General features: G+C 72.2%; 103 protein-coding genes, 4 tRNA genes and 1 pseudogene (1 of these 108 cut by a window edge). 80 read left to right on the top strand and 28 right to left on the bottom strand.

From position 1 onward, the window contains the following. Positions 1–21 precede the first annotated feature (21 nt). From ACZ4M3_RS30555 to ACZ4M3_RS30570, 4 genes are all read left to right on the top strand, one after another. Positions 22–94: transfer RNA gene (locus ACZ4M3_RS30555), tRNA-Glu, on the top strand. A gap of 64 nt (positions 95–158) precedes the next feature. Next, a tRNA-Glu gene (locus ACZ4M3_RS30560) sits at positions 159–231 on the top strand. Positions 232–258: 27 nt separating this feature from the next. Next, positions 259–330: transfer RNA gene (locus ACZ4M3_RS30565), tRNA-Gln, on the top strand. 27 nt (positions 331–357) lie between these two features. Continuing rightward, positions 358–430, top strand: a tRNA-Glu gene (locus tag ACZ4M3_RS30570). Positions 431–602: 172 nt separating this feature from the next. Here ACZ4M3_RS30570 and ndgR read toward each other — a convergent pair. Continuing rightward, positions 603–1,319, bottom strand: coding sequence for an IclR family transcriptional regulator NdgR (gene ndgR, locus ACZ4M3_RS30575; RefSeq protein WP_467738101.1), 717 nt, complete (start codon positions 1,317–1,319; stop codon positions 603–605). A gap of 185 nt (positions 1,320–1,504) precedes the next feature. On the opposite strand from ndgR, the gene leuC reads away from it, so the two are divergent. The 4 genes from leuC to ACZ4M3_RS30595 all read left to right on the top strand — a co-directional run bounded on the left by leuC (position 1,505) and on the right by ACZ4M3_RS30595 (position 4,710). Continuing rightward, entirely contained in the window at positions 1,505–2,929 is a 1,425-nt protein-coding gene (gene leuC, locus ACZ4M3_RS30580; protein ID WP_467738103.1) for a 3-isopropylmalate dehydratase large subunit, read from the top strand. A gap of 3 nt (positions 2,930–2,932) precedes the next feature. Continuing rightward, positions 2,933–3,526 (top strand): 3-isopropylmalate dehydratase small subunit, encoded by a 594-nt coding sequence (leuD, locus tag ACZ4M3_RS30585; RefSeq protein ID WP_467738105.1) that lies wholly within the window; start codon positions 2,933–2,935, stop codon positions 3,524–3,526. Positions 3,527–3,663: 137 nt separating this feature from the next. Next, on the top strand, positions 3,664–3,891 hold the full coding sequence (locus ACZ4M3_RS30590) for an SCO5555 family protein (RefSeq protein ID WP_136213320.1): 228 nt from the start codon (positions 3,664–3,666) through the stop codon (positions 3,889–3,891). Positions 3,892–4,035: 144 nt separating this feature from the next. Further along, positions 4,036–4,710, top strand: coding sequence for an HU family DNA-binding protein (locus ACZ4M3_RS30595; protein WP_467738107.1), 675 nt, complete (start codon positions 4,036–4,038; stop codon positions 4,708–4,710). Positions 4,711–5,029: 319 nt separating this feature from the next. Here the strand turns inward: ACZ4M3_RS30595 and cofC are convergent. Next, positions 5,030–5,656 (bottom strand): annotated as a pseudogene (gene cofC, locus ACZ4M3_RS30600) (2-phospho-L-lactate guanylyltransferase); the annotation flags it as partial. 219 nt (positions 5,657–5,875) lie between these two features. On the opposite strand from cofC, the gene ACZ4M3_RS30605 reads away from it, so the two are divergent. The 3 genes from ACZ4M3_RS30605 to ACZ4M3_RS30615 are packed head-to-tail and all read left to right on the top strand — an operon-like array spanning position 5,876 to position 8,829. After that, a complete protein-coding gene (locus tag ACZ4M3_RS30605; protein WP_467738109.1) occupies positions 5,876–6,628 on the top strand; it encodes a lysophospholipid acyltransferase family protein in 753 nt (250 codons plus the stop codon). Next, positions 6,625–7,635: an NAD(P)H-dependent glycerol-3-phosphate dehydrogenase gene (locus tag ACZ4M3_RS30610; protein ID WP_467738111.1), complete on the top strand. Its 1,011-nt coding sequence runs from the start codon at positions 6,625–6,627 to the stop codon at positions 7,633–7,635. The genes ACZ4M3_RS30605 and ACZ4M3_RS30610 overlap by 4 nt, the downstream gene beginning before the upstream one ends. 39 nt (positions 7,636–7,674) lie before the next feature. Continuing rightward, the gene (locus ACZ4M3_RS30615) at positions 7,675–8,829 is read left to right on the top strand and encodes a D-alanine--D-alanine ligase family protein (protein WP_453356493.1); all 1,155 of its coding nucleotides are present in this window, start codon (positions 7,675–7,677) and stop codon (positions 8,827–8,829) included. A gap of 83 nt (positions 8,830–8,912) precedes the next feature. Here the strand turns inward: ACZ4M3_RS30615 and ACZ4M3_RS30620 are convergent, their stop codons facing one another. Further along, positions 8,913–9,413: a DUF3515 domain-containing protein gene (locus tag ACZ4M3_RS30620; protein WP_467738322.1), complete on the bottom strand. Its 501-nt coding sequence runs from the start codon at positions 9,411–9,413 to the stop codon at positions 8,913–8,915. Between the two features lie 22 nt (positions 9,414–9,435). Further along, the gene (locus ACZ4M3_RS30625) at positions 9,436–9,669 is read right to left on the bottom strand and encodes an Lrp/AsnC ligand binding domain-containing protein (protein WP_453357185.1); all 234 of its coding nucleotides are present in this window, start codon (positions 9,667–9,669) and stop codon (positions 9,436–9,438) included. A 245-nt stretch (positions 9,670–9,914) separates the two neighbouring features. Between ACZ4M3_RS30625 and ACZ4M3_RS30630 the strand changes: the two genes are divergently transcribed. Both ACZ4M3_RS30630 and thiD read left to right on the top strand, forming a co-directional pair. Beyond that, positions 9,915–10,898: a thiamine-phosphate kinase gene (locus ACZ4M3_RS30630; RefSeq protein WP_467738113.1), complete on the top strand. Its 984-nt coding sequence runs from the start codon at positions 9,915–9,917 to the stop codon at positions 10,896–10,898. Further along, positions 10,895–11,707 carry a bifunctional hydroxymethylpyrimidine kinase/phosphomethylpyrimidine kinase gene (thiD, locus tag ACZ4M3_RS30635; RefSeq protein ID WP_467738115.1) on the top strand — a complete coding sequence of 271 codons (813 nt, stop codon included), beginning with the start codon at positions 10,895–10,897 and terminating at the stop codon, positions 11,705–11,707. The genes ACZ4M3_RS30630 and thiD overlap by 4 nt, the downstream gene beginning before the upstream one ends. A gap of 148 nt (positions 11,708–11,855) precedes the next feature. Here thiD and rpmB read toward each other — a convergent pair whose 3' ends face one another. Further along, on the bottom strand, positions 11,856–12,041 hold the full coding sequence (rpmB, locus tag ACZ4M3_RS30640; protein ID WP_007266795.1) for a 50S ribosomal protein L28: 186 nt from the start codon (positions 12,039–12,041) through the stop codon (positions 11,856–11,858). A 230-nt stretch (positions 12,042–12,271) separates the two neighbouring features. Between rpmB and ACZ4M3_RS30645 the strand changes: the two genes are divergently transcribed. The 9 genes from ACZ4M3_RS30645 to mutM all read left to right on the top strand — a co-directional run bounded on the left by ACZ4M3_RS30645 (position 12,272) and on the right by mutM (position 21,315). Further along, a complete protein-coding gene (locus ACZ4M3_RS30645) occupies positions 12,272–13,918 on the top strand; it encodes a DAK2 domain-containing protein (protein ID WP_467738117.1) in 1,647 nt (548 codons plus the stop codon). A 26-nt stretch (positions 13,919–13,944) separates the two neighbouring features. Further along, positions 13,945–16,146, top strand: coding sequence for an ATP-dependent DNA helicase RecG (recG, locus tag ACZ4M3_RS30650; protein ID WP_467738119.1), 2,202 nt, complete (start codon positions 13,945–13,947; stop codon positions 16,144–16,146). A 72-nt stretch (positions 16,147–16,218) separates the two neighbouring features. Next, a complete protein-coding gene (gene rsmD / locus ACZ4M3_RS30655) occupies positions 16,219–16,797 on the top strand; it encodes a 16S rRNA (guanine(966)-N(2))-methyltransferase RsmD (RefSeq protein WP_467738121.1) in 579 nt (192 codons plus the stop codon). Between the two features lie 29 nt (positions 16,798–16,826). Beyond that, a complete protein-coding gene (gene coaD / locus ACZ4M3_RS30660; RefSeq protein ID WP_467738324.1) occupies positions 16,827–17,306 on the top strand; it encodes a pantetheine-phosphate adenylyltransferase in 480 nt (159 codons plus the stop codon). A 103-nt stretch (positions 17,307–17,409) separates the two neighbouring features. Then, positions 17,410–18,456 carry an ATP synthase F0 subunit B gene (locus ACZ4M3_RS30665; RefSeq protein ID WP_467738123.1) on the top strand — a complete coding sequence of 349 codons (1,047 nt, stop codon included), beginning with the start codon at positions 17,410–17,412 and terminating at the stop codon, positions 18,454–18,456. A gap of 145 nt (positions 18,457–18,601) precedes the next feature. Then, positions 18,602–19,252, top strand: a complete 651-nt coding sequence (locus ACZ4M3_RS30670; RefSeq protein WP_361310236.1) for a YceD family protein — start codon at positions 18,602–18,604, stop codon at positions 19,250–19,252. 2 nt (positions 19,253–19,254) lie between these two features. Then, a complete protein-coding gene (rpmF, locus tag ACZ4M3_RS30675) occupies positions 19,255–19,428 on the top strand; it encodes a 50S ribosomal protein L32 (protein WP_003965982.1) in 174 nt (57 codons plus the stop codon). Between the two features lie 19 nt (positions 19,429–19,447). Further along, entirely contained in the window at positions 19,448–20,305 is an 858-nt protein-coding gene (gene rnc, locus ACZ4M3_RS30680) for a ribonuclease III (protein ID WP_453408492.1), read from the top strand. A 140-nt stretch (positions 20,306–20,445) separates the two neighbouring features. Further along, positions 20,446–21,315 carry a bifunctional DNA-formamidopyrimidine glycosylase/DNA-(apurinic or apyrimidinic site) lyase gene (gene mutM / locus ACZ4M3_RS30685; RefSeq protein ID WP_467738125.1) on the top strand — a complete coding sequence of 290 codons (870 nt, stop codon included), beginning with the start codon at positions 20,446–20,448 and terminating at the stop codon, positions 21,313–21,315. On the opposite strand, the gene ACZ4M3_RS30690 is transcribed toward mutM, so the two are convergent. Continuing rightward, positions 21,288–21,692, bottom strand: coding sequence for a winged helix-turn-helix transcriptional regulator (locus tag ACZ4M3_RS30690; RefSeq protein ID WP_467738127.1), 405 nt, complete (start codon positions 21,690–21,692; stop codon positions 21,288–21,290). The two genes, mutM and ACZ4M3_RS30690, sit on opposite strands and share 28 nt — an antisense overlap. A gap of 128 nt (positions 21,693–21,820) precedes the next feature. Between ACZ4M3_RS30690 and ACZ4M3_RS30695 the strand changes: the two genes are divergently transcribed. After that, positions 21,821–22,423 (top strand): flavodoxin family protein, encoded by a 603-nt coding sequence (locus tag ACZ4M3_RS30695; RefSeq protein ID WP_467738129.1) that lies wholly within the window; start codon positions 21,821–21,823, stop codon positions 22,421–22,423. 24 nt (positions 22,424–22,447) lie between these two features. Here ACZ4M3_RS30695 and ACZ4M3_RS30700 read toward each other — a convergent pair whose 3' ends face one another. Then, complete coding sequence (locus ACZ4M3_RS30700; RefSeq protein WP_467738131.1) at positions 22,448–23,323, bottom strand: CAP domain-containing protein; 876 nt, start codon at positions 23,321–23,323, stop codon at positions 22,448–22,450. A gap of 129 nt (positions 23,324–23,452) precedes the next feature. On the opposite strand from ACZ4M3_RS30700, the gene ACZ4M3_RS30705 reads away from it, so the two are divergent. From ACZ4M3_RS30705 to ACZ4M3_RS30720, 4 genes are all read left to right on the top strand, one after another. Further along, positions 23,453–23,734, top strand: a complete 282-nt coding sequence (locus ACZ4M3_RS30705; protein ID WP_467738133.1) for an acylphosphatase — start codon at positions 23,453–23,455, stop codon at positions 23,732–23,734. A 348-nt stretch (positions 23,735–24,082) separates the two neighbouring features. Next, the gene (locus tag ACZ4M3_RS30710; RefSeq protein WP_136213338.1) at positions 24,083–24,292 is read left to right on the top strand and encodes a hypothetical protein; all 210 of its coding nucleotides are present in this window, start codon (positions 24,083–24,085) and stop codon (positions 24,290–24,292) included. Between the two features lie 252 nt (positions 24,293–24,544). Beyond that, complete coding sequence (locus tag ACZ4M3_RS30715; RefSeq protein WP_467738135.1) at positions 24,545–28,228, top strand: AAA family ATPase; 3,684 nt, start codon at positions 24,545–24,547, stop codon at positions 28,226–28,228. Positions 28,229–28,438: 210 nt separating this feature from the next. Next, on the top strand, positions 28,439–29,872 hold the full coding sequence (locus tag ACZ4M3_RS30720) for a sugar porter family MFS transporter (RefSeq protein WP_467738137.1): 1,434 nt from the start codon (positions 28,439–28,441) through the stop codon (positions 29,870–29,872). Between the two features lie 49 nt (positions 29,873–29,921). On the opposite strand, the gene ACZ4M3_RS30725 is transcribed toward ACZ4M3_RS30720, so the two are convergent. Both ACZ4M3_RS30725 and ACZ4M3_RS30730 read right to left on the bottom strand, forming a co-directional pair. Further along, positions 29,922–30,908, bottom strand: coding sequence for an LLM class flavin-dependent oxidoreductase (locus ACZ4M3_RS30725; RefSeq protein ID WP_467738139.1), 987 nt, complete (start codon positions 30,906–30,908; stop codon positions 29,922–29,924). A gap of 62 nt (positions 30,909–30,970) precedes the next feature. Further along, on the bottom strand, positions 30,971–32,416 hold the full coding sequence (locus ACZ4M3_RS30730; protein WP_467738141.1) for a cytosine permease: 1,446 nt from the start codon (positions 32,414–32,416) through the stop codon (positions 30,971–30,973). Between the two features lie 136 nt (positions 32,417–32,552). Between ACZ4M3_RS30730 and ftsY the strand changes: the two genes are divergently transcribed. Then, positions 32,553–33,776 carry a signal recognition particle-docking protein FtsY gene (gene ftsY, locus ACZ4M3_RS30735; protein WP_467738143.1) on the top strand — a complete coding sequence of 408 codons (1,224 nt, stop codon included), beginning with the start codon at positions 32,553–32,555 and terminating at the stop codon, positions 33,774–33,776. An 81-nt stretch (positions 33,777–33,857) separates the two neighbouring features. Here ftsY and ACZ4M3_RS30740 read toward each other — a convergent pair whose 3' ends face one another. Next, positions 33,858–34,526 (bottom strand): bifunctional DNA primase/polymerase, encoded by a 669-nt coding sequence (locus ACZ4M3_RS30740; RefSeq protein WP_467738145.1) that lies wholly within the window; start codon positions 34,524–34,526, stop codon positions 33,858–33,860. A 406-nt stretch (positions 34,527–34,932) separates the two neighbouring features. Here ACZ4M3_RS30740 and nsdA point away from each other — a divergent pair, with 406 nt between their 5' ends. From nsdA to ftsH, 6 genes are all read left to right on the top strand, one after another. Then, a complete protein-coding gene (gene nsdA / locus ACZ4M3_RS30745; protein WP_467738147.1) occupies positions 34,933–36,453 on the top strand; it encodes a transcriptional repressor NsdA in 1,521 nt (506 codons plus the stop codon). Between the two features lie 380 nt (positions 36,454–36,833). Continuing rightward, positions 36,834–38,180, top strand: coding sequence for an ammonium transporter (locus ACZ4M3_RS30750; protein ID WP_467738149.1), 1,347 nt, complete (start codon positions 36,834–36,836; stop codon positions 38,178–38,180). Then, complete coding sequence (locus ACZ4M3_RS30755; RefSeq protein ID WP_453356169.1) at positions 38,177–38,515, top strand: P-II family nitrogen regulator; 339 nt, start codon at positions 38,177–38,179, stop codon at positions 38,513–38,515. The genes ACZ4M3_RS30750 and ACZ4M3_RS30755 overlap by 4 nt, the downstream gene beginning before the upstream one ends. Positions 38,516–38,531: 16 nt before the next feature. Further along, entirely contained in the window at positions 38,532–40,967 is a 2,436-nt protein-coding gene (locus ACZ4M3_RS30760; protein WP_467738151.1) for a [protein-PII] uridylyltransferase, read from the top strand. 126 nt (positions 40,968–41,093) lie between these two features. After that, positions 41,094–42,668, top strand: a complete 1,575-nt coding sequence (gene ffh / locus ACZ4M3_RS30765; RefSeq protein WP_467738153.1) for a signal recognition particle protein — start codon at positions 41,094–41,096, stop codon at positions 42,666–42,668. Between the two features lie 160 nt (positions 42,669–42,828). After that, positions 42,829–44,754: an ATP-dependent zinc metalloprotease FtsH gene (ftsH, locus tag ACZ4M3_RS30770; RefSeq protein ID WP_467738155.1), complete on the top strand. Its 1,926-nt coding sequence runs from the start codon at positions 42,829–42,831 to the stop codon at positions 44,752–44,754. 33 nt (positions 44,755–44,787) lie between these two features. Here ftsH and ACZ4M3_RS30775 read toward each other — a convergent pair whose 3' ends face one another. Next, entirely contained in the window at positions 44,788–45,456 is a 669-nt protein-coding gene (locus ACZ4M3_RS30775; protein ID WP_467738157.1) for a methyltransferase type 11, read from the bottom strand. Between the two features lie 153 nt (positions 45,457–45,609). On the opposite strand from ACZ4M3_RS30775, the gene proS reads away from it, so the two are divergent. The 18 genes from proS (at position 45,610) to ACZ4M3_RS30865 (ending at position 60,372) form a co-directional block, all read left to right on the top strand. Further along, complete coding sequence (proS, locus tag ACZ4M3_RS30780; protein WP_467738159.1) at positions 45,610–47,022, top strand: proline--tRNA ligase; 1,413 nt, start codon at positions 45,610–45,612, stop codon at positions 47,020–47,022. A 202-nt stretch (positions 47,023–47,224) separates the two neighbouring features. Further along, positions 47,225–47,824 (top strand): hypothetical protein, encoded by a 600-nt coding sequence (locus tag ACZ4M3_RS30785; RefSeq protein ID WP_467738161.1) that lies wholly within the window; start codon positions 47,225–47,227, stop codon positions 47,822–47,824. Positions 47,825–48,127: 303 nt separating this feature from the next. Further along, positions 48,128–48,568: a 30S ribosomal protein S16 gene (gene rpsP, locus ACZ4M3_RS30790; RefSeq protein ID WP_136213353.1), complete on the top strand. Its 441-nt coding sequence runs from the start codon at positions 48,128–48,130 to the stop codon at positions 48,566–48,568. Positions 48,569–48,570: 2 nt separating this feature from the next. Beyond that, positions 48,571–48,810 carry an RNA-binding protein gene (locus tag ACZ4M3_RS30795; protein WP_030011889.1) on the top strand — a complete coding sequence of 80 codons (240 nt, stop codon included), beginning with the start codon at positions 48,571–48,573 and terminating at the stop codon, positions 48,808–48,810. Between the two features lie 167 nt (positions 48,811–48,977). Beyond that, positions 48,978–49,568 carry a ribosome maturation factor RimM gene (gene rimM, locus ACZ4M3_RS30800; RefSeq protein WP_467738163.1) on the top strand — a complete coding sequence of 197 codons (591 nt, stop codon included), beginning with the start codon at positions 48,978–48,980 and terminating at the stop codon, positions 49,566–49,568. Next, complete coding sequence (trmD, locus tag ACZ4M3_RS30805; protein ID WP_467738165.1) at positions 49,568–50,389, top strand: tRNA (guanosine(37)-N1)-methyltransferase TrmD; 822 nt, start codon at positions 49,568–49,570, stop codon at positions 50,387–50,389. The genes rimM and trmD overlap by 1 nt, the downstream gene beginning before the upstream one ends. 133 nt (positions 50,390–50,522) lie before the next feature. After that, entirely contained in the window at positions 50,523–50,873 is a 351-nt protein-coding gene (gene rplS, locus ACZ4M3_RS30810; RefSeq protein ID WP_136213356.1) for a 50S ribosomal protein L19, read from the top strand. A gap of 43 nt (positions 50,874–50,916) precedes the next feature. Further along, positions 50,917–51,639 (top strand): signal peptidase I, encoded by a 723-nt coding sequence (gene lepB, locus ACZ4M3_RS30815; protein ID WP_467738167.1) that lies wholly within the window; start codon positions 50,917–50,919, stop codon positions 51,637–51,639. After that, positions 51,632–52,513, top strand: a complete 882-nt coding sequence (lepB, locus tag ACZ4M3_RS30820; RefSeq protein WP_467738169.1) for a signal peptidase I — start codon at positions 51,632–51,634, stop codon at positions 52,511–52,513. Before lepB (ACZ4M3_RS30815) ends, lepB (ACZ4M3_RS30820) begins: the two co-directional genes overlap by 8 nt. A 113-nt stretch (positions 52,514–52,626) precedes the next feature. Further along, positions 52,627–53,523 (top strand): signal peptidase I, encoded by an 897-nt coding sequence (lepB, locus tag ACZ4M3_RS30825; protein WP_467738171.1) that lies wholly within the window; start codon positions 52,627–52,629, stop codon positions 53,521–53,523. Positions 53,524–53,566: 43 nt separating this feature from the next. Next, positions 53,567–54,364 (top strand): signal peptidase I, encoded by a 798-nt coding sequence (lepB, locus tag ACZ4M3_RS30830; protein WP_467738173.1) that lies wholly within the window; start codon positions 53,567–53,569, stop codon positions 54,362–54,364. Next, positions 54,354–54,845 (top strand): NUDIX hydrolase, encoded by a 492-nt coding sequence (locus ACZ4M3_RS30835; protein WP_467738175.1) that lies wholly within the window; start codon positions 54,354–54,356, stop codon positions 54,843–54,845. The genes lepB (ACZ4M3_RS30830) and ACZ4M3_RS30835 overlap by 11 nt, the downstream gene beginning before the upstream one ends. A 55-nt stretch (positions 54,846–54,900) precedes the next feature. Next, positions 54,901–55,209, top strand: coding sequence for a DUF2469 domain-containing protein (locus tag ACZ4M3_RS30840; RefSeq protein ID WP_006139554.1), 309 nt, complete (start codon positions 54,901–54,903; stop codon positions 55,207–55,209). A 143-nt stretch (positions 55,210–55,352) separates the two neighbouring features. Further along, a complete protein-coding gene (locus tag ACZ4M3_RS30845; protein WP_467738177.1) occupies positions 55,353–55,739 on the top strand; it encodes a YraN family protein in 387 nt (128 codons plus the stop codon). Then, entirely contained in the window at positions 55,739–57,370 is a 1,632-nt protein-coding gene (locus ACZ4M3_RS30850; protein WP_467738179.1) for a YifB family Mg chelatase-like AAA ATPase, read from the top strand. The genes ACZ4M3_RS30845 and ACZ4M3_RS30850 overlap by 1 nt, the downstream gene beginning before the upstream one ends. Further along, positions 57,367–58,647, top strand: coding sequence for a DNA-processing protein DprA (gene dprA / locus ACZ4M3_RS30855; RefSeq protein ID WP_467738181.1), 1,281 nt, complete (start codon positions 57,367–57,369; stop codon positions 58,645–58,647). The genes ACZ4M3_RS30850 and dprA overlap by 4 nt, the downstream gene beginning before the upstream one ends. A 209-nt stretch (positions 58,648–58,856) precedes the next feature. Then, positions 58,857–59,696 carry an RNA polymerase sigma factor WhiG gene (gene whiG, locus ACZ4M3_RS30860; RefSeq protein ID WP_136213430.1) on the top strand — a complete coding sequence of 280 codons (840 nt, stop codon included), beginning with the start codon at positions 58,857–58,859 and terminating at the stop codon, positions 59,694–59,696. 118 nt (positions 59,697–59,814) lie between these two features. Beyond that, a complete protein-coding gene (locus ACZ4M3_RS30865; RefSeq protein ID WP_467738326.1) occupies positions 59,815–60,372 on the top strand; it encodes a TetR/AcrR family transcriptional regulator in 558 nt (185 codons plus the stop codon). Positions 60,373–60,447: 75 nt separating this feature from the next. Here the strand turns inward: ACZ4M3_RS30865 and ACZ4M3_RS30870 are convergent, their stop codons facing one another. Continuing rightward, on the bottom strand, positions 60,448–60,957 hold the full coding sequence (locus ACZ4M3_RS30870) for a M23 family metallopeptidase (RefSeq protein ID WP_467738184.1): 510 nt from the start codon (positions 60,955–60,957) through the stop codon (positions 60,448–60,450). Between the two features lie 251 nt (positions 60,958–61,208). On the opposite strand from ACZ4M3_RS30870, the gene rpsB reads away from it, so the two are divergent. The 9 genes from rpsB to ACZ4M3_RS30915 all read left to right on the top strand — a co-directional run bounded on the left by rpsB (position 61,209) and on the right by ACZ4M3_RS30915 (position 71,136). Further along, the gene (gene rpsB, locus ACZ4M3_RS30875) at positions 61,209–62,099 is read left to right on the top strand and encodes a 30S ribosomal protein S2 (RefSeq protein ID WP_467738186.1); all 891 of its coding nucleotides are present in this window, start codon (positions 61,209–61,211) and stop codon (positions 62,097–62,099) included. A gap of 134 nt (positions 62,100–62,233) precedes the next feature. Beyond that, entirely contained in the window at positions 62,234–63,070 is an 837-nt protein-coding gene (tsf, locus tag ACZ4M3_RS30880; protein ID WP_453351629.1) for a translation elongation factor Ts, read from the top strand. A 161-nt stretch (positions 63,071–63,231) separates the two neighbouring features. After that, positions 63,232–64,026: a UMP kinase gene (gene pyrH / locus ACZ4M3_RS30885; protein WP_467738188.1), complete on the top strand. Its 795-nt coding sequence runs from the start codon at positions 63,232–63,234 to the stop codon at positions 64,024–64,026. Positions 64,027–64,117: 91 nt separating this feature from the next. Then, a complete protein-coding gene (gene frr, locus ACZ4M3_RS30890) occupies positions 64,118–64,675 on the top strand; it encodes a ribosome recycling factor (RefSeq protein ID WP_190186850.1) in 558 nt (185 codons plus the stop codon). Continuing rightward, a complete protein-coding gene (locus ACZ4M3_RS30895) occupies positions 64,675–65,748 on the top strand; it encodes a phosphatidate cytidylyltransferase (RefSeq protein WP_467738190.1) in 1,074 nt (357 codons plus the stop codon). Before frr ends, ACZ4M3_RS30895 begins: the two co-directional genes overlap by 1 nt. A 160-nt stretch (positions 65,749–65,908) precedes the next feature. Beyond that, complete coding sequence (gene rlmN, locus ACZ4M3_RS30900) at positions 65,909–67,021, top strand: dual-specificity RNA methyltransferase RlmN (protein ID WP_453351632.1); 1,113 nt, start codon at positions 65,909–65,911, stop codon at positions 67,019–67,021. Between the two features lie 250 nt (positions 67,022–67,271). Further along, positions 67,272–68,372 (top strand): thiamine ABC transporter substrate-binding protein, encoded by a 1,101-nt coding sequence (locus ACZ4M3_RS30905; protein ID WP_467738193.1) that lies wholly within the window; start codon positions 67,272–67,274, stop codon positions 68,370–68,372. A gap of 122 nt (positions 68,373–68,494) precedes the next feature. Continuing rightward, positions 68,495–70,105 carry an ABC transporter permease gene (locus ACZ4M3_RS30910; protein WP_467738195.1) on the top strand — a complete coding sequence of 537 codons (1,611 nt, stop codon included), beginning with the start codon at positions 68,495–68,497 and terminating at the stop codon, positions 70,103–70,105. Next, complete coding sequence (locus tag ACZ4M3_RS30915; protein ID WP_467738197.1) at positions 70,105–71,136, top strand: ABC transporter ATP-binding protein; 1,032 nt, start codon at positions 70,105–70,107, stop codon at positions 71,134–71,136. The genes ACZ4M3_RS30910 and ACZ4M3_RS30915 overlap by 1 nt, the downstream gene beginning before the upstream one ends. A 6-nt stretch (positions 71,137–71,142) precedes the next feature. On the opposite strand, the gene ACZ4M3_RS30920 is transcribed toward ACZ4M3_RS30915, so the two are convergent. The 6 genes from ACZ4M3_RS30920 to ACZ4M3_RS30945 all read right to left on the bottom strand — a co-directional run bounded on the left by ACZ4M3_RS30920 (position 71,143) and on the right by ACZ4M3_RS30945 (position 77,142). Next, positions 71,143–72,054, bottom strand: coding sequence for a DMT family protein (locus ACZ4M3_RS30920; protein WP_467738198.1), 912 nt, complete (start codon positions 72,052–72,054; stop codon positions 71,143–71,145). Between the two features lie 86 nt (positions 72,055–72,140). Next, entirely contained in the window at positions 72,141–73,232 is a 1,092-nt protein-coding gene (locus ACZ4M3_RS30925) for an LOG family protein (RefSeq protein WP_467738200.1), read from the bottom strand. Positions 73,233–73,258: 26 nt separating this feature from the next. Further along, positions 73,259–74,341: a hypothetical protein gene (locus tag ACZ4M3_RS30930; RefSeq protein ID WP_467738202.1), complete on the bottom strand. Its 1,083-nt coding sequence runs from the start codon at positions 74,339–74,341 to the stop codon at positions 73,259–73,261. After that, complete coding sequence (locus ACZ4M3_RS30935) at positions 74,323–75,081, bottom strand: ABC transporter ATP-binding protein (protein WP_467738204.1); 759 nt, start codon at positions 75,079–75,081, stop codon at positions 74,323–74,325. The genes ACZ4M3_RS30930 and ACZ4M3_RS30935 overlap by 19 nt, the downstream gene beginning before the upstream one ends. Positions 75,082–75,273: 192 nt before the next feature. Further along, positions 75,274–76,635, bottom strand: coding sequence for an aspartate aminotransferase family protein (locus tag ACZ4M3_RS30940; protein WP_467738206.1), 1,362 nt, complete (start codon positions 76,633–76,635; stop codon positions 75,274–75,276). A 3-nt stretch (positions 76,636–76,638) separates the two neighbouring features. Next, positions 76,639–77,142 (bottom strand): Lrp/AsnC family transcriptional regulator, encoded by a 504-nt coding sequence (locus ACZ4M3_RS30945; protein ID WP_073910973.1) that lies wholly within the window; start codon positions 77,140–77,142, stop codon positions 76,639–76,641. 168 nt (positions 77,143–77,310) lie between these two features. On the opposite strand from ACZ4M3_RS30945, the gene ACZ4M3_RS30950 reads away from it, so the two are divergent. Further along, positions 77,311–78,750, top strand: coding sequence for a gamma-aminobutyraldehyde dehydrogenase (locus ACZ4M3_RS30950; protein ID WP_467738208.1), 1,440 nt, complete (start codon positions 77,311–77,313; stop codon positions 78,748–78,750). A gap of 115 nt (positions 78,751–78,865) precedes the next feature. Then, positions 78,866–80,044 carry a polyamine ABC transporter substrate-binding protein gene (locus tag ACZ4M3_RS30955; RefSeq protein ID WP_467738210.1) on the top strand — a complete coding sequence of 393 codons (1,179 nt, stop codon included), beginning with the start codon at positions 78,866–78,868 and terminating at the stop codon, positions 80,042–80,044. A 112-nt stretch (positions 80,045–80,156) separates the two neighbouring features. Here ACZ4M3_RS30955 and ACZ4M3_RS30960 read toward each other — a convergent pair whose 3' ends face one another. From ACZ4M3_RS30960 to ACZ4M3_RS30980, 5 genes are all read right to left on the bottom strand, one after another. Next, positions 80,157–81,362, bottom strand: coding sequence for a serine hydrolase domain-containing protein (locus tag ACZ4M3_RS30960; protein WP_467738328.1), 1,206 nt, complete (start codon positions 81,360–81,362; stop codon positions 80,157–80,159). A 147-nt stretch (positions 81,363–81,509) separates the two neighbouring features. After that, entirely contained in the window at positions 81,510–82,211 is a 702-nt protein-coding gene (locus ACZ4M3_RS30965; protein ID WP_467738212.1) for a response regulator transcription factor, read from the bottom strand. Next, positions 82,208–83,386 carry a sensor histidine kinase gene (locus ACZ4M3_RS30970; RefSeq protein WP_467738214.1) on the bottom strand — a complete coding sequence of 393 codons (1,179 nt, stop codon included), beginning with the start codon at positions 83,384–83,386 and terminating at the stop codon, positions 82,208–82,210. Before ACZ4M3_RS30970 ends, ACZ4M3_RS30965 begins: the two co-directional genes overlap by 4 nt. Further along, positions 83,383–84,072: a glycerophosphodiester phosphodiesterase gene (locus tag ACZ4M3_RS30975; protein WP_467738216.1), complete on the bottom strand. Its 690-nt coding sequence runs from the start codon at positions 84,070–84,072 to the stop codon at positions 83,383–83,385. The genes ACZ4M3_RS30970 and ACZ4M3_RS30975 overlap by 4 nt, the downstream gene beginning before the upstream one ends. A gap of 21 nt (positions 84,073–84,093) precedes the next feature. Continuing rightward, positions 84,094–85,119, bottom strand: a complete 1,026-nt coding sequence (locus ACZ4M3_RS30980) for an adenosine deaminase (RefSeq protein ID WP_467738218.1) — start codon at positions 85,117–85,119, stop codon at positions 84,094–84,096. Between the two features lie 107 nt (positions 85,120–85,226). On the opposite strand from ACZ4M3_RS30980, the gene ACZ4M3_RS30985 reads away from it, so the two are divergent. After that, positions 85,227–85,868: a DUF4190 domain-containing protein gene (locus tag ACZ4M3_RS30985; protein ID WP_467738220.1), complete on the top strand. Its 642-nt coding sequence runs from the start codon at positions 85,227–85,229 to the stop codon at positions 85,866–85,868. A 21-nt stretch (positions 85,869–85,889) separates the two neighbouring features. Here ACZ4M3_RS30985 and ACZ4M3_RS30990 read toward each other — a convergent pair whose 3' ends face one another. Next, entirely contained in the window at positions 85,890–86,651 is a 762-nt protein-coding gene (locus ACZ4M3_RS30990) for an SDR family oxidoreductase (RefSeq protein ID WP_467738222.1), read from the bottom strand. A 167-nt stretch (positions 86,652–86,818) separates the two neighbouring features. On the opposite strand from ACZ4M3_RS30990, the gene ACZ4M3_RS30995 reads away from it, so the two are divergent. Further along, positions 86,819–87,682, top strand: a complete 864-nt coding sequence (locus ACZ4M3_RS30995) for a helix-turn-helix domain-containing protein (protein ID WP_467738224.1) — start codon at positions 86,819–86,821, stop codon at positions 87,680–87,682. 13 nt (positions 87,683–87,695) lie between these two features. Here ACZ4M3_RS30995 and ACZ4M3_RS31000 read toward each other — a convergent pair whose 3' ends face one another. Next, entirely contained in the window at positions 87,696–88,121 is a 426-nt protein-coding gene (locus tag ACZ4M3_RS31000) for an NUDIX hydrolase (protein WP_467738226.1), read from the bottom strand. Then, positions 88,118–88,675 carry an NADAR family protein gene (locus ACZ4M3_RS31005; RefSeq protein ID WP_467738228.1) on the bottom strand — a complete coding sequence of 186 codons (558 nt, stop codon included), beginning with the start codon at positions 88,673–88,675 and terminating at the stop codon, positions 88,118–88,120. Before ACZ4M3_RS31005 ends, ACZ4M3_RS31000 begins: the two co-directional genes overlap by 4 nt. Before the next feature lie 193 nt (positions 88,676–88,868). On the opposite strand from ACZ4M3_RS31005, the gene ACZ4M3_RS31010 reads away from it, so the two are divergent. The 7 genes from ACZ4M3_RS31010 (at position 88,869) to ACZ4M3_RS31040 (ending at position 96,751) form a co-directional block, all read left to right on the top strand. Next, positions 88,869–90,383 carry a gamma-aminobutyraldehyde dehydrogenase gene (locus ACZ4M3_RS31010; RefSeq protein ID WP_467738330.1) on the top strand — a complete coding sequence of 505 codons (1,515 nt, stop codon included), beginning with the start codon at positions 88,869–88,871 and terminating at the stop codon, positions 90,381–90,383. 48 nt (positions 90,384–90,431) lie between these two features. After that, on the top strand, positions 90,432–91,682 hold the full coding sequence (locus tag ACZ4M3_RS31015) for an ABC transporter substrate-binding protein (protein WP_467738230.1): 1,251 nt from the start codon (positions 90,432–90,434) through the stop codon (positions 91,680–91,682). Positions 91,683–91,747: 65 nt separating this feature from the next. Beyond that, positions 91,748–92,899, top strand: a complete 1,152-nt coding sequence (locus ACZ4M3_RS31020) for an ABC transporter ATP-binding protein (RefSeq protein WP_467738232.1) — start codon at positions 91,748–91,750, stop codon at positions 92,897–92,899. Further along, complete coding sequence (locus tag ACZ4M3_RS31025; protein WP_467738234.1) at positions 92,896–93,825, top strand: ABC transporter permease; 930 nt, start codon at positions 92,896–92,898, stop codon at positions 93,823–93,825. Before ACZ4M3_RS31020 ends, ACZ4M3_RS31025 begins: the two co-directional genes overlap by 4 nt. Further along, the gene (locus ACZ4M3_RS31030) at positions 93,825–94,631 is read left to right on the top strand and encodes an ABC transporter permease (RefSeq protein WP_453351657.1); all 807 of its coding nucleotides are present in this window, start codon (positions 93,825–93,827) and stop codon (positions 94,629–94,631) included. Before ACZ4M3_RS31025 ends, ACZ4M3_RS31030 begins: the two co-directional genes overlap by 1 nt. Positions 94,632–94,652: 21 nt before the next feature. Then, the gene (locus tag ACZ4M3_RS31035) at positions 94,653–96,071 is read left to right on the top strand and encodes an NAD(P)/FAD-dependent oxidoreductase (RefSeq protein ID WP_467738236.1); all 1,419 of its coding nucleotides are present in this window, start codon (positions 94,653–94,655) and stop codon (positions 96,069–96,071) included. A 191-nt stretch (positions 96,072–96,262) separates the two neighbouring features. Further along, positions 96,263–96,751 carry a bifunctional DNA primase/polymerase gene (locus ACZ4M3_RS31040; RefSeq protein WP_467738238.1) on the top strand — a complete coding sequence of 163 codons (489 nt, stop codon included), beginning with the start codon at positions 96,263–96,265 and terminating at the stop codon, positions 96,749–96,751. A 7-nt stretch (positions 96,752–96,758) separates the two neighbouring features. Here the strand turns inward: ACZ4M3_RS31040 and ACZ4M3_RS31045 are convergent, their stop codons facing one another. Together ACZ4M3_RS31045 and gabT are read right to left on the bottom strand one after the other, a co-directional pair. Beyond that, positions 96,759–97,574, bottom strand: coding sequence for a phosphatase PAP2 family protein (locus ACZ4M3_RS31045; protein ID WP_467738240.1), 816 nt, complete (start codon positions 97,572–97,574; stop codon positions 96,759–96,761). A gap of 133 nt (positions 97,575–97,707) precedes the next feature. Further along, a complete protein-coding gene (gabT, locus tag ACZ4M3_RS31050; RefSeq protein WP_467738242.1) occupies positions 97,708–99,042 on the bottom strand; it encodes a 4-aminobutyrate--2-oxoglutarate transaminase in 1,335 nt (444 codons plus the stop codon). 239 nt (positions 99,043–99,281) lie between these two features. Here gabT and ACZ4M3_RS31055 point away from each other — a divergent pair, with 239 nt between their 5' ends. The 8 genes from ACZ4M3_RS31055 to ispG all read left to right on the top strand — a co-directional run. Next, the gene (locus ACZ4M3_RS31055) at positions 99,282–101,627 is read left to right on the top strand and encodes an ATP/GTP-binding protein (protein ID WP_467738244.1); all 2,346 of its coding nucleotides are present in this window, start codon (positions 99,282–99,284) and stop codon (positions 101,625–101,627) included. Positions 101,628–101,770: 143 nt separating this feature from the next. Beyond that, entirely contained in the window at positions 101,771–103,351 is a 1,581-nt protein-coding gene (locus ACZ4M3_RS31060; protein WP_467738246.1) for a PucR family transcriptional regulator, read from the top strand. Positions 103,352–104,414: 1,063 nt separating this feature from the next. Further along, positions 104,415–105,860 carry an aldehyde dehydrogenase family protein gene (locus ACZ4M3_RS31065; RefSeq protein WP_453408501.1) on the top strand — a complete coding sequence of 482 codons (1,446 nt, stop codon included), beginning with the start codon at positions 104,415–104,417 and terminating at the stop codon, positions 105,858–105,860. A 194-nt stretch (positions 105,861–106,054) separates the two neighbouring features. Next, complete coding sequence (locus tag ACZ4M3_RS31070) at positions 106,055–107,998, top strand: acyl-CoA dehydrogenase family protein (RefSeq protein ID WP_467738248.1); 1,944 nt, start codon at positions 106,055–106,057, stop codon at positions 107,996–107,998. Between the two features lie 67 nt (positions 107,999–108,065). Next, positions 108,066–109,418, top strand: a complete 1,353-nt coding sequence (locus ACZ4M3_RS31075; protein WP_467738250.1) for a hypothetical protein — start codon at positions 108,066–108,068, stop codon at positions 109,416–109,418. A 12-nt stretch (positions 109,419–109,430) separates the two neighbouring features. Beyond that, the gene (gene dxr, locus ACZ4M3_RS31080; RefSeq protein WP_467738252.1) at positions 109,431–110,693 is read left to right on the top strand and encodes a 1-deoxy-D-xylulose-5-phosphate reductoisomerase; all 1,263 of its coding nucleotides are present in this window, start codon (positions 109,431–109,433) and stop codon (positions 110,691–110,693) included. Then, a complete protein-coding gene (locus tag ACZ4M3_RS31085) occupies positions 110,690–111,991 on the top strand; it encodes a M50 family metallopeptidase (RefSeq protein ID WP_467738254.1) in 1,302 nt (433 codons plus the stop codon). The genes dxr and ACZ4M3_RS31085 overlap by 4 nt, the downstream gene beginning before the upstream one ends. 174 nt (positions 111,992–112,165) lie before the next feature. Next, a protein-coding gene (gene ispG, locus ACZ4M3_RS31090; protein ID WP_467738256.1) for a flavodoxin-dependent (E)-4-hydroxy-3-methylbut-2-enyl-diphosphate synthase crosses the window boundary here: on the top strand, positions 112,166–113,109 show its 5' portion. Its footprint extends 214 nt past the window's final position; only the first 944 of its 1,158 coding nucleotides appear in the window; the start codon lies at positions 112,166–112,168; the stop codon falls past the right edge of the window.

A 113,109-nucleotide genomic window follows, 5' to 3' on the forward strand; every position in this document is an offset into this window, starting at 1 on the left:
GCAGCAGTAACGCAGTGCTTTGCCCCCGTTGTGTAGCGGCCTAGCACGCCGCCCTCTCAAGGCGGTAGCGCCGGTTCGAATCCGGTCGGGGGTACAGATCCTTCCCGCAAGACCTCCACTTGGGTAGCTCCCGGACGTCTTGATGCAGGATCGCTAGGGCCCCCGTTGTGTAGCGGCCTAGCACGCCGCCCTCTCAAGGCGGTAGCGCCGGTTCGAATCCGGTCGGGGGTACTATGTCTAGCATGGTCTAGACCACTATGGGCTATAGTGTAATTGGCAACACGAGGGTTTCTGGTTCCCTTATTCTAGGTTCGAGTCCTGGTAGCCCAGCGCAGTGCAGCAGTAACGCAGTGCTTTGCCCCCGTTGTGTAGCGGCCTAGCACGCCGCCCTCTCAAGGCGGTAGCGCCGGTTCGAATCCGGTCGGGGGTACAGGTGGGAGAGGCCCTCCGCGATCATCGCGGAGGGCCTCTTCGTCATGTCCGGACCGCGAGCCGGAGCCGGGCGCGGACAGAAGTACGGGCCCGGAGGCGCGTGTTCGGACGTGTGCGGCGTCGTACGCGCTCCCGGGCCCGGAGGGGGCGGGGGGAAGGGTGGGGCGGGGTCAGCCGGTGCGGCGCAGGGCCTCGGTCAGCCGGCCGGCGGCGTCGATGACCGCCTGGGCGTGCATCCGTCCGGGATGCCGGGTCAGGCGCTCGATCGGGCCGGAGACCGACACCGCGGCCACCACCCGGTTCGACGGCCCGCGCACCGGCGCCGAGACGGAGGCCACGCCGGGCTCCCGCTCGCCGATCGACTGGGCCCAGCCGCGGCGCCGTACGCCCGACAGGGCGGTCGCCGTGAAGCGCGCGCCCTGTAGCCCGCGGTGGAGCCGCTCGGGCTCCTCCCAGGCCATCAGGATCTGCGCGGCCGAGCCGGCCTTCATCGGGAGCGTGGAGCCCACCGGGACGGTGTCCCGCAGGCCCGACAGCCGCTCGGCCGCGGCCACGCAGATGCGCATGTCGCCCTGACGCCGGTAGAGCTGCGCGCTCTCGCCCGTCACGTCGCGGAGGTGGGTGAGCACCGGTCCGGCCGTGGCCAGCAGGCGGTCCTCGCCGGCCGCGGCGGCAAGCTCTGCCAGCCGCGGACCGAGGATGAACCGGCCCTGCATGTCCCTCGCCACCATCCGGTGGTGTTCCAGTGCCACGGCAAGGCGATGTGCCGTGGGTCGTGCGAGCCCTGTCGCCGCGACCAGCCCGGCGAGGGTGGCCGGACCGGACTCCAGTGCGCTCAGTACCAGAGCTGCCTTGTCGAGAACGCCGACGCCGCTAGAGTTGTCCATGAAACGATATTCACGTCTCACACTGTGAAACGCAAGTTCAATTTTTCCAAGAACCAGCGAGTCTGTATGTGCGGGTCCACGAACCACTGGGTCCGAGCCGTCGTCCGGGACGTGGGGTACGGGCGGTACAGGCGCACGAAATCTCTATGAAGCGCCGGCACAACCGGCCGGCCGGAGGGAAAGCGATGGGTAGGACACTCGCGGAGAAGGTCTGGGACGACCATGTCGTCCGGCGCGCCGAGGGCGAGCCCGATCTCCTCTTCATCGATCTGCACCTGCTGCACGAGGTGACCAGCCCCCAGGCCTTCGAGGGCCTGCGTCAGGCCGGCCGCAAGGTCCGTCGCCTGGACCTCACCATCGCGACCGAGGACCACAACACCCCCACCATCGACATCGACAAGCCGATCGCGGACCCGGTCTCCCGGGCCCAGCTGGAGACGCTGCGCCGCAACTGCGCCGAGTTCGAGGTCCGCCTGCACTCGCTGGGCGACGTCGAGCAGGGTGTCGTCCACGTGGTGGGACCGCAGCTGGGACTGACCCAGCCCGGCACCACCGTGGTCTGCGGCGACTCGCACACCTCCACGCACGGCGCCTTCGGCGCGCTGGCCTTCGGCATCGGCACCAGCCAGGTCGAGCACGTGCTGGCGACCCAGACGCTGCCGCTGGCCCGCCCCAAGACGATGGCGATCACCGTCACCGGCGCGCTGGCCGAGGGCGTCACCGCCAAGGACCTCATCCTGGCGATCATCGCCAAGATCGGCACCGGCGGCGGCCAGGGCTACATCCTGGAATACCGCGGCGAGGCCATCGAGAAGCTGTCGATGGAAGCCCGCATGACCATCTGCAACATGTCGATCGAGGCCGGCGCCCGCGCGGGCATGATCGCCCCCGACCAGACCACCTTCGACTACCTCCAGGGCCGCGACCACGCCCCCGAGGGCGAGGACTGGGACGCGGCGGTCGCCTACTGGAAGACGCTGCGCACCGACGACGACGCCGTCTTCGACGCCGAGGTCGTCATCGACGGCGCCGCGCTGTCCCCGTTCGTCACCTGGGGCACCAACCCGGGCCAGGGCGCTCCCCTGTCGGCCAGCGTCCCCGACCCGGCTTCGTACGAGGACGCTTCGGAGCGCCTCGCCGCCGAAAAGGCCCTGGAGTACATGGGGTTGACGGCCGGGCAGCCGCTGCGCGACATCAAGGTCGACACCGTCTTCGTAGGTTCCTGCACCAACGGCCGGATCGAGGACCTGCGCGCCGTGGCGGGCATCGTAGAGGGCCGCAAAGTCGCCGACGGCGTACGGATGCTGGTCGTCCCGGGTTCCGTCCGGGTCGCGCTCCAGGCCGTGGCGGAGGGGCTGGACAAGGTCTTCAAGGAGGCCGGGGCCGAATGGCGGCACGCGGGCTGCTCGATGTGCCTGGGCATGAACCCCGACCAACTGGCTCCCGGTGAGCGCTCCGCGTCCACCTCCAACCGCAACTTCGAGGGCCGTCAGGGCAAGGGCGGGCGCACCCACCTGGTCTCCCCGCAGGTGGCCGCCGCGACCGCGGTACTGGGCCACCTGGCCTCGCCCGCCGACCTGTCCGACGTCACCGCCCCCGCCGGAGTCTGAATCATGGAAGCTTTCACCACCCACACCGGCCGGGCCGTCCCGCTGCGCCGCAGCAACGTCGACACCGACCAGATCATCCCGGCCCACTGGCTGAAGAAGATCACCCGCGACGGGTTCGAGGACGGGCTCTTCGAGGCCTGGCGCAAGGACCCGGAGTTCGTCACCAACCGTCCGGAGCGGGCCGGCGCGACCGTGCTGGTCGCCGGCCCCGACTTCGGCACCGGCTCCTCGCGCGAGCACGCCGTCTGGGCCCTGCAGAACTTCGGCTTCAAGACCGTCATCTCCTCGCGCTTCGCCGACATCTTCCGCGGCAACTCGCTGAAGAACGGTCTGCTGACCGTGGTGCTGCCGCAGGAGACCGTCGAGCGGCTGTGGCAGCTGACCGAGGCGGACCCCACCGCGGAGATCACGGTCGACCTGGTGGACCGCAAGGTCCGAGCCGAAGGCGTCGAGGCGGAGTTCGAACTGGACGACAACGCCCGCTGGCGTCTGCTGGAGGGTCTGGACGACATCTCCCTCACCCTTCAGAACGAAGCGGACATCGCCACGTACGAAAGCACCCGGCCCGCCTTCAAGCCGCGCACGATTCGCTCGTGATTCCAGCCTGATCAGCACTTATTCGCCCTCGGGTGATCACATCGCCCACACTGTGCCCTCCGCCTTCCGGCGGGGGGCACAGCCGTGTGTTGAGGCCCCGTGAGGCGACAACTCGCCCCAGATGGCACAATCTGTGCATGGAACGCGACAGTCAACTTGAGCTCTACGAAGTGGTCGCGAACCGATTGAAAGAAGCACACGCAAGGGTGCGCACGCTGCAAGTCCCGGAGGGCGTAAGGATGGCGCTGTCCCGGAAGCTGTTGGTCGTCACGGCCGCGGCGAAGCACGATCTCGCCGATGCGGCAAGGCGCCTGGACAGGTTGATGAAGGACCTCGACGAGGGTCGATTCCCTGAAGGCGACTGATGCGAAGGAACTCCGTAACGGCTTACAACGTTGCGGCACTAGGGTGATTAGCCCGTTTCGTGTTTGATTTGCGGTATATATCCGCCTAACGTGCGAAATAAGCTTGAACACATTCGTTCTGGCGAAGTCTCCGAAGGGGAAGACGTGAACAAGGCGCAGCTCGTAGAAGCGATTGCCGACAAGCTCGGCGGCCGCCAGCAGGCCGCGGACGCGGTCGACGCGGTACTGGACGCCATGGTCCGCGCGGTCGTCGCGGGCGACCGGGTCTCGGTCACCGGCTTCGGCTCGTTCGAGAAGGTCGACCGTCCGGCCCGCTACGCCCGTAACCCGCAGACGGGTGAGCGCGTCCGGGTCAAGAAGACCTCGGTTCCCCGGTTCCGTGCGGGCCAGGGCTTCAAGGACCTGGTCAGCGGCACCAAGAAGCTCCCCAAGGGCGGAGAGGTCGCCGTCAAGAAGGCGCCCAAGGGCAGCCTTTCGGGCGCGCCGCCCATCATCGCCAAGGCCGTCGGCAAGAAGGCCACCGCGAAGAAGACGGCGGCCAAGTCGACCTCCGCGCGGAAGACCACCACCGCCGCCGCCACCAAGAAGGCCGTCAGCAAGAAGACGACCGCGGCCGCCAAGAAGACCACCGCCGCGAAGAAGACGGCGGCGGGTCCCTCCACCGCCGCGGCGAAGAAGACCACCGCCAAGAAGGCCACGTCCACGGCCAAGAAGACGGCTCCGGCGGCCAAGAAGACCACCGCGAAGACCACCGCGCCCGCCAAGAAGACGACGGCGCGCAAGACCACCGCGAAGAAGACCACCGCCCGCAAGAAGTAACCGGGGCACGAGTCACACACGCCGGGCCGGCTTCCCCACGGCGGGGAAGCCGGCCCGCGGTGCGTTCACGCGGCGGGTCCCCGCAGGTGGGAGGGGTACGCCGGCCGGGCAGGCCCCGTCAGAAGGTCTGCAGGGTGACCAGGGTGATGCGCAGCTCCGCGCCGGAGCCCTCCGTCTCGATCCGCACGCGCTGCCCGGGACGCAGCAGCCGCAGGCCGCCCGCGTCGAACGCCGCGGCCTCGAAGGGCACCGGGGTGCCGTCGTCCAGCAGCACACTGCCGCTGCGGGTCTGGGAGTCGTACGTGTACGCGGTCGCCTGCATACCGGCACTGTATCGGGCCGTGTGCGGGCCCACCCCGAGGGCGAGGGCCGTACGCAGATCGGCGCCCGTGTCCACGTCCCGGCGGACGCTGTCGACGCCGGTCAGGGCGATTTCCACGGCCCCGGACGCCGAATGCCTGGCCCGTGACGGGCCGCCGAACGAGGGCGCCAATTCCACGTCCGGAGCAGCGGAAAGCAGGGTCGTCCCGATTCCCGCCGCATCGGCCAGAAAAGCCCGCGGAAATGCCGAAGCGGTATCGAGCACGCGTAGCAATTCGGGCGGCCGCAGCGCGGGCAGGTCCGCGTTCAGCGCGGCCACCGCCGACCCGGGCCGGCCCGACCGTACGGCCCGGGCCCCGTGGGCCAGCGCCGCGTTGAGGCCCGCCCCCGGCGCGTCCGGGACGATCCGCGCCCCCAGCCGCGCCAGTTCCGCACCCGCCGCGGCGTCATCCGTGACGACCACCACATCCGCCACCGCCGCGCAGGCCAGCGCCCCCGCCACGGTGTCCTGGGCGAAGGCCAGTGCGAGCCCCGGGCGGGAGCCGCCGACGGCCGCCGCCAGCCGGCTCTTGGCCAGTGCCAGCGGCTTCAAGGGGATCACCAGAGTCCAGACGGCGTTCGTCACGGCCCCCTTCCCTCCGGTGCGCCCCCGCACGCGTTCCGGCCGTGTTCAGGTCACGGCCCGGTCATCACCGGGCCCATTGTCCCCTCCGCCCGGGCACGGGTGGGCCCCGCGGTCCGGGCGGGGCGTACGGTGTTCTCGACAGAGACCGGACCTGGGGCGACACTTGTCCGGCCCGTGAGGTGCCCACGCCGTGCCCCGGTCCTAGAGGAAGGTGTCCGAGTGTCCCGCCGCAGAATCGGCTTCTGGTACCGCCTGGCGGCGGTCATCGCGAAACCGCCGCTGGTAGTGCTCTTCAAGCGGGACTGGCGGGGAATGCACCACATTCCGGCCGACGGCGGTTTTATCACCGCCGTCAATCACAACTCGTACCTGGACCCGCTGTCCTACGCGCACTTCCAGTACAACACCGGCCGGGTGCCGCGGCTGCTCGCGAAGGCGGGCCTGTTCAAGGTGCCTTTCGTCGGCATGATCCTGCGCGGCTCGGGCCAGATCCCCGTCTACCGCGAGACCACCAACGCCCTGGACGCGTTCCGGGCGGCCGTCGCCGCCATCGAACGCGGGGAATGCGTGGCCTTTTACCCGGAGGGCACCCTGACCCGGGACCCGGCGATGTGGCCCATGGCCGGCAAGACCGGCGTGGCGCGGGTGGCGCTGGTGACCAAGGCGCCCGTCATCCCGGTGGCCCAGTGGGGCGCGAACCTCGCGATGCCGCCCTACGCCAAGGAGAACAAGGTCAGCCTGTTCCCCCGCAAGACCCTCCAGGTGCTCGCCGGACCGCCCGTGGACCTCTCCGAGTTCTACGACCGGGAACCCACCCCCGACGTGCTCAAGGCTGCCACCGAGGCCATCATGGCGGCCGTCACCGGGCTGCTGGAGGAGCTGCGCGGCGAGAAGGCGCCCGAGCAGCCGTACGACCACCGCAAGGCCAGGGCGGAGCAGCGGCGCAAGGCCGCGGGGGAGGGCATCAAGTGACACGTCCCGTGAAGGCGGCCGTCTACGGAACCGGCTCCTGGGGCACGGCGTTCGCCATGGTCCTCGCCGACGCCGGCTGCGAGGTGACCCTCTGGGGCCGCCGCAAGGAGCTGGCCGACGCCGTCAACACCGGCCGGACCAACCCGGACTACCTGCCCGGCGTCGAACTCCCCGCGAACATCCGGGCCACCACGGACGCGGCCGAAGCCGCCGACGGGGCCGGCTTCACGGTCCTCGCCATCCCCTCCCAGACCCTGCGCGGCAACCTGGCCGCGTGGGCGCCGCTGCTGGCCCCCGACACCGTGCTGGTCTCCCTGATGAAGGGCATCGAACTCGGCACCTGCGAGCGGATGAGCGAGGTCATCGCCGAGGTCGCCGGCGTCTCGGCCGAGCGCGTCGCCGTCGTCACCGGTCCCAACCTGGCCCGTGAGATCGCCGCCCGCCAGCCCGCCGCCTCCGTGGTCGCCTGCGTGGACGAGGGCGTCGCCCAGCGCCTCCAGGCCGCCTGCCACACCCCGTACTTCCGCCCGTACACCAACACCGACGTCGTCGGCTGCGAGCTCGGCGGAGCCGTCAAGAACGTCATCGGCCTCGCCGTCGGCATCGCGGACGGCATGGGCCTGGGCGACAACACCAAGGGCTCGCTCATCACCCGGGGCCTCGCCGAGACCACCCGCCTCGGCCTGGCCATGGGCGCGGACCCGCTCACCTTCTCCGGCCTCGCGGGCCTCGGCGACCTGGTCGCCACCTGCTCCTCGCCGCTCTCCCGCAACCACACCTTCGGCACCAACCTCGGCCGCGGGATGACCCTGGAGGAGACCATCGCGGTCACCAAGCAGACCGCGGAAGGGGTCAAGTCATGCCAGTCGGTGGCAGATCTGGCCCACCGGCACGGAGTGGACATGCCGATCACCGAGACGGTCGTCGACATCGTGCACCACGGCAAGCCCACGCTGGTCGCACTGAAGGAACTCATGGGCCGCAGCGCCAAACCGGAACGCCGCTGAGTCCTTTCCGGACGTGCGAGCGGGTACTCTCGTGGCGATATGAGCAGCGAGAACCTCCCCCAGACCCCTGAGCAGCAGGGCCGCAAGCCCCGCGTGGCCGTCGTGTTCGGCGGCCGCAGCTCGGAACACGCCATCTCGGTCGTCACCGCGGGCGCCGTGCTGCGCTCCATCGACCGGTCCAAGTACGAGGTGCTGCCCATCGGCATCACCACGGACGGCCGGTGGGCGCTGACCGCCGACGAGCCCGCCCGGATGGCCATCGCCGACCGGAAGCTCCCGAACGTCGACGAGCTCGCGGACTCCGAGGAGGGCGCCGTCGTCCTGTCCGTCGACCCCGCCAACCGCGAGGTCGTCTACACCGAGCCGGGCGCCGTTCCCAAGGCCCTGGGCGAGGTCGACGTCGTCTTCCCCGTGCTGCACGGCCCGTACGGCGAGGACGGCACCCTCCAGGGGCTGCTGGAACTCGCCGGCGTCCCGTACGTCGGTTCGGGCGTCCTCGCCTCGGCCGTCGGCCAGGACAAGGACTACATGAAGCGGGTGTTCACCTCCTTCGGGCTGAACGTCGGCCCGTACGTGACCGTCCGCCCCCGCGAGTGGGCCGACCCGGACGCCGCCCGCGGCAAGATCCTGGACTTCGCCGCCGAGCACGGCTGGCCGCTGTTCATCAAGCCCGCCCGGGCCGGGTCCTCCATCGGCATCACCAAGGTCGACGACGCCTCCGCCCTGGACGCCGCCGTCGCCGAGGCCCAGCGCCACGACCCGAAGATCATCGTGGAGGCGCTGCTGCGCGGCCGCGAGATCGAGTGCGGCGTGCTGGAATTCGAGGACGGCCCCCGCGCGAGCGCCCCGGCCGAGATCCCCCCGGTGTCCAGCCACGACTTCTACGACTTCGAGGCGAAGTACATCGACTCGGCCTCCGGGATCGTGCCCGCCCCGCTCACCCCCGAGCAGACCGCCGAGGTGCAGCGGCTCGCCGTCGAGGCCTTCGAGGCCGCTTCGTGCGAGGGCCTGGTGCGCGCCGACTTCTTCCTCACCGAGGACGGCACCTTCGTCATCAACGAGATCAACACCATGCCGGGCTTCACCCCCATCTCCATGTACCCGCGCATGTGGCAGGAGTCGGGCGTCGAGTACCCGGAGCTGGTCGACCTGCTGATCCAGGCCGCCCTGCGCCGCTCCACCGGACTGCGCTGAGCCCGCCGAGGCCGCACGCACGAAAGGACCGCCCGCCGGAACTCCGGCGGGCGGTCCTCGTGGAAACGGGGCCGGGCGGCCCCTCAGTAGGAGGAGATGCCCTCGGGAACGGTCTTGGCGATCGCCGCGGACAGCCCGACCAGCATCTGCGCGTCGGTGGCGTGCTCCTTGTCCACCCGGACCTCGGTGTACGCCAGCCGCAGCCCGGTCGTGAACCGGTAACCGCCGCCCTCGCCGTCGGGCACCTGCTCCACCAGCCAGCCCACCCCGTTGACGTCGACGCCGTCCGCATTCGGATCGGCCATCTTCGGGGGCTTGGGGATACCGCACCGCAGTACGATCGCCGAGCCGCCCCACGCGGCGGTCAGCGGCGACTCGGGTGTGGTGCCGGTCCGCTCCAGGCCGGCCACCGTGTCCGGGAGCTCCTTGTGCAGTGCCGCACAGAGTCCCGCGACATCGGCGGGCGGCGTGGGCGGTGGGTCCAGCCGGGCCCGGGAACCGCCCGGGGCGCAGCCCGCGAGGGCCAGCAGGGCGGTACAGGCGGGCAGGGCCAGCAGACGCAGCGGCCGGTGGTGGACAGACATCACCGGCCAAGACTAGACGGGGCTACAGATGGACGACCGGGCAGGTCAAGGTGCGGGTGATCCCCTCCACCTGCTGGACCTTGGCGACCACCATGCGGCCGAGATCGTCGACGGTGTCGGCCTGGGCGCGCACGATCACGTCGTACGGGCCCGTGACGTCCTCGGCTTGGATCACCCCCGCGATCTGGCCGATGGACTCGGCGACGGACGACGCCTTGCCCACCTCGGTCTGGATAAGGATGTACGCCTGTACCACGGAACCTCCAGGGCGGCCACGAGGATCATTTCCCCTAACCTTCGGATGGGCCCTGGAACTGCGGGTGGGCCCGGGGAAGAAGGGACGCCACGGTACCGCGTCGCCGAGCGCCGCGGGGAGACCCGCGAGCCCGGCACCGCGCACGGCGGGGCGCACATGGAGCAGAAGTTGACGTATCTGTTGACGGTACCCAGAGCTGTGACGGCTCGCGACCGCAAGCGGACTGGGCAAGAAGGGGCACAGCGATGAAGGGCACTGTGGGCGAGCTGGGGGAGTTCGGGCTCATTCGGGAGCTCACCTCACGGCTCACCACCACCCCGGCGGTCCGGCTCGGACCCGGGGACGACGCCGCGGTGGTGTCGGCCCCCGACCGGCGGGTCGTGGCGAGTACGGACATCCTGCTGGAAGGCCGGCACTTCCGGCGCGACTGGTCCACGGCGTACGACGTCGGCCGCAAGGCCGCCGCCCAGAACCTCGCCGACATCGCCGCCATGGGCGCGGTGCCGACCGCGCTCCTGCTCGGCCTCGTCGTACCGGCGGAACTGCCGGTGACCTGGCCCACCGAGCTGATGGACGGCATCCGCGACGAGTGCCAGGTGGCCGGCGCGGCCGTGGTCGGCGGCGACGTCGTACGCGGTGACACCATCACCGTCGCCATCACCGCCCTCGGCGACCTGCGCAACCACGAACCGGTGCTGCGCTCCGGCGCCCGGCCCGGCGACGTGGTGGCCGTCACCGGATGGCTGGGCTGGTCCGCGGCCGGTTTCGCCGTGCTCTCGCGCGGCTTCCGCTCCCCGCGGGCCTTCGTGGAGGCCCACCGGCGCCCCGAACCGCCCTACCACGCGGGCCCCGCCGCCGCCGGACTCGGCGCCACCGCCATGACCGACGTCAGTGACGGCCTCGTCGCCGACCTCGGGCACATCGCCGAGGCCAGCAAGGTACGGATCGACCTGCGCTCGGCGGCCGTCGACATCCCGAGCCAGATGTACGACATCGGCCAGGCCGTCGGAGTCGACCCGCTCCAGTGGGTGCTCACGGGCGGCGAGGACCACGCCATCGTGGCGACCTTCCCGCCCGACGTGAAGCTGCCCGCCCGCTGGAAGGTCATCGGCGAGGTGCAGAACCGCTCCGCGCTGCCCCAGGTGACCGTCGACGGCGCCCCCTGGACCAGCACCGGCGGCTGGGACCACTTCGGCGCCGACCCGGCCGCCGAGGAGCCCCTGCGGTGAACCGTCCGCCGCTGTGCCTGACCGTCGCCGGATCCGACTCCGGGGGCGGCGCCGGCATCCAGGCCGACCTCAAGACGATGCTGGCGCTCGGCGTGCACGGGATGAGCGTCGTCACCGCCGTGACCGCCCAGAACTCGCTCGGCGTGCAGGGGGCCTGGGAACTGCCCGCCGAAGCCGTCAGGGCCCAGTACCGGGCCGTGGTGGACGACATCGGGGTGCAGGCGGTCAAGACCGGGATGCTGTCCTCGGCGGTCCTCGTGGAGACGGTGGCCGAGCTCCTCGCCGGCACCGCGGCCCCGGCGGTCGTCGACCCGGTGGGCGTCTCCAAGCACGGCGACGCGCTGCTCGCCGCCTCCGCGCTGGACGCCGTACGGGAGGAGCTGCTGCCCCGGGCCACGGTCGCGACCCCGAACCTCGACGAGGTGGCGCAGCTCACCGGGGTCGTGGTCGGGAACGAGGACGACATGCGGCGGGCCGCCGACGCGGTCCTCGGCTTCGGACCCCGCTGGGCCCTGATCAAGGGCGGCCACCTGGCGGCGCCCGGCGACCAGGCCGTGGACCTGCTGACCGACGGCGCCGCGGAACACTGGCTGCGCGCGCCCCGCTACGACAACCGGCACACCCACGGCACGGGATGCACCCTGGCCAGCGCCGTCGCGGCGGGCCTCGCCCGGGGCCTGGACGTGCCCGCCGCCGTCACGGCGGCCAAGGAGTACGTCACCGGTGCCATCGCGGCCGGCTTCGCCCTCGGCGCGGGCATCGGCCCGGTGGACCACGCCTGGCGGTGGCGGGCCCAGGACCCGGCCTGAAGCAGGGGCCCGGAAACGGCGGAGGGGGCGGGGCCGGTGACTCCACCGGCCCCGCCCCCTCCGCGCGGGGCAAGGCAAAAGGCCGGCCCACGAGGTGGACCGGCCTTCTTGGCAACCGGAAAGGGCTGCGCTACGACGACGAGAGGCGTCAGCGCGAGACCTTGCCGGCCTTGATGCACGAGGTGCAGGCGTTGAGGCGCTTCGGCGTCCCATTGACCACGGCACGGACGCGCTGGATGTTCGGGTTCCAGCGACGCGAGGTGCGGCGGTGCGAGTGGGAGATGTTGTTGCCGAAGCTCGGCCCCTTGGCGCAAACGTCGCAGTTGGCAGCCACAGGTCACTCCAAAGACTTCAGATGCACTTACAGTGAATCCGGCGCACCGGAATCAGAGATCCGAAGTGGTTTGCCGGGGGAAATGGCCCGACTCTCATCGGGCAACCGGAGCAGCATACAACGACTGCGCCCGTCCAAGAAAACTACCATGGGCTCCGCCGGCCCCGTCCCGGGCGGCCGGCCTTCGTTACCCTGCGGTGAACCCTGGCCCGCACAAGGAGGAACGCCCGGTGCCGCACGAGCCGCAGCTGCAGCCCGCCGACGAGCTCGACGCCGAAGCGGTGCGCACCTGGAGTTCGCTGGCCCTGGCCGCCCTGGACCGGGCCCGCGAGGACATCGACGCCATCAACGTCTACCCCGTCGCGGACGCCGACACCGGCACCAACCTCTACCTCACCGCCGAGTCCGCCGACCGCGAGCTGGCCGCCGCCTTCGAGGAGGTGACCCCGGCCACGCCCGCCCCCTCGCTCCCCGAAGCCGTACGGGCCTACGCGCACGGCGCCCTCATAGGCGCCCGGGGCAACTCCGGGACGATCCTCGCGCAGCTGCTGCGCGGGGTGGCCGACGTACTCGGCACCGAACCGGGGGGCCGGGCACCGGGCCCGATGCTCGCGCAGGCCCTGGCCCGGGCCGCGGAAGAGGCGTACCAGGCCGTCGCGCACCCGGTCGAGGGCACCATGCTCACCGTCGCCACCGCCGCGGCGCGGGCCGCCGGGGCCGCCGCGGGGACCGCCGCCGACGTGGCCCGGGCCGCCTACGACGGGGCCCGCGCCGCCCTGGCCGAGACCCCGGGACAGCTGGCCGCGCTCGGCCGGGCCGGCGTGGTCGACGCCGGGGGCTGCGGGGTGGTCGCCGTACTCGGGGCGCTGTGGCAGGCCCTGTCCGGCCAGGAGCCCGCCCCGGAGCCGGTGCGGGGCCGGGCCGTGCCCGTACCGCAGCCGCCGCAGCCCTGCGAGGCGACGGAGCTGGGCGGGCCCGGGTACGAGGTGATCTACCTGCTGGAGGCCACCGAAGCCGCAGTGGCGACCCTGCGGGCCCGGCTCGACGGACTGGGCGACTCGCTGGTCGTGGTCGGCGGCGAGGGGCTGTGGAACGTCCACGTCCACGTCGACGACCCCGGGGCGGCCGTGGAGGCCGGAGTGGTCGCCGGGCGGCCCTACCGCATCCGCATCACCCACTTCGGCGACGAGCGGCGCCGCGCCCGGACCGAGCGCGCCCAGCGGGCCGTGGTCGCCGTGGTCCCCGGCGAGGGGCTGGCCGGCCTCTGCGCGGACGCGGGCGCGACCACCGTCCTGGCCCGGCCCGGGGAGGCACCGGCGGTCGCCGAACTCGCCGACGCGATCCGGCGGGCCCACGCCCGCGAGGTGGTGGTGCTCCCCAGCGGCACCGAGTGGCGCGCGGCGGCCGCCGCGGCGGCCGAGGAGGCCCGGGCCGACGGCGTGCGCGTGGCCGTGATCCCCGCCCGCTCGGCGGTCCAGGGCCTGGCCGCCCTCGCCGTGCACGACCCGGACGCCACCTTCGACGAGGACGTGGTGGCCATGACGGCGGCCGCGGGCGCCACCCGCTACGGGGAGCTGGCCGTCGCCGAACGGCGGTCCTTCACCTCCGCCGGCATCTGCCAGGCCGGGGACGTGCTCGGCCTCATCGACGGCGACATCGCCGTCATCGGAACCGGCCTGCCGGAGACCGCGGAGGCCGTCCTGGCGCGGATGCTCGGCTCCGGCGGTGAACTCGTCACCCTCGTCCTCGGACCGGAGGTCCCCGACGCGCTCGCCGCGCGCCTGGAGGCGTACGTCCAGCACGGGCACCTGGCCGTCGACACCGTCACCTACCGCGGCGGCCGCTACTCGGCGCCGCTGCTCATCGGGGTCGAATAGCCGCGTTGTCGGCGCCATGGTGTGCAATGGAACACGTGCCCGCGCTCGACGAAGACCTCAAGAAGACCCTCGGCCCCGCCACCGCCAAGGTGCTGGCCGAGCAGCTCGGCCTGCACACGGCCCTGGACCTGCTCCACCACTACCCGCGGCGGTACGCGGAGCGCGGCGAGCTCACACCCCTCGCCGACCTCGCCGACCAGCTCGACGAGCACGTGACGGTCGTCGCGCAGGTCGCCGACGCGAGACTCCTCACCTACCAGGGCGGCCGGGGCGGCGGGAAACGCCTCGAAGTCACCATCACCGACGGCAGCGGCCGGCTCCAGCTGGTCTTCTTCGGCTCGGGGGTCCACAAACCGCACAAGGACCTGCTGCCCGGCAGCCGCGCCATGTTCGCGGGCAAGGTCTCCAAGTTCAACCACAAGCTCCAGCTCGCCCACCCCGCCTACGAGCCGCTCGGCAAGGAGGCGGAGGACGTCGGCGGCGCCGCGGCCGCCTTCGCGAACCAGCTCATCCCGATCTACCCGGCCTGCAAGCAGCTGGAGTCATGGAAGATCGCCAAATGCGTGGACGCGGTACTGCCCAGGGTCCAGGAGACCGTGGACCCGCTGCCTCCCGCGCTGCGCGAGGGGCGCGGCCTGATCCCGCTCCCCGAAGCACTGGTGAAGATCCACCGGCCGGCCGCCAAGGCCGACATCGAGGACGCCCGCCAACGCCTCAAGTGGGACGAGGCCTTCGTCCTCCAAGTCGCCCTGGCCCGCCGCCGGCACGCCGACTCCCAGCTCCCGGCCGTCGCCCGCCGCCCCGCCCCCGGCGGCCTGCTCGACGCCTTCGACGCGAAGCTGCCCTTCACCCTCACCGAGGGCCAGCAGACCGTCTCGAAGGAGATCTTCGACGACCTCGCCACCGAACACCCCATGCACCGCCTCCTCCAGGGCGAGGTCGGCTCCGGCAAGACGATGGTCGCGCTGCGGGCCATGCTCGCCGTCGTGGACTGCGGCGGGCAGGCCGCGATGCTCGCGCCCACCGAGGTGCTCGCCCAGCAGCACCACCGCTCCATCACCGAGATGATGGGCGAGCTCGCCGAGGGCGGGATGCTCGGCGGCGCCGACCGGGGAACCAAGGTCGTGCTGCTCACCGGCTCCATGGGGATGCCCGCGCGCCGCCAGGCGCTCCTCGACCTGGTCACCGGCGAGGCCGGCATCGTCATCGGCACGCACGCCCTGATCGAGGACAAGGTGCGCTTCCACGACCTCGGCCTGGTCGTGGTCGACGAACAGCACCGCTTCGGCGTCGAACAGCGCGACGCCCTGCGGTCCAAGGGCAAACAGCCGCCCCACCTGCTGGTCATGACCGCCACCCCGATCCCGCGCACGGTCGCCATGACCGTCTTCGGCGACCTGGAGACCTCCGTCCTGGACCAGCTGCCCGCCGGACGCTCCCCGATCGCGACGCACGTGGTCCCCGCCAAGGACAAGCCGCACTTCCTCGCCCGCGCCTGGGAGCGGGTCCGCGAGGAGGTCGAGAACGGCCACCAGGCGTACGTGGTCTGCCCGCGCATCGGGGACGCGGAGGACGACGCCAAGAAGAAGTCCGCCGAGGACGAGAGCGAGAAGCGGCCGCCGCTGGCCGTCCTGGAGATCGCCGAACAGCTGGTCAAGGGGCCGCTCGCCGGACTGTCTGTCGAGGTGCTGCACGGCCGGATGGACCCCGCCGACAAGGACGACGTCATGCGGCGCTTCGCCGCGGGCGAGGTCAAGGTGCTGGTGGCCACCACCGTCATCGAGGTCGGGGTGAACGTGCCGAACTCCACCGTGATGGTGATCATGGATGCGGACCGGTTCGGCGTCTCGCAGCTCCACCAGTTGCGCGGCCGCGTCGGCCGCGGCTCCGCGCCCGGCCTGTGCCTGCTGGTCAGCGAGATGCACGAGGCCAGCCCCGCCCGCGCCCGGCTCGCCGCCGTCGCCGCCACCCTCGACGGCTTCGAGCTGTCCCGGATCGACCTGGAGCAGCGCCGCGAGGGCGACGTCCTCGGCCAGGCCCAGTCGGGCGTGCGCTCCTCGCTGCGGATGCTCGCGGTCATCGAGGACGAGGAGGTCATCGCCCAGGCCCGCGAGGAAGCCACCCGCGTGGTCGCCGAGGACCCGGAGCTCACCCGGCTGCCCGGACTGCGCACCGCGCTCGACGCCCTGCTGGACACCGAGCGCGAGCAGTACCTGGAGAAGGGCTGACCGGTACGACATATCGTGGGAGCCCCGGGCACCCCGCCCCTCCACCGCCCTCCGCACCCCCGAAGGACCCAGATGACCCGCGTGATCGCCGGCAGCGCCGGCGGGCGACGGCTGGCCGTGCCGCCCGGCACCGGCACCCGCCCGACCTCGGACCGGATGCGCGAAGGGCTCTTCTCCACCTGGGAGTCCCTGCACGGCGTGCCGGGCTCCCGCGTGCTGGACCTGTACGCCGGCTCCGGCGCGGTCGGTCTGGAGGCGCTCTCGCGCGGCGCCGACCACGCCCTGCTGGTCGAGCCCGACGCGAAGGCCGCCAAGGCGATCCGCGACAACATCAAGGCGGTCGGCCTGCCGGGCGCCGAATTCCGGGCCGGGAAAGCGGAACAGATCGTCGCGGCGGCCGCGCACGCGCAGCCGTACGACATCGTGTTCCTGGACCCGCCCTACGCCGTCGGACACGACGATCTTGGGGAGATCCTGCTCACACTCCGGTCCAATGGCTGGCTCACGGACGACGCACTGGTCACCGTGGAACGCAGCACCAGGAGCGGTGCCTTCCCTTGGCCGGACGGGTTCGAGCCGCTCCGGTCGCGGAAGTACGGCGAAGGCACCCTTTGGTACGGTCGCGCCGCCTTCACCAGCGAAGAATCATGATGCCCGCACCGGAGAGCGAGGGACTTCACTTGCGCCGCGCCGTCTGTCCCGGGTCGTTCGACCCCATCACCAACGGACACCTCGACATCATCGGCCGGGCCTCCCGGCTCTACGACGTCGTCCACGTAGCCGTGATGATCAACCAGTCCAAGAAGGGACTGTTCACCGTCGAGGAGCGGATCGAGCTGATCCGCGAGGCGACGGCCGACTACGGCAACGTAGAGGTCGAGTCCTTCCACGGGCTGCTCGTCGACTTCTGCAAGCAGCGGGACATCCCGGCGATCGTCAAGGGCCTGCGCGCCGTCAGCGACTTCGACTACGAGCTCCAGATGGCCCAGATGAACATCGGTCTCTCGGGCGTCGAAACGTTGTTCGTGCCGACCAACCCCACCTACAGCTTCCTGTCGTCCTCCCTGGTCAAGGAGGTCGCGGCCTGGGGCGGTGACGTCGCCCACCTGCTGCCCGCCCACGTGCACGCGGCGCTGCTCGCGCGACTCGCGGAACGCTGACCGCCGGGCGTTGCGACAGCCGTTCCCGCGTGGTCACCCGGCGGCCTTACAGTCGTCCCGTCCGACTCGGGAACCGCCCGAGGCCGAGAGAGTGCGAGCCCCCATGGACGTCCAGAAGAAGCTCGACGAGATCGTCGCGGCCGTCAACGGCGCCCGGTCCATGCCCATGTCGGCCTCCTGCGTGATCAACCGCGCGGAGCTGCTCGCCGGGCTGGAAGAGGTCCGCAAGGCGCTCCCCGGCTCGCTCGCACAGGCACAGGAGCTCATCGGCGGCCGGGACCAGATGGTGGAGGAGGCCCGGCGGGAGGCGGACCGCATCATCGAGTCCGCGCACGCCCAGCGCGGTTCGCTGATTTCCGACACCGAGATCGCCCGGCGCGCGCAGGCCGAGGCCGACCGGATCCTGGCGGACGCCCGCCGGGAGGCCGGCGAGATCCGGGCCGAGGCGGACGACTACGTCGACAGCAAGCTCGCGAACTTCGAGGTCGTGCTCAGCAAGACCATCGGCTCCGTGGACCGGGGCCGCGAGAAGCTGCTGGGGCGCGGCCCGGGGCTGGACGAGCACGGGTACCCCGAGACGGACGCCCCCGAGCGCAGCAGCGACCCGCAGACGCAGCGCGAGCAGGCGGACGCGTACGTGGACACCAAGCTGGCGACCTTCGAAGCGGTGCTCTCCAAGACCTTGGAGGCCGTCGGCCGGGGCCGCCAGAAGCTGCTGGGCCGGGCGCCGACGGACGACCTCGGCGCGCACATGGCCGCCCAGGACGCGGCGGGCGCCGCGCAGTCCCGCTCGGCGAGCGACGCGGACTTCCTGGCGGGCCTCGCCGAACCGGCAGCCCCGGCCGTGGCCCCCGTACCCGCCCAGGCCCGGCAGGAACCGGTCTACGAGGCGTACGCGTACGGGCAGCAGCCGCAGGCGCAGCAAGAGCCGCAGCACGACCCGTACGCCGGTTACCAGGCCCCGTACGGCTACCAGCAGCAGGCCCAGCAGCAGGACCCGTACGGCATGTCCTACCCGCAGCAGCCGGACCCCTACGCGGCCTACCACCAGCCCCAGGACCCCCAGCAGCCCGCGCTCGACGAGACCAGCTTCTTCGACACGAGCATGATCAACCTGGACCAGCTGCGGCAGTACGGGCAGGGACGCTAGGCCGGATTGGGCGCTGGGCACGGCGCCGGGTATCCTGGCTGTTCGGTCGCGCGTATGCACCGCGATCCATGCTGCCCTTGAGCGGCTCAGCCTCTTGAGTGCAGCAAGTCTGATCTTCAGCGATCTGTGAAAGCAGGAACCGGCCCTGAGTACCCACCTTGACCACCGCAACCCCCTCGTGTTCGACACGCACGAGCTGGGTCGGCGTCCTGGTGCCATGCAGCGGCTGTCCCGCGAGGTCGCGGCGCCGGCGGACCTCGGTCTCGCCGACGTCATCGGAGTGCCGGAAGGCGCCCCGCTGAAGCTCAGCCTCCGCATGGAATCGGTCATGGAAGGGGTGCTCGTCACAGGCACCGCTCGTGGCCGCGCCGTGGGGGAGTGCGTAAGGTGTCTGGAGTCCGTCGAGCGCGAGCTCAAGGCAGACTTCCAGGAGATGTTCTCGTACCCTGACGCCGACGACCGGAGCCGCTCCAAGGCGGAGCCGGCCGACGACGCCGAGGACGACGAGGACACGCTCCACCTTGAGGACGGCTTGTTCGACCTCGAACCCGTGCTGCGTGACGTGGTGGTGCTCGCACTGCCGCTGCAGCCGGTGTGCCGGGAGGACTGTCTCGGACTGTGCCCGGAATGCGGGCTCAATCTGAACGAGGACCCGGACCACCACCATGACGCCGTCGACATCCGTTGGGCGGCTCTGCAGGAACTCGTCGTGACCGATCAGGACGACGAGAAGGACAACATGAGCGGCACTGCATCTGACGGAGTTCAGAGCGCCGCCGAGAAGCAGGAGAAGTAGCCGTGGCTGTTCCGAAGCGGAAGATGTCGCGCAGCAACACGCGCCACCGCCGGTCGCAGTGGAAGGCTGCGGTCCCCACCCTGGTTTCGTGTGAGCGTTGCCAGGAGCCGAAGCTCCAGCACATTGCGTGCCCGAGCTGCGGCACCTACAACAAGCGCCAGGTCCTCGAGGTCTGAGCGGCTGGTGAGAGGCGCAATGTCTGAGCTGTCCAACGCTGAGAAGCAGGCAGACAGTAACAACGCGGCCTCGTCCCACGTGCTTCTGGAAGGGCGGCTCGGGTATCAACTCGAGTCCGCCCTTCTGGTGCGTGCGCTGACCCACCGCTCGTACGCGTACGAGAACGGCGGTCTGCCCACCAACGAGCGCCTGGAGTTCCTCGGGGACTCCGTGCTCGGCCTGGTGGTCACGGACACGCTGTACACGACCCACCCCGACCTGCCGGAAGGCCAGCTGGCCAAACTGCGGGCCGCGGTGGTCAACTCGCGCGCACTGGCGGAGGTCGGGCGCGGCCTCGACCTCGGCTCCTTCATCCGGCTCGGCCGGGGCGAAGAGGGCACGGGTGGCCGGGACAAGGCCTCCATCCTCGCCGACACCCTTGAAGCGGTGATCGGCGCGGTCTACCTCGACAAGGGCCTCGACGCGGCCTCGGAGCTGGTGCACCGGCTCTTCGACCCGCTCATCGAGAAGTCCTCCAACCTCGGGGCCGGCCTGGACTGGAAGACCAGTCTCCAGGAGCTCACGGCGGCCGAAGGCCTCGGTGTACCGGAATACCTGGTCACCGAGACCGGACCGGACCACGAGAAGACCTTCACAGCTGCCGCTCGCGTCGGTGGTGTCTCGTACGGCACCGGCACCGGCCGCAGCAAGAAGGAAGCGGAACAGCAGGCGGCGGAGTCCGCGTGGCGCGGGATCCGCGCCGCGGCGGACGAGCGGATCGCGGCGGCAGCCGCGGCCGCCGCCGCTCCGGCGGCGGTCCCGGCCTCGGCCGAGCCCGACGCCGCGGCCGTGGACGGCGGGGCGCCGACGCCCGCCGGTCCGGCGCCGAGCGCCTGACGCTTCCTTCGGGATCACCGCCCGCCCCTGCCGCGCAGGGGCGGGCGTCCTGTTTCCCGGGCCGCTCGCGGCGCTCTGTCGGTGGTGGCCGGTAGGCTCGCGAGTGAGCGCCGCAGAACCGTACCCGTCGGAGGAACACCGTGCCCGAGCTGCCCGAAGTCGAAGTGGTGCGGCGGGGGTTGGAGCGCTGGGTGGCGGGGCGGACGGTCGCCGCCGTCGAGGTGCTGCACCCCCGCGCCGTACGCCGCCACCCCGGTGGCGGGGCGGATTTCGTCGCCCGGCTGACCGGCCAGACCTTCGGGACGCCGATGCGGCGCGGCAAGTACCTGTGGCTGCCCCTGGAGGGCCGGGACCTTTCGGTGCTCGGGCACCTCGGGATGAGCGGGCAGCTGCTGGTGCAGCCGGCCCGGACGCCGGACGAGAAGCACCTGCGGATCCGGGTGCGCTTCGCGGACGACGCCGGGACCGAGCTGCGCTTCGTCGACCAGCGCACCTTCGGCGGGCTCTCGCTGCACGAGACCGTCCCCGAGAGCGCCGAGGGGCTGCCCGACGTCATCGCGCACATCGCGCGCGACCCGCTGGACCCCCTGTTCGACGAGCCCTCCTACCACCTCGCCCTGCGCGCCAAGCGGACCACCCTCAAGCGGGCGCTGCTGGACCAGTCGCTGATCAGCGGGGTCGGCAACATCTACGCGGACGAGGCGCTGTGGCGCGCACGGCTGCACTACGAGCGCCCCACCGCCACGCTCACGCGCCCCCGGAGCGTGGAACTCCTCACGCATGTCCGGGACGTCATGAACGCCGCCCTCGCCGTCGGCGGGACCAGCTTCGACAGCCTCTACGTCAACGTGAACGGGGAGTCGGGCTACTTCGACCGGTCGCTCGACGCGTACGGGCGCGAGGACGAACCCTGCCGGCGCTGCGGCACGCCGATGCGGCGCCGGCCGTGGATGAACCGGTCGAGCTATTTCTGCCCGCGCTGTCAGCGGCCGCCGCGGCTGCCGTCGTAGGACTGCCGCGAGGACAGGACCTCGGGCATGCTGCCCTCCAGGAAGTGGATGAGCGACAGCAGGCGGTCGGCTACCTCGCGGCCGAGGGGCGTCAGCTCGTAGTCCACGCGGGGCGGGTTGGTCGGCTGGGCGTCACGGGTGACGATGCCGTCCCGCTCCAGCGCGTGCAGGGTCTGCGAGAGCATCTTCTCGCTCACGCCGTCGACCCGGCGGCGCAGTTCGTTGAAGCGGCAGGGGCCTTCGCGCAGGGCGCCCACGGTGAGGCTGCCCCAGCGGCCGGTGACGTGTTCCAGGGTTTCCCGCGAGGGGCACGCGCGCGCGAACACATCGAACGGCAGGTCCGTGTACGTCGTCTCGGGGCTGAGGGGTTTCTCCATACCGCAAGCGTACTCCTCCACAGCGCTAACCGGAGGCTTGCGCTTTCCAAAAGTTAGTGCTTCTCTTGTGTGCGTCGCCCCGCCGCTCCGGGAGGCGGCCGCCACGAGCACTTCTGAGGAGAACCGCCATGTCCGCCGTTGCCCACGCCCCCGTCGTCTCCATCGCCTACCACTCCGGATACGGACACACCGCGGTCCTCGCCGAGGCCGTCCGGGCGGGCGCCGCCGAAGCCGGTGCCACGGTTCACCTGATCAAGGTCGACGAGATCGACGACGCGCAGTGGGAGCTCCTCGACGCGTCCGACGCGATCGTCTTCGGCTCGCCGACCTACATGGGCACCGCCTCGGGTGCCTTCCACGTCTTCGCCGAGGCCACCTCGAAGCGCTGGTTCGGCGATGTCTGGCAGGACAAGGTCGCCGCCGGGTTCACGAACTCCGGTTCGAAGAGCGGCGACAAGTCCGGCACGCTGGGCTACTTCCAGACGCTCGCCGCGCAGCACGCCATGAGCTGGGTCAACCTCGGTCTCAAGCCGGGCTGGAACACCAGCACCGCCTCGGAGAACGACCTCAACCGGCTGGGCTTCTTCTCCGGCGCGGCCGCCCAGACCTACGTCGACCACGGAGTGGAGGACGTCCACAAGGCTGACATAGCCACCGCCGAGCACCTCGGCCGCCGGGTCGCGGAGCACACCCGGGTCCTCGTGGCCGGCCGCGCCGCCCTGGCCGCCTGACCCGCTTCCCTGAGCCGTTTCGGCTCAGAAACCGAAGTCCTGGGTCCACCACGGGCCGCCGGCGGCGACGTAGACGCCGACGCCCAGGGTGCGGAACTCGCAGTTGAGGATGTTCGCCTTGTGCCCCGGGCTGTTCATCCAGGCCTTCATCACCGAAGCGGCGTCACCCTGGCCCCGGGCTATGTTCTCGCCGCCGAGGCCGGAGATGCCTGCGGCCTGGGCCCGGTCCCAGGGGGTGCGGCCGTCGGGGTCGGTGTGGTCGAAGAAGCCCCGCACCGCCATGTCCTTGCTGAACGCCGCCGCCAGGGAGGCGAGCGGCGGGTTCGCCCGGACCGGGCCGCATCCCGCCTGGGCGCGTTCCTGGTTCACCAGGGTGAGGACGGCCGCCGCCTCGGCGGAGTGGCCGTCGCCCGCCGCGGGCACCGGGGCCGCGGGCACGGGCGCGGCGGGGGGCTTGGGAGCCGCGGCCTTGGGCGGCTTCGGGGCGGCCGTGGTCTTCGCCGGCGCAGGCGCCTTGGTCGACGCCGCGGGTGTGGGCGTGGGTGACGGCGAGGGGGCGGTGGAAGCGGACGGGGACGGCGACGCGGACGGGGACGGCGACGCGGACGGGGAGGCGCTGCTCGCCGCGGAGGAGGGGACGGCCCGGCCCGGGAGCCCGGTGAGGCCGCCCTGCTGCTGGAGGGAGCTCCCGGCGTCGGGGCCGGGCGTGGCCTTGGCCTCGGTCCTGGAGCCGGAGTCCGTACCCACGTAGGGGAAGGAGCTGCCGACCGGCACGAGTCCGGTGGTGACGGCCGCGGTGCCGAGGGCCACGGCCACCGAAACGCCCAGCAGACCGTTGCGCACGACGGTGCGGCGCTTGCCGCCACCGGGCGGTGCGGCATGGAGTCGGTGGCGTCCCATCCGGCTGGCCTTCCTTACAAGATCATCCCTAACTCCCCCAAATGGGTGAGTTCATTGGTGCGCGACTGTACGCCATGGGCCCAGGGGGGTGATGTGCCTGGAAAGTGATCGTCCGGTTAGCTTTCAGGCATGAACGAAGACGTCCGGCTGACCGCATGGGTGCGCGGCCGTGTACAGGGAGTGGGCTTCCGCTGGTTCACCAGGGCCAATGCGCTGGAGATCGGAGGGCTGGTCGGCTTCGCGCTGAACCTGGACGACGGCCGAGTACAGGTGGTGGCCGAGGGTCAACGTGAGAATTGCCACCGGTTGCTGGACTGGCTCCGCTCGTCCGACACGCCCGGGCGGGTGGACGGAGTGACAGAGATCTGGGGCACACCGCGCGGTGGCTACGACGGGTTCGCGATCCGGTGACCGATCGGCCGATGATGCGCTGATCCGATCCGCGGCCGGTCCGCAGGCCTCGGAACTGCGGATTCCTTGCGGCGGCGTTGCCCCGCGCGCCGAATCGTGGAAGGCTCGGTGACGAGGATGATCTCCGCCCCCCGGGCGAGAGCCGGGCTGCCCGCCGATACAGGGCGTGATCGTGTTGACCGTCAAACTTTTTGGTGAGACGCTGGAAGCCCCGCGCACCTGAGCTGTTTGGCAGCGCTGACAGTAGTAAGCGCAGTGACTGGCAGTCGCTGCCGGACCGCCGCGGGTGCGATTCCCTCACGACCCACACCGCTTCGGTCGGTCACTCAGTGTGGAGGACCATCCATCATGGCAAAGGCGCTTCTCGGTTACGTCGGCGGTTCTGACCCGCGACTCCTCGCCGAGATGCGACGGCTTCAGCAGCGCGTCCAGGACCTTGAGTCCGAACTCGGACGAATTCAGTCCGAGAACGACGCGCTGAATGCGGCCGCCGCTCAGCACGGAGACACGTTGCTGGACACCCTCGACGTATCCCAGGCGGAGCCTGCGCTCACCTGATCCGCGCTCTCGCGTCGACGCTAGACTCCAGCCAGCATGATCTGCAAGGGACGCTTCGGCGTCCCTTCTTTCTTTCCCCTCCGCCCTTCCTGCCGCCGGTCCCCTCCCGCCGATCGGCCGCCCGCCCGGCCGACCCGGTGACGGATGCGCCGTTCGAGGGCGTTGGGCCAGTTGGGGGCTGTTTCCTTTGGCGTCTGATCTGCCCGGGACCTTCAGGGGCGAAACCGAACGTGAAAGGTAGAGTCCGGCGGCGTGCACCTCAAGTCCCTGACCCTGCGTGGCTTCAAGTCCTTCGCTTCCGCCACCACCCTGCGGTTCGAACCCGGGATCACCTGCGTCGTGGGGCCGAACGGGTCGGGCAAGTCCAACGTGGTGGACGCGCTGTCCTGGGTCATGGGGGAGCAGGGGGCCAAGTCACTGCGCGGCGGGAAGATGGAGGACGTCATCTTCGCCGGTACGACGGGCCGCCCCCCGCTCGGCCGCGCCGAGGTGTCCCTGACGATCGACAACTCCGACGGCGCCCTGCCCATCGAGTACGCCGAGGTCACCCTCACCCGGATCATGTTCCGCGGCGGCAGCAGCGAGTACCAGATCAACGGCGACACCTGCCGGTTGCTCGACATCCAGGAGCTGCTCTCCGACTCCGGCATCGGCCGGGAGATGCACGTCATCGTCGGGCAAGGCCAGCTGGACTCCGTCCTGCACGCCGACCCGATGGGCCGCCGCGCCTTCATCGAGGAGGCGGCGGGTGTGCTCAAGCACCGCAAGCGCAAGGAAAAGGCGTTGCGGAAGCTGGACGCGATGCAGGCCAACCTGGCCCGCGTGCAGGACCTGGGAGACGAGCTGCGGCGCCAGTTGAAGCCGCTCGGACGGCAGGCGGCGGTGGCCCGCCGGGCGGCGGTGATCCAGGCGGACCTGCGGGACGCGCGGCTGCGGCTGCTCGCCGACGACCTGGTCACGCTGCGGGGCGCGCTGGAAGCGGAGATCGCCGACGAGGCGGCGCTCAAGGAGCGCAAGGAGTCGGCGGAGCGCGAACTCGCCGGCGCGCTGCGACGCGAGGCCGAGCTGGAGGAAGCGGTACGGGACCTCGCGCCGCGCCTGCACCGGGCGCAGCAGACCTGGTACGAGCTGTCGCAGCTCGCCGAGCGGGTCCGGGGGACCGCGTCGCTGGCCGAGGCGCGGGTCAGGTCGGCCTCGGCCCCGGCGGAGGAGGAGCGGCGCGGCCGCGACCCGGAGGAACTGGAACGGGAGGCCGAGCGGGTCCGCGAGCAGGAGGCGGAGCTGACGGCCGCTCTGGAGGCGGCCTCGCGGGCACTGGAGGACACCGTCGAGCACCGGGCGGAGCTGGAGCGGGCGCTGGCCGAGGAGGAGCGCCGGCTCCGGGACGCGGCGCGGGCCATCGCCGACCGGCGCGAGGGGCTGGCCCGGCTGACCGGGCGGCTCGGCGCCGCGCGGTCCAAGGCGGGCGCGGCGCAGGCGGAGATCGACCGGCTGATCGCGGCGCGGGACGAGGCGAGGGCCCGGGCGGAGGCCGCGCAGGCGGAGTACCAGGCGCTGGCGGATGAGGTCGCGGGCCTGGACGAGCCGTCGGCGGCGGCCGAGTACGAGGCGGCGCGGGCCCGGCTGGAGCACGCGGAGGCGGCGCTGGCGGGCGCGCGCGAGGCGCTGACCGGGGCAGAGCGGTCGCGGGCGGCGGTGTCGGCGCGGCGCGAGGCGCTGGCGCTGGGCCTGCGCCGCAAGGACGGCACCGGGGCGCTGCTGGCGGCCGACGCGCGGGACCGGCTGAGCGGGCTGCTCGGGCCGGCGGCCGAACGGGTACGGGTGGCGGCGGGATACGAGGTCGCGGTGGCGGCGGCGCTGGGCGCGGCGGCCGACGCGGTGGCGGTCGCGTCACCGGGGCAGGCGGCCGAGGCGCTCCGCCACCTCCGCGAGTCGGACGCGGGCCGCGCCACCCTGCTGATCACCCCTCCGAACCCCGCCCCGGCGCCCCCCTTCCCCACCCAGGCCGCCACCCCCGGAGCGGTCCCGCCGCCACCCGCGCAGCGCGACACCTCCGTCGGCCTGCCGGACGCATCCGCGCCTCAGGCCGCTGCGCCCCAGGCCGCCGTGCGGCAGGTCGCCGTGCAGGTGGAGCGGGCCCTGGCCGCCGCGGCGTTGGTGGAGGGGGACGCGGCGGTGGTGCGGGCCGTGGGCTGGGTGCTGCGGGACTTCGTCGTCGTCGGGACCCTGGCGCAGGCCGAGGCCGTCGTCGCCGAGCACCCCGACCTCGTCGCGGTGACCCGCGACGGCGACGTGCTCGGCACGCACATCGCCCACGGCGGCTCCGCCGGCGCGCCCAGCCTCCTCGAAGTGCAGGCCGCCGTCGACGAGGCCGACGCCGAGCTCACCCGCCTGGAGGCGCAGTGCGCGGAACTCGGCGCCGCCCAGGCCACCGCCCAGGACGGTCGTCGGGCCGCGGCCGCCCTGGTGGAAGAACTGGGCGAGCGGCGCCGGGCCGGGGAGCAGGCCCGGGCCCAGGTCGCGCAGCAGCTCGGCCGGCTCGCCGGGCAGGCCAAGGGGGCCGCGGGCGAGGCCGAGCGCAGCGCCGCCGCCGCGGCCCGGGCCCAGGACGCGCTGGACGAGGCGCGGCAGGAGGTCGAGGAGTGCGCCGAGCGGCTCGCGATGGCCGAGGAGATGCCGGTGGCGGAGGAGCCCGACTCCGCCGCCCGGGACCGGCTCGCCGCCGACGGCGCCAACGCCCGGCAGACCGAGATGGAGGCCCGGCTCCAGCTCAGGACGCACGAGGAGCGGGTCAAGGGCCTGGCCGGCCGCGCCGACTCGCTCGACCGGGCGGCCCGCGCCGAGCGCGAGGCCCGCGCCCGGGCGGAGCGCCGCCGCGAGCGGCTGCGCCACGAGGCCGAGGTCGGCCGGGCGGTGGCCGACGGCGCCCGGCAGCTCCTCGCCCACCTGGAGGTGTCGATCGGCCGGGCCGAGCTGGCCCGGTCCCTCGCCGAACAGGCCAAGGGCCTGCGGGAACGCGAGCTCGCCGACGCCCGCGCCCGGGGGCGGGAACTGAAGGGGGAGCTGGACAAGCTCACCGACTCCGTGCACCGGGGCGAGGTGCTCGGCGCCGAGAAGCGGATGCGGATCGAGCAGGTGGAGGGCCGCGCCCTGGAGGAGTTCGGGGTGGAGGCGGCCGGACTGGTGGCCGAGTACGGGCCGGACCAGCCGGTGCCGCCGTCCCCGCCCGCCGAGGGGGAGGAGCTCCCGGAGGACCCGGAGCACCCGCGCAACCGTCCCGGCCCCTTCGACCGGGCCCGGCAGGAGAAGCGGCTCAAGGCCGCCGAACGGGCGTACCAACAGCTCGGCAAGGTCAATCCGCTGGCCCTGGAGGAGTTCGCCGCCTTGGAGGAGCGCCACAAGTTCCTCAGCGAACAACTGGAGGACTTGCGCAAGACGCGGGCTGATCTCCTTCAAGTCGTGAAGGAGGTCGACCAGCGGGTGGAGCAGGTCTTCACCGAGGCGTACCGGGACACGGCGCGCGAGTTCGAGGGCGTGTTCGCGCGTTTGTTCCCGGGCGGCGAGGGCAGGCTGGTGCTCACCGATCCGGACGACATGCTGTCCACCGGGGTGGATGTGGAGGCCCGGCCGCCGGGCAAGAAGGTCAAGCGGCTCTCCCTCCTGTCCGGTGGGGAGCGGTCGCTGACGGCCGTGGCCCTGCTGGTCTCCATCTTCAAGGCCCGGCCTAGCCCGTTCTACGTGATGGACGAAGTGGAGGCTGCCCTTGACGACACCAATCTGCAGCGGCTCATCCGCATCATGGCGGAGCTCCAGGAGAGTTCGCAGCTGATCGTCATCACGCACCAGAAGCGGACGATGGAGATCGCGGACGCCCTCTACGGCGTCTCGATGCAGGGCGATGGCGTGTCGAAGGTCATCAGTCAGCGGCTGCGCTGACGGAGGCCGTTGCACCGCAACGCTGTTCATTCAAGAAGTGAAGCTCAGTTCTTCCTCACGCAACTCAGCCGAGGTGTTGACTTCACAAACTGAACACATAAGCTCTGCTCCGCTGCCTTTTCCCTTCGGGTGGTGCCGGTCCCTCACCTGTGCGCCACTGGAAGGCACCACCCCCACCCGCCACCGCAGCCGGGCACGCAGGAGCAGACCTTGACCAGCAGCACAGAGCAGGCGTCGGCCTCGGGCGGCGGACGCGCGCCCCACCCCGACCACCTCGGGCACGTCATCTTCATCGCCGCGGCCGCGGCGATGGGCGGCTTCCTCTTCGGATACGACAGCTCGGTCATCAACGGCGCCGTCGTCGCGATCCGCGAGCGCTTCGACGTGGGCTCCGCAGCCCTCGCGCAAGTGATCGCGGCCGCCCTGATCGGCTGTGCGATCGGCGCGGCGACCGCCGGCCGCCTCGCCGACCGGATCGGCCGTATCCGCTGCATGCAGATCGCCGCCGTCCTGTTCACCGCGAGCGCCATCGGCTCGGCCCTGCCGTTCGCCCTCTGGGACCTCGCCATGTGGCGGGTGATCGGCGGCTTCGGCATCGGCATGGCCTCCGTCATCGGCCCCGCCTACATCGCCGAGGTCTCCCCGGCCGCCTACCGCGGCCGGCTCGCCTCGTTCCAGCAGGCGGCCATCGTCATCGGCATCGCCATCTCGCAACTGGTCAACTGGGGCATCCTGAACCTCGCCGACGGGGACCAGCGCGGCGAGATCGGCGGCCTGGAAGCCTGGCAGTGGATGCTCGGCGTGATGGTCGTCCCCGCCGTCCTCTACGGACTGATGTCCTTCGTCATCCCGGAGTCCCCGCGCTTCCTGATCTCCGTCGGCCGTACCGAGGACGCCAAGAAGGTGCTGGGCGAGGTGGAGGGTTCGGGCGTCGACCTCGACGCGCGGGCGGCCGAGATCGAGCACGCGGTGCGCTCCGAGCACAAGTCCACCTTCCGGGACCTGCTCGGCGGCCGCTTCGCCTTCCTGCCCATCGTCTGGATCGGCATCGGCCTCTCCGTCTTCCAGCAGCTCGTCGGCATCAACGTGATCTTCTACTACAGCTCCGCGCTGTGGCAGTCCGTCGGCATCGACCCGACCAGCTCGTTCCTGTACTCCTTCACCACCTCGATCATCAACATCATCGGCACGGTGATCGCGATGATCTTCGTGGACCGGCTCGGCCGCAAGCCGCTCGCCCTCATCGGCTCCGTCGGCATGGCGATCTCCCTCGGCTTCGCCGCGTGGGCGTTCTCGTACAAGGAGGGCACCGGCGACAACATCTCCATCCCCGACACCCAGGGGACGGTCGCGCTGGTCGCCGCGCACTCCTTCGTCCTCTTCTTCGCCCTGTCCTGGGGCGTGGTGGTCTGGGTGCTGCTCGGCGAGATGTTCCCCAACCGCATCCGCGCCGCCGCGCTCGGCGTCGCCGCCTCTGCCCAGTGGATCGCCAACTGGGTCATCACCGTGTCGTTCCCGTCGCTGGCCGACTGGAGCCTGTCCGGGGCGTACGTCATCTACGCGGTCTTCGCCGCGCTCTCGATCCCGTTCATCCTCAAGTGGGTGCCGGAGACCAAGGGCAAGGCGTTGGAGGAGATGGGGTAACCATCCCCGCCACCACCCCCTCTCCTCTTACGGCAGGTGCTGCCCCGGCTCAGTCCTTGAGCCGGGGCAGCACCTGTTCGCACAGCAGTTGCAGGCTGCGCCAGCCCTCGTCGATTGGCATCCCGCCGCACAGCGGGTGCAGCACCAGGTTCCCCGCCTCACCCGCGCCGCGGGCGTACGCGACCGCCTGCTCCGGGGTCAGCACCCGGTACACGCCCTCCGCGCGCAGCTCCGCCACCGACCGCGCGGCCGAGCGCACCGCGCTGCGGACCTCCTTGGACTGCCAGGACGCGTACATCCCCGCCTCGTGCAGGAAGCACTCGCCGTGCTCGGCCCAGACCCGGTCCGGGTCCTGCGCGATGTGCAGCAGCGGGGTCTCGGCGGCGGGCATCATGCAGAAGCCCTCCGTGCCGTACTCCGCCAGCTTCCCCCGGTAGTACGCCTCCAGCTCCGGGAGGTGCGCGCTGGGGAAGAACGGCAGCCCCAGCCGGGCCGCGCGCCGGGCCGCCGCCTCGGAGCTGCCGCCGACCAGCAGCAGCGGGTGCGGCCGGGTGAACGGGCGCGGGGTGACCCGGACCGTGCGGCCGCGGAAGACGAAGGGCTCGCCGGTCCACGCCTTGAGCAGGGTCTCCAGCAGCTCGTCCTGGAGCTTGCCGCGCCGGCCCCACTCCACTCCCTGCTGCTCGTACTCCTGCGGCCGGTAGCCGATGCCCGCGACGGTCACCAGCCGGCCGCCGCTCAGCAGGTCGAGGACGGCGATGTCCTCCGCCGCCTTCAACGGGTCGTAGAGCGGTCCGATGATCGCCGAGACGGTGACCGCGATCCGGCGCGTGGCGCCGAACACGGCGCCGGCGAAGGCGAAGGGCGAAGGCAGCCAGTTGTTGCCGGTGCCGTGGTGCTCCTCGGTCTGGATGGTGTCGACCCCGCGGTCGTCCGCGTAGCGGGCCATCTCCAGCGCGGCCCGGTAGCGGTCGCGCAGGCTGTCCGGAGTGCCGTTCGGGTCGACCAGATTGAACCGGGCCACGGTGATGGGCATGGCGCAGTCCCCCTTCGCCGGGTGGGGTGGGCGGGCGAAGGGGGACGTTAGCTGACGCGGCGTCAGTTGGACAGGGATCCGGCGAGCGCCGGCTCCTGCGCCCCGGCCGGCCCGTCGGCCGGCGCGGTGCGCGGCAGTACGGCGTACAGCGCGCCGGAGGTGAGGACGCCGACCGCCCAGCCCAGCCCGTTCTGCCCGATCCAGCTCCCGGCCAGCGGCCCGGCGAACCAGTCCACCTTCGTGAACAGCAGGCCCACCACCAGCGCCGCGCCCCAGGCCGTCATGGCCTGCCAGGCGAAGCCGCCCCGGTACCAGTAGGCGCTGCTCGGCGTCGTGTCCAGCAGCGCGGGGCCGTCGTAGGACGTGCGCCGCAGCATGTCCACGCCGAAGACGCCGATCCAGGCCGAGAAGGCCACGGCCAGCAGCGTCAGGAAGGAGATGAACGAGCCGAAGAAGCTCTTGGCGACCACCATCAGCAGGAAGCCGAACACCAGGCTGATGACGGCGTTGACGCTGACGGCCCAGGCGCGCGGCACCTTGATGCCCAGGGTCTGCGCGGTGAAGCCGGCCGAGTACATGGACATCGAGTTGATCAGCAGCATCCCGACGAGGGCGATCAGCAGGTACGGCACCGCCAGCCAGACCGGCAGCAGCTCGCCGATGAAGGAGACCGGGTCCGCGGCGGTGGCCAGGTCGGGGGTGCCGACCGCCATCACCGCGCCCATCAGCACCATGGGCGGGACGACGATCCCCGCGCCGCCGATCGTCGCACCGACCATGCCCTTGGCGGAGGCGGTGCGCGGCAGGTAGCGGGTGAAGTCCGGGCCGGACGGGACCCAGCTGATGCCGCCGGCCGCGATCGTGCCGATGCCCGCGATCATCATGGCGGTGGAGCCGGCCGGCTTGTCGAAGACGGCGGCCCAGTCGGTCGTCAGCACCAGGTAGCCCAGCACCAGCACGCTGACCGCGCCGAAGAGGTACGTCGACCACTTGGAGCAGACCCGCAGCGCGTTGATGCCGAGCCCGGAGACCACGAACGTGCAGCTGACGAAGAACAGCAGCGTGACGACGATCAGCGGGGTGTTGGCCCGCACGCCGAAGAGCAGGTCGAGGACCGTCAGGACGGCGTAGGCACCGCTCACCGCGTTGATGGTCTCCCAGCCCCAGCGGGCCACCCAGATCAGCGCGCCGGGGAAGAGGTTGCCGCGCTGCCCGAACACGGCCCGCGAGAGCGCCATGCCGGGCGCGCCGCCGCGCTTGCCGGCGATCGAGATCAGCCCGACCATGCCGTACGAGACGACGGGTGCGGCGAGCGCGACGACGAGCACCTGCCAGATGTTCAGCTTGTTGAAGATCACCAGCCCCGCGCCCATGGTCAGCAGCAGCACGCTGATGTTGGCGGCGACCCAGGTGGGGACGAGCTCGCGGACGCGGCCGCCGCGCTCGCTGTCGGGAACGGGTTCCAGGCCGCGGGTCTCGACCGCGGACTCTGCGGGCTCGGCAGGCATGCACTACTCCGGGGTATGTGAGGGGAGTCGTACATCATCGTATTTTCGTCCGGAAAAGCACAAATTGAGGATTCGCACCCCGGGCGCAGCTCCGGCACGCGGGGCCCGGAAGACCTCACGCCATACTGGGTGGGTTATGGAAATCCTCATTCTCGCTGTAGTCATCGCCCTGGTCGCGGTCGGCGCGATCAGCGGCCTCGTGGTCAGCAGCCGCAAGAAGAAGCAGCTGCCGCCCACGGCGCCGTCGAGCACGCCGACCATCACTGCCCCGCCCGCCGAACCGCAGGTGGGGGAGGACGCCGCACCGACGGCGGAAGAGCCGCGCCGCACGATCGAGGAGGTCGAGCTCCCCGACGCGCAGACCGCCGTCGAGTCGCCGGTCGCCGTGGAGGACCCCGTGGTCGGGCTGGCGCCCGCCCCCGAGATCGAGGTGCCCGAGCCCACCGCCGGCCGCCTGGTCCGGCTGCGCGCACGGCTCGCCCGTTCGCAGAACTCGCTCGGCAAGGGCCTGCTCACGCTGCTCTCCCGCGAGCACCTCGACGAGGACACCTGGGAGGAGATCGAGGAGACCCTCCTCATCGCCGACGTCGGTGTCGTACCGACCCAGGAGCTGGTCGACCGGCTCCGTGAGCGGGTCCGGGTGCTCGGCACCCGCACCCCGGCCGAGCTGCGCACCCTGTTGAAGGAGGAGCTGCTGACCCTGGTCGGAACGGACTTCGACCGCGCGGTGAGGACCGAGAGCGGTGTCGACACCCCCGGCGTCGTGATGGTCGTCGGCGTCAACGGCACCGGCAAGACCACGACGACCGGCAAGCTCGCCCGGGTCCTGGTCGCCGACGGCCGCAGCGTCGTGCTCGGCGCGGCCGACACCTTCCGTGCGGCCGCCGCCGACCAGCTGCAGACCTGGGGCGACCGGGTCGGCGCCCGTACGATCCGCGGCCCCGAGGGCGGCGACCCGGCGTCGATCGCCTACGACGCGGTCAAGGAGGGCATCGCCGAAGGCGCGGACGTCGTGCTCATCGACACCGCCGGCCGGCTGCACACCAAGACCGGGCTGATGGACGAGCTCGGCAAGGTCAAGCGGGTCGTGGAGAAGCACGGTCCGCTGGACGAGGTCCTGCTGGTCCTGGACGCGACCACCGGGCAGAACGGGCTGACCCAGGCGCGCGTCTTCGCCGAGGTCGTGGACATCACCGGCATCGTGCTGACCAAGCTCGACGGCACGGCCAAGGGCGGCATCGTCGTCGCCGTCCAGCGCGAGCTGGGCGTCCCGGTCAAGCTCATCGGCCTCGGCGAGGGCCCGGACGACCTGGCCCCCTTCGAGCCGGAGGCGTTCGTCGACGCCCTGATCGGCGACTGAGGCCCGCTCCCGCGCCGCCGTACGTACGCCAGTGCCCCCGCCTCCGGACCGGACGCGGGGGCACTGCTGTACGCGGAGGTGTCAGCGGCGGAAGCGGTGGCAGATGTACGCGAGCGTCCCCAGCAGCAGCCGGGCCTGCGGCGGCCCGCCCACGCAGTCGAGCGCGGGCGGGCGCAGCCAGCCCGCCGGGCCGAGGCCCGCGTGGTCGGAGGGCGGGGCCGTCAGGAAGGCGCCGCTGCCCAGGGCGCGCAGGTCCAGATCGGCGTCGTCCCAGCCCATCCGGTACAGCAGCTGCGGCAGCCCGGCCGCCGCGCCGGGGGCCACGAAGAACTGCGCCCGGCCGTCCGGGGTCACCGTGACCGGCCCGAGCGGCAAGCCCATCCGCTCCAGCCGGACCAGCGCGCGGCGCCCGGCCTCCTCGGACACCTCGATGACGTCGAAGACGCGGCCGACGGGGAGCAGGATCGCGGCGCCCGGGTAGTCGTCCCAGATCTCGGCGACCTCGTCCAGGGTCGCCCCCGCGGGCACGGTGGGCGCGAAGTCCAGCGGGTGCGCCCCCGGCGTGCGGCAATTCGTATGACCGCAGGAGCAGTCGCGGCCGGGTGCCGCCGCGCGGGCACCGGGGACCGCGTCCCAGCCCCACAGCCCGGTGTACTCGGCCACCGCCGTGCTCTCCGAGGCCCGTCCGCGCCGCCGCGAGCCGGAACGGAACTCCTTGGTGCTGCGGCTGCCGCCGATCGTGAAGCCCATGCCCATGCCCCCTCCAACGGGTCGGACGCGCCGGTGGTTACGACGCCGGCGAGACCTGCTGTCCGGTGGGGCGGGGGTGCGGCTTCCGTCGGGGCTGCCCGGCGCACTCCTCGCCGCGCGCGCCCCGGCCGCACTCCCGTCCAACCATTCCGTTTCGCCTTCCTGTCAAGTGAATCGCGCCTGGCCGGTGGCGAGTTCATTCGAAGGGGTGGCGAATGGTGGCGTTTCCACGGTCGGCCTCGCCCGAAGGGTGATCGTAGGATTACTTTCGGTGCACGAACCCCGGAGCGAGCCCATCCGTGCGTATGCCGGAGGCAATGCGTGAAGGACTTGTGAAGTCCCTGGCGGTCGGCGCCGATCCGGTCAGGGTTTGTGCGGAAGAGGCTTAACGGATGGGGGCGTTCCAGTGAGCGGCAACGGCGCAAGCGGAACGAACGGGCAGTCGCCCGCGTCTTCGGAGGCGTCCGCGGAGACCGTCCGCAACGAGCAGCTGACCTCGTGGTTCGTGCGCAGCGGCTGGTCCAAGGGCGAACTCGCCCGCCAGGTCAACCGCCGGGCCCGCCAGATGGGCGCCCACCACATCAGCACCGACACCTCGCGGGTGCGCCGCTGGCTCGACGGGGAACAGCCCCGCGAACCCGTCCCCCGGATCCTGTCCGAGCTGTTCTCCGAACGCTTCGGCTCCGTCGTCGCCATCGAACAGCTCGGCCTGCGCACCGCGCACCAGACCCCCTCCGTGTCCGGGGTCGACCTGCCCTGGGCCGGACCGCAGACCGTCGAGCTGCTCAGCGAGTTCTCCCGCAGCGACCTGATGCTGGCCCGCCGCGGGTTCCTGGGGACCTCGCTCGCCCTCTCCGCCGGCCCCGCCCTCATCGAGCCCATGCAGCGCTGGCTCGTCCCGGTCCCGGCCGCCGACCCCGGACCGCGCACCGAGGGCGGGCCGGCGGCGCCCACCGCGAGCTACCGGCCGGCCGGGCTCTCCGATCCGGAACTCGACCTGCTCGAAGCCACCACCGTGATGTTCCGCCAGTGGGACGCCCAGTGCGGCGGCGGACTGCGGCGCAAAGCGGTCGTCGGACAGCTCCACGAAGTCACCGACCTGCTCCAGGAGAGCCACCCGGCGCCCGTCATGAAGCGCCTGTTCAAGGTCGCCGCCGAGCTCGCCGAACTGGCAGGCTGGATGAGCTACGACATCGGACTGCACCCCACCGCGCAGAAGTACTTCGTCCTCGCGCTGCACGCCGCCAAGGAGGGCGGCGACAAGCCGCTCGGCTCCTACATCCTCTCCAACATGGGCCGCCAGATGATCCACCTCGGACGCCCCGAGGACGCCCTGGAACTCATCCACCTCGCCCAGTACGGCAGCCGCGACTGCGCCGGGCCCCGCACCCAGGCCATGCTGTATGCGATGGAGGCCCGCGCGTACGCCAACATGGGCCAGCCCAGCCGCTGCAAGCGCGCCGTGCGGATGGCCGAGGACACCTTCGGCGACGTCGGCCTCGGCGGCGAGCCCGAGCCCGACTGGATCCGCTTCTTCTCCGAGGCCGAGCTCAACGGCGAGAACTCCCACTCCTTCCGGGACCTGGCCTACGTGGCCGGGCGCAGCCCCACCTACGCCTCCCTCGCCGAGCCCGTCATGGAACGCGCCGTCGAGCTGTTCGCCAAGGACCCCGAGCACCAGCGCTCGTACGCCCTGAACCTCATCGGCATGGCCACGGTCCACCTCCTCCAGCGCGAGCCCGAGCAGGCGACCGTTCTCGTCGACCAGGCCCTCGACGTGGCGCGAAAAGTACGGTCCGAACGGGTGAACACCCGCCTGCGCAAGACCGTCGACACCGCGGCCCGTGAGTACGGCGACGTCGCCGACGTGGTCCGGCTGACCGACCACCTCGCCTCCCGGCTCCCCGAAGCGGCGGAGGCCGTCTGACGGCCCTGACAGCCGTCCATCAAGCCCCGGCCGCGGCGGCCGACCCCGTGAAGCCCGATCAGGCTCCCCCAGCCAGGCCACCCGGGTCCCCGCCGCGGCCGGCCCGTCTTTGCGCCTGAACCGGCGCCGCTCCCGCGGAGGGGCTACCTCGCCGTCGTGGTTCCTCGATCGACGGTTGCCGCGTTCATCGTGATGTAACAGGCCGGAGGCCTTCGTCACGGTGGCGAAACATCGAGCGGCGGCGCCGGAAACCGGGCTGCGCGAATCTCAGGGGCATTAACCGGCCAGCCTCCAGGCCCACACCAGCAGGCCTTATGCCCACCCGGCTTAGGTAGCCACGATCGCCCGCACGCGAACGTACCGACGACGAGGAGACGCCGATGGCATCAGCCATCACGACCCTCGCGGCAGACGCCCCGACCCTCTCTGCCGCGAACACCGGGTTCATGCTCATCTGCTCCGCCCTGGTCATGCTGATGACCCCGGGACTCGCCTTCTTCTACGGAGGCATGGTCCGCGTCAAGAGCAGCCTCAACATGCTCATGATGAGCTTCATCAGCCTCGGGATCGTCACGATCCTGTGGGTCCTCTACGGCTTCAGCCTCGCCTTCGGGACGGACGCGGGCTCGCTGATCGGCTGGAACTCCGACTACGTCGGACTCAGCGGCATCGGCATCACCGAGCTCTGGGACGGCTACACCATCCCGGTCTACGTCTTCGCCGTCTTCCAGCTGATGTTCGCCATCATCACCCCGGCCCTGATCAGCGGCGCCCTCGCCGACCGCGTCAAGTTCAGCGCCTGGGCCCTGTTCATCGCCCTGTGGGTGAGCCTGGTCTACTTCCCCGTCGCCCACTGGGTCTGGGGCACGGGAGGCTGGCTGTTCGAACTCGGCGTCATCGACTTCGCGGGCGGCACCGCCGTCCACATCAACGCCGGCGCCGCCGCCCTCGGGGTGATCCTCGTCATCGGCAAGCGGGTCGGCTTCAAGAGGGACCTGATGCGCCCGCACAGCCTCCCGCTGGTCATGCTGGGCGCCGGTCTGCTCTGGTTCGGCTGGTTCGGCTTCAACGCCGGCTCCTGGCTCGGCAACGACGACGGCGTGGGCGCCGTCATGTTCCTCAACACCCAGGTCGCCACCGCCGCCGCCATGCTCGCCTGGCTCGGCTACGAGAAGCTGCGCCACGGCTCCTTCACCACCCTCGGCGCCGCCTCCGGCGCGGTCGCGGGCCTCGTCGCGATCACCCCCTCCGGCGGCTCCTGCTCCCCGCTCGGCGCGATCGCCATCGGCGCCATCGCCGGCGTCGTCTGCGCCATGGCGGTCGGCCTGAAGTACCGGTTCAACTTCGACGACTCCCTCGACGTGGTCGGCGTCCACCTCGTCGGCGGGGTCATCGGCTCCCTCCTCGTCGGCCTCTTCGCCACCGGCGGCGTCCAGTCCGACGTGGCCGGCCTCTTCTACGGCGGCGGCTTCACACAGCTCGGCAAGCAGGCCATCGGTGTCTTCGCCGTCCTCGCCTACTCTCTCCTCGCGTCCGCGGTCCTCGCCTTCCTGCTCGACAAGACGATCGGGATGCGGGTCACCGAGGACGCCGAGGTCTCCGGCATCGACCAGGTCGAGCACGCCGAGACCGCGTACGACTTCAGCGGGGCAGGCGGCGGCGCCTCCTCCCGGAGCACCGCCGCACCCGCCCCCGTTGCCGCCGCGACCAAGAAGGTTGACGCATGAAGCTGATCACCGCGATCGTCAAGCCGCACCGGCTCGACGAGATCAAGGACGCCCTCCAGCGGTTCGGCGTCCAGGGACTCACGGTCTCCGAGGCCAGCGGCTACGGCCGCCAGCGCGGCCACACCGAGGTCTACCGGGGCGCCGAGTACACCGTGGACCTGGTCCCGAAGATCCGCATCGAGGTGGTCGTCGAGGACGACTCGGCCGACGACGTGATGAACGTGCTGGTCACCGCGGCCCATACCGGCAAGATCGGTGACGGCAAGGTGTGGAGCGTCCCGGTGGACTCGATCATCAGGGTCCGCACCGGCGAACGCGGCGCTGACGCGCTCTAGGCGACGGGAGCCCCGGGTGACGAGTGTGGAGCACACGACCGCCGAGCCGTCCGATCAGGACGGCCCGGGACCCGGCGGCTACGCCGCGGCCCGGCTGCGACTCCTCCAGGAGGAGTCGCGGTCCGGGCCCTCCCGGCGTTCCGCCCTGTCCGCACTGACCGACGACTGGCTGAACGCCCTGTTCACGCGGGCCGCACGGGAGACCGGCGTCCGGGGCGCGGCGCTCGTCGCCGTCGGCGGCTACGGCCGCGCCGAACTCTCCCCCCGCAGCGACCTCGACCTGCTGCTCCTGCACGACGGCAAGGCCGACACCAAAGCGCTGAGCGCCCTCGCCGACCGCCTCTGGTACCCGGTGTGGGACCTGGGCGTGGCCCTGGACCACTCGGTACGCACCCCCGGCGAGGCCCGCAAGACCGCCGCCGAGGACCTCAAGGTGCAGCTCGGGCTGCTCGACGCGCGGCCCGTCGCCGGTGACGCGGGGCTCCTCGCCGGGCTGCGCACCTCCGTCCTGGCCGACTGGCGCAACCAGGCCGGCAAACGGCTCCCGCAGCTGCACGCCCTGTGCCGGGACCGGGCCGAGAAGGCCGGGGAGCTGCGCTTCCTGCTGGAGCCCGACCTCAAGGAGGCCCGCGGAGGGCTCCGTGACGCCGCCGCGCTGCGGGCCGTCGCCGCGTCGTGGCTGGCCGACGCCCCGCGCGAGGGGCTGGCCGAGGCCCGGCGGCGGCTGCTCGACGCCCGCGACGCGCTGCACCTGGTGACCGGCCGGGCCACCGACCGGCTCTCCCTCCAGGAGCAGGACCAGGTCGCCGGGCGGCTCGGGCTGCTGGACGCGGACGCGCTGCTGCGCGAGGTGTACGAGGCCGCGCGGGTCATCTCGTACGCCGGGGACGTCACCTGGCGGGAGGTCGGCCGGGTGCTGCGCTCGCGGGCGGCCCGGCCCCGGCTGCGCGGACTGCTGCTGGGCAGCCGCGGGCCCGCCGTGGAGCGGGCACCGCTGGCCGAGGGCGTCGTGGAGTCCGACGGGGAGGCCGTCCTGGCCCTCGCCGCCCGGCCCGACCGCGACCCGGTGCTGGCGCTGCGCTTCGGGGCGGCCGCCGCGCAGGCCGGGCTGCCCGTCTCGCTGCACTCCGTACGGCGCCTCGCCGCCCAGGGCAAGGCGCTGCCCGTGCCCTGGCCGGCCGAGGCACGGGAACAGCTGGTCACCCTGCTCGGGGCGGGCGAGCCGACGGTCGGGGTGTGGGAGGCGCTCGAAGCCGAGGGGCTGATCACCCGGCTGCTGCCCGACTGGGAGCGGGTGCGCTGCCGGCCGCAGCGCAACCCCGTGCACACCTGGACGGTGGACCGGCACCTGGTGGAGACGGCGGTCCGGGCCGCCGCCCTCACCCGCCGCGTCAGCCGCCCCGACCTGCTCCTGATGGCCGCCCTGCTCCACGACATCGGCAAGGGCTGGCCCGGCGACCACTCGCTGGCGGGGGAGACCATCGCCCGGGACATGGCCGCCCGCGTCGGCTTCGACGCCGAGGACGTGGCGGTGCTCGGCGCCCTCGTACGCCACCACCTGCTGCTCATCGACACCGCCACCCGGCGCGACCTGGACGACCCGGCCACCGTGCGCACCGTCGCCGAGGCCGTCGGCTCGGCGGGCACCCTGGAACTCCTGCACGCCCTGACCGAGGCCGACGCGCTGGCCACCGGCCCGGCGGCCTGGAGCGCCTGGCGCGGCTCGCTCGTGGCGGACCTGGTGTCCCGGGTCGGGGCGGTCCTCCAGGGCGCGGCCCCGGCCGGCACCGAGCTGGGCATCCCGGTCACGGAGCAGGAACGCCTGGCGGTGGAGGCGCTGCGCACCGGGGAGCCGGTCCTGGCCCTGGAGGCCCGCCACGAGGAGGACGCGGTCGGGGTGGACCTGGTCGTCGCCGTCCCCGACCAGCCGGGGGTGCTGCCCGCCCTGGCCGGGGTGCTGGCGCTGCACCGGCTGACGGTCCGGGCGGCCGACCTGCGCTCGCTGGAGCTGCCGGACCGGCTGGGGGAGGTGCTGGTGTTCCGCTGGCGGGTCGCCGCCGAGTACGGGGCCCTGCCGGAGGCCGCCCGGCTGCGCACCGACCTGGTCCGGGCGCTGGACGGCTCGCTGGACGTCCCGGCGAAGCTGGCCGACCGTGAGGCGGCGTACCCGCGGCGGCGCGGGGTGGTCCCGCCGCCGCCCCGGGTGGCGGTGATGCCGGACGCGTCCTCGCTGGCCACCGTCCTGGAGGTGCGGGCCCCCGACGCCGTGGGCCTGCTCCACCGGATCGGCCGGGCGCTGGACGCAGGCGGGGTCCGGGTGCGCAGCGCCCACGTCTCCACCCTCGGCGCGAACGCGGTGGACACCCTGTACGTGGTCGACCCGGACGGCAAACCCCTGCCGCCCCGCGCCGCCTGGGCCCTGGCGGCGGCGGTCGAGGCGGCCCTGCGCTGAGCGCGCCCCGGGGGCGGCCCCCGGACCGGAGCCGGACCGGAGCCGGACCGCAGGGCCCACCACCGGGAAAGGGCCGATACCCTGGGGGACGACCACACGCCCCCGACCCGAGGAATCGCGACCACCGTGTTCGATACGCTTTCCGACCGCCTCAGCGCGACCTTCAAGTCCCTCCGGGGCAAAGGCCGCCTCTCCGAGCAGGACATCGACGCTGCGGCGCGGGAAATCCGTATCGCCCTCCTCGAGGCCGACGTCGCGCTCCCCGTCGTCCGTTCCTTCATCGCGAACGTCAAGGAACGCGCCCGCGGCGAAGAGGTCAGCAAGGCGCTGAACCCCGGCCAGCAGGTGCTCAAGATCGTCAACGACGAGCTCGTGTCGATCCTCGGCGGCGAGACGCGCCGCCTGCGCTTCGCCAAGACCGCGCCGACCGTCATCATGCTCGCCGGTCTCCAGGGTGCCGGTAAGACCACCCTCGCCGGAAAGCTCGGCCTCTGGCTCAAGGGGCAGGGCCACGCCCCGCTCCTCGTCGCGTGTGACCTCCAGCGCCCCAACGCCGTCAACCAGCTCAGCGTCGTCGCCGAGCGCGCCGGCGTCGCGGTCTACGCGCCGCAGCCCGGCAACGGCGTCGGTGACCCGGTCCAGGTCGCCAAGGACTCCATCGAGTACGCCCGGACCAAGCAGTACGACATCGTCATCGTCGACACCGCCGGCCGCCTGGGCATCGACCAGGAGCTGATGCGGCAGGCCGCGGACATCCGTGACGCCGTCAGCCCCGACGAGATCCTCTTCGTCGTGGACGCCATGATCGGCCAGGACGCGGTCAACACCGCCGAGGCCTTCCGCGACGGCGTCGGCTTCGACGGCGTCGTGCTCTCCAAGCTCGACGGCGACGCCCGGGGCGGTGCCGCGCTCTCCATCGCGCACGTCACCGGCAAGCAGATCATGTTCGCCTCGAACGGCGAGAAGCTGGACGAGTTCGACGCCTTCCACCCCGACCGCATGGCGGGCCGGATCCTCGACATGGGTGACATGCTCACCCTCATCGAGCAGGCCGAGAAGACCTTCTCGCAGGCCGAGGCCGAGAAGATGGCGGCCAAGCTGGCGAAGGGCCCGAAGGAGTTCACGCTCGACGACTTCCTGGCCCAGATGGAGCAGGTCCGCAAGATGGGCTCCATCTCCAAGCTGCTCGGCATGCTGCCCGGCATGGGGCAGATCAAGGACCAGATCAACAACATCGACGAGCGCGACGTCGACCGCACCGCCGCGATCATCAAGTCGATGACCCCGGCGGAGCGCCAGGATCCGCACATCATCAACGGCTCCCGCCGCGCCCGTATCGCCAAGGGTTCCGGCGTCGAGGTCAGCGCCGTCAAGAACCTCGTCGAGCGGTTCTTCGACGCGCGCAAGATGATGTCCCGCATGGCCCAGGGCGGCGGCATGCCGGGCATGCCCGGCATCCCCGGGATGGGCGGCGGCCCGGGCCGGCAGAAGAAGCAGGTCAAGCAGGCCAAGGGCAAGCGCAAGAGCGGCAACCCGATGAAGCGCAAGGAAGAGGAGGCCGCGGCAGCGGCCCGGCGCGAGCAGGGGCCGCAGACCGTCGAGCCGGCCGTCGGCGGCAACCCGTTCGGGCTGCCCGCGGGCGGGGCCCAGCCGGGCCAGGACTTCGACCTTCCGGACGAGTTCAAGAAGTTCATGAAGTAACGGCGGCGCGGCGCGCCCGGCGCCGTCCGCAAGGGCCCTGGCCGGCCCGGGAGTGACCAGCCGGCCGGGGCCCTTGCGTCGTTCCTGGCTTCGGCTCCCCGGGGGCACTCGTCCGGTATCTCCCTTATGGTCAGCCGGGAGGACGGCAGAAGGAGGCCCCGTGCCCAGCCCCACCCCCGCACCGCCCCGCGACCGGGCCGACACCCCCTGGCGTTCCGAGGGCGCGCCGCCCACCCCGCCGCCGCGGAAGCGGATGGCCGGCGGATGGCGCGGGCTGATCCTGGTCGCCCTGATCGTCTTCCTGATCACCAACCTCGTGCTGTCGTTCTTCAACGAGGGGGACGAGCCGACGGTCTCCTACACCGAGTTCAGCAAGCAGGTCGCCAACGGCAACGTCTCGAAGATCTACTCCAAGGGCGACGCCATCCAGGGACAGCTCAAGGCCAAGGCGCCGAAGCCGGACGGCGGCGAGGGCGACTACACCAAGTTCGTCACCCAGCGCCCGGCCTTCGCCGACGACGACCTGTGGGCCAACCTCACCAAGCACCAGGTCACGGTGACCGCCTCGCCCGTCGTCGTCCAGCGCAGCTTCCTCGCCAACCTCCTCCTCTCGCTCGCGCCGATGCTGCTGCTGGTCGTGCTGTGGGTGCTCATCGCCCGCCGGATGGGCTCGGCCATGGGCGGCGGCCTCGGCGGTCTGGGCCGCAAGGCGCCGCCGAAACCGGTGGAGCTGGAGGCGGGCGCCAAACGCACCACCTTCGAGGACGTCGCGGGCATCGACGAGGTGCAGGGCGAGCTCGACGACGTCGTCGACTTCCTCAAACATCCGCAGGCGTACCGGAAGATGGGCGCCCGGATGCCCGGCGGGGTGCTCCTCGCCGGGCTGCCGGGCACCGGCAAGACCCTCCTCGCCCGCGCGGTCGCGGGAGAGGCCGGAGTCCCCTTCTTCTCGGCCTCCGCCTCCGAGTTCATCGAGATGATCGTCGGCGTCGGCGCGTCGCGCGTCCGCGAACTCTTCACCGAGGCGCGCAAGGTCGCCCCCGCGATCATCTTCATCGACGAGATCGACACCATCGGGCGCGTGCGCGGCGCGGGCGGCGGACTCGGCGGCCACGACGAACGCGAGCAGACGCTGAACCAGATCCTCACCGAGATGGACGGTTTCTCCGGCTCCGAGGGCGTGGTCGTCCTCGCCGCCACCAACCGCGCGGACGTCCTGGACCCGGCACTGACCCGGCCCGGCCGCTTCGACCGGCTGGTCCAGGTCTCGCCGCCCGACAAGAACGGCCGCGAGGCGATCCTGCGCATCCACACCCGCGAGATCCCGCTGGCCGACGGAGTGGACCTCGGCCGGGTCGCCAGTACGACACCCGGCATGACCGGCGCCGAGCTGGCCAACCTCGCCAACGAGGCCGCCCTGCTGGCCGTCAAGCGCAAGCAGTCGCAGGTCACCCAGGCCGACCTGGCAGAGGCCCTGGAGAAGGTACAGCTCGGCGCCGAACGCCCGCTCGTCATGCCGCTGGAGGAACGCCGCCGCACGGCCTACCACGAGAGCGGCCACGCCCTGCTGGGCATGCTCCAGCCGGGCGCCGACCCCGTCCGCAAGATCACCATCGTGCCGCGCGGCCGGGCCCTGGGCGTCACCCTCTCCACCCCGGACGCCGACCGCTACGCCTACACGGAGCCCTACCTGCGCGGACGCATCATCGGCGCCCTGGGCGGCATGGCCGCCGAGCACGTCGTCTACGACGTGATCACCACGGGCGCCGAGAACGACCTCGAACAGGTCACCGGCCTGGTACGCGGCATGGTCGGCCGGTGGGGCATGAGCGAACGGGTGGGCCGGCTGACCGCCATCCCCTCCGACGCGCAGAGCGCGTACGGGCTCTCCGCCGCGCCCGCGACGCTGGACGCCGTCGACGCCGAGATGCGGCGGATCGTCGACGAGTGCTACGTCGAGGCCTGCCGCCTGCTGCGGGAGCACCGCTCGCAGCTCGACGACCTCGCCGAGGCGCTGCTCGCCGCCGAGACCCTGGACGAGGCCGCCGCCTACGCCGCCGCGGGCATCCCGCGCCTGTCGAAGTAGCCGCCCCCGGAACCCGGCCCCCGCAGGGCCCGGCTAGCGGACCCGGGCGATCACGTAGCGGAAGATGTTCGGCAGCCACACGGCGCCGTCCGGCCGCTCGTACGGGTGAAGCGCCTCGGTCAGCTCCTTCTCCACCTGCGCCGGGTCGGAGGCCGACTCGTACAGCCCCGTCGACAGCAGCCCGCGCACCGCACTGTCCACGTCCGCGTAGCCGAACGGGCAGAACACCCGCCCCGAGCCGTCCGGTACCAGTCCGGCGCCCGCCGCCACCGCGTCCAGGTCCCGCGGCGCCGGGCCGCCGCCCAGTACCGCCGGGACGGTGCACCGCTCCGCCGGCCCCCAGCCGGCCAGGACCACCGCCCCGCCCCGGCGGACCGCCGGCAGGGCCGCGGCCAGCGCCTCGGGGCCCGGCGAGAACGCCAGCAGGACGTCGTACGGCCGCGCGGTGGACGGCGGGTCCGCCCGCACCTCCAGCAGCCGCTCACGGGCCAGCGCACGGCGCGCCGCATCCGCTTCCACGCCGCTGACGGCGGCCCCGCGCCGCTGCGCCAGCAGGAGGGCCAGCCCGGCCCCGCACCCCAGGCCGAGCAGCCGGGCCCCGGGCCCGACCTCCAGCCGGTCGTAGACCGCCTCGTACAGCGGTACCAGCATCCGTTCCTGGATCTCCGCCCAGTCCCGGGCGACGAGCGTCGTCGTCGGCATCGGTGTCATCGAAAGAGCGCTCCTGATTCCATGTCGCCCCCTGCGGGTTTCCCCGAGCCCCCGTTGCCAGGGAACTCCCCATCGGCCCCCGCGTCCAGAGGAGTGCGCCACCCGATTCACGCATCGAGCGCCCGGCGCCGTACCATTCGCGCCATGGCAAAGGCACCCGTTCTCACCCCCCAGGCGGAGGATTTCCCCCGCTGGTACCAGGATCTGATCAACAAGGCCGAGCTGGCCGACAACGGTCCGGTACGCGGCACCATGGTCATCCGGCCGTACGGCTACGGGCTGTGGGAGCGGATGCAGCAGGAGATGGACGCGCGCATCAAGGACGCGGGCGCCCAGAACGCGTACTTCCCGCTGTTCATCCCGCAGTCGTACCTGACGAAGGAAGCCGAGCACGTCGAGGGCTTCGCCCCCGAGCTCGCGGTCGTCACGCACGGCGGCGGCAAGGAGCTGGAGGAGCCGGTCGTCGTCCGGCCCACCTCCGAGACGATCATCAACGACTACTTCTCCAAGTGGGTCCAGAGCTACCGGGACCTGCCCCTGCTGATCAACCAGTGGGCCAACGTGGTCCGCTGGGAGATGCGCCCGCGCGTGTTCCTCCGTACGAGCGAGTTCCTCTGGCAGGAGGGCCACACCGCCCACGCCACGTACGAGGACGCCCGTGAGTACGCGGCGCGCATCCACCGGGACGTGTACGGCGACTTCATGACGAACGTGCTCGGCATCGACGTCGTGCTCGGCCGCAAGACGGCCAAGGAGCGCTTCGCCGGCGCCATCAACACCCTCACGCTGGAGGGGATGATGGGCGACGGCAAGGCCCTGCAGCTGGGCACGAGCCACGAACTGGGCACCAACTTCGCCAAGGCCTTCAACACCCAGTACCTGTCGAAGGAAGGCAAGCAGGAGCTGGTCTGGCAGACCTCGTGGGGCGTCTCGACCCGCATGGTCGGCGGCCTGATCATGTCCCACGGCGACGACAACGGCCTGCGGGTGCCGCCGCGCCTCGCGCACGTCCAGGTCGTCGTCATGGCGATCAAGGGCGACGAGGCCGTGGCCAAGGTCCGCGAGCTCGGCGCGCAGCTGAAGGCCGCCGGGATCCGGGTCCAGGTCGACGACCGCGTGGACACGCCCTTCGGGCGGCGCGCCGTGGACTGGGAGCTCAAGGGCGTACCGGTGCGCGTCGAGATCGGCCCGCGCGACCTGGAGAACGGCACCGCGATGCTGGCCCGCCGGATCCCGGGCGGCAAGGAGGCCGTGCAGATCTCCGCGCTGGCCGACCTGCTGCCCAAGGTGCTGGAGGAGGACCAGGCGCAGCTGCTGCGCGAGTCCCGCGAGCGCCGGGAGGCCCGTACCTCCGACGTCGCGACGATCGAGGAGGCCGCCGAGGCCGCCGTCGCGGGCGGCTGGGCGCGCATTCCGTGGGCGGACCTGGGTCCCGAGGGCGAGGCGAAGCTGGCCGAGCAGGCCGTCTCCGTGCGCTGCCTGATCGCCGAGGACGGCTCGGTCCCGGAGGCGGACGACGCCCCCGGCACCCTCGCCATCGTGGCGCGGTCGTACTGATCGCCCGTTGATCGTTCCTACGCCCCCGGCGTGCGGTTTCCTCCGCGCGCCGGGGGCGTAGGCGTCCTTACGTACCGACTCCTCCGGGGATATGCGCACCCGTCCTCGTCGGGACGCATCAGACTGAACTGACTGGTACGTGCAAAAAATTTGGAATGGCCCGGAATCGGAACACCGGGGCACCCCGGCTCGTTGTCACGACGTGAGCACGACACCACCTGTTCTCGCCGCAGAGCTGGCGCAGGCGTGGGCCGATATTCAGCGGTACCACCCCGAGCTGCCTGACCTTGCCGCGCCCGAGTCCCTGATCGGAGAGTCGTCGTCCGCATGTGGCGCCGAGCTCTCCTTCGAGCGACTGCTGCACGAGGCAGTCCACGGCATCGCAGCCGCCCGTGGAGTCCGCGACACCTCGCGGGCCGGCCGCTACCACAACCGCAGATTCCTCGCGATCGCCGAGGAGATGGGGCTGGACCACTCCGACGAGCCGCACGCCAGCAGCGGTTTCTCGCTGGTCTCGCTCAGCCCCGAGGCGAAGAAGCGCTACCGCCCCACCATGGAGCGGCTGCAGCGGGCCCTCAAGGCGCACACGGTCGCCACGGCCGCCGACACCAAGCGCAGCTTCCGCGGACCGGCCGCCCGGCACGGCTCCTCCGGCGGCGGCGTCCGGGTCAAGGCGGTCTGCGACTGCGGGCGCAACGTGCGGGTCGTCCCGTCGGTGCTGGCCCAGGCGCCCATCGTCTGCGGAGGCTGCATGAAGCCGTTCCGCATCCCCGAGGTGGCCGTCTCGGCCGCCGCCTCCTGAGCCGGACGAGCGGCCGCGGCGGCCGGTCGTGCGGACGGTCGTGCGGGCGGTCGCCCCGCCGGGCGGGCGTGCCGCCGCGCGTCCGGCCGCGGGCGGACTGCGTGGTGTCCGGCCGCCCGCTCCCGCCGGGGCCCCTGTCGGCTGAGCCCGCCGCAGGCATGTGGCACAATGGCTAGCTGTACTCGACAGTCGCACAGGACCCCTCTCTCCTCCGGCTGACGCGTCCATCGGGCACCCGAGTACCGCAACCCCACGTGGCATCTCATGTGCCCAACCACGTCAAGTTCAGGAGACACCACTCCAGTGGCAGTCAAGATCAAGCTCAAGCGCCTCGGCAAGATTCGCCAGCCGCACTACCGCATCATCGTCGCCGACGCCCGCACCCGCCGGGACGGTCGCGCGATCGAGGAGATCGGTATCTACCAGCCGACCTACAACCCGTCGCGCATCGAGGTCAACGCCGAGCGTGCGCAGTACTGGCTGTCCGTCGGCGCCCAGCCCACCGAGGCTGTGCTCGCCATCCTGAAGCTGACCGGTGACTGGCAGGCCCACAAGGGTCTCCCCGCCCCCGCGCCGCTCCTGCAGCCGGAGACGAAGGAGAGCAAGCGTCGCTCCTTCGACGAGTTCGCCAAGGCCCTCGAGGGCATCGGCGAGGGCAAGGGCGAGGCCATCACCCAGAAGGCGAAGAAGGCCGACAAGAAGGCGGACGAGGCTGAGGCCGCCGCCGAGTCGACCGAGGCCTGATCATGCTCGAGGAGGCTCTTGAGCACCTCGTGAAGGGCATTGTGGACAACCCCGACGAAGTGCAGGTCGCCTCGCGCAACCTGCGCCGCGGACAGGTGCTCGAGGTCCGGGTCCACCCGGACGACCTCGGGAAGGTGATCGGCCGCAACGGCCGCACCGCACGTGCGCTGCGCACCGTCGTGGGCGCCATCGGCGGCCGGGGGATCCGGGTCGACCTCGTCGACGTGGACCAGGTCCGCTGAACAGTTGAACCACCGGCACGGGCCGGGGAGGGGCGCATGCGCCCTTTCCCGGCCCGAGTCGTTTCCGCCCGGGTCCGAGGGAGACCGTGGACCGGGCAACCACGACGGAGAGGTGCCACCTCCGCGAGAGCGGCGGCGGTACGGCCGCAAGAGGGAGAGACAAGACAGTGCAGCTGGTAGTCGCGCGGATCGGCCGCGCCCACGGGATCAAGGGTGAGGTCACCGTCGAGGTGCGGACCGACGAGCCCGAACTGCGGCTCGCGCCGGGCGCGGTGCTCCAGACGGAGCCGGCGGCCACGGGCCCGCTGACCATCGAGACGGGCCGGGTGCACAGCGGGCGGCTGCTGCTGCGCTTCGAGGGCGTGAAGGACCGCACCGGTGCCGAGGCGCTGCGCAACACCCTGCTCATCGCCGACGTGGACCCCGCGGAGCTGCCCGAGGAGCCCGACGAGTACTACGACCACCAGCTGATGGACCTGGACGTGGTGCTGGAGGACGGTACGGAGATCGGCCGGATCACCGAGATCTCGCACCTGCCCTCGCAGGACCTGTTCATCGTGGAGCGGCCCGACGGCACCGAGGTCATGATCCCCTTCGTCGAGGAGATCGTCGCCGAGATCGACCTGGAGGAGCAGCGCTGCGTCATCACGCCGCCGCCCGGCCTGATCGACGACCGCGCCGAAATCGTGTCCAGCCGGGACGCCGGGGCCGCGGGTGACGATGCCGCCGGTGACGATGCCGCCGGGGACGACTCCTGATGCGTCTCGACGTCGTCACGATCTTCCCCGAGTACCTGGAGCCGCTGAACGTCTCCCTCGTTGGCAAGGCGCGGGCGCGCGGCCAGCTCGACGTCCACGTGCACGACCTGCGGGACTGGACGTACGACCGCCACAACACGGTGGACGACACCCCCTACGGCGGCGGGCCCGGCATGGTCATGAAGACCGAGCCGTGGGGCGAGGCGCTGGACGCGGCGCTGGCCGACGGGTACGAGGCCGGCGCGCACGGCCCGGTCCTGGTCGTCCCCACCCCGAGCGGGCGTCCGTTCACCCAGGAACTGGCCGTCGAACTGTCCGAGCGGCCGTGGCTGATCTTCACCCCGGCCCGGTACGAGGGCATCGACCGCCGGGTCATGGACGAGTACGCGACGCGGATGCCGGTGTACGAGGTCTCCATCGGCGACTACGTCCTGGCGGGCGGCGAGGCAGCCGTCCTCGTCGTCACCGAGGCCGTGGCCCGGCTGCTGCCCGGGGTCCTCGGCAACGCCGAATCGCACCGGGACGACTCGTTCGCGCCCGGCGAGATGGCGAACCTGCTGGAGGGGCCGGTCTACACCAAGCCCCCGCAGTGGCGCGGCCGGGGCATTCCCGACGTCCTGCTGAGCGGCCACCACGGGAAGATCGCCCGGTGGCGGCGGGACGAGGCCTTCCGCAGGACAGCCCGCAACCGGCCCGACCTGATCGAGCGCTGCGAGGCCTCCGCCTTCGACAAGAAGGACCGGGAGATCCTGAGTCTGCTGGGCTGGCAGCCCACCCCCGACGGCCGGTTTTGGCGTAGGCCGCAGACCGTGGAAGAATAGGCGGCTGTTGTGTGCTCGCGTACGCCCCTGCCACAGGGGGACCGTCGTCCGCGAGCGGGCGCAGCTCCCGAATTCTCTACGGAAATCCGCACCGGCGGCCTGTGGCGTCGTGCGAAGAAAGCAGACGAAGAACATGTCTCACCTGCTCGATGGCGTCAACGCCGCCTCGATCCGCTCCGACGTCCCGGCCTTCCGCCCGGGTGACACGATCAACGTGCACGTCCGCGTCATCGAGGGCAACCGCTCCCGTATCCAGCAGTTCAAGGGTGTTGTCATCCGTCGCCAGGGCTCTGGCGTCTCCGAGACCTTCACCGTTCGCAAGGTCTCCTTCAGCGTCGGTGTCGAGCGCACCTTCCCGGTGAACTCCCCGATCTTCGAGAAGATCGAGGTCGTCACCCGCGGTGACGTGCGTCGCGCCAAGCTGTACTTCCTCCGTGAGCTCCGCGGCAAGGCCGCGAAGATCAAGGAGAAGCGCGACCGCTGATCTCCCCTCCGGGTCCCGGGGGCGGCCGGATAGGCTCCCCCCGATGGACACCGAAGCAGAGCTCACACAGCGCGGCCGCTCTTCCCCCGACGAGGGGGAGGGGCGGCCGCGCCGTGCGTTGGCCCCGGGCGGGCTGACCTGGCGGCGGGCCGGGCTGCTGGGGCTGGTCTGCACGGTCTTCGTGCTGCTGCTCGGCAACTTCGTCGTGCAGCCGTTCCTGATCCCGAGCCGGTCGATGGAGCCGACGCTCCGGGTCGGGGACCGGGTCCTGGTCAACAAGCTGGCGTACCGTTTCGGCGACCTGCCGAAGCGCGGGGACGTGGTCGTCTTCGACGGCACGGGCTCCTTCGTCCCGGAGGGGCCGCAGGGCAATCCGGTCGGTGCGGCCCTGCACGGCGCGGCCTCGGTGCTCGGGCTCGCGGAGCCCTCCGACACCGATTTCGTGAAGCGGGTCGTGGGGGTCGGCGGCGACGACGTGGTGTGCGACGAGAACGGCCGGCTCAAGGTCAACGGGGTGCCGGTGCAGGAGCCGTACCTCTACCCCGGCGACACCTCCTCGAAGGTGCCCTTCCGGATCGTCGTACCCCTTGGGACCCTGTGGGTCATGGGCGATCACCGGTCTCAGTCGCGGGACTCCCGCGACCACCTGGGCGAGCCCGGCGGGGGGATGGTGCCGGTGGACAAGGTGATCGGGCGGGCCGACTGGATCGGCTGGCCCGTCTCGCGCTGGGGCGCGGCGGGGAGCGCGGGGGGCGGGCATGGGTAGCCGGGGGCGGCCGAAGGGCCGGCCGGAGCCCGCGCCGGAGCCGGAGCCGGAGCCCGAAGCGGCCGCGGGGGCGCTGCCCCGTACCCCGTCCCAGCCCGAGGGCGGCCGGGCCGAACGGCGCCGGCTGGCGCGCCGGGTCCGCCGGCGCCGCCGGACCCGCAGGGCGGGGGAGCTGCCCCTGCTGGTGGTCGTCGCGCTGTGCATCGCCCTGCTCCTCAAGACTTTCCTGGTGCAGGCCTTCTTCATTCCCTCGGGCTCCATGGAGCAGACGATCCGGATCGGCGACCGGGTCCTGGTCGACAAGCTCACGCCTTGGTTCGGCTCCAAGGTGGAGCGCGGCGACGTCGTGGTGTTCAAGGACCCGGGCGGCTGGCTGAGGGGCGAGGCGGCCCGGCCGGCCGCGGACCCGGTCGTCGTCAAGCAGATCAAGCAAGCCATGACGTTCATCGGCCTGCTGCCCTCGGCGGACGAACAGGACCTGATCAAGCGGGTCATCGGCGTGGGCGGGGACACCGTCACGTGCTGTGACGCGCGGGGGCGGGTCACCGTCAACGGCACGCCGCTGGACGAGCCGTACGTCAATTCGGGCAACGCCCCGTCGGAGATCCGGTTCGAGGTGAAGGTGCCGCGGGGGCGGCTGTTCGTGATGGGGGACCACCGGGCCAACTCGGCCGATTCCCGCTACCACCTCGACGAGGGGTTCCAGGGCACGATCGACGAGAACGGAGTGGTGGGACGGGCCGTGGTGATCGCCTGGCCCTACGGCCACTGGCGCGAGCTGGAACAGCCCGCGACCTTCCTCACGGTGCCCGATGAGGCACGGCGCGGGCGGCGCGGTCGTGGTGGACGGCGTCGGGGCGCGCGGTTCGCATAGTGTGTCCTCGGTCTCCCGCGCCTTAGGGAACTCCCGCTCGTTAAGGGAGGGGAGGGCCCGTGTCCGTACCGGCGCGGGCGGCGAATCCGATTGAGGGAGTGGATGTGGGGGATGTGGCGGTAGGCGCGCGGTCCGGACGCGACGAGGGTGACGAGCGGCCGGAGGAGGGCGTCGAGAGCGAGACCGAGAAGGGCGGTGCCGGGGCACGCCCCCAGCGCTCGTTCTGGAAGGAGCTGCCGCTCCTCATCGGCATCGCCCTGCTGCTGGCCCTGCTGATCAAGACCTTCCTGGTGCAGGCGTTTTCGATCCCGTCGGAGTCGATGCAGAACACCCTCCAGCGCGGTGACCGGGTGCTGGTGGACAAGCTGACCCCGTGGTTCGGCTCCGAGCCCGGGCGCGGTGAGGTCGTGGTCTTCCACGACCCCGCCAACTGGCTCGCGGGCGAGGCCACTCCGGAGCCGAACATCGTGCAGAAGGCCCTCAGCTGGATCGGCCTGATGCCGTCGGCGGAGGAGAAGGACCTGATCAAGCGGACCATCGCCGTCGGCGGCGACACGGTCGAGTGCAAGCGGGGCGGACCGGTCGTCGTCAACGGCAAGGAGCTGGACGAGCCGTACATCTACCCCGGCAACACCCCTTGTGACGACGCCCCCTTCGGTCCGATCACCGTTCCCAAGGGCAAGATCTGGGTGATGGGCGACCACCGGCAGAACTCCCAGGACTCCCGCTACCACATGCAGGACTCGACGCAGGGCTTCGTGCCGGTCAAGGACGTCGTCGGCCGGGCCGTGGTGGTGGCGTGGCCGGTCACCCGCTGGGCCACCCTCCCGGTTCCGGACACCTTCGACCAGCCGGGCATCGGCAACCAGGCCAAGGCCGCCGCCCTCGGTCTCGACGCCTCGGGACTGGCCCCGGTCGGCCTCGGGCCGGCTGCCCTGGGGTTCGCGGGCGCCGTCCCGGTCGTCCTGTGGCGCAGGCGGAAGCTGACCACCGGCCGTACCGCCGGGTAGGGTGCCGCCCAGGTCGACGATCCCGGAGTGTGGGGGCGCTGCAATGGGCGGAACACGAACAAGCGGTACGCAGGTCATACGCAGTGGCAATGGCCGCGGCGGTCTCGGCAACGTCTTGTCGGGAATCGCCGTGGCCATCGGCTTTGTGCTCTTCCTCGGCGGATTCGGCTGGGGGGCCCTGACCTACCAGCCGTACACGGTGCCGACCGACTCGATGGTGCCGACCGTCCGGCCCGGCGACCGGGTCCTCGCACAGCGGATCGACGGCGACCAGGTGCGCCGCGGCGACGTGGTCATCTTCACCGATTCCCTGTGGAGCAACTCGCCCATGGTCAAGCGGGTGGTCGCGATCGGCGGCGACACCGTGAAGTGCTGCGGCGCGGGCGGGAAGCTCACCGTGAACGGCAAGGAGCTGGACGAGCCCTACCTCGACGACTCCCGCCTCACCCCGCTGGACCCGGCGACCGTCCCGGTGCCCGGGGGGGCCTCCGACACCACCTTCGAGGTGAAGGTTCCCGAGGGCAACCTCTTCCTGCTCGGTGACCACCGCGCGGGCTCGCTGGACTCCCGGGCCCACCTCCAGGAGAGCGGGCAGGGGACCGTGGCCCGCTCGGCGGTCAGCGCCCGGGTGGACGCGCTGGCGTGGCCGTCGATGTCGATGGTGGGGCGGCCCGAGACGTACGCCGCGCTGCCCGGCGGGACGTCCCGGCCCGGGCCGCTGCGGCTCCAGCTGGCCGCGGTGGTGGCCGGAGCCGCCCTGGTGCTGCTGGGGGCCGCCTACGGACCCGTCGCGCGGGCCCTGGGGCGCGGGCGCCGGCCGGAGCGCGGCGATGCCCGCTGACGCGGTCCGCAAGGTGTCCCGGGTCGTCCTCCTGGACCCGCGGGACCGGATCCTGCTGCTGCACGGCTTCGAACCGGACGATCCGGCGAAGGACTGGTGGTTCACCCCGGGCGGCGGGGTCGAGGGCGCCGAGACGCGTGCGGAGGCCGCGCTGCGGGAACTCGCGGAGGAGACGGGCATCACCGAAGTGGAGCTGGGGCCGGTGCTGTGGCAGCGGTACTGCGCCTTCCCGTTCGACGGACGGCGCTGGGAGCAGGACGAGTGGTACTTCCTCGCCCGGACGACCCGGACCGAGACGGTGACGACCGGCTTCACGGAGCTGGAGCGGCGCACCGTCACGGGAGCGAGGTGGTGGACCTCCGAGGAACTTCTCTCGGCACATGAGACGGTGTACCCGACCAGACTCGCCGGGTTGCTCCGTACGCTGCTCGACGACGGTCCTCCGGGTGCGCCGGTGGTCCTGGCCCCGGAAATCGTTTAGGGCCGCGGGGCTCTGGCGCACAATAGGGGGACGCACGGCTGAAGGGGAACATGCCATGAGTGCCGAGGACCTCGAGAAGTACGAGACCGAGATGGAGCTGAAGCTCTATCGGGAGTACCGCGACGTCGTCGGTCTGTTCAAGTACGTGATCGAGACGGAACGCCGTTTCTACCTCACCAACGACTACGAGATGCAGGTGCACTCGGTCCAGGGAGAGGTCTTCTTCGAGGTCACCATGGCCGACGCCTGGGTCTGGGACATGTACCGCCCGGCCCGGTTCGTGAAGCAGGTGCGGGTGCTGACCTTCAAGGACGTGAACATCGAGGAGCTCAACAAGAGCGACCTCGAACTTCCCGGGAGCTGATCCGGCCCGCTGCCGTTCCGCCGGCCCGGCGGCTCCGGAGTCGCCCGCAGGGGTGACGGGGTTGTCCACAACGCCGCGGTTGTCCACCAAGATCCACAAGGGGGGCGGGGGCGCGGGATCGTCGGTGCCGGAGGTGGTGCCGGATGAACGCGAAGGGCGTGGCGCAGCAGGCATTGGGCCGGTACGGCGAGGAACTCGCGGTGCGGCGGCTCACCGAGTCCGGGATGACGGTGATCGCCCGGAACTGGCGGTGCCGCAGCGGGGAGATCGACATCGTCGCGCGGGACGGTGACTGCGTCGTCGTGTGCGAGGTGAAGACGCGCAGGGCGGCGGAGGCCGGGCAGACGGTGTTCGAGCACCCGATGGCCGCCGTCCGGCCCGGCAAGGCGGAGCGGCTGCGCCGGCTCGCCGGGCGCTGGCTCGCGGACCACGGGGGGCCGCCGCCGGGCGGGGTGCGGATCGACCTCGTCGGAATCCTGCTGCCACGGCGCGGTGCGCCCGTGGTGGAGCACGTCAGGGGGGTGGCCTGATGGGGTTCGCCCGGGCCTGCTCGGTGGCCCTGGTGGGGGTCGAGGGCGTGGTCGTCGAAGTCCAGGCCGACCTGGAGCCGGGGGTCGCGGCCTTCACCCTGGTCGGGCTGCCCGACAAGACCCTGGTGGAGAGCCGCGACCGGGTGCGGGCTGCCGTGGTCAACTCGGGCGCCGCCTGGCCGCAGAAGAAACTCACGGTCGGCCTCAGCCCGGCCTCCGTACCCAAGGGCGGCGCCGGCTTCGACCTCGCCGTGGCCGCCGCCGTCCTCGGGGCCGCCGAGGTGGTCGAGCCGGGCGCCATCGCCGACCTGGTCCTCATCGGGGAGCTCGGGCTCGACGGCCGGGTGCGGCCCGTCCGGGGGATCCTGCCCGCCGTGCTGGCCGCCGCCGAGGCCGGGTACCGGCAGGTGGTGGTGCCGCAGCAGTGTGCCGCCGAGGCGATGCTCGTCCCCGATGTCGGCGTACTCGGCGTACGGAGCCTGCGGCAGCTGATCGCCGTCCTGACCGACGGGGTGGTGCCCGAGGAGGAGGACCCGGCCGTCGGCCGCCCCGATCCGATGCTGGCCGGGCTGCTGGTTCCGGGCGCCGGACTGGGCACCGGCATCTCCCGCGCCGGCGGGGGCGCGGGCGACGGCCCCGACTTCCCGGACCTCGCCGATGTCGCCGGGCAGCACGCGGCCCGGCGGGCGCTGGAGGTGGCCGCCTCCGGGGGACACCACCTCTTCCTCAGCGGTCCCCCGGGTGCGGGCAAGACGATGCTGGCCGAGCGGCTGCCCTGGATCCTGCCGCCGCTCACCCGCCAGGACGCCCTGGAGGTGACGGCCGTGCACTCCGTCGCGGGGATCCTGCCCCCGGGCGAACCCCTGCTCGCCCGGCCGCCGTACTGCGCCCCCCACCATTCCGCGACCATGCAGTCCCTGGTCGGCGGCGGGGCCGGGGTGCCCCGGCCGGGGGCGGTCTCCTTGGCTCACCGTGGCGTGTTGTTCCTGGACGAGGCCGCCGAGTTCGGCTCGAAGGCGCTGGACGCCCTGCGCCAGCCCCTGGAAGCCGGGCACGTGGTCATCGCCCGGGCCGCCGGGGTGGTCCGGCTGCCGGCCCGCTTCCTGATGGTCCTCGCCGCCAACCCGTGCCCGTGCGGGCGGCACACGATGCAAGGGGCCGGCTGCGAATGCCCGGCCTCGGTGGTCCGGCGCTACCAGGCGAGACTGTCCGGGCCGTTGCTCGACCGGGTCGACCTGCGCGTCGAGGTGGAGCCCGTCACCCGCTCCGACCTGCTGGGGCAGGGCGGCCGCGGCGAAGCCACGGCGGTGGTCGCCGACCGCGTCCGCGAAGCCCGGGACCGGGCCGCCGCCCGGCTCGACGGTACTCCGTGGCGGCTCAACTCCGAGGTGCCCGGGCACGAGCTGCGCACCCGCTGGCAGGCCGGGCCGGGCGCGCTGGCCCAGGCGGAGCGGGACCTGGAGCGGGGGCTGCTCACGGCGCGGGGGCTGGACCGGGTGTTGCGGGTCGCCTGGACCGTGGCCGACCTGCGGGGCAACGAGCGCCCCGACGCGCTGGACGTGGCCGTCGCACTGGAGCTGCGCACCGGGATCGCCCGCGGGGCGACGCTGGCCATGGGGGCGGGGTCATGACCGCCGCGCGGGAACGTGACGCTGCGGAGCCGGATGCCGGGGAGCCGGATGCCGCGGAGACGAGTACCGGGCGGCCGGACACCGCGGGACCGGAGCAAGGGGGCGAGCCGGGGCCCGAGCTGTTGGCGCGGGCCGCGCTGACCCGGGTGCTGGAGCCCGGCGACGAGCACGGCGGGCGCTGGCTGCGGGAGTTCGGCGCCGTGGGCCTGATACGGCTGCTGACCGGGAGCGGCCCCGGGCCGGGGGAGGGGCGCCCGACCGGAGTGGGCCCGGAGCGGCTCGCCGGGTACCGCAGCCGGGCCGCCCTCGCCGATCCCCGGCGGGACCTGGCGGAAGCCGCCGCGGCCGGGGTGCGCTTCATCTGCCCCGGGTCGGCGCAGTGGCCGACCCAGCTGGACGACCTGGGCGACGCCCGGCCGGTCGGGCTGTGGCTGCGCGGCGGCGCGGACCTGCGGACCTGGGCGCTGCGCTCGGTCGCCGTGGTCGGGGCCCGGGCCTGCACCCCGTACGGGGCCCACATGGCGCAGACCCTGGCGGCCGGTCTGGCCGAGCGCGGCTGGGTGGTGGTCTCGGGAGCGGCCTACGGGGTCGACGGAGCGGCCCACCGCGGGGCCCTCGCCTCGGGCGGAGCCACGGTCGCGGTCCTCGCCTGCGGGGCGGACGTGGCCTATCCGCGCGGGCACGCCGGGCTGCTCGGCCGGATCGCGGGCCAGGGGCTGGTGCTGGGCGAGCTGCCGCCCGGCAGCCACCCCACCCCGAGCCGGTTCGTGCTGCGCAACCGGGTCATCGCCGCCCTCACCAGGGGCACGGTGGTCGTGGAGGCGGCCGTGCGCAGCGGCTCCCTGGTCACCGCCCGGCGGGCCCGGGAACTGGGACGTTTCACGATGGGCGTCCCGGGGCCCGCGACCAGCGCTCTCTCGGCCGGGGTCCATGAACTGCTGCGCGGTGAGGCGGTGCTGGTCACGGACGCGGCCGAGGTGGTCGAACTGGTCGGGGACATGGGCGAGCTGGCTCCCGAGCGGCGCGGCCCGGTGCTCCCCCGGGACCTGCTGGACCCCGCCACCGCGCGGGTGCTCGAAGCCCTGCCGGCGGGCCGCCCGGCGCGGTTGGAGGAGGTGGCCCTCGCCGCCGGCACCGGCACCGATGAAGTCATCGGCAGACTGTACGAACTTCACTCTCTGGGGTTCGTCGAACGGCATGGCGATGCCTGGCAGTTGACCTTGCGGACACCCCGGGGAGGCACTCGAACCGGTGGCACCCGGCGAGGCGGTCGTTGACCTGGGGCGTTCCGGTGAAAGAGTGACGCCGATGAGAGACGCGGTCTTCCCGAGGGCGGTTGCCGGGACCGTGCGCCAGGCGCCGGTCCCGGCACGCCCGTGCCGGTCGGGGCGCTCCTGCGGCCCCGCGCCATCCCGTACTCTTCGCGCACCGCGACACTTCCGTCACGCTACGCTCCCAAGGAATCCGGCTCCGGCAAAGGCGAAGCATGCCCCAGCACACCTCAGGGTCTGACCGCGCTGCGGTGCCCCCCGCTGCCCGCGGCGGCAGTGTGCGGTCCACCGCGCCCTCGTCCCTGGAGGTGCTGTGGCGTTCGTACAAGGACTCGGGTGACGAGCGGCTGCGGGAGCAGCTGATCCTGCACTACTCACCGCTGGTGAAGTACGTGGCCGGCCGGGTCAGCGTGGGTCTGCCGCCCAACGTCGAACAGGCCGACTTCGTCTCCTCCGGCGTCTTCGGCCTCATCGACGCCATCGAGAAGTTCGACATCGAGCGCTCCATCAAGTTCGAGACCTACGCCATCACTCGCATCCGCGGCGCGATGATCGACGAGCTGCGGGCACTGGACTGGATCCCCCGCTCGGTCCGGCAGAAGGCGCGTGCCGTGGAGCGCGCGTACGCCACGCTGGAGGCCCAGCTGCGGCGCACCCCCACCGAGCACGAGGTGGCCGGGGAGATGGGGATCGGGGTGGAAGAGCTCCACACCGTCTTCAGCCAGCTGTCGCTGGCGAACGTGGTCGCCCTGGAGGAACTGCTGCACGTCGGCGGCGAGGGCGGTGACCGGCTCTCGCTGATGGACACCTTGGAGGACCACGCCGCCGACGACCCGGTCGAGGTGGCCGAGGACCGCGAGCTGCGCAGGCTGCTGGCCCGCGCGATCAACACCCTGCCGGAGCGGGAGAAGACGGTCGTCACGCTCTACTACTACGAGGGCCTCACCCTCGCCGAGATCGGCAACGTGCTGGGGGTCACCGAGAGCCGGGTCAGCCAGATCCACACCAAGTCCGTGCTCCAGCTGCGCGCCAAGCTCGCGGACGTCGGCCGGTGACGCGCGGACGGGGCCGGTGCCGGCGGTGCGGCCGGTCCGACGCGTTGCGCCGATGACCGGTGTCCCGGCCGCCGTTGCTCCGTAGAGTGGTCGGGTGCCAAGGATTCGAGCGGCCTCCGTGGCCGAGCACCGGTCGATGCAGCGCGGCGCCCTGTTGGACGCCGCCCGTTCCCTGCTGTCCGAAGGCGGTACGGAGGCCCTGACCTTCCCCGCCCTGGCGCAGCGCACCGGGCTCGCCCGGTCCTCCGTGTACGAGTACTTCCGCTCCCGCGCGGCGGTCGTCGAAGAGCTGTGCGCGGTGGACTTCCCCGTCTGGGCCACCGAGATCGAGGCGGCGATGGAGGCGGCCCCGACGCCCGAGGCGAAGATCGAGGCCTACGTCCGCAGCCAGCTCGGGCTGGTCGGGGACCGGCGCCACCGGGCAGTGGTGGCCATCTCCGCCAGCGAGCTGGACGCCGGTGCGCGGGAGAAGATCCGCGCGGCGCACGGCGGACTGGTCGCGATGGTCGTCGAGGCGCTGGCCGCCCTCGGGCAGGCGGAGCCGAAGCTGGCCGCGATGCTGCTCCAGGGGGTGGTGGACGCGGCGGTACGGCGGATCGAGCTCGGCGCGGCCGAGGACCCGGGTGTGGTGACGGAGGCGGCCGTGGCGATGGCCCTGCGCGGCGTCCGGGGCTGAGGCGTCCGGCTGAGGGGTGTCCCGCGGATCACCGCCGGGCCCGGCCCGCCCGGCATCGCGGCGGGCCGCCTGGCCTCAGCCGTCCGGCGGCGAGGCGGGCAGCAGTCTCGGGGTGGGGCGCGGGAGCAGGGACAAGGGGTTGAGGTAGGTCTCGCCCGCCAGCAGACCCCAGTGCAGGCAGGGCCCGGGGCAGTGGGCGCCCTCCGTCAGGACCGCCACCACCTGGCCCGCCCCGACCTCCTCGCCCTCCGCCACGAGCGGCCGGACCGGCTCGTACGTGGTGCGCAGCCCGCCCGGCAGGGTCAGGGAGAGCACCCCGCGGCCGGCGACCTGCCCGGCGTAGTGCACCCGGCCGGGCCCCACGGCCCGCAGCTGCGCCCCCACGGGCGCCGCCAGGTCCACCCCGCGGTGACCGGCCGCGTACGGCGTGGGCGGCGGGTCCCACCACCGCGCCACCACCAGGGGCGGCGGCAGGGGGCGGACGGCGGAGACCGCAGGGGTCACCGGGGCCACGTGGGCCGCGGAGGGCACGGGGGTGAGCGCCTGGGCCAGCGCCACCAGCAGGGTGAGCAGCAGTGTCGTCATACGGAGCAGCGTCCCGCGCGCCCCGGGTGCGCCGCCCGGGCCTGTGGACAACCCGGACGGTGTGGACAAGCGCGTCACCCGGCATACCGCCGGGTCCCGTACACTTCTTGTGGCGATCCGGGTCACCGGGTCGACTTCGCACGCCCCAGCACCGGCCCGTCAGGCCAGGTGAGAGCGTCTCTCGGTCCCCTCCTCGGGGGCAGGGCGCGGCGGGGCGTCAGGAACCAAACCGAGAAAACAAGGAGATGGCCATGGCCGTCGTAACGATGCGGGAGCTGCTGGAAAGCGGCGTCCACTTCGGTCACCAGACCCGTCGCTGGAACCCGAAGATGAAGCGCTTCATCTTCACCGAGCGCAACGGCATCTACATCATCGACCTGCTCCAGTCGCTGTCGTACATCGACCGCGCCTACGAGTTCGTGAAGGAGACCGTCGCGCACGGTGGCTCCATCATGTTCGTCGGTACCAAGAAGCAGGCCCAGGAGGCCATCGCCGAGCAGGCGACGCGCGTCGGCATGCCGTACGTCAACCAGCGCTGGCTCGGTGGCATGCTCACCAACTTCTCCACCGTCTACAAGCGCCTCCAGCGTCTGAAGGAGCTTGAGGCGATCGACTTCGAGGACGTCGCCGCCTCGGGTCTCACCAAGAAGGAGCTCCTGGTCCTCTCCCGCGAGAAGATCAAGCTGGAGAAGACCCTCGGTGGTATCCGCGAGATGTCGAAGGTCCCCAGCGCCGTCTGGATCGTCGACACCAAGAAGGAGCACATCGCCGTCGGTGAGGCGCGCAAGCTCCACATCCCGGTCGTCGCGATCCTCGACACCAACTGCGACCCCGACGAGGTCGACTACAAGATCCCGGGCAACGACGACGCGATCCGCTCCGTCACCCTGCTCACCCGCGTGATCGCCGACGCCGTCGCCGAGGGCCTCATCGCCCGTTCCGGTGCCGCGACCGGTGACTCGAAGCCGGGCGAGAAGGCCGCCGCCGAGCCGCTCGCCGAGTGGGAGCGCGACCTGCTCGAGGGTGAGAAGAAGGCCGACGAGCCCGCCGAGGCCGCTCCGGCCGAGGCTGCCGCCGAGGCTCCGGCCGCCGAGGCCGAGGCCGTCGTCGAGGCTCCGGCCGCCGACGCCGAGCAGGCCTGACCCACTGAGAGCGCCCGGCGTTCACGCGCCGGGCACTCACAGCACGGACGATGACGGCGGGGGAGCCGCGCCACGAGCGCGACTCCTCCGCCGCTCACCCTGGATCTACGACTTCGAGAGAGAATCCAAGACTCATGGCGAACTACACCGCCGCTGACGTCAAGAAGCTCCGCGAGCTCACCGGCGCCGGCATGCTGGACTGCAAGAACGCGCTCGTCGAGGCCGACGGCGACGTCGAGAAGGCCAACGAGATCCTGCGCGTCAAGGGCCTCAAGGGCGTTGCCAAGCGTGAGGGCCGCTCCGCCGAGAACGGCGCCGTCGCCTCCCTGATCGCCGCGGACAACACCTCCGGCGTGCTCGTCGAGCTCAAGTGCGAGACCGACTTCGTCGCGAAGAGCCCGAAGTTCCTCGCCGTCGCCGACGAGCTGGCCCAGCACGTGGCCGCCACCAAGCCGGCGGACATCGAGGCGCTGCTCGCCTCCGAGATCAAGCCCGGTCAGACCGTCCAGGCGTTCGTGGACGAGGCCAACGCCAACCTCGGCGAGAAGATCGTCCTCGACCGCTTCGCGCAGTACGACGGTGCCTTCGTCTCCGCGTACATGCACCGCACCATGCCCGACCTGCCCCCGCAGATCGGTGTCCTGGTCGAGCTGGACAAGGCCGACGCCGACCTGGCCAAGGGCATCGCCCAGCACATCGCCGCCTTCGCGCCGAAGTACCTCTCCAAGGAGGACGTCCCGGCCGAGGTCGTCGAGAGCGAGCGCCGCGTCGCCGAGGAGACCACCCGCGCGGAGGGCAAGCCCGAGGCCGCCCTGCCGAAGATCGTCGAGGGTCGCGTCAACGGCTTCTTCAAGGAAGCCACGCTGCTCGGCCAGCCGTACGCGCTGGACAACAAGAAGTCCGTCCAGAAGGTCCTGGACGAGGCCGGTGTCACCCTGGTGCGTTTCAGCCGCATCAAGGTCGGCATCTGAGTCCGTCCGTACGCGACGGACACCGGACCCCGGTAGGGTCTGAAGCAGTCGTCCGCGCTCGCGCAGGGCGACCGCAGATCTGACGAGGAGGCCATTGCCGTAGAGGGAACCGCGAGGACCCACCGGCAATGGCCTTCTTCGTATGTGCACGAGGAGATCCCATGAATCAGGGCGTGGACCACCACACCGCTTCCGACGACAAGAGCGACCACGACAAGAGCGACCACGACAAGAAGGGCCGCCGCTTCATGCTGAAGCTGTCGGGCGAGGCCTTCTCCGGCGGCGGCGGGCTGGGCGTCGACCCTGACGTCGTGCACGCCATCGCGCGTGAGATCGCCGCCGTGGTCCGTGACGGCGCGGAGATCGCGATCGTCATCGGCGGCGGCAACTTCTTCCGCGGCGCCGAGCTCCAGCAGCGCGGCATGGACCGTGCCCGTTCCGACTACATGGGCATGCTCGGCACGGTCATGAACTGCCTCGCCCTCCAGGACTTCCTGGAGAAGGAAGGCATCGACAGCCGCGTCCAGACCGCCATCACGATGGGCCAGGTCGCGGAGCCGTACATCCCGCTGCGGGCCGTGCGGCACCTGGAGAAGGGCCGCGTCGTGATCTTCGGCGCAGGCATGGGCATGCCGTACTTCTCCACCGACACCACGGCCGCCCAGCGCGCCCTGGAGATCGACGCGGAGGCCCTGCTCATGGGCAAGAACGGCGTCGACGGGGTCTACGACTCCGACCCGAAGACCAACCCGGACGCGGTCAAGTTCGACGCGCTGGAGTACAGCGAGGTGCTGTCCCGGGACCTCAAGGTCGCCGACGCCACCGCCATCACGCTGTGCCGCGACAACCGGCTGCCGATCCTGGTCTTCGAGCTCCTCGCCGAGGGCAATATCGCCCGCGCCGTCAAGGGTGAGAAGATCGGCACGCTCGTGAGCGACCAGGGCACCCGGGTCTGATCCCGCCGCCGCTGGGCGACCGCCCGCAGCGGACCGGCCCGGCCGGGCCGCCCCGCCTGAACCATCCATATCTGACATGCAGGAGCACGTGGTGATCGAAGAAATCCTCCTCGAGGCCGAGGAGAAGATGGAGAAGGCCGTCGTCGTCGCCAAGGAAGACTTCGCCGCGATTCGCACGGGCCGTGCGCACCCGGCGATGTTCAACAAGATCGTGGCGGACTACTACGGTGCCATCACGCCCATCAACCAGCTCGCCTCCTTCGCGGTGCCCGAGCCCCGGATGGCCGTCGTGACGCCGTTCGACGCGTCCGCGCTGCGCAACATCGAGCAGGCCATCCGCGACTCCGACCTCGGCGTCAACCCGAGCAACGACGGCCGCATCATCCGGGTGACCTTCCCCGAGCTGACGCAGGAGCGCCGCAAGGAGTACGTCAAGGTCGCGCGCACCAAGGCCGAGGACTCCAAGGTCTCGATCCGCTCCATCCGCCGCAAGGCGAAGGACGCGCTCGACAAGCTCGTCAAGGACAAGGAGTCCGGCGAGGACGAGGTCCGCCGCGCGGAGAAGGAGCTCGACGACACCACCGCGAAGTACGTCACGCAGGTGGACGAGCTGCTCAAGCACAAGGAAGCCGAGCTCCTCGAAGTCTGATGAACGACTCTTCCTGGCAGCCGGAGCCCGTTCCGGCGGGTCCCGCATACGATGCGCAGGTGGGCCCGCAGACTCGGCCCATGCCCATCGTGCCCGATGCCGCCGGCCGTGACTTCGACGACCGGGAAGCACGCGATCGGGGGGTCGCCGCCTACAGCGGCCCCCTCTTCCGCGCCGAGACGCCGCCGCAGGAGCCCATGCCCAGCCCCCCGCCTCCGCCCTCGCCGGCACCCCAGGACGCCTCCCCGCCGCCGAAGAAGCGCGCGGGGCGGGACCTGCGGGCCGCCATAGGGGTCGGCGTCGGCCTCGGAGCGGTGATCTTCGCCTCGCTCTTCATCGTCAAGGCCGTGTTCGTCGGCGTCATCGTCGTCGCGGTCGTCGTGGGCCTGTGGGAGCTCACCTCCCGGCTCCAGGAGAAGAAGGGCATCAAGGCGCCGCTGGTACCGCTCGCGGTCGGCGGCGCCGCCATGGTCATCGCCGGATACGTCCGGGGGGCCGATGGTGCCTGGGTGGCGATGGCCCTGACCGCCCTGGCGGTCCTGGTCTGGCGGATGACCGAGCCGCCCGAGGACTACCTCAAGGACGTCACGGCGGGTGTCTTCGCCGCGTTCTACGTGCCCTTCCTCGCGACCTTCGTGGCGATGCTGCTCACCGCCGACGACGGGCCCCAGCGGGTCGTCACCTTCCTGCTGCTGACCGTGGTCAGCGACACCGGGGCGTACGCGGTGGGCTGGCGCTTCGGCAAGACCAAGCTCGCGCCGCGCATCAGCCCCGGCAAGACCCGCGAGGGGCTGGTCGGCGCGGTGGCGTTCGCGATGGCGGCCGGCGCGCTGTGCATGGAGTTCCTGATCGACGACGGCGTCTGGTGGCAGGGCCTGCTGCTGGGCCTGGCCGTCGCGGTCAGCGCCACCCTGGGCGACCTCGGTGAGTCGATGATCAAGCGGGACCTGGGCATCAAGGACATGGGCACCCTGCTCCCCGGTCACGGCGGCATCATGGACCGGCTCGACTCGCTGCTGCCGACCGCCCCCGTGGTGTGGCTGCTGCTGGCCGCGTTCGTCGGCACCGGCTGATACCCGCCCGCGGGGGCTCCGGCCCGCGGGCTTCTCACCAGTGTGACCCCGCTGAGCTGGGGCGACGTACATACGAAGGCTTGGGGTGGGTCCGGGCGGTTACTCTTGAAAGGCGCGCTGCTTCTGCGGCGCGCCTTTCGTCTTACAAGGAGTACCCGCCATGGCCCGCCCCGTTCCGGGAGAGCTCACTTTCGTCGCCCCTCGCGGAGCGAAGAAGCCGCCCCGGCACCTCGCCGACATGACCCCGGCCGAACGCCGCGAGGCGGTCGCCGCGATCGGCGAGAAGCCGTTCCGGGCCAAGCAGCTCTCGCAGCACTACTTCGCGCGCTACGCGCACGACCCCGCCGAGTGGACCGACATCCCGGCGGGCTCGCGGGACAAGCTCCGCCAGGAGCTGCTGCCCGACCTGATGAACGTGGTCCGGCACATCAGCTGTGACGACGACACCACCCGCAAGACCCTGTGGAAGCTGCACGACGGCACCCTCGTGGAGTCGGTGCTGATGCGCTACCCCGACCGGGTCACCATGTGCATCTCCTCCCAGGCCGGCTGCGGTATGAACTGCCCGTTCTGCGCCACCGGCCAGGCCGGGCTGGACCGCAACCTGTCGACCGCCGAGATCGTGCACCAGATCGTCGACGGCATGCGCGCGCTGCGCGACGGCGAGGTCCCCGGAGGCCCGGCCCGGCTGTCGAACATCGTCTTCATGGGCATGGGCGAGCCGCTGGCCAACTACAACCGCGTCGTCGGCGCCATCCGCCGGCTGACCGACCCGGAGCCCGACGGACTGGGCCTGTCGCAGCGCGGGATCACCGTCTCCACCGTCGGCCTGGTCCCGGCGATGCTGCGCTTCGCCGACGAGGGCTTCAAGTGCCGCCTCGCCGTCTCGCTGCACGCGCCGGACGACGAGCTGCGCGACACCCTGGTGCCGGTGAACACCCGGTGGAAGGTGCGCGAGGTGCTGGACGCGGCGTGGGAGTACGCCGAGAAGTCCGGCCGCCGGGTGTCGATCGAGTACGCCCTGATCCGCGACATCAACGACCAGGCCTGGCGTGGTGACCTGCTCGGCAGGCTGCTCAAGGGCAAGCGCGTACACGTCAACCTCATCCCGCTGAACCCGACGCCCGGCTCGAAGTGGACCGCCTCGCGGCCGGAGGACGAGAAGGCGTTCGTCGAGGCGATCGCCCGGCACGGGGTGCCGGTGACCGTACGCGACACCCGCGGTCAGGAGATCGACGGCGCGTGCGGCCAGCTGGCCGCGTCCGAGCGCTGACGCGCCCTCCTGGGGCCGTTCGGCCACGGGGTACCCTGTGGCCGAACCAATTGCATATTCCGACAGGGGAGCGCCACAGCGCTGAGAGTGCGGTAACCGTCATCCGCAGACCCTCTGAACCTCGCCCCGGTCATTCGGGGTAGGAAGTTCGGTCATTCACTCAAGCTGTTGCGCCCTGCCCGGCGACCGCTCGCACTGAGCGCCGGGCAGGGCCGCGTCTTCTCCTGGATATCCCAGGAGGAATTCACCAGTGAGCACCACCAAGAAGTTCGCGGGCGCCCTGCTCGTGACCGCGCTGAGCGTCGGCACGCTCAGCGCCTGTGGCGGCGACGCCGGCGGCAAGCCCGCGGCGGGCGCGAGCGACGCGCCGAAGCCCAAGACCGTCACCCTCGTCTCCCACGACTCCTTCGCCGTGAGCGAGCCGGTCCTCAAGGAGTTCGAGCAGCAGAGCGGCTACACCGTCAAGGTCCTCAAGTCCGGGGACGCCGGCGCCGCGCTCAACCAGGAGATCCTCACCAAGGGATCGCCGCGCGGCGACGTCTTCTTCGGCGTGGACAACACGCTGCTGTCCCGCGCGCTCGACAACGGCATCTTCACGCCCTACGAGGCCAAGGGCCTCGGCGAGGTCAAGCCCGAGTACGTGCTGGACAAGCAGCACCGGGTCACCCCGGTGGACTCCGGCGACATCTGCGTCAACTACGACAAGCAGTACTTCGCGGACAAGAAGCTCGCCCCGCCGCAGACGCTGGACGACCTGGTCAAGCCGGAGTACAAGAACCTGCTGGTCACCGAGAACGCCGCGACCTCCTCGCCCGGCCTCGGGTTCCTCCTCGCCTCCGTCGGGAAGTACGGCGACGAAGGCTGGAAGGATTACTGGAGCAAGCTCAAGGCCAACGGCGTCGAGGTCGTCGACGGCTGGGAGCAGGCCTACAACGAGCGGTTCTCCGGCTCCGCGGGCGGCAAGAAGGCCATGGGCGACCGGCCGCTGGTCGTCTCCTACGCCTCCAGCCCGCCGGTCGAGGTGCTGTACGGCGAGCCGCAGCCGGCCGAGGCGCCGACGGGCGTCTCCACCGGCACGTGCTTCCGCCAGGTCGAGTTCGCCGGCCTGCTCAAGGGCGCGAAGAACGAGGCGGGCGGCAAGGCGCTCCTGGACTTCCTGGTGAGCAAGAAGTTCCAGGAGGACATGCCGCTCCAGATGTTCGTGAACCCGGTCGTCAAGGACGCCAAGCTGCCGGAGCTCTTCACGAAGCACGGCGTGGTGATCGACAAGCCGGAGAACGTCGCCCCGGACGCCATCGCCAAGAACCGTGAGCAGTGGGTCAAGGCATGGTCCTCGCTCGTCGTGAAGTAGCCCCCGGAAGCGGTCCCGAGACGTCCGGAGCCTCCGCGGCGTCCGGAGCTGCCGCCGCTGCCGGAGCCTTCACCGCACCGGGGCGCGAGCGCGGGCGGGCCACGGCCGTCAGGCTGGGTCTGATGGCCGTCCCGCTCGTCTTCTTCGGGCTGTTCTTCGCCTATCCCGTCGCCGCGATCGTGGGGCGCGGGCTCAAGACGGACGAGGGGTGGCAGTTCGGCCGGATCGGCGAGGTGCTGGCCCGGCCCGACATCGCCGAGGTGCTGTGGTTCACGACCTGGCAGGCGCTCGCCTCGACGGCGCTCACGCTGCTGATCGCGCTCCCCGGCGCGTACGTATTCGCCCGCTTCGACTTCCCGGGCAAGGGGCTGCTGCGGGCGGTTGTGACGGTTCCGTTCGTGCTGCCGACCGTGGTGGTCGGTACGGCCTTCCTCGCGCTGGTCGGCCGGGGCGGGCTGCTGGACGAACTGTGGGGGATCCGGCTCGACACCACCGTCTGGGCGATCCTGCTCGCGCACGTCTTCTTCAACTACGCCGTGGTCGTACGGACGGTCGGCGGGCTCTGGGCGCAGCTCGACCCGCGGCAGGAGGAGGCCGCGCGGGTGCTGGGCGCGGGGCGGTTCGCCGCGTGGCGGCGGGTGACGCTGCCCGCGCTGGCCCCGGCGGTGGCCGCGGCCGCGCTGATGGTCTTCCTGTTCACCTTCTCCTCCTTCGGCGTCGTGCAGATCCTGGGCGGACCCGCCTACTCCACCCTGGAGGTGGAGGTGTACCGGCAGACCGCGCAGCTGCTGGACCTGCCGACGGCCGCCGTGCTGACCATGGTCCAGTTCGCCGCGATGGGGCTGGTCCTGGCCGTGCACGCGCGGACCGTGCGCCGGCGGGAGACCGCCCTGCGGCTGGTGGACCCCGGCCGGACCGCGCACCGGCCGCAGGGGCCCGGGCAGCGCGCGCTGCTGGGCGGGGTGCTGCTGACGGTGGTGCTGCTGATCGTGCTGCCGCTCGGCGTGCTGGTGGAGCGCTCCCTCGACGCGCCCGGCGGATACGGGCTCGGCTTCTACCGGGCGCTGGAGCAGGCCGGGTCCGGGACCTTCCTGGTACCGCCGCTGGAGTCGATCGGGAACTCCCTGGAGTACGCGGTGGCCGCGACGGCCATCGCCGTGCTGATCGGCGGGCTCGCGGCGGCCGCGCTCACCCGGCGCGGCGGGCGGTTCGTGCGCGGGTTCGACGCGCTGCTGATGCTGCCGCTCGGGGTGTCGGCGGTGACGGTGGGCTTCGGGTTCCTGATCACTTTGGACGAGCCGCCGCTGGACCTGCGGACCTCGTGGATCCTGGTGCCGCTCGCGCAGGCGCTGGTGGGCGTCCCGTTCGTCGTACGGACCATGCTGCCGGTGCTCCGCGCGGTGGACCTGCGGCTGCGCGAGGCCGCCGCGGTGCTCGGCGCGTCGCCGTGGCGGGCATGGCGCGCGGTGGACCTGCCGCTGGTGCGGCGGGCGCTGCTGATCGCGGCCGGTTTCGCCTTCGCGGTGTCGCTGGGGGAGTTCGGGGCGACCGTCTTCATCGCCCGGCCGGACCGGCCGACGCTGCCGGTGGCCGTGGCGCGGCTGCTGGGGCGGGCGGGGGAGATGAACTACGGGCAGGCAATGGCCCTGAGCACGATTTTGATGCTGGTGTGCGCGGTGTCCCTGCTGGTGCTGGAGCGGCTGCGGCCCGACAAGACCTCGGGAGAGTTCTGATGACCTTGCTCCGGCTGGAGGGCGTGTCGGTCCGCTTCGGCGGGCGGGCCGCCGTGAACGCCTTGGACGGTGTGGACCTCACGGTCGCCGAGCACGAGACCGTCTGCGTGCTGGGGCCGAGCGGCAGCGGCAAGTCCACGCTGCTGCGGGTGGTGGCCGGGCTCCAGCCGGTGTCCGGCGGGCGGGTGCTGCTGGGCGGCGCCGACCAGGCCGGGGTGCCGGTGCACCGGCGGGGGGTGGGCCTGATGTTCCAGGACCACCAGCTGTTCCCGCACCGGGACGTGGGCGGGAACGTGGCGTTCGGGCTGCGGATGCGCGGCGGTGGCCGGAGCTCCCACGGGGCCCGGGTCGCGGAACTGCTGGAGCTGGTGGGGCTGCCCGGGGCGCAGGGCCGGGCGGTGGCCTCGCTGTCCGGGGGCGAGCAGCAGCGGGTGGCGCTGGCCCGGGCGCTGGCGCCGTCCCCGCGGCTGCTGATGCTGGACGAGCCGCTGGGGCAGCTGGACCGGGGGCTGCGCGAGCGGCTGGTGGTCGAGCTGCGGGGGCTGTTCGCCCGGCTGGGGACGACGGTGCTGGCCGTGACCCACGATCAGGGGGAGGCGTTCGCGCTGGCCGACCGGGTGGTGGTGATGCGGGACGGGCGGATCGCGCAGGCCGGGACCCCGCTGGAGGTCTGGCAGCGGCCCGCGTCGGAGTTCGTGGCGCGGTTCCTGGGCTTCGAGAACGTGACCCCGGCGGTGGTGTCGGGCGGGGTCGCGGCCACCGAGTGGGGCAAGGTCCCGGTCCCGGCCGGGGCGCCCGAGGGGCCGCAGCAGCTGCTGATCCGCCCCGCCGGGGTCACCTTGGGCGCGGACGGGCTCCGCTGCGAGGTGCTGTCCCGCACGTTCCGGGGGACGCACGTCGCGCTGCTGCTGCGGCCCGAGGCGGGACCGGTGCTGGAGTCCGAGTGCGGGCTGGCAGGGGCCCCGGCGGTGGGGGAGCGGGTGTCGGTGTCGTTCACGCCGTCGGAGGTGGTGGTCCTGCCGCCGCCGTAGGCCCGGTCAGCGGGACGCCGGGACCGGGTCGGGGACGGCGGCCGGCTGCGGATCGGCGGCGTCGTGGTTGCCGTACCAGGCCACCGCCACCGCGCCCGTCACGGCCAGGACGAAGCCCAGGGCCGCCAGCCAGGCCAGGCCCGGGCGGGACGCGTCGCCCAGCCACAGCACGCCGATCGCGCCGGGCAGCACCGTCTCCCCGACCACCAGCGCGGCCGTGGCCCCGTTCACCGACCCGATCTGCAGCGCGACCGTGTGCAGGTACATGCCTCCGACGCCCGCCAGCACGATCGCGTAGAGGGCCGGGTCGCTCAGGAGGGTCCCGAGCGAGAACGGCTCGATCCCGTCCAGGATCCGTACCCCGACCCCGAGCGCGCCGAAGGCCAGCCCCGACAGCAGGCCCGCCAGGATGGCGGCCCGCGCACCGAGGAGGCGTACGGCCACCGTGCCGCCCACGATGATCAGCAGGGTGACGGCCAGCAGCCACCAGTGCGTGGACATCGCGGCGTGGTGCCCGCCCTCGTGCCCCGCGGCCGTCGCCAGCAGCACCAGCGCCGCGCAGACCACCCCGATGGAGGTCCACTCCTTGCGCGAGAGCCGGATGCCGAGCAGTTTCACGCTCAGCACGGCCGTGATGACCAGGTTGGCGCTGATCACCGTCTGGGACAGGAACAGCGGGAGCAGCCGCGCCGCGAGCGCGCCCAGTCCGAAGCCCACGAAGTCCAGGATCGTGCCGACGATGAACTCCCAGGTCATCGCCGCTTTCGCGGTCGAGGACAGGTTGGGGCCGCCGTGCGCGGTCACCCCGGTCGCGGCCGGCGACAGGCGGGCCGCCCGCCGGGAGCCGACGGCTTGCAGGACGGATCCCGTGCCGTAGCAGATGGACGCCGCGATGGCGGTCAGCAGTCCTATGAGCACCGAGGGCTCCGTTCGCGTCTGGCAGATTTTGCGGTGTGATTACCTAAGGCAGACGTGCGGAGCGCCCGGGAAGTTGCCTGCGCCGGTCAGCCCATCGCGCCGAGGGCCGCCGGGACCTCGGCGACCGACTCGACCAGCGCGATGCGCGACTCCATGCCGCGGCCGCGGGCCAGGGCCCGGAGCAGCGGCCAGGCGGGCAGCTCCTCGGTCCAGTGCTGCCGGTCGACCAGGACCATCGGCGTCGGCTCGCCGCGCGAGGCGTAGTAGTTCGGCGTCGCGTTGTCGAAGATCTCCTGCACGGTGCCGGCGGCTCCCGGCAGGAACACCACGCCCGCGTTCGACCGCGCGAGCAGCCCGTCCTCGCGGGTGGCGTTCGCGAAGTACTTGGCGATGTGGCCCGCGAAGGCGTTCGGCGGCTCGTGCCCGTAGAACCAGGTCGGGATCCCCACCGAATCGCCGCCCGCGGGCCAGCGCTCCAGCACGGCGAAGGCGGCCCGCGCCCAGTCGGACACGGACGGCACGAAGGACGGCGCCTTGGCCAGCAGCTCCAGCGCCTCGGGGAGGGCCTCGTCGGGGGCCGGGGCCAGATAGGCGCCGAGGTTGGCCGCTTCCATCGCGCCCGGGCCGCCGCCCGTGGCCACGGTCAGCCCGGACCGGGCCAGGGTGCGGCCCAGCTCGGCCGCGCCCCGGTAGTCGGCGGCGCCGCGGGCCATGGCGTGGCCGCCCATCACGCCGACCACCCGGGCACCGGCCAGGTGCTCGTCGAGGGCGTCGGATATCGCGTCGTCGTGGATGGAGCGGAGCATCGAGGAGAAGACGTCGCCGTCCGACTTGGTCTCCTGGAACCAGGCGTAGGCCTGTGCGTCCGGGGTGGCCTCGTAGCCCGCCGACAGCCCGGTGAACAGCTCGTCGGCCGTGTACAGCAGGCTGCGGTACGGGTTGAACGGCAGGTCCGGAACCGGCGGGAAGACCAGGGCGCCGTCGGCGCGCACCTTCGCCGCGGCGTCGGGTTCCATCGCGCAGCCGAGGAAGACGGCGGCCGAGGTGTCGGCGGACAGCAGGGCGAAGGTCCGCTCCAGCAGGTTGACCGACTGGACGCGGTAGCCGCTCAGTGAGCCCCTGGCGACGACCTGGTCGAATTCGGCGAGCGTCTCGATCTCGATGTCTGCGTTGACCATTCGGCCCACCCTAAGGGCTGCGCGGGTCAGCGGGTCAGCGCGAGCGACGTCAGCTGTGCCACACCCCAGCTGAGCGGTACGCACACCACCACGAGCGCGGAGGCCCGCAAAGTGGCGGCCGTACGCAGCACCGTCCCCGGGGCGCCGAGGCCGGTCAGGGTTTCCCGGGTGGCGGCCCGGGCCTGCCGGGACTCCACCGCCGATGTGAGAAGTGTCGCGGCCGCGCACAGCGCCACGAGCGCCGCGGCGGGCCCGGTCAAAGGGCCGAGCGGGGCGAAGACGGTGCCCCGTTCGCGCAGGGCCAGCGCCGTGAGGGCGGCCGCACCGACCGCGCACAGCACGCCGAGGGGACGGCCCACCCGGGGGGCCTCCGCCTGGAGCGCCCGCCCGGCGAGCAGGCGTAGCGCGCCCGGGCGCACGGCCAGCACCAGGGTCCCGCAGGCGTGGGCCAGGCCCGGACCGGCGAGCGCGAGCCCGAGCGCGATCAGCGCCCACCCGGCGGGCAGTGCGGGGCTGCCCTGGCCTGCGTACGCCTGGAGGGCGAGCCCGCACGCGCACACCGCGACCCCCCACGGCACCCCGGTCTGCGGCGGCAGCCCGGCCCCGGCCGGCCGCGGGCGCAGGGCGAGGGCCGTCGCGGCGGAGGCGGCCAGCGGGAGCAGGGCCAGCAGGGTCAGCGCGGCCGCCACCGGGAGCGGCTGCTCGGCGTGGAGCAGACCGGAACCGGCCCCGTCGAAGGGCAGCCCCGCGAGCTCGCCGCGCAGGTGGAGCACGAGGGCCAGGGCCAGGGCGCTGCCCAGGGTGCAGGCGACGGCGGTGGAGACGGCGGCGGCCAGGGTGAGCCGTACGGGGCCCAGCCCGGCGGCGTCCATCCCTTCCCGGGGCCGGGTCGCCGGGTCGGTCCGGGCGACCGCGACCGCGAACTGGACGGTGGCGGCGAGCGGCACCAGCGCCCACAGCAGCCGAGGGAACGATCCGGCGGGCCGGGCGGTCGCCTCCGTGAGGACGTACAGCAGCAGGAACCCGGCGCCGGCCGAGGCGGCGGCGACGAGGAGCCGGCGCAGCTGGACCAGCGGGCGGGAGCCGCGGGCTAGGCGGAGAGCGAGCACGCGGCCTGGTCCTCCGTCGTCTCGGCGGGACCGGCCGAGGCGGCGGTGGCCCCGGCCGTGCGGCCGTCGAGCAGGGCGAAACGGCGGTCGGCGACGGCCGCGCTCTCCTCGTCGTGGGTGGCGAGCAGCACGGTGATCTCGTGTGAGCGGGCCGCGGTGGTCAGCGTGCGCAGCAGCAGCGACCGCTCGGCGCGGTGCAGCGGGGCCGTCGGCTCGTCGGCGAAGATCACCGCGGGCTCGTTGACCAGGGCCCGGGCCAGCGCGACGCGCTGCGACTCGGGTCGGGTCAGCGCGCCGGGCCGCTTGCGGGCGAAAGCGCCGATGTCCAGCCGGTCCAGCCATTCGCAGGCGGTGCGCTTGGCGGTGCGGTGCGCGGAGCCGGCGATCAGCAGGGGCAGCGCGACGTTCTCCCACACCTTGAGCTCGGGCACCAGGTGCGGCTCGGGGCCGATCCAGCCGAACCGGTCGCGGCGCAGCCGCTCGCGGGCCAGGGCGCCCATGGTGTGCACGGGGACGCTGTTGAACCAGACCTCGCCCTGCTCCGGCTTGAGCGAGCCGGCCAGACAGCGCAGCAGGGTGGTCTTGCCGCTGCCGCGCGGGCCGGTCAGGGCCAGGATCTCGCCCTGGCGGACGCCGACGGAGACGCCGATGAGGCCGGGCGAGCCGGCGTGGGAGTAGTGCAGGGACCGTGCCCAGAGGACGTCATCGTCGGGCGGGGCATCGTCTGCGGGAGCCACCATGGGTACACCTCCGTCCGGGGGAACGAAGCGGAGCCCCATCGGTCACTGGCGCCGCAAGGAGATGGAACGAGACGAAAGTCCCGGAAGGTGACAGCACGCGGCCCGGACCCCCGCGTTCTCACTCGAACGGGGGATCCGGGCCGTGTGGTTCGGACTGTTCACTGCCCGGCCGGAGCCGGTGGCAGCCGCTGCTTACAGCTTGGTCCAGGCCTCGGTGAGCACCGAGCGCAGGATGCCTTCGATCTCGTCGAAGGTGCCCTGGTCGGCGGTCAGCGGCGGGGCCAGCTGGATGACCGGGTCGCCGCGGTCGTCGGCCCGGCAGTACAGGCCGTTGTCGAAGAGCGCCTTGGAGAGGAAGCCGTAGAGCACGCGCTCGGTCTCCTCGTCCGTGAAGGACTCCTTGGTGACCTTGTCCTTGACGAGCTCGATGCCGTAGAAGTAGCCGTTGCCGCGGACGTCGCCGACGATCGGCAGGTCGTGCAGCTTCTGCAGCGTCGACAGGAAGGCGCCCTCGTTGTCCAGCACGTGCTGGTTGAGGCCTTCCTTGTCGAAGATGTCGAGGTTGGCCAGCGCGACCGCCGAGGAGACCGGGTGGCCGCCGAAGGTGTAGCCGTGCAGGAAGGTGTTGTCACCCTTGTAGAACGGCTCGGCGATGCGGTCCGAGATGATGCAGGCACCGATCGGGGAGTAGCCCGAGGTCATGCCCTTGGCGCAGGTGATCATGTCCGGTACGTAGCCGAACTTGTCACAGGCGAACATCGTGCCGAGACGGCCGAAGGCGCAGATCGTCTCGTCGGAGACGAGCAGCACGTCGTACTCGTCGCAGATCTCGCGGACCCGCTGGAAGTACCCGGGCGGCGGCGGGAAGCAGCCGCCGGCGTTCTGCACCGGCTCCAGGAAGACGGCGGCGACGGTATCGGCGCCCTCGAACAGGATCTCCTGCTCGATCTGGTCGGCGCACCAGCGGCCGAAGGCCTCCGGGTCGTCGCCGTAGATCGGGGCGCGGTAGATGTTGGTGTTCGGCACCTTGTGCGCGCCGGGGACCAGCGGCTCGAAGGGGGCCTTCAGGGCCGGCAGGCCGGTGATGGACAGGGCACCCTGCGGGGTGCCGTGGTAGGCGACCGCACGCGAGATGACCTTGTACTTGGTGTGCTTGCCCTGCAGCTTGAAGTACTGCTTGGCCAGCTTCCACGCGGTCTCGACGGCCTCGCCGCCACCGGTGGTGAAGAAGACCTTGTTCAGGTCGCCGGGGGCGTAGCCGGCGAGGCGCTCGGCGAGCTCGACGGCCTGGGGGTGCGCGTACGACCAGATGGGGAAGAACGCGAGCTGCTGCGCCTGCTTGTAGGCGACCTCGGCCAGTTCCTTGCGGCCGTGACCGGCGTTGACCACGAACAGTCCGGCGAGACCGTCCAGGTAGCGCTTGCCCTTGTCGTCGAAGATGTAAGTGCCCTCACCCCGCACGATGGTGGGGACGGGGGAGTTCTCGTACGACGACATGCGGGTGAAGTGCATCCACAGGTGGTCGTACGCGGTCTTGGAGAGGTCTTGGCTCACGGGCTATCGAGTTCCCCACATGTAGGTCTGCTTCTTCAGCTTCAAGTAAACGAAGCTTTCGGTTGATCGCACGCCGGGGAGCGCGCGGATCTTCTTGTTGATCGTCTCCAGCAGGTGGTCGTCGTCCTCGCAGACGATCTCCACCATCAGGTCGAAGGAGCCCGCGGTCATCACCACGTACTCGCACTCGGCCATCGCGGTCAGTGCGTCCGCCACCGGGTCGAGGTCTCCCTCGACGTTGATGCCGACCATGGCCTGACGGCGCAGGCCCACGGTGAGCGGGTCGGTGACGGCGACGATCTGCATGACGCCCTGGTCGAGCAGCTTCTGTACGCGCTGGCGTACGGCTGCCTCCGACAGGCCGACGGCCTTGCCGATCGCTGCGTAGGGACGGCGACCGTCCTCCTGCAGTTGCTCGATGATCGCCAGGGACACAGCATCGACCGAAGGGGACGGTTGTCTGTTCCTGGAATCTGCGCTTCGACTGACCACGACCTCACTGTGCACGAGGAGTCGTCGGTTCCGCAACCCGTAACCGATGTATTTCGTTGTCTTGACTCTCGGATTGCACGGATTTCGCAGTTCGTGGCATCCGGCTCTGTCGAAAGCGTCGTCGGACGAGATAGGCTGGGGATTCGTCTCAATCGTTGGACATTGATCAGGAGAGTGGCTGTAGTGACCACCGAACTGCGTCGTCTGCGCAACTACATCGGCGGAGAGTTCAAGGACGCCGCCGACGGCCGGACCACCGATGTGGTCAACCCCGCGACCGGCGAGGTGTACGCCACCGCCCCGCTCTCCGGTCAGGCCGATGTGGACGCGGCCATGGCGGCTGCCGCCGCGGCCTTCCCGGGCTGGCGCGACACCACTCCCGCCGAGCGGCAGAAGGCCCTGCTCAAGATCGCGGACGCCTTCGAGGCGCGCGCGGACGAGCTGGTGGCCGCCGAGTCGCAGAACACCGGCAAGCCGCTGGGCCTGACGGCCAGCGAGGAGCTGCCGCCGATGGTGGACCAGATCCGCTTCTTCGCGGGCGCCGCGCGCCTGCTGGAGGGCCGCTCGGCCGGCGAGTACATGGACGGGATGACCTCGATCATCCGCCGTGAGCCGGTCGGCGTCTGCGCCCAGGTCGCGCCGTGGAACTACCCCATGATGATGGCCGTGTGGAAGTTCGCCCCGGCCATCGCCGCGGGCAACACCGTGGTGCTCAAGCCCTCGGACACCACCCCCGCCTCCACCGTCCTGATGGCCGAGATCATCGACTCGATCCTGCCCAAGGGCGTCTTCAACGTCGTCTGCGGCGACCGTGAGACCGGCAAGGCCATGGTCGAGCACCCCACCCCGGCGATGGCCTCCATCACCGGCTCGGTGCGCGCGGGCATGCAGGTCGCCGAGAGCGCCTCGAAGGACGTCAAGCGCGTCCACCTGGAGCTCGGCGGCAAGGCGCCGGTCGTGGTCTTCGAGGACGCCGACCTCGCCAAGGCCGTCGAGGACATCGCGGTCGCCGGCTACTTCAACGCCGGTCAGGACTGCACCGCCGCGACCCGCGTGCTCGTGCACGAGTCCATCCACGACGAGTTCGTCTCCGCGCTCGCCAAGGCCGCCGCGGACACCAAGACGGGCCAGCCGGACGACGAGGACGTGCTGTACGGACCGCTGAACAACCCGAACCAGCTCAAGCAGGTCGCGGGCTTCATCGAGCGGCTCCCCGCCCACGCCAAGGTCGAGGCGGGCGGCCACCAGGTGGGCGAGAAGGGCTACTTCTACGCCCCGACCGTGGTCTCCGGCCTCAAGCAGGACGACGAGATCATCCAGAACGAGGTCTTCGGCCCCGTCATCACCGTGCAGTCGTTCACGGACGAGGCCCAGGCACTGGAGTACGCGAACGGCGTCGAGTTCGCCCTCGCCTCCTCCGTGTGGACCAAGAACCACGGCCGCGCGATGCGGATGTCCAAGAACCTCGACTTCGGCTGCGTGTGGATCAACACCCACATCCCGCTCGTCGCCGAGATGCCCCACGGCGGCTTCAAGAAGTCCGGCTACGGCAAGGACCTCTCCGCATACGGCTTCGAGGACTACACCCGCATCAAGCACGTGATGACCTCGCTCGACGGCTGACCCGGGGCGGCGGCCCGCGGGGCCGTCACGCACTGATCAGCGCAGAACGCTGAAGGGGCGGGCAGTAGACACGTTGTCTATTGCCCGCCCCTTCGCCTTGTCCCAGGCTTTGGGCATGCCTGAACTCCCCTTCTCCCGCCGCGCCGCGCTGCGCGGCCTCGGTGCCGCGGGCCTGCTGGCCGCCCTCAGCGGCTGCGGGGTGCCCGCCGCCTACGTCCCCGAGGACCGCCGGGAGGGCCCGGACCGCTCCGCCGGTGACCGCAGCCTCGCGTTCTCCAACTGGCCGCTGTACATCGACACCGACGACGAGGACGAGCAGCGCCGGCCGACGCTGGACGCCTTCTCCCAGAAGACCGGCATCGAGGTCCGGTACACGGAGGAGATCAACGACAACGACGAGTTCTTCGGCAAGGTCAGCCCGGCCCTGATGAACCACCAGCAGACCGGCCACGACCTGGTGGTGGTCAGCGACTGGATGGCCGCCCGCTTCGTCCGCCTGGGCTGGGCCCAGAAGATGGACCGCTCGACGCAGTCGAACGTGGCCAAGTACCTCGACCCGCAGCTGCGTTCCCCCGCCTTCGACGAGGGGCGGCTGCACACCGTGCCGTGGCAGTCGGGGATCACCGGCATCGCCTACAACCGCAAGTCGCTGGGCCGGGAGATCAAGTCCGTGAAGGACCTGTGGCACCCCGACCTGGCGGGCAAGGTGACGCTCTTCTCCGGACTCGACGAGTCCTTCGCCCTGTTGATGCAGGGCAACGGGGTGGACGTCACCCGCTGGACCGAGAACGACTTCCACCGGATGTGCGACCAGGTCGAGAGCATGGTGAAGAAGAAGCACATCCGCCGCTTCACCGGCAACGACTACACCTCCGACCTGAGCAAGGGCGACGTGCTGGCCTGCCAGGCGTACTCCGGTGACGTCGTCCAGCTGCAGGCCGACAACCCCGACATCGAGTTCGTGGTCCCGGAGGAGGGCGCCGAGCTCTGGGCGGAGAGCCTGCTGGTCCCCAACCTGGCCCTGCACAAGGCCAACGCCGAGGCCTTGGTCGACTACTACTACGACCCGGCCGTGGCCGGGTCACTCGCCGCCGCCGTCAACTACGTCTGCCCGGTCCCGGCCGCCCGCGAGGTGCTGGCCGCCTCCCCGGACAAGGAGACCGCCGAACTCGCCTCGAACCCGCTGATCTTCCCGGACGACGAGATGCGCAAGCGCCTCGTCGTGGCCCGGGACATCTCCTCGGCGGAGCGCCAGTCCTTCGCCAAGCGCTGGAACGCCATCGTCGGACTCTGAGTTGCGTCACGGTCCGGCGGCGTCTGGAGGCGATGCCGGCCCAGGAGGGTCGGCCTACGGTGCGCCGGGGCCGGGGCCGGAACCGGGGCGGTGTGCCGTCGGCTGGCGGGGGTTATGAGGCGTGCGGCTGGGTGAGGGCGGCCAGCAGGAGGCGCTGGACCACCGGGTTCGCCTCCTCTGCCTTCGCGTCGGTGGAATTGACCGAGTAGACCAGCGTCCGGGAGAGGTCCCGGGTGCCGCCTATGCCGGTGCTGTAGCCGAGGCGGCTCCCCGACTTGCCCCATACCTCGGTGCCGTCCGGCATGACGAACCTGGACAGGCCCGCCGTCAGGACGGCGTCCTCGCCGCTCTCGACGTCCTTCACCGCCGGGACGGTGAACATCTCCTCCAGCTGCGCCCGCGGTACGACCCGCCCGGCGAACAGGGCCACGGTGAACCGCTCCAGGTCCGCGGTGGTCGAGATGATGTCACCCGCCGCCCAGCGGCCGGAGCTGTTCCACACCGACACGTCCCGCAGCTCGGTCGAGCCGTCCGGACGCGGCACCGCCTGGTAGCCGTGGTTGTACGGCCCCGGTATCCGGGTCTGCGTCCGTCCCGGGAAGGAGGTCCGGCTCAGACCCAGCGGACGCAGGATGCGCCGCTCGACCTGTTCCTCGTACGCCGTGCCCGTCAGCTTCTCTATGAGGGCACCCAGGACGGTGTAGTTGATGTTCAAGTAGTGCTGCGCGCTGCCCGGGTCGAACTCCGGCCCCTTCGCGAGCGCGTTGGCGATCTGCTCGTGCGGATCGATGACGTCGAAGCGGTGGTCCCACTGCGCCTCGAAGGCGTCCCCCGGGCCGTCGGCCGACTGGATCCCGCTCGTGTGGTTCAGCAGCTCGCGCACCGACACCGACGGGAAGCGGTCGGGGAAGGTCCCGGGCAGGTACTGCTGGACCGGCTTGCCGAGGTCGAGCCTGCCCTCCGCGGCGAGCTGCAGGACCACCGCCGCCGTGAAGGTCTTGGTCACCGATCCCGCCCGGAACCGGCCCTGCTCCAGGGCCGGGCGCCCGGTACGGAGATCCGCCACCCCGGCGACCCCCTGCCAGCCGCCGCTCGATCCGCCGACCCGCACCAGGGCGGCCGTCGCATCCCGGCTCCCGGCACCGACCCCCTCCAGCGCCTTCGACAGCGCCTTCGCGTCCGGCGCGGTGGAGAAGACCGGCACCGAAGGCTTCGCCGACGCGGCGACCGGCCCCGGTGCGGCATGGGCGACGGCCGTCCCGGACACGATGCCCAGGAGCAAGGTGGCGGCGATCAGAGTGCGGGCACGCGCGTTCATCATGGGATCCCCCTCGTCCTCATCGAGGCGACCTCCGCCCCGATGGCCCCAATGCTCCAGGTCACACGGGTAGTTGCGGATCACCAACAAGAGGGGTCTTCAGCGGTACGACAACTCACCTGCGCGAGCGAGCCGACACCCCGTCTCTCACTCCCCAGAGGGAGTACCCCGCACGGGGGACCCGCCTCCCGCCGCGATCAGCCCCGTCTCGTAGGCGCAGATCACCGCCTGGATCCGGTCCCGCAGACCCAGCTTGGCCAGCACGTTCCCCACGTGCGACTTGACCGTGTGCTCGGTCACCGTCAGCGCCGCCGCGATCTCCGCGTTCGACAGCCCCCGCCCCAGGTGCAGCAGCGTCTCCCGCTCCCGCGCCGTCAGCGCCTCCAGCCGCCCGGCCGGCAACGCCGCCCCGGGCGCCGGACGCGCCGTCACCGCCGTGTACTCCTCGATCAGCCGCCGCGCCACCGAAGGCGCCAGCAGGGACTCGCCCGCCGCCACCACCCGTACCGCGTGCACCAGGTCGTCGCGCCGCACGTCCTTCAACAGGAACCCGCTCGCCCCCGCGTGCAGCGCCTCGTAGACGTACTCGTCCGAGTCGAAGGTCGTCAGCATCACCGTCCGGCAGCCGCCCAGCGCCGAGATCGTCCGGCACGCCTCGATCCCGTCCGTCACCGGCATCCGGATGTCCAGCAGCGCCACGTCCGGCCGCAGCTCCCGCACCGCCGCCACCGCCGCCGTCCCGTCCCCGGCCTCCGCGACCACCTCGATGCCGTCCTGCGCGTCCAGGATCATCGCGAAGCCGCTGCGCACCAGTTCCTGGTCGTCGGCCACCACCACACGGATCGTCAACTCGCCACCTCCGGCGCCGAGGCTACCTCCGAGGTCACCAGGGTCACGCGGACCCGGAATCCGCGGCCGCCGGGACCCGGACCACACTCGGCCGTCCCGCCGTGCGCCGCCGCCCGCTCGCGGATCCCGATCAGGCCGTGACCGCCCCGCGAGCCGCCCGGCCCCCGCCCGTCGTCCGTCACCGACACGGTCAGCGCCCCCGGCGCGTAGTCCAGCCGCACCGCGGCCCGCACCGCCCGGGCGTGCTTGACGACATTGGTCAGCGCCTCCTGTACGACACGGTGCACCGTCGCCTCCAGCGCGGCCGGCAGGCCGCGCACCTCGCCCGTGCGCTCGTACGCCACCTCCAGGCCACTGCTCCGTACCCGTTCCAGCAGCCCCGCCAGCTCCGCCACGCCCGGCTGCGGGCTGCGCGGCGCCCCCTCCTCGGTGCGCAGCACTCCCAGCATCGAACGCAGCTGCGCCATCGCCTCCCGCCCCGTCCCCGCTATGGCCTCGAACGCCGCCTCCGCCCGCTCGGGTGCGCGGCGCACCGCCACCGGACCGGCCTCCGCCTGCACGATCATGATGCTGACGGCGTGCGAGAGGATGTCGTGCATCTCCCGAGCGATCCGGGCCCGTTCGCGCGCCGCCGCCTGCTCCGCTTCGATCCGGTTGGCCCGCTCCAGCTCCGCCGCCCGCGCCTCGACCGCCCGGGTGTACGCCTGCCGCGTGTACTGGAGGCGGCCGAGCGCGTACGCGGCGACCGACACGAACACCGTGAAGAGCAGCTCGCGCGCCGACCCCGTGTTCCACCCCACCGACACGGCGACCGCCACCACCGTGAACAGCGCCACCACCAGCCGCACCCGGGCCGTGCACCGCAGGGCCACCGTGTAGAAGGCGATCAGCCCCGCGTACGGAAGCGGCTGCCCCGGCCCGTCCAGTGTCAGCTTGCACACCCCGCCCACCACGAGGACGGCCACCAGGACCGTCACCGGGGCCCGCCGCCGCCAGACCAGCGGCAGCACCCCGAGCGTGGTCATCCCGTACGAGGCCCAGTCGGCCGGCGGCAGGTCGGCCGCCCGGGGCACCACGAACGGCATCGAGACGGCCAACTGCACGAGCAGCGTCAGCCCCAGGTCCTGCCGGCGCGGACCGGCCCGCCGGAACCGCTCCCCCCAGGCGCGTATCACCGCCCGAGCTCGGCCCGCACCGCCGCCAGCGCGTCCACCCGGTTCGTGGTGACGGAGTCCACCCCGGCCGTGATCAGCGCCCGCATCGTCCGCTTCGTGTCCGCCGTCCAGGCGGACACCTTCAGCCCGTCCCGGTGCACGGCGTCGGTCAGCTCCCGGCTGACCAGCCCGAACCGGTAGTTCAGCCAGGCCGGCTTCACCGCGTCGATCAGCACCCGGCGCGGCGGCGAGAGCGTGGTCCAGGTCAGGGCGATCTCCGCCTGCGGGTCGGCGGCGCGGACGGCCAGCATCGAGTTCGGACCCGCGCAGTAGTACGTGCGCTCCCGCGCACCGCAGGCGCGGACCTCCTCGACGACCGCCCGTACCGCCTCCGGCGTGGCCCCCGGCAGGTCCAGCATCAGCCGGCCGGAGCCGGCCGCCGCCAGTGCCTCGCGCAGCGCCGGGACCCCGCCCGCCGTCATGTCCCTGAGCTGCGCGGCCGTGACGGCGTCGAGCCGTACGTCGTGGCCCCACAGCCGCTGGAGCGTCTCGTCGTGGAGCAGGACGGGGACCCCGTCGCGGGTCAGCCGTACGTCGACCTCCACCGCGTCCGCCCCACGGGCGAAGGCGGAGCGGATCGAGTTGAGGGTGTTCTCACGGACTCGGTAGGGATCGCCGCGGTGGCCGACGGCAGTCAGGGTGCGCATGGCCCCCATTCTGCGGGGCCGTCAGGAGGCCAGCCACGCCTCCGTGTACGTGTCGATCTCCGCGATGAGCTTCGCCTTGCCCGCCGGGTCCAGGAAGGAAGCCTCGACGGCGTTCTTCGCGAGCGACGCGAGCCCGCGCTCGTCGAGCTCGAGCAGCCGGGCGGCGACCGCGTACTCGTTGTTGAGGTCGGTGCCGAACATCGGCGGGTCGTCGCTGTTGATGGTGACGAGCACGCCGGCCCGCACCATCTCCTTGATCGGGTGCAGGTCGATGTCGGTGACGGCGCGCGTCGCGATGTTGGAGGTCGGGCACACCTCCAGCGCGATGCGGTGCTCGGCGAGGTACGCGAGCAGCGCCGGGTCCTGGGTGGCGCTGGTGCCGTGGCCGATGCGCTGGGCGCCAAGCTCGTTGATGGCGTCCCAGATCGTCTCCGGGCCGGTGGTCTCGCCGGCGTGCGGGACGCTGTGCAGGCCGGCCGCCCGGGCGCGGTCGAAGTACGGCTTGAACTGCGGGCGCGGCACGCCGATCTCGGGACCGCCCAGGCCGAAGGAGACCAGGCCCTCCGGGCGCAGGTCGACGGCGAGCCGGGCCGTCTCGGCCGCGGCCTCCAGGCCGGCCTCGCCGGGGATGTCGAAGCACCAGCGCAGGACGACGCCGAGCTCGTCCTCGGCCGCCTTGCGGGCATCTTCGATGGCGGCCATGAAGGCGTCCTCGTCGATGCCGCGACGGGTGGAGGAGTACGGGGTGATGGTCAGCTCGGCGTAGCGGATGTTCTGCCGGGCCATGTCGCGGGCAACCTCGAAGGTGAGGGTGCGTACGTCGTCGGGAGTGCGGACCAGGTCCACGACCGACAGGTAGACCTCGATGAAGTGGGCGAAGTCGGTGAAGGTGAAGTAGTCGACCAGGGCCTCGGGGTCGGTGGGAACCTTCGAGTCGGGGTGCCGGGAGGCGAGTTCGGCCACGATGCGCGGGGACGCGGAGCCCACGTGGTGGACGTGCAGTTCGGCTTTGGGGAGCCCCGCGATGAAGGGGTGCAGGTCGGGCATGGAGGCCTCCGGAAGGACGCGGGTGCGGGCAGGTCGGCTTCATCGTAGGCAGGCCGGGCCGTGTCGGTGCCGGCGCATAGCATGGATGTACGAGAGGGGGGCGCCGCATGACCGACCACCAGAGCCCTGAACCGAGGGACCCGTGGGCGCCGCCGCCCGAGCGGCCCGCGTCGGAGCCTGCCGGGCCGAAGGACGCGCCGGGCGGCCCGGGGGGCCACGAGCACCCGACGGTGGCGGGGCCGCCGGGGGCGGGGAGCGCGCCGGCGGCCTACGGGTACCCGGCGCAGCCGGACCCGGGTGGTTACGCCTACCCCGGGCCGGCGACGCCGCCGGTCCAGCCGGGGTTCGGTGCCCCGCCCGGGTACGGGGGGCAGCCCCCTTACGGCGCTCCGCCCGGCTACCCGGGGTACCCCGGGTATCCCGGCTACCCGCAGCCGAGCAACGGTTTCGGCGTCACCGCGCTCGTCCTCGGGATACTCGCGGTGCTGGCCTGTCCCACCGTGTTCGGGTCCGTCGTGTTCGGCATAGCGGCGGTCGTGTTCGGCGCGCTGGGCCGGGGCAAGGCGAACCGGGGTGAGGCCACCAACGGCGGCGTCGCGCTGGCCGGCCTCATCTGCGGCGTGGTGGGCATCGTGATCGGCGCCGCCCTGACGGTGCTGCTCATACTCGGGCCGGGCCCGTTCTCCGGTTCCGGCGGCGACGACTACCACGGCCCGTCGTCGGACCCCCAGGTGCAGGAGCGGATATGACCGCACCGGCCTGCCGGACCGTCATGCCTGGGTGGTCGGCTGGATGACCAACTGACGCAGGTTGACGTGGCGGGCGCGGCTGGCGGCGTAGGCGACCAGGTCCGCCACGTCCTCCGCCGCAAGGGGGCCGATCGCGTCGAACATGCCCGAGAGTTCCGATGCCAGGGCGGGGTTGTCGATGCCCTGCGGCAGCTCGGTGTCGGTCATACCCGGCTCGATGTTCGTGACCCGCACCCGCTGCGGGCTCAGTTCCGTGCGCAGGGACTGGGAGAGGTGGGTCAGCGCCGCCTTCGTCGCTCCGTAGACCGCGTAGTCGGGGAAGTGGAGGTGCGCGGCGATGGAGGAGATGTTGACCAGGTCGGCGGTGCCGCCCTCGGCGGCGCGGGAGACCAGGTCCGGGGTGAACGCCCCGATGACCCGCAGCGCCCCGCCGACGTTCGTGTCGAGCATCCGCTGCCACTGATCGGTGCGGCCGTCCCGGATCGGGTTGGGCATCATCACCCCGGCCGCGTTGACCACCAGGTCCACCGGCCCGAACCCGCTGTGGACGCGCTCGACGGCGGCGTCGACCGCGCTCTGCTCGGTGATGTCGGCGGCGGCGGTGAGCGCCCGGCCGCCCTCCGCCCGGATCTTGCCGGCCACTTCTTCCAAGCGGTCGGCCCGGCGGGCGAGCAGGGCCACCTGCACGCCGTGGCGGGCGAGCAGCAGCGCGGTCGCGGCGCCGATCCCGCTCGCGGCCCCCGTGATCAGGGCGGTGCGGCCTTCCAGGGTTGCGTACGTCATTGCCGTGGCTCCTTCGCGTCCCGTCTCCGGAGGCGTTCCGGTGACGTGACCCAGCCTGGCCGCGCGGCCCGGACCGGCCCAGGGTCGTGCTTTTCCTGGGACTGCCAGTACCAGGCTGACCGCTCGGCCTCCCGGCGCCGACAGCCATCCTGACTAAGATCGAACGCATGACCGGGGACATCGGAGACTTCCTGCGCTCGCGCCGCGCCCGCATCCAGCCCGAGGAGACGGGCCTGCCCTCGCACGGCCGGCGCCGCGTACCGGGACTGCGGCGCGAGGAGGTGGCGCTGCTCGCGGGTGTCAGCGTCGACTACTACATCCGCCTGGAACAGGGCCGTGGCCCCAGCGTCTCGGACGCGGTGCTCGACGCGATCGCCCGGGTGCTTCGGCTCAACCCCACGGAGCACTCCCACCTGCGCGCCCTGGCTCGTCCCGCCCCGGCGCCCGAAGCGGTCCAGGAGGTCCGTCCCGGGGTCAGGCTCCTGCTGGACGCCGTCGGCGGGGCCGCGCCCGCCTTCGTCCTCGGCCGCCGGATGGACATCCTGGCCTGGAACGCCCTCGCGGACGCCGTCGCCGGCCACTCCCGCATGCCCGCCGACTCCCGCAACATCGCCCGTCACGTCTTCCTCGACCCGGCCGCGCGCGAGCTGTACCCGCAGTGGGCGCGGATCGCCGAGGAGACCGTCGGCTATCTGCGCCTCGACGCGGGGCAGCACCCGGGCGACCCGCTGATGGCAGCGCTGACGCAGGAGCTGGCGGACCGGAGCGAGGAGTTCCGGCGGCTGTGGGCCGACCACGCCGTCAAGGAGAAGACCCACGGCGTCAAGCTCATCGACCACCCCCTCGTCGGCAGGCTGGTGCTTCCCTACGAGACGCTCGCCCTGCCCGGCGAACCCGATCAGCTCGTGGTCGTCTACACCACGCCGCCCGGCTCCGAGACGGCCCGCCGCCTCGCCCGCCTGGCCGCCGCGGCCCCGGACGCCACCCCCCGACAGCCGGACGCACCCCTCCCGCAGCCGGTACGGGGATAGGGGCGCGGCGGGGTCAGACCGACGCCGCCATGAGCAGCGTCGGCACCATGACCTCGTCGTGGCCGACCAGGGCGCTCGCGAGCGGGACCCAGACCAGCCCCACCATCCGGGGACAGTCGCACTCCAGGTCCCCGTCGACGCCCAGCCGGGGCTCCCCGGGTCCCACCTCGACCCGGTAGCAAGAGGTCCACCCCGACGGGTAGGGAGCCTCGTAGGCGTACCGCACCGCCAGGGCCGCCAGACCGGTCTCCTCGGCCACCTCCCGCCGGACCGCCTGTTGCGGCTCCTCCCCGGGCTCCAGGCCGCCGCCCGGCAGGGTCCAGTACTCCGGGCCGTCGTGCCGCCCGGCAGGGCCCCGGCCGCGCTCACGGACCATGAGCAGACAGCCGTCCCGGATGATCACCGCCGCGACCCGGCGGCGCTCCGCCGCCGGGCTCACGCTCCGTCCGCCACCCGCAGCCGGTCCCGGGCGTCCATCAGGGCGAAGCCCAGCAGGTTCAGGCCCCGCCAGCGGGCCGGATCGCCCACGCGCTCGTCGTCCGCGGCCAGCCCGATGCCCCAGATCCGGTCGAGCGGGCTCGCCTCCACCAGGACCCGGTCGCCGGTGCCCAGCAGGTACGCCCGCAGCGCGGGATCGGAGCCGAACTTGTGCACGCTGCCCGCCACGACCAGCGCGTACCGCTCCCGCTCCCACACCGCCTCGTCGAAGCCGCGCACCAGCCGGCCGGCCTTCTTCGCCGCCGCCGGACTCCCCGCCTCCACCGCCGCGCGCTCCGCCTCGGCGTCCCCGAACAGGCGTGCCTTCCCGGCCATCATCCAGTGCTCCGCCGAGGCGTAGCGGACCTCACCCACAGTGAAGGGCGCGGGCCACCACTGGCTGAGACAGCTCGGTCCGAGACTGCCGTCCGGCCTCGGGCGGTGTCCCCAGAAAGGCAGGTACTTCACCCGCTCACCACGGCTGACCTGGCCGATCAAGTTGTCGATCTTCTCCATGCACGCGAGTCTGGCAGTCGCCACTGACACTTCGTACGGGATTTCGGGTGTGCCTCGACACATGGTCGACCGATTCCGTCGCGTAATCAAAAGGCAACAACGGAATCACTTGGCCGAGAGGTGCACCTCTGTCAGGATCGGCACTCAATTCGGGTCCACCCCGAACTGTAGCTACGGAGAGCGTGAGAGCGTGATGGGCAGCCGCTTCCAGTTCAAGGACCGCTTCGCAGAGGGCGCGCAGTACATCGACGGCCGGCTCCGGTCCGGCACCTCAGGACGGTCACACACCGTCGTGGACCCCGCCACCGGCGCCGAGGTGCTCACCTACGAGCTCGCCGGCCCGGCGGACGTGGACGAGGCCGTCGCCGCCGCGAAGCGGGCCTTCCCCGCCTGGTCCGCGGCCACCCCCGGCGAGCGCTCGGACGCACTGCACCGGCTGGCCGCCGTACTGGCCGAGCAGGCCGAGGACTTCGCGTACGCGGAATCCCTCCAGTGCGGCAAGCCGATCAAGCTGTCGACGGAGTTCGACGTACCGGGGACCATCGACAACACCGCCTTCTTCGCGGGCGCCGCACGCCACCTCCAGGGACAGGCGGCCGCCGAGTACTCCGGGGACCACACCTCCTACGTACGGCGCGAGGCCATCGGCGTCGTCGGCTCGATCGCCCCCTGGAACTACCCGCTCCAGATGGCGGCTTGGAAGATCCTCCCGGCGATCGCCGCGGGCAACACCATCGTGCTCAAGCCCGCCGAGCTCACGCCGCTGACCTCGCTGATGTTCGCCCAGGCGGCGAAGGACGCGGGCCTGCCGGACGGCGTGGTCAACATCGTCACCGGCGCGGGCCGGGACGCGGGCGAGCACCTGGTCGGCCACCCGGACGTGGTGATGACCTCCTTCACCGGCTCCACCGCCGTCGGCAAGCGCGTCGCCGAGATCGCGACCGCCACCGTCAAGCGCCTCCACCTGGAGCTCGGCGGCAAGGCCCCGTTCCTCGTCTTCGACGACGCCGACCTGGAGGCCGCCGCGCACGGCGCCGTCGCCGCCTCCCTCATCAACACCGGCCAGGACTGCACCGCCGCCACCCGCGCCTACGTCCAGCGACCCCTGCACGACGCCTTCGTGGCCCGGGTCGCCGAGCTGATGGAGACCGTCCGCCTCGGCGACCCCTTCGCGCCGGACACCGACCTCGGCCCGCTGGTCTCGCACGCCCAGCGCGACCGCGTCGCCGGCTTCGTCGAGCGCGCCCGCGCGTACGCCACGGTGGTCACCGGCGGCGAGGTCCCCGGCGGCGAGCTGGCGCAGGGGGCGTACTACCGGCCCACGCTGATCTCCGGCGCCGCGCAGGACAGCGAGGTCGTCCAGTCCGAGATCTTCGGCCCGGTCCTCGTCGTCCTGCCCTTCGACACCGACGACGAGGGCATCGCGCTGGCCAACGACACCCCGTACGGGCTCGCGGCCTCCGCCTGGAGCCGGGACGTCTACCGGGCGGGCCGCGCCACCCGCGAGCTCAAGGCCGGCTGCGTCTGGGTCAACGACCACATCCCGATCATCAGCGAGATGCCTCACGGGGGCTACAAGGCGAGCGGCTTCGGCAAGGACATGAGCGCCTACTCCTTCGAGGAGTACACGCAGGTCAAGCACGTGATGTATGACAACACCGCGGTCGCCGCGAAGGACTGGCACCGCACGATCTTCGGGGACAGATAGCCGAGACCGCCCGACCGAGCGGCACACCCACCCGAAAGGGCACAGCGCATGGAGCAGTTCGAGCCCGGCAGCCTCTCGCCGCCACAACTCGCCGCGATACGCCGCAGCCTCACCAGCGGCCGCGGCGCCCTCACCCGGCGGTCGCTGCTGCGCGCCTCCGGCATCGGGGCGCTCACCGTCGGCGGCCTGTACGGGCTGACCGGCTGCGGCATCCCGCCCGCCAAGCGGGAAGGCGACGCGACGGCGGCCACCGACGACCACTCGGCCGCCGAGAAGGAGATCAACTTCTCCAACTGGACCGAGTACATGGACACCAGTGACGACGAGAAGTCCCGGCCCACCCTGGAGGACTTCACCAAGCGCACCGGGATCCAGGTCAAGTACACCGAGGACATCAACGACAACGTCGAGTTCTTCGGCAAGATCCGCCCGCAGCTGGCCGCCGGCCAGGACACCGGCCGGGACCTGATCGTCGTCACGGACTGGCTCGCGGCCCGCATCATCCGCCTCGGCTGGGCGCAGAAGCTGGACCCCGCCAACCTCCCGCACGCCTACGCGAACCTGATCCCGCAGTTCCGCAACCCCGACTGGGACCCGGGCCGCGCCCACAGCTACCCGTGGACGGGCATCGACACCGTCATCGCCTACAACGTCAAGGCCACCGGGGGCAGGAAGGTCGACTCCGTCACGCAGCTGCTCGACGACCCCACCCTCAAGGGCCGGGTCGGCTTCCTCACCGAGATGCGCGACACCGTCGGCATGACCCTGCTCGACCAGGGCAAGGACCCGGCGGCCTTCACCACGGCGGACTTCGACGGGGCCATCGGCCGGCTCCAGAAGGGCGTCGACACCAAGCAGATCCGCCGCTTCACCGGCAACGACTACACGGCCGACCTCGACAAGGGCGACCTCGCGGCCTGCCTCGCCTGGGCGGGCGACGTCATCCAGCTCCAGGCCGGCAACCCGGACATCAAGTACGCCATCCCGGCCGCCGGTTACCTCAGCTCCAGCGACAACCTGCTGGTTCCCGCACACGCCAGGCACAAGGCGAACGCCGAGAAGCTCATCGACTACTACTACGAGCCCGCGGTCGCCGCCCAGCTCGCCGCCTTCATCAGCTACGTCTGCCCCGTCGACGGCGTCAAGGAAGACCTCGCGAAGATCGACCCCGCGCTCGCGGACAACGTCCTGATCGTCCCGGACAAGGAAATGGCCGCCAAATCGCACGCCTTCCGCTCGCTGACCAGCGAGGAAGAGACGGCGTACGAGGAGAAGTTCACCAAGCTCATCGGCGCCTGATGGGGCCCGACCGGCACCCGCGCCCCCGCCCTTTTTGACGACACCACCACCGAAGGCCCAGGCCCATGACTGACAAGACCGCGGGCGGCGATGTCCGCCTCGCCGGGATCAGCAAGCACTACGGCTCCTTCACCGCCGTGCACCCGCTCGATCTCACCATTCCCCAGGGCTCCTTCTTCGCCCTGCTCGGCGCCTCGGGCTGCGGGAAGACCACCACCCTGCGCATGATCGCCGGCCTGGAGGAACCCTCCACCGGCACGGTCAGCCTCGGCGACCGCGAGGTCACCCAGCTGCCGCCCTACAAGCGCCCGGTGAACACCGTCTTCCAGAGCTACGCCCTCTTCCCGCACCTGAACATCTACGAGAACGTCGCCTTCGGGCTGCGCCGCCGCGGCATCAAGTCCGTCAAGAAGCAGGTCGACGACATGCTGGAGCTGGTCCAGCTCGGCCAGTTCGCCGAGCGCAAGCCGCACCAGCTCTCCGGCGGCCAGCAGCAGCGCGTCGCCGTCGCCCGCGCCCTGATCAACCACCCCCAGGTGCTGCTCCTCGACGAGCCGCTCGGCGCCCTCGACCTCAAGCTGCGCCGCCAGATGCAGCTGGAGCTCAAGCGCATCCAGACCGAGGTCGGCATCACCTTCGTGCACGTCACGCACGACCAGGAGGAGGCCATGACCATGGCCGACACCGTCGCGGTGATGAACGGCGGCCGGGTGGAGCAGCTGGGCGCCCCCGCGGAGCTGTACGAGAACCCGAAGACCACCTTCGTCGCCAACTTCCTCGGCACCTCCAACCTCATCGAGGCAGAGGTCCTGGAGGCCGGCGCCGCCGACGTCGTCGTCTCCAGCGCGGGGACGAAGCTCCGGCTGCCCGCCGCGCGATGTTCGACCACGCCCCGGGCCGGCGGAAAGCTGCTGGTCGGGGTGCGTCCCGAGAAGATATCCCTGGTCCACGCGGACGACGAGGACAGCATCGCGGCCGGCCGCAACAAGATCACCGGCACGATCGCCGACTCCTCCTTCATCGGCGTCTCCACCCAGTTCGTCATCGACAGCCCGGTCTGCCCGGAGCTGGAGGTGTACGTCCAGAACATCGAGCGCGACGCCCGCCTGACCGCCGGCGCCCGGGTGGTCCTGCACTGGAACCCCGATCACACGTTCGGCCTCGACGCGGCACAGGACATCGACGCGGGCATCGAGACGGTCGAGGAGTCCGCGTGACCGCCACCGCAGCGCCGCCCCAGGCGGCCCCCCCGGCCGAACCCCCGGTCCACAAGCCGTCGCTGCGCAAGCGGCTGGTCCCGTACTGGCTGCTGCTGCCCGGCATCCTGTGGCTGCTGGTGTTCTTCGTCCTGCCGATGGTCTACCAGGCCTCCACCTCGGTGCAGACCGGCTCCCTCGAAGAGGGCTTCAAGGTCACCTGGCACTTCCAGACCTACTGGGACGCCTTCACCGGCTACGTCCCGCAGTTCCTGCGCTCGCTCGCGTACGCCGGCACCGCCACCGTGCTGTGCCTGCTCCTCGGGTACCCGCTCGCGTACCTGATCGCCTTCAAGGCGGGCCGCTGGCGCAACCTGCTGCTGGTGCTGGTCATCGCCCCGTTCTTCACCAGCTTCCTGATCCGCACGCTGGCCTGGAAGACGATCCTGGCCGACGGCGGCCCGGTCGTCGGCGTCCTCGACAAGGTCGGCTTCCTGGACGTCACCAGCTGGCTCGGGATCACCGAGGGCAGCCGGGTGCTGGCGACGCCGCTCGCGGTCGTCTGCGGTCTGACGTACAACTTCCTCCCCTTCATGATCCTCCCGCTGTACACCTCGCTGGAGCGCATCGACACCCGCCTGCACGAGGCGGCCGGCGACCTGTACGCCCGGCCCGCCACGGTCTTCCGGAAGGTGACGTTCCCGCTCTCGATGCCGGGCGTGGTCTCCGGGACCCTGCTCACCTTCATCCCGGCGAGCGGCGACTACGTCAACGCCGAACTGCTCGGCTCGACGGACACCCGGATGATCGGCAACGTCATCCAGTCGCAGTACCTGCGCATCCTCGACTACCCGACGGCGGCCGCGCTGTCCTTCATCCTCATGGCCATCGTGCTGATCATGGTCACCATCTACATCCGCCGAGCGGGGACGGAGGACCTGGTCTAATGCGTACCCCCATCGCCTGGCTCCGCCGCAACCTCGTCGTGATCGCGGGTCTGGGCACCCTCGCCTACCTGATCCTGCCGAACGTCGTCGTGACGGTGTTCTCCTTCAACAACCCCACCGGGCGCTTCAACTACGCCTGGCAGGAGTTCTCGCTCGACGCCTGGAAGGACCCCTGCGGGGTCGCCGACCTGTGCGGCTCCCTGTCACTGTCGCTCCAGATCGCCCTGTGGGCCACCATCGGCGCCACCGTCCTCGGCACGGCGATCGCCTTCGCGCTCGTCCGCTACCGCTTCCGGGCGCGCGGCGCGGTCAACTCGCTGATCTTCCTGCCGATGGCGATGCCCGAGATCGTGATGGCCGCCTCGCTGCTGGCCCTCTTCCTCAACATGGGCATCCAGCTGGGCTTCTGGACGATCCTGATCGCCCACGTCATGTTCTGCCTCAGCTTCGTCGTCGCCGCGGTCAAGGCCCGCGTCCTGTCCATGGACCCGCGGCTGGAGGAGGCCGCCCGCGACCTCTACGCGGGACCGGTGCAGACCTTCCTGCGCGTCACCCTGCCGATCGCGGCCCCCGGTATCGCGGCGGGCGCGCTGCTCTCCTTCGCGCTCTCCTTCGACGACTTCATCATCACCAACTTCAACTCGGGCAACACCGTCACCTTCCCCATGTTCGTGTGGGGATCGGCCCAGCGCGGTACGCCCGTCCAGATCAACGTCATCGGCACGGCGATGTTCGTCATCGCGGTGCTGGTGGTCCTCGCCGGTCAGACGATCGGCAACCGCCGCAAGAAGGCACAGCCCAAGTAGCTCTGTAGGGAGTTGGAAGACATGGCCCCAGTCGCCATGCGAAGCGTTGCGCAATCCCTTTCCGAAGCACTGCCGGTCTCGTACTGGCTGGACGACCCCGGCAAGCCCGCCGCCGAGCCGGCTCTGACCTCCGACGAGGCCTGCGACCTGCTGGTCATCGGCGGCGGCTACAGCGGCCTGTGGACCGCGCTGATCGCCAAGGAGCGCGATCCCGCCCGGGACGTCGTCCTGATCGAGGGCAAGGAGGCGGGCTGGGCCGCCTCCGGCCGCAACGGCGGTTTCTGCGCCGCCTCCCTCACCCACGGCTTCGCCAACGGCCTGGCCCGCTGGCCCGGCGAGCTGGCGAAGCTGGAGGAGCTGGGCGCCCGCAACCTCGACGAGATCGAGGCGGCGATCGCCCGCTACGGCATCGACTGCGACTTCGAGCGCACCGGCGAGATCGACGTGGCGACCGAGCCCCACCAAGTCGAGGAGCTGCGCGAACTGTACGAAGAGGCCCGCGAGCTGGGTCTCGCCGACGGCTCGCGCTGGCTGGACCGCGACGAGGTCCGGGCCGAGGTCGACTCCCCGACCTTCCTCGCCGGGCTGTGGGACACCGACGGCGTGGCCATGCTCAACCCGGCCAAACTCGCCTGGGGCCTCAAGCGGGCCTGCCTCGGGCTCGGCGTGCGGATCTACGAGAACACCCGCGGGCTCTCGCTGGCCGCCTCCGGCGCCGGCATGGCCGTCCGCACCCCGTACGGGCGGATCTTCGCCCGCCGGGTCGCGCTGGGGACCAACATCTTCCCGTCCCTGGTCAAGCGGATCCGCCCGTTCACCGTCCCGGTCTACGACTACGCGCTGATGACCGAGCCGCTCACCGCCGACCAGCTGAAAGCCATCGGCTGGGACAACCGGCAGGGCCTCGGCGACAGCGCCAACCAGTTCCACTACTTCCGCATCACCCCGGAGAACCGCATCCTGTGGGGCGGCTACGACGCCATCTACCCCTACCGGGGCAAGCTGGACTCCGAGTACGACCACCGCCCCGAGACGTACCTCAAGCTCGCGCAGCACTTCTTCACCGCGTTCCCGCAGCTGGAGGGCATCCGGTTCAGCCACGCCTGGGGCGGCGCCATCGACACCTGCTCCCGGTTCTCCGCCTTCTTCGGCACCGCGCACTCCGGCAAGGTGGCGTACGCGGCCGGGTTCACCGGCCTCGGCGTCGGCGCCACCCGCTTCGGCGCCGACGTGATGCTCGACCTGCTGGACGGCGCGCGCACCGAGCGGACCGAACTGGAGATGGTGAAGTCCAAGCCGATGCCGTTCCCGCCGGAGCCGTTCGCCTGGACCGGCATCGCCCTCACCAAGTGGTCGCTGGCCCGTGCCGACGCCCGGGGCGGGCGCCGCAACCTCTGGCTCAAGGCGCTCGACCGGTTCGGGCTGGGCTTCGACAGCTGAGCGGCCGGGCGGCCCGCCGCCGCGCCGCCGCCCGACCGCGCCCGGCGCACGCCGTCACCGGACCGGTGACCCGATTCACCACCACGGTGGGCCGGAACCCGCGTCATAGCCGCGTCCGGCCCCGCTCTCTCCAGCTGAGAGGCCTTCACCGAAGGAGCCTCCACCGCGCTCGAGGGAACGGAGGCCGGGCGATGACGACCCCGGGGGACAAGGCGGCAGTGCACTGGCTGGTATCGGTGGCGCCCGATCCGGACGCCTGCCGTTGGGAGTGGGAGCGCAACCCCCTCGGGGTCGCCCTGCTGCCCGCCGGCCGGCGCTGGGACGTACTGATCACGCCCGGCGCGCTGGGCCGGGCCGCGCTCGACGTGCTGCCGCTGCTCGTGGACCGGCCCGGCCCGGTGCTCGCCGACTTCCCCGCCGTCCGGCAGGGCCGCACGCGGATGCTGCGGCTCGGCTTCTTCGTACCCCCCGGCACCGCCTCCGGCTGGATCGGCACGGGCGTACGGGGAGCGGGACGCGGGACCTGGATCGTGGTCCCGTACCCGGGCCGGGCGACGGGCGGCGTGCGCTGGCTGGTGCCCCCGGACGGCCGGGGCACCCTCACCGACCCGGCGGTGCTGGAGCTCGCCCTGCACGAGGCGGCGGCCCGGGCGGCGGCGCGGGACGAGACCGCACCCTGAGGCGGCGTTACCCCCGCGACGGTGACGGTGACGGTGACGGGGGCCGGGAAGCCGAGCCGGACCGGCCCACGGCCCACCGCACGCCGATCAGCAGCGGCGCGCACAGCAGCAGGCTCGCCAGGACGTCCAGGGGCCAGTGGAAGCCCCGCAGGACCAGGCCCGCCGCCGTCAGCCCCGTGAGGAGGGCGGCGAGCGCCGTGGGCCAGGGGCCGCGGGTGTACGGGCGTACGAGCAGGGCCGCGCCCGCGTACGCCACCAGGGCCGTCGCCGTGTGCCCGGAGGGGTAGTAGCCGGCGGCCCACGGCTCCAGCGGCCCTGGCCGGCCCGTCCACTCCTTGAGCGGGACGATCAACGCCGGCACCACGGCCATGGCCAGCGCCGCGGCCGCGGGCCCGAGGCGGTCGCCGCGCCACACGGCGTAGCCGAGGGCGAGGAGCAGCACGGGCAGGGCTACCGGGGCGTTGCCGAGGTCGGCGAGGCGTTCGGTGACCGCGTCGGGGACCGTGCGGACCAGGGCGCCGCTCAGCCGGGCGTCCGGGGTCAGCAGTGGTCCCGAGACCAGTACCTGCCAGGTGAGGAGGGCGAAGAGCAGCGCGCAGAGGGCGGCTTGGCAAGCGGCCGGGAGAGTGGCCGGCCGTCCCGGAACAGGGGGGGTGGTTCCGGGACGGCCGCCCGGATCGGGTTGCCGTGCGCCCCGGGGGGTTTGGGGCGTACGGCCGTCCGATCGGTGAGGAGTGTGCGCGAACGCATGCCCAGTGCGGCGCTGGGGAAGCCCGGTACTGGTGTCGCCCCCGTGAGGCCGGGAGCGGGGTGTCTCACTCATCTGCAGAAACCGTACGGCAGCGGAAAGGGGACCGACAGCAGGAACGCGCTCCTGCCATCGGCCCCCCACATCTTCTTCACAGCGCCCGCCCGTTACCGGCGGTACCGGTGGGTCCCTGTGTTCGGACGTTCGCTCAGATGCCCGCGAAAGCGGCCTCGATGATGTCCAGGCCCTCGTTCAGGAGGTCCTCGCCGATGACGATCGGGGGCAGGAAGCGGAGCACGTTGCCGTAGGTGCCGCAGGTGAGGACGAGCAGGCCCTCGGCGTGGCAGGCCTTGGCGAGCGCGCCGGCCGCCTCCGGGAACGGGGTCTTGGACGCCGGGTCCTTGACGAGCTCGATCGCGATCATCGCGCCGCGGCCGCGGATGTCACCGATGATCTCGTACTTCTCCTGCATGGCCGTCAGGCGGGCCTTCATGACGGACTCGATCTTCTTCGCCGCGGCGTTGAGGTCGAGCTCCTTCATGGTCTCGATGGAGCCGAGCGCACCGGCGCAGGCCACCGGGTTGCCGCCGTAGGTGCCGCCCAGACCGCCCGCGTGCGCGGCGTCCATGATCTCGGCGCGGCCGGTCACGGCGGCGAGCGGCAGGCCGCCCGCGATGCCCTTGGCGGTGGTGATCAGGTCGGGGACGATGCCCTCGTCCTCACACGCGAACCACTGGCCGGTGCGGCAGAAGCCGGACTGGATCTCGTCCGCGACGAAGACGATGCCGTTGTCGTTGGCGAACTTCACGATGGCCGGCAGGAAGCCCTTGGCCGGCTCGATGAAGCCGCCCTCGCCGAGGACCGGCTCGATGATGATCGCGGCGACGTTGTCGGCGCCGATCTGCTTGGTGATCTGGTCGATCGCCTGGGCGGCGGCCTCGGGGCCGCAGTTCTCGGCGCCGGTGGGCCAGCGGTAGCCGTAGGCGACCGGGACGCGGTAGACCTCGGGGGCGAACGGGCCGAAGCCGTTCTTGTACGGCATGTTCTTCGAGGTCAGCGCCATCGTCAGGTTGGTACGGCCGTGGTAGCCGTGGTCGAAGACGACGACGGCCTGGCGCTTGGTGTACGCACGGGCGATCTTGACGGCGTTCTCGACGGCCTCGGCGCCGGAGTTGAACAGCGCCGACTTCTTGGCGTGGTCGCCCGGGGTCAGCTCGGCGAGCGCCTCGCAGACCTCCACGTAGCCCTCGTAGGGGGTGACCATGAAGCAGGTGTGGGTGAAGTCGGCCAGCTGCGCGGAGGCGCGGCGCACGACGGCCTCGGCGGAGGCGCCGACCGAGGTCACGGCGATGCCGGAACCGAAGTCGATCAGGCGGTTGCCGTCGACGTCCTCGATGATGCCGCCGCCCGCGCGGGCGGTGAAGACGGGAAGCACGGAGCCCACGCCGCCGGCCACCGTCTCGAGGCGGCGGGCCTGCAGCTCCTGCGACTTGGGGCCGGGGATCGCGGTGACGATGCGGCGCTCCTGCGGGACAGCGGTCATAGGGGGCTCCTGGGGGGTGTTTTCGGACGCACTTGTGTCTTTGTCCGCAGGCTAGGCCCGCCGGAGGGACGAAGGCATGCTCCGTTCGGGAGTGGTCCCCGCGTGTCCTTGTCCGCGACGGCCATAGGAGGCGGCGGGCGCGTGTCTTGTGGATCATGACCGGGTACCGGCGGCGGAACGCCGGCGGCCACTAGATTGAGCGCGAGCGCAGCGCAGTGAACGGGCAGGGGGCAGGGTTCATGGACACCGACGGCGCGTACCAGGAGCAGCGGGTGGGGGGCGGGCGCGTGCCGAGGCCCGCCGGCCCGCCGCCCATGCCCGGCGTCCCCCCGGCCGCGCCGCCGAAGCCCGGCCACGCGCCGGGTGCCGGTCCCGCGTTCGCCCAGTGGCTGCGCGTACCGCGGCCGAAGGCGGAACCGGGCACCTGGCGGTTCGGGCACCAGCCGCGCCCGACGGCGGAGGCGGAGCCCGCCCAGGACCGGGCGCTGCTGAGCGGCGCGGTGATCTCGTTCCTCGCCTGCGTGCTGCTCTGGTCCCTGCTGACGAACGGGTACATCCCGAAGGTCGACGTCCCGGTGAAGGCGCTCACCCCGCAGAGCTGGTGGCGGCTCGGCGACGACCCGGTCGACGGCCGGGGCGTCGCCGCCCTCCAGGCGTACGCGCTGTTGATCACCGGCGCCCTGGTGGTCTGGTTCAGCCGTCTGGGGTCCTGGAGCCTCGCCTTCGACCGGCTCGTCGCGGCGCGCGGGCCCGTGGCGCGGGCGGCGGGCGCGACGGCCGGGGCGCTGTTCGTCCTGATGCTCATCTGGACGAGGACGCTGACGGTGCTCGGCCTCGCCGGCGACCACCTGCCCTACGAGGACATGAGCGCGGGCACCCAGACCCTCGTCGCCTACCTCGTCTACCTGGTGACCGGCCTGCCCGTCGTGTGGTTCTTCGTCCGGCTCGCCCGCCGCAGCGGCGGACCGGAGGGCGGGCCGTCGGCCCCCGTTCCCGTTCCCGCGTCCCCCGGCGAGGACCCCGTCGCCTGGAACGAGCTGCGCGCCGCCGGGCTCCCGGAGGCCGCCGAGCGGCTCGCCGGGGAGATCGGCTCCGGGCGGATGAACGACGTGGACTACGCGCGGATCCGGCGGGCCTGGGAGAGCGTGCGGGCCGATCCGGCGCGGGCCGGGGCGTTCGCGCAGGCCGTGCGGGACAAGGGGGCGGGGGCGTGCGTGCACCCGTCCGGGGCGCGGGACCTGCCCGGGCGGGCCGCCCGGCACGACCTGCTGGCCCGGCAGGTCCTGCTGGGCACCGTCGAGGACGGCGAGCGCAACCCCTGGGCCCGCCGCGGGACCGGGCTCGCGCTCGACCCCGACGTGCTCGGCACCTCCCTGCTCGCGGTCGGCCCCTCCGGCTCCGGCAAGACCCGGCGGCTGGTCCGGCCCGTCGTCGAGGCGCTCGCCCTCCAGGCGCTGGCCGGCCAGGCCGCCGTCATCGTCGTCGCCTCGGCCGGCACTCCGCTGGGACCCGACACCGGCTACGACGTCGTGGTCCGGGTCGGTGACCCCGGCTCCGTCTACGACCTCGACCTCTACGGCGGCGCCACCGACCCCGACGAGGCCGCCTCCCTGCTCGCCGAGGCCTTCGCCGGCGACGTCCCGGGGACGGAGGTCCGCCGGGCGGCGACCGCCCTCGCACAGCTGCTGGGCCCCTTCCACGCCGCGTACGGCCGCTTCCCCGGCGTGCCCGAACTGCGCGAGCTCCTGGAGCAGGTGCCCGCCGCGCTCGACGCGCTGCGCACCGCCCTGGAGGAGGCCGGCCGGCAGGTGATGCTCCGCGAACTGGACGCCCGGGCCCGCCAGTACGGCGCCCACGGCGACCCCGGCCCGGTGCTCGCCGACCGGGTGGCGCTGCTGGACCGGCCCGCCTTCGCCGGGTTCTTCGACACCACCGGCCAGGGGCGGCCGTTCTCCCTGCGCTCGCTGGAACACCCGCTGCGGGTCCGCATCGACCTGCCCGAGCGGGCGCACGCCGACGCGTCCCGGATCCTGGCGCGGCTGCTGCTGGCCCAGTTCAACGCCTCCGCCGCGGCCCGCGCCGACCGCTCGCTGTTCGCCTTCCTCGCCTTCGACGACGCCTCCCACACGCTGACCCCCGAGACCGTGCGCGGCATCCAGCGGCTGCGCTCGGCCAACGCCGGGGTGCTGCTGGCGCTGCGCACGCTGGACGACGTACCGGAGGCGCTGCGCACCCCGCTGCTCGGCGCGGTCGGCTGCCGGATGGCCTTCTCCGGGGTGACCACCTGGGACGGCAAGCGGTTCGCCGAGGCCTGGGGCACCGAGTGGGTCGAGACGCGCGACGTCACCCACCGGACCGTCTTCGCGGACCAGCCGCTGACCCGGGCCATGCACGCCTTCCGCAAGCTGATCACCGGCAAGTCCGTCACCACGGACGCGGTGACCGTGCGGCAGGTCGAACGCGAGCGGTGGTCGGCGTCGGAGCTGGCGCACGCGGTGCCGCCGGGGCACGCGGTGCTGTCGCTGACCTCGGTCCGGGGGGAACGGGCGGCTCCGCTCCTGGTCAGGCTGGCCGGAACGAGCTGAGCGGACCCGTACGGGGTGGCAGAATCGAGGTGAGCCGTTCATACGCCGCGGCGAAAAGCCGCACCCCGCGTGCCCTAGCCTCCTCGCCTCCGCTCCGCCAGCACCGACCGCTTCCGCCCCCTGTTGAAGGCCCCTGGTATCCGATGCCGCTCACCCTCGCCTCGCTCGTCCAGCACTCGGCCCTCAAACTCAGCGTCCGGGCGGGGGAGAGCCGCCTCGACACCCCCGTGCGCTGGGCCCACGTCAGCGAGCTCGCCGACCCCGTCCCGTACATGGAGGGCGGTGAGCTGCTGCTGATCACCGCCATGAAGCTGGACGCGGAGGACCCCGGGGAGATGCGCCGCTACGTACGGCGGCTCGCGGCGGCCGGGGTCGTCGGCATCGGCTTCGCGATCGGCGTCAACTACGAGGCGATCCCCGAGGCGCTGGTCGAAGCCGCGCGGGAGGAGGACCTGCCGCTGCTGGAGGTGCCCCGCCGGACCCCGTTCCTCGCCATCAGCAAGGCCGTATCGGCGGCGCTCGCGGCTGACCAGTACCGGGCGGTGACGGCCGGCTTCGAGGCGCAGCGGGAGCTGACCCGTGCCGCGCTGTCCGCCGACGGGCCCGCCGAGCTGCTGGCGAAGCTGGCCGCCCACGTGCACGGCTGGGCCGCGCTCTACGACACCTCCGGCGCGGTCGTCGCCGCGGCCCCCGAGTGGGCCGCGCGCCGGGCCGCCCGGCTGACCCCGGACGTGGAGCGGTTGCGGGAGCGGCCCGCGCCCGCGAGCGCCGTGGTGGGCGGGACGGAGGACCGCGTCGAGCTCCAGTCGCTCGGGACCGGTCGGCGGGCGCGGGGCGCGCTGGCCGTGGGAACCGGCGCACCGCTGGGCACCGCCGAACGGTACGCGGTGCACTCGGCGGTGGCCCTGCTCACGCTCACCACCGAGCGGTCGCGGTCGCTGCACGACGCGGAGTCCCGGCTCGGGGCGGCGGTGCTGCGGATGCTGATGACGGGCGAGGCGGAGCACGCCCGGGCCGTGGCCGGAGACCTGTACGGGGCCCTGCTGGACGCCCCGTTCCGGATCGTCGTGGCCGAGCCGGCGCTGGCGGGGACGGCCCAGCCGGAGGGGCTCGCGCAGCTGACCGACGCGATCGAATCGGCGGCGGCCCGGACGGGGGAGGCGCTGCTGGTGGTCCCGGAGGAGGGCCGGCTGGTGGTGCTGGCCGCGGAAGCCGGCTCCGCGGTGCAGGCCTGCGCGGGGTACGCGGAGGGGCTGGAGGCGCGGCGCGGGCGGGATTCGGCCGGGCCGGAACCGGACGAGCTGGTGGTCGGCCTGTCCGCGCCGGCCGGGACCTCGGGCGTGGCGGCCGCCTGCAAGCAGGCCGACCAGGCCCTCGCGGTGGCCCGCCGGCGCGGGCGCCCGATGGTGGAGCACGAGGACCTCGCGGCGGGCTCCGTACTCCCACTGCTGGCCGACGACGCGGTACGGGCCTTCGCGGACGGCACGCTGCGGGCGCTGCGCGAGCACGACCAGAAGGGCCGGGGCGACCTGGTGGCCTCGCTGTACGCGTGGCTGTCGCGCCACGGCCAGTGGGACGCGGCTGCGGTCGACCTGGGCGTGCACCGGCACACCCTGCGGTACCGGATGCGGCGCGTGGAGGAGATCCTCGGCCGCTCCCTCGACGACCCGGACGTCCGCATGGAACTCTGGCTCGCCCTCAAGGCCAGCCCCACCGACACGTAGGCCCCGCCCCGGGCCCCGCACGCCGCCCCCGGTCCTGCGGAGCCGGCTCCGCGGTGTTGTCGGGACCGCCCGAGCGCGTCCCCGACCGCCTCCGGCGGAACCAGGGGGACCCGGACTCGCCCGACGGCTCCCCCGGCGCGTGCCGGGGCCGCGGGGGCAGGCCCGAGGGCGCGAGCCGGGCCCCCGGACCCGGGCGTCGGGCCGCCCGAGTGCGTCCGCTCCGGGAGCGGTCCACCGCCTTGCGGTGCTCCCGGCCGGGTCCTCGAAGACCGCGCGGCAGGACCCGGCTGCCCGGGCGAGTCAGGACTGCCCGACGGCTCCCCCCGGCGTGTGCCGGGGCCGCGGGGGCAGGCCCGAGGGCGCGAGCCGGGCCGCCCGCCCCCATGCCCTTGGGTTCCGCCGGGCGCGGGCGTCCGGTCGGGCCGCCCGAGTGCGTCCGCTCCGGGAGCGGTCCACCGCCTTGCGGTGCCCCCGGCCGGGTCCTCGAAGACCGCGCGGCAGGACCCGGCTGCCCGGGCGAGTCAGGACTGCCCGACGGCTCCCCGGCGGGTGGCCGGGAACGAGGTCGCGCAGCCGGCTCGGTAGGCCCGTGGAGGCCTGCGGTGGCCCGGCGGCGGCGCCCGGGCAGGCCCGGGCGCCGCCCAGCCCCCGGTGCACCGCCACGGCACCGGGGGAGTCTGGGCGGGCTGTGGCCCCGGACCATGCCGGGACACGGGCCGTGCCAGGTCCCGGGGCTGGGCCCAGGGGGCTTCGCGCGGCCTCGGTGCGGTCGTGTCCGCTGCGACGCGCCCGGCCCGGCCCTAAATCCGGGCCCTTGCTCCAGGCCCGGGCCCGGGTCCTCGGGGCGGCGTGACCCGGCATGGGTCAGGGGCCGGGGCGGTGGGGCTGCGTGGCCCCGGGGGACCGGGTCCGGTTCGCGGGCCCCGGCGCGGGGCCGGGGACAGTGACAAAGCGGCGCAGCCGCCGGCGCGCGTACTCCATGCCGGACAAACACCGAATCGTCGGCGGAGTCCTACGGTGGAGGGGACAAGGACCCGCACAACTCCGAAGGGCCGGGATTCGCATGACTTCCACCCACGCCTTCTGGCTCGCCGGCCGCCAGGCCACCGGCGAGGACAGCTTCGACGTCCACTCCCCGTGGGACGGACGCCTGGTCGGCACGGTCAGCGTGCCCACCGAGGCCCAGGTCGAAGAGGCCGTGGCCGCGGCCCACGCCGTGACGGCGGAGTTCTCCGCGACCCCCGCGCACGTCCGCGCCGCCGCCCTCGACCACGTCTCGAAGCGGCTCGTCGAGCGCACCGAGGAGATCGCCCAGCTGATCTCCGCCGAGAACGGCAAGCCCATCAAGTGGGCCCGCGGTGAGGTCGGCCGTGCGGTGTCCGTGTTCCGTTTCGCCGCCGAAGAGGCCCGCCGCTTCAACGGCGGAGAGGCCCAGCGCCTGGACACCGACGCCGGTGGCGTCGGCCGTCTCGCCCTGACCCGCCGCTTCGTCAAGGGTCCGGTCCTCGGCATCGCGCCGTTCAACTTCCCGCTGAACCTGTGCGCCCACAAGGTGGCCCCCGCCATCGCCGTCGGCGCGCCGATCATCCTGAAGCCGGCCCCGGCCACCCCGCTCTCCGGCCTCATCCTCGGCGAGCTGCTCGCCGAGACCGACCTGCCGGCCGGCTCCTGGTCCGTCCTGCCGGTGGCGAACGACAAGATGCCCGCCCTGGTCAAGGACGAGCGCCTGCCCGTCATCTCCTTCACCGGCTCCGACACGGTCGGCTACGCCATCCAGCAGTCGGTGCCCCACAAGCACTGCACCCTGGAGCTCGGCGGCAACGCCGCGGCCGTCGTCCTCGCCGACTGGTCCTCCGAGGCCGACCTCGACTGGGCCGCGACCCGTATCGCGACCTTCTCGAACTACCAGGCCGGCCAGTCCTGCATCTCCGTGCAGCGCGTGATCGCCGACGCCTCCGTCTACGACCGCCTCGTCGAGAAGGTCGTCGCCAAGGTCCAGGCGCAGGTCACCGGCGACCCGTCCGACTCCGCCACCGACGTCGGCCCCCTCGTCTCCGAGGACGCCGCCAAGCGGGTCGAGTCCTGGGTCGACGAGGCCGTCTCCGCCGGCGCCAAGCTGCTCACCGGCGGCAAGCGCGAGGGTGCCTCGTACGAGCCCACCGTCGTCGCCGAACTGCCGGCCGGCGTCAAGCTCGCCGTCGAGGAGGTCTTCGGGCCGGTCCTCACGCTCCAGAAGGTCGAGAACACCGACGAGGCCTTCGCCGCCGTCAACGACTCGAAGTTCGGTCTGCAGACCGGCGTCTTCACCCGCGACATCCAGACCGCGTTCCGCGCCCACCGGGAGCTGGAGGTCGGCGGCGTGATCGTCGGCGACGCGCCGTCCTACCGCGCCGACCAGATGCCGTACGGCGGCGTCAAGCAGTCGGGTGTCGGCCGCGAGGGCGTCCGCTACGCGATGGACGACTACACCTACGAGCGCGTCCTGGTCCTCACCGGCCTGGACATCTAGCCGACTCGTACGGCCCAAAGCCGACGGCCGGAGCCTACTGTGCGGGGGCTCCGGCCGTCCCCCTTTTCGCCCGCCCGTTCCCCCACCCTGCCCCGCCCGGCTTTTCCGGGCGCCGTGGAGGGGGTACGACTGACAGGTAGCACCGACCGGTATTCCGGAAAGTCATCCGACTCGGCGGCGAGGTGAGTCCCCGCATGTCCGCAACACAGCCCAAGGTGACCGAGCGCGAGGCCAGGCAGGTCGCGGAAGCGGCCCGGCAGCAGGGCTGGCGCAAGCCCAGCTTCGCCAAGGAACTGTTCCTGGGACGGTTCCGGCTCGACCTGATCCACCCCCACCCGCAGCCCGCCGACGAGGACGTCCGGCGCGGCGAGGCCTTCCTGGCCCGGCTGCGCGACTTCTGCGAGCGCGAGATCGACGGCCCGCGCATCGAGCGCGAGGCGAGGATCCCCGACGAGACCGTGCGCGGGCTCAAGGAGCTCGGCGCCCTCGGGATGAAGATCGACCCCAAGTACGGGGGGCTCGGCCTCACCCAGGTGTACTACAACAAGGCACTGGCGCTGGTCGGTTCGGTCAGCCCCGCCATCGGGGCGCTGCTCTCCGCCCACCAGTCGATCGGCGTGCCCCAGCCGCTGAAGATGTTCGGCACCCAGGAGCAGAAGGACGCCTACCTGCCCCGCTGCGCCACCAGTGCCATCAGCGCCTTCCTCCTCACCGAGCCCGACGTGGGCTCCGACCCGGCCCGGCTGGCCACCACCGCCGTCCCGGTCACCGAGGACGGGGAGGAGGCGTACCTGCTCGACGGGGTGAAGCTCTGGACCACCAACGGGGTCGTCGCCGACCTGCTCGTGGTCATGGCGCGGGTCCCCAAGAGCGAGAACCACCGCGGCGGGATCACCGCCTTCGTGGTGGAGGCGGACTCGCCCGGCATCACCGTCGAGCACCGCAACGCCTTCATGGGCCTGCGCGGCCTGGAGAACGGCGTCACCCGCTTCCACCGGGTACGGGTCCCCGCCGCGCAGCGGATCGGCGCCGAGGGCGCGGGCCTGAAGATCGCGCTCACCACGCTGAACACCGGCCGCCTGTCGCTGCCGGCCATGTGCGTCGGCGCCGGGAAGTGGTGCCTCAAGATCGCCCGCGAGTGGTCCGGGGTGCGCGAGCAGTGGGGCCGGCCGGTCGCGCGGCACGAGGCGGTCGGGGCGAAGATCTCCTTCATCGCCGCCACCACCTTCGCCCTGGAAGCCGTCGTCGACCTCGCCTCCCAGATGGCCGACGAGGACCGCAACGACATCCGCATCGAGGCCGCCCTCGCCAAGCTCTACGGCTCCGAAATGGCCTGCCTGATGGCCGACGAGCTGGTCCAGATCCGCGGCGGCCGGGGCTTCGAGACCGCCGAGTCCCTCGCCGCGCGCGGCGAACGGGCCGTTCCCGCCGAGCAGCTGCTGCGCGACCTGCGCATCAACCGCATCTTCGAGGGCTCGACCGAGATCATGCACCTGCTGATCGCCCGGGAAGCGGTCGACGCCCACCTCTCGGTCGCCGGTGACCTGATCGACCCGGACAAGGACCTCGGCGACAAGGCCAAGGCGGGCGCCCGCGCGGCCGGGTTCTACGCCCGCTGGCTGCCCAAGCTGGCCACCGGCGCCGGCCAGGTCCCCGGCACCTACCGCGAGTTCCACCCGGCGGGCCACCCCGACCTCGCCACCCACCTGCGCTACGTCGAGCGCAGTGCCCGCAAACTCGCCCGGATGACCTTCATGGCGATGGCGCGCTGGCAAGGCCGGATGGAGACCAAACAGGGCTTCCTCGGCCGCATCGTCGACATCGGCGCGGAACTCTTCGCGATGAGCGCGGCCTGCGTGCGCGCCGAGCACCTGCGGGCCACCGGCGAACACGGGCGCGAGGCCTACCAGCTCGCCGACGCGTTCTGCCGCCAGTCCCGGATCCGTGTCGAGGAACTCTTCGGCCGGCTCTGGTCCAACACGGACGACCTGGACCGCAAGGTGGTCGCGGGCGTCCTCTCCGGCACCTACACCTGGCTGGAGGAAGGCGTCCTCGACCCCTCGGGCGACGGCCCCTGGATCGCCGACGCCACCCCCGGCCCCTCGGAGAAGGAAAACGTGCACCGTCCACTGCGCTGACCTGCCATGATCGGCGTGCAGTCAGACTGATGTACGGGAACCGGCACGAGCACGAGGCGGCACAGCGATGGCGACGGCCGAGGAAGACCGCTACAGCCGACGGCTGGCCTGGTGCGTGGCGCTGCTGCTGCGCCACGCACCGGACGCGGTCGCGGCCGGTCTCCTCGGCCGGCTCGACCCGGCCGCCCGCCGCTACCTCTGCCGCGACGGGCACCTCCCCGCCGCCGTCGTCACCCTGCTGCTGCGCGACGGCACCGACGAGGACCGCCGCAACGTCGCCCGCAACCCCCACGTGCTCGGCCGCCCCCTGCCGGGGCTGCCCGGGCCCACCCGCTACCGGCGCCGCCCCGGCGCCTCGCCGCAGCTGCTCGCCACCCTGAGCGCCGAGCTGGGCCGCACCCCCGCCCCACCCGGGGCGGCCGGCCCCGCGCTGAGCAGTACGGAACTCATCGACCTGCTGCGCCGCCACGGCAGCCACCGGCCGCGCATACCGCTCGACGTGCTGGCCCTGCCCCACCAGCTCGACCGGGAGACCCTGCTGCGCGAGCACGCCCGCGCCCCGCTGCCGCCCGGCTCCGTCGAGGCCCTGCTGCTGGTGGCCGGGCTCGACCGGGCCGCCGTCCTCGCGCTGCTCGACACGCGCGGGCAGCACGCGTACGGGCCGCACTGGCACCGCCCCGCCGTCCGGGCCGTCCGCACCGGCACCCTGACCTTCGACGAACTCGCGGCGGCCGTCGCCCCCGCCCACCGGACCCTGCTGCTCGGACAGGCCCACGCCATCGGGCGCTTCGCCTGGAACCTCGCGGAGTGGGCCGGGATGCGGGCCGCCCTGGTCCGCGTGCTGCACCCGGTGCTCGGTGCCGACCCGCGGCTGTGGGCCGAACTGCACCGCAGCGCCCCCGGGTTCGCCGGTACCCTGCCGGAGCTCGCCGCCGCCGTGGCCGCCGGCACCGCGCCGGCGCAGCCCGCACCCGCCGTTCCGGGCCTCGCCGAGGCCGTCGACGCGCTCGCGCCGGGCCCGGCCCCGGAACCGGAGCCGGGCGTGGACCGGGAGCTGGCCCTGGCCAGCCTCGGGGTGCCCAACGCCATGGGCGACCTCCGCGAGGACATCCGCTGGGTCCGCGCCTGCCTGGACGCGGGCCTGCTCACGGGCACCGACGTACTGCGGCACAAGGCCCCCGCCGCCTGGGCCCTGGACGAGGACCACTGGCTCGGCGACGTCGACTACCCCGACCGGCACGACCGGCCGGCCGCCGTGCTCGCCTCCCGCGCCGAGGCCGACCGGCTGCTCACGGCGGCCCTCGGCGGCGACGGCGAAGCGTGGTGGCGGGCCGCTCTGACGCTCCCCGACTTCGCCGGGACCCTCCCCGAGCTGCTGGCCGCCGTCATTCAAGGGGACTCCGTGCCCAACCGCTCCTGAGTTGCGGCAACAATGGGGGGCATGACCGACAGCCCAGCCCCCTTGGCCGACCCGCACCTCCTCTTCGACCCCGCGGTCGGCCGCCGGGACATCGTCATCCTCGGCTCCACCGGCTCCATCGGCACCCAGGCCATCGACCTCGCCCTGCGCAACCCGGACCGCTTCCGGGTGACCGCGCTGTCCGCCGCCGGCGGGCGCGTCGCGCTGCTGGCCGAACAGGCCCGGCGGCTGCGCGTGCGGAGCGTCGCGGTGGCCGACGAGGACGCCGTCCCCGCGCTGAAAGAGGCGCTGAGCGCCCAGTACGGCGGGTCCGAGCCGCAGCCCGAGATCCTGGCCGGCCCGGACGCGGCGGCCGAACTCGCCGCCTCCCCGTGCCACACCGTCCTCAACGGCATCACCGGTTCCATCGGTCTCGCGCCCACCCTCGCCGCGCTGCGTGCGGGCCGGACCCTGGCCCTGGCCAACAAGGAGTCCCTGATCGTCGGCGGCCCGCTGGTCAAGGCCCTCGCGAAGCCGGGCCAGATCATCCCGGTGGACTCCGAGCACGCGGCGCTCTTCCAGGCGCTGGCCGCCGGGACCCGGGCCGACGTCCGCAAGCTCGTGGTCACGGCCTCGGGCGGCCCCTTCCGCGGCCGCACCCGCGCCGAGCTGGCGCGGGTCACCGTGCAGGACGCCCTCGCGCACCCCACCTGGGCGATGGGCCCGGTGATCACCATCAATTCCGCGACGCTGGTCAACAAGGGGCTGGAGGTCATCGAGGCGCACCTGCTCTACGACATCCCCTTCGACCGCATCGAGGTCGTGGTCCACCCCCAGTCGTACGTCCACTCGATGGTCGAGTTCACCGACGGTTCGACGCTGGCCCAGGCCACCCCGCCCGACATGCGCGGCCCGATCGCGATCGGCCTCGGCTGGCCCGAGCGGATCCCCGACGCGGCCCCCGCCTTCGACTGGACCAAGGCGTCGAGCTGGGAGTTCTTCCCGCTGGACACCGAGGCCTTCCCGGCGGTGGACCTGGCCCGGCACGTCGGTACCCTCGGCTCCACGGCGCCCGCCGTGTTCAATGCGGCGAACGAGGAGTGCGTGGCGGCCTTCCTGGCCGGTCGGCTGCCGTTCACAGCAATCATGGATACGGTCTCGTCCGTGGTCGATGAGCACGGAACACCGGACGCGGGAACTTCCCTCACCGTCCGGGACGTCCTTGAAGCGGAGACCTGGGCCAGGGCCCGGGCACGGGAGATGGCGGCACGGGCCGCCGTGGAGGCGGGCGCATGACGATCTTGCTGACCTTGATCGGTGTGGTCGTCTTCGTGTTCGGCCTGCTGTTCTCCATCGCCTGGCACGAGCTCGGCCACCTCTCGACGGCCAAGCTCTTCGGCATCCGCGTGCCGCAGTACATGGTCGGCTTCGGCCGGACCGTCTGGTCGCGCAAGAAGGGCGAGACGGAGTACGGCATCAAGGCCATCCCGATGGGCGGCTACATCCGCATGATCGGGATGTTCCCGCCCGGTGAGGACGGCAAGGTCAGCGCCCGCTCGACCTCCCCCTTCCGGTCGATGATCGAGGACGCGCGCTCGGCTGCGTACGAGGAGCTCCAGCCCGGGGACGAGAACCGGCTGTTCTACACGCGCAAGCCCTGGAAGCGCGTGATCGTGATGTTCGCGGGCCCCTTCATGAACCTGGTCCTGGCGCTGGTGATCTTCTTCGGGCTGTGGATGACCTTCGGCGTCAACCAGACCACCACCCAGGTGGCGTCCGTCTCCCCCTGCGTCATCCAGCAGAGCGAGAAGCGCGAGGTCTGCAAGGACGGCGACCCGGTGGCCCCGGCCAAGAAGGCGGGCCTGCGGACGGGTGACAAGATCGTGGCCTTCAACGGCAAGCGGATCACCGACTGGGCCGTGCTCCAGCAGCAGATCCGCGACACCGTCGGCCCCGCCACCGTCACCGTCGTCCGGGACGGGCGCGAGCAGACCCTCCAGGCGACGCTGATCGAGAACAAGGTCGCCAAGACCGACGGCCACGGCGGATACGTCAAGGGCCAGTACGTGACGGCCGGCTGGCTCGGCTTCGGCCCCAGGGAAGTCATCGCGCCGCTCACCTTCGGCGAGTCCGTGGAACACATGGGCGATGTCGCGCAGAGCAGCGTGCAGGGGCTGCTGCGCCTGCCGGAGAAGATCCCCGCCCTGTGGAACGCGGCCTTCAACGGCGCCGAACGGCAGCCCGACTCCCCGATGGGCATCGTGGGCGCGGCCCGCATCAGCGGGGAGATCGCCACCCTGGACATCCCCGGCGAGCAGCGCCTCGCCACGATGCTGAGCGTCCTCGGGATGTTCAACCTGTCGCTGTTCCTGTTCAACATGCTGCCCCTGCTGCCACTGGACGGCGGCCACATCGCCGGCGCCCTGTGGGAGTCCGTGCGCCGCAACGTGGCCCGCGTCTTCCGGCGCGCCGACCCCGGCCCGTTCGACGTGGCGAAGCTGATGCCCGCCGCGTACGTCGTCGCAGGCGTTTTCGTCTGCTTCACGCTGCTGGTGCTCGTGGCCGACGTGGTCAATCCGATCAAGATCAGCTAGCACGACAGTCCTACGAGTACGCGGACGGGAGCCGGGCACGCATCGTGCCCGGCTCCCTACGTTCGGGTGGCGCGGACCCGGCGATGCGTGGGTCACCCCCGCCTTGGCGTAATCTCGAAGCCTGGAGCCCGCCGATCTCGGGACCTTGATCCACACCTTGGGGTTGCACAGCAGATGACTGCCATCTCTCTCGGAATGCCGTCCGTGCCGACGAAGCTCGCCGACCGCCGGGTCAGCCGCAAGATCCAGGTCGGCTCCGTGGCCGTCGGCGGCGACGCACCCATCTCGGTGCAGTCGATGACCACGACCCGCACCTCCGACATCGGCGCCACGCTCCAGCAGATCGCCGAGCTGACCGCTTCCGGCTGCAACATCGTCCGCGTGGCCTGCCCCACGCAGGACGACGCCGACGCCCTCGCCGTGATCGCGAAGAAGTCCCAGATCCCGGTCATCGCCGACATCCACTTCCAGCCGAAGTACGTGTTCGCGGCCATCGACGCCGGCTGCGCCGCGGTCCGCGTCAACCCGGGCAACATCAAGCAGTTCGACGACAAGGTCAAGGAGATCGCGCGCGCCGCGAACGAGACCCGCACCCCGATCCGGATCGGCGTCAACGCGGGCTCGCTCGACGCCCGGCTGCTCAAGAAGTACGGCAAGGCCACCCCCGAGGCGCTCGTCGAGTCGGCGCTGTGGGAGGCCTCCCTCTTCGAGGAGCACGGCTTCAGCGACATCAAGATCTCGGTCAAGCACAACGACCCGGTCGTCATGGTCAACGCCTACCGCCAGCTGGCCGCCGCCTGCGACTACCCGCTGCACCTCGGCGTCACCGAGGCCGGCCCGGCCTTCCAGGGCACCATCAAGTCCGCCGTCGCCTTCGGCGCCCTGCTCTCCGAGGGCATCGGCGACACCATCCGCGTCTCGCTCTCCGCGCCGCCGGTCGAGGAGGTCAAGGTCGGCATCCAGATCCTGGAGTCGCTGAACCTCAAGCCCCGCCGGCTGGAGATCGTCTCCTGCCCGTCCTGCGGCCGCGCCCAGGTCGACGTGTACAAGCTGGCCGAGGAGGTCACCGCGGGCCTGGAGGGCATGGAGATCCCGCTGCGCGTCGCGGTCATGGGCTG

This window comes from Streptomyces sp. NPDC026522 (assembly GCF_055567555.1).

Excerpts from the sequence above, each read along its gene's own strand:
- ndgR (WP_467738101.1), bottom strand. The coding sequence starts at position 1,319 with ATGGACAACTCTAGCGGCGTCGGCGTTCTCGACAAGGCAGCTCTGGTA.
- leuC (WP_467738103.1), top strand. The coding sequence starts at position 1,505 with ATGGGTAGGACACTCGCGGAGAAGGTCTGGGACGACCATGTCGTCCGG.
- leuD (WP_467738105.1), top strand. The coding sequence starts at position 2,933 with ATGGAAGCTTTCACCACCCACACCGGCCGGGCCGTCCCGCTGCGCCGC.
- ACZ4M3_RS30590 (WP_136213320.1), top strand. The coding sequence starts at position 3,664 with ATGGAACGCGACAGTCAACTTGAGCTCTACGAAGTGGTCGCGAACCGA.
- ACZ4M3_RS30615 (WP_453356493.1), top strand. The coding sequence starts at position 7,675 with ATGAGCAGCGAGAACCTCCCCCAGACCCCTGAGCAGCAGGGCCGCAAG.
- ACZ4M3_RS30620 (WP_467738322.1), bottom strand. The coding sequence starts at position 9,413 with ATGTCTGTCCACCACCGGCCGCTGCGTCTGCTGGCCCTGCCCGCCTGT.
- ACZ4M3_RS30630 (WP_467738113.1), top strand. The coding sequence starts at position 9,915 with ATGAAGGGCACTGTGGGCGAGCTGGGGGAGTTCGGGCTCATTCGGGAG.
- recG (WP_467738119.1), top strand. The coding sequence starts at position 13,945 with ATGGAACACGTGCCCGCGCTCGACGAAGACCTCAAGAAGACCCTCGGC.
- rsmD (WP_467738121.1), top strand. The coding sequence starts at position 16,219 with ATGACCCGCGTGATCGCCGGCAGCGCCGGCGGGCGACGGCTGGCCGTG.
- ACZ4M3_RS30665 (WP_467738123.1), top strand. The coding sequence starts at position 17,410 with ATGGACGTCCAGAAGAAGCTCGACGAGATCGTCGCGGCCGTCAACGGC.
- rnc (WP_453408492.1), top strand. The coding sequence starts at position 19,448 with ATGTCTGAGCTGTCCAACGCTGAGAAGCAGGCAGACAGTAACAACGCG.
- ACZ4M3_RS30690 (WP_467738127.1), bottom strand. The coding sequence starts at position 21,692 with ATGGAGAAACCCCTCAGCCCCGAGACGACGTACACGGACCTGCCGTTC.
- ACZ4M3_RS30695 (WP_467738129.1), top strand. The coding sequence starts at position 21,821 with ATGTCCGCCGTTGCCCACGCCCCCGTCGTCTCCATCGCCTACCACTCC.
- ACZ4M3_RS30700 (WP_467738131.1), bottom strand. The coding sequence starts at position 23,323 with ATGGGACGCCACCGACTCCATGCCGCACCGCCCGGTGGCGGCAAGCGC.
- ACZ4M3_RS30705 (WP_467738133.1), top strand. The coding sequence starts at position 23,453 with ATGAACGAAGACGTCCGGCTGACCGCATGGGTGCGCGGCCGTGTACAG.
- ACZ4M3_RS30710 (WP_136213338.1), top strand. The coding sequence starts at position 24,083 with ATGGCAAAGGCGCTTCTCGGTTACGTCGGCGGTTCTGACCCGCGACTC.
- ACZ4M3_RS30725 (WP_467738139.1), bottom strand. The coding sequence starts at position 30,908 with ATGCCCATCACCGTGGCCCGGTTCAATCTGGTCGACCCGAACGGCACT.
- ACZ4M3_RS30730 (WP_467738141.1), bottom strand. The coding sequence starts at position 32,416 with ATGCCTGCCGAGCCCGCAGAGTCCGCGGTCGAGACCCGCGGCCTGGAA.
- ftsY (WP_467738143.1), top strand. The coding sequence starts at position 32,553 with ATGGAAATCCTCATTCTCGCTGTAGTCATCGCCCTGGTCGCGGTCGGC.
- ACZ4M3_RS30740 (WP_467738145.1), bottom strand. The coding sequence starts at position 34,526 with ATGGGCTTCACGATCGGCGGCAGCCGCAGCACCAAGGAGTTCCGTTCC.
- ACZ4M3_RS30750 (WP_467738149.1), top strand. The coding sequence starts at position 36,834 with ATGGCATCAGCCATCACGACCCTCGCGGCAGACGCCCCGACCCTCTCT.
- ACZ4M3_RS30755 (WP_453356169.1), top strand. The coding sequence starts at position 38,177 with ATGAAGCTGATCACCGCGATCGTCAAGCCGCACCGGCTCGACGAGATC.
- ACZ4M3_RS30775 (WP_467738157.1), bottom strand. The coding sequence starts at position 45,456 with ATGCCGACGACGACGCTCGTCGCCCGGGACTGGGCGGAGATCCAGGAA.
- proS (WP_467738159.1), top strand. The coding sequence starts at position 45,610 with ATGGCAAAGGCACCCGTTCTCACCCCCCAGGCGGAGGATTTCCCCCGC.
- ACZ4M3_RS30795 (WP_030011889.1), top strand. The coding sequence starts at position 48,571 with ATGCTCGAGGAGGCTCTTGAGCACCTCGTGAAGGGCATTGTGGACAAC.
- trmD (WP_467738165.1), top strand. The coding sequence starts at position 49,568 with ATGCGTCTCGACGTCGTCACGATCTTCCCCGAGTACCTGGAGCCGCTG.
- rplS (WP_136213356.1), top strand. The coding sequence starts at position 50,523 with ATGTCTCACCTGCTCGATGGCGTCAACGCCGCCTCGATCCGCTCCGAC.
- lepB (WP_467738167.1), top strand. The coding sequence starts at position 50,917 with ATGGACACCGAAGCAGAGCTCACACAGCGCGGCCGCTCTTCCCCCGAC.
- lepB (WP_467738169.1), top strand. The coding sequence starts at position 51,632 with ATGGGTAGCCGGGGGCGGCCGAAGGGCCGGCCGGAGCCCGCGCCGGAG.
- lepB (WP_467738173.1), top strand. The coding sequence starts at position 53,567 with ATGGGCGGAACACGAACAAGCGGTACGCAGGTCATACGCAGTGGCAAT.
- ACZ4M3_RS30835 (WP_467738175.1), top strand. The coding sequence starts at position 54,354 with ATGCCCGCTGACGCGGTCCGCAAGGTGTCCCGGGTCGTCCTCCTGGAC.
- ACZ4M3_RS30840 (WP_006139554.1), top strand. The coding sequence starts at position 54,901 with ATGAGTGCCGAGGACCTCGAGAAGTACGAGACCGAGATGGAGCTGAAG.
- ACZ4M3_RS30845 (WP_467738177.1), top strand. The coding sequence starts at position 55,353 with ATGAACGCGAAGGGCGTGGCGCAGCAGGCATTGGGCCGGTACGGCGAG.
- ACZ4M3_RS30850 (WP_467738179.1), top strand. The coding sequence starts at position 55,739 with ATGGGGTTCGCCCGGGCCTGCTCGGTGGCCCTGGTGGGGGTCGAGGGC.
- dprA (WP_467738181.1), top strand. The coding sequence starts at position 57,367 with ATGACCGCCGCGCGGGAACGTGACGCTGCGGAGCCGGATGCCGGGGAG.
- whiG (WP_136213430.1), top strand. The coding sequence starts at position 58,857 with ATGCCCCAGCACACCTCAGGGTCTGACCGCGCTGCGGTGCCCCCCGCT.
- ACZ4M3_RS30870 (WP_467738184.1), bottom strand. The coding sequence starts at position 60,957 with ATGACGACACTGCTGCTCACCCTGCTGGTGGCGCTGGCCCAGGCGCTC.
- rpsB (WP_467738186.1), top strand. The coding sequence starts at position 61,209 with ATGGCCGTCGTAACGATGCGGGAGCTGCTGGAAAGCGGCGTCCACTTC.
- tsf (WP_453351629.1), top strand. The coding sequence starts at position 62,234 with ATGGCGAACTACACCGCCGCTGACGTCAAGAAGCTCCGCGAGCTCACC.
- pyrH (WP_467738188.1), top strand. The coding sequence starts at position 63,232 with ATGAATCAGGGCGTGGACCACCACACCGCTTCCGACGACAAGAGCGAC.
- ACZ4M3_RS30895 (WP_467738190.1), top strand. The coding sequence starts at position 64,675 with ATGAACGACTCTTCCTGGCAGCCGGAGCCCGTTCCGGCGGGTCCCGCA.
- rlmN (WP_453351632.1), top strand. The coding sequence starts at position 65,909 with ATGGCCCGCCCCGTTCCGGGAGAGCTCACTTTCGTCGCCCCTCGCGGA.
- ACZ4M3_RS30910 (WP_467738195.1), top strand. The coding sequence starts at position 68,495 with ATGGCCGTCCCGCTCGTCTTCTTCGGGCTGTTCTTCGCCTATCCCGTC.
- ACZ4M3_RS30915 (WP_467738197.1), top strand. The coding sequence starts at position 70,105 with ATGACCTTGCTCCGGCTGGAGGGCGTGTCGGTCCGCTTCGGCGGGCGG.
- ACZ4M3_RS30925 (WP_467738200.1), bottom strand. The coding sequence starts at position 73,232 with ATGGTCAACGCAGACATCGAGATCGAGACGCTCGCCGAATTCGACCAG.
- ACZ4M3_RS30935 (WP_467738204.1), bottom strand. The coding sequence starts at position 75,081 with ATGGTGGCTCCCGCAGACGATGCCCCGCCCGACGATGACGTCCTCTGG.
- ACZ4M3_RS30955 (WP_467738210.1), top strand. The coding sequence starts at position 78,866 with ATGCCTGAACTCCCCTTCTCCCGCCGCGCCGCGCTGCGCGGCCTCGGT.
- ACZ4M3_RS30960 (WP_467738328.1), bottom strand. The coding sequence starts at position 81,362 with ATGAACGCGCGTGCCCGCACTCTGATCGCCGCCACCTTGCTCCTGGGC.
- ACZ4M3_RS30975 (WP_467738216.1), bottom strand. The coding sequence starts at position 84,072 with ATGCGCACCCTGACTGCCGTCGGCCACCGCGGCGATCCCTACCGAGTC.
- ACZ4M3_RS30980 (WP_467738218.1), bottom strand. The coding sequence starts at position 85,119 with ATGCCCGACCTGCACCCCTTCATCGCGGGGCTCCCCAAAGCCGAACTG.
- ACZ4M3_RS30985 (WP_467738220.1), top strand. The coding sequence starts at position 85,227 with ATGACCGACCACCAGAGCCCTGAACCGAGGGACCCGTGGGCGCCGCCG.
- ACZ4M3_RS30990 (WP_467738222.1), bottom strand. The coding sequence starts at position 86,651 with ATGACGTACGCAACCCTGGAAGGCCGCACCGCCCTGATCACGGGGGCC.
- ACZ4M3_RS30995 (WP_467738224.1), top strand. The coding sequence starts at position 86,819 with ATGACCGGGGACATCGGAGACTTCCTGCGCTCGCGCCGCGCCCGCATC.
- ACZ4M3_RS31005 (WP_467738228.1), bottom strand. The coding sequence starts at position 88,675 with ATGGAGAAGATCGACAACTTGATCGGCCAGGTCAGCCGTGGTGAGCGG.
- ACZ4M3_RS31010 (WP_467738330.1), top strand. The coding sequence starts at position 88,869 with ATGGGCAGCCGCTTCCAGTTCAAGGACCGCTTCGCAGAGGGCGCGCAG.
- ACZ4M3_RS31015 (WP_467738230.1), top strand. The coding sequence starts at position 90,432 with ATGGAGCAGTTCGAGCCCGGCAGCCTCTCGCCGCCACAACTCGCCGCG.
- ACZ4M3_RS31020 (WP_467738232.1), top strand. The coding sequence starts at position 91,748 with ATGACTGACAAGACCGCGGGCGGCGATGTCCGCCTCGCCGGGATCAGC.
- ACZ4M3_RS31030 (WP_453351657.1), top strand. The coding sequence starts at position 93,825 with ATGCGTACCCCCATCGCCTGGCTCCGCCGCAACCTCGTCGTGATCGCG.
- ACZ4M3_RS31035 (WP_467738236.1), top strand. The coding sequence starts at position 94,653 with ATGGCCCCAGTCGCCATGCGAAGCGTTGCGCAATCCCTTTCCGAAGCA.
- ACZ4M3_RS31040 (WP_467738238.1), top strand. The coding sequence starts at position 96,263 with ATGACGACCCCGGGGGACAAGGCGGCAGTGCACTGGCTGGTATCGGTG.
- ACZ4M3_RS31045 (WP_467738240.1), bottom strand. The coding sequence starts at position 97,574 with ATGAGTGAGACACCCCGCTCCCGGCCTCACGGGGGCGACACCAGTACC.
- gabT (WP_467738242.1), bottom strand. The coding sequence starts at position 99,042 with ATGACCGCTGTCCCGCAGGAGCGCCGCATCGTCACCGCGATCCCCGGC.
- ACZ4M3_RS31055 (WP_467738244.1), top strand. The coding sequence starts at position 99,282 with ATGGACACCGACGGCGCGTACCAGGAGCAGCGGGTGGGGGGCGGGCGC.
- ACZ4M3_RS31060 (WP_467738246.1), top strand. The coding sequence starts at position 101,771 with ATGCCGCTCACCCTCGCCTCGCTCGTCCAGCACTCGGCCCTCAAACTC.
- ACZ4M3_RS31065 (WP_453408501.1), top strand. The coding sequence starts at position 104,415 with ATGACTTCCACCCACGCCTTCTGGCTCGCCGGCCGCCAGGCCACCGGC.
- ACZ4M3_RS31070 (WP_467738248.1), top strand. The coding sequence starts at position 106,055 with ATGTCCGCAACACAGCCCAAGGTGACCGAGCGCGAGGCCAGGCAGGTC.
- ACZ4M3_RS31075 (WP_467738250.1), top strand. The coding sequence starts at position 108,066 with ATGGCGACGGCCGAGGAAGACCGCTACAGCCGACGGCTGGCCTGGTGC.
- dxr (WP_467738252.1), top strand. The coding sequence starts at position 109,431 with ATGGGGGGCATGACCGACAGCCCAGCCCCCTTGGCCGACCCGCACCTC.
- ACZ4M3_RS31085 (WP_467738254.1), top strand. The coding sequence starts at position 110,690 with ATGACGATCTTGCTGACCTTGATCGGTGTGGTCGTCTTCGTGTTCGGC.